Genomic DNA, 115,343 nt, shown 5'->3' with positions numbered 1-115,343 from the left:
GTGTACAGGTAGTGGAGCGGTGGATACTGGCCAGGCTTCGTCATGAAATGTTCTTTACCCTGGCAGAGCTGAACCTGCGGATACGTGAGCTGTTAATCGAACTGAACCTGAAGCCCTTTAAGCAGTTGCCAGGAACGCGACGTAGTGCGTTTGAACAACTGGATGAACCAGCCCTCAAGCCACTGCCGAAGCAATCTTTTGTGTTCGCTGAGTTTATCAAGGCCCGGGTGAATGTGGATTATCATATTATCTGCAAGGGGCACGCCTACTCGGTTCCCCATCAGCTTGCCAGGCAGGAAGTAGAAGTACAGGCGACTGAGCACTGCGTCACGATCTACGCTAACGGTAAAGTGGTGGCCAGCCACGCTCGCAAGCACACACGTGGATTTACGACGTTAGCAGTTCATATGCCGGAACGACATCGTCACCATCAGGATTGGACGCCTGAGCGTTTACTTAACTGGGCTAACGACATTGGTCAGGAAGTCTATTGTTTTATTCAATCACTGCTGGATAGCAAGGAGCATCCTGAACAAGCCTATCGAGCTTCATTGGGGCTGCTAAACCTGCAGCGGGAATATGGAACTGAACGACTCAACAACGCCTGCGCCCATGCCAGGAACATCGGGGGTTATCGGTTAAAAAATGTCCGATCAATCCTCCAGTCAGGCAAAGACCTGATGCCATTGGAGCCACAGTTAAAACAAACGACAGGTCCCTTGCATGATGATCACGAAAATATTCGTGGCGCTATTTGCTATCAATAACCGGAGGCGAACATGATCAATGAAACACTGGCTCGCCTTAGGTCACTGCGACTGACCGGAATGGCAGATGCCCTCAATCAACAGCTGGACCAGCCGGGCACCTACAGTAGCCTTAGCTTTGAAGAACGACTGTCGTTGCTTACTGAGCAGGAAGAAACAGAGCGAAACAATAAACGTCTGGCTCGGCTGCTCAGAAGCGCCCGGTTTAAACTGGCTGCCCGGATACACGACATTGACTATGAACACCCCAGAGGTCTCAAACAGAACCAGATGGCCAGCCTGTCTGGAGGAGGCTGGCTTGACCGGTACAGGAACCTGTTGATCACCGGACCTTGTGGTTCCGGTAAGAGCTACCTGGCCTGCGCCCTTGGGCACATGGCTTGTCTGAAAGGCTACAGTGTCCGGTACTATCGGATGTCCAGGCTACTGGATGAACTGATCCTTGCCCACGGTGATGGCAGCTACAGCAGGCAGTTGAAACAACTGGCAAAAGTAGACTTGCTGATTCTGGACGACTGGGGCCTGGAACCACTGACGCAGCAACAAAGGAACGATCTGCTGGAAGTCATGGATGACAGGCACGAGCAAGGTTCCACGTTGGTTACCAGTCAATTGCCCACCCGGAAGTGGCATGCCAGCATTGGTGATGAAACTCTGGCCGACGCCATTCTTGACCGGCTTATGCACAATGCCCACCGGATTGAACTCAAAGGCGAATCCATGCGCAAAAAGCTTGGAAAATTGGACGCAGTTGAACACCTGGTCTAAAAATCACACTGGGCAATGTGTAAGGAGTTCAGGGTGTTCAAATGAAACAGAATAGGTGTTCAAGTTAACCAGAATACGCAGTCGGCTGAGATTCTCTTGAAAGAGAATGCAGAGCTGCGGATGAGAGTTGCCTGTCTGGAAGAGCGATGTCGAGAATTGGAAGAAAAGGTTGGCAAGAACAGTCAAAACAGCAGCAAGCCGCCATCGTCTGATGGTTATCAAAAACCTTGTAAAAACAGTAATTCTCCAGATCATTCTGACGACCTTTCCGCAGATAAAGGTACCGATCCATCGGATGAAAAACCCAATCCTAAAAGTCTGAGACAGTCTTCTGGTAATAAAGCCGGTGGAAAGAAAGGGCATCAGGGCACTTGTCTTAAACAGGTCGATATCCCTGACTATATTGAGTACCTTCCGGTTAAAGAATGCAATAAATGTCAGGCGTCTCTTCTTGATAGTGAGCCGGTCAAATATATTGAACGACAGGTGTTTGAACCAGGGAGACCGGGTGAATTTGAAGTAACGGCCCATAGAGCTGAAGTAAAAATCTGCACTTGTGGTTGTCGGAATCAGGCTGAATTCCCGGAAGGTGTTACCGCTGCCGCACAATATGGCTCAGCCACACAGGCTATGGCCGTCTATCTTAACCAATACCATTTCCTGCCTTTTAAGCGCGTGTCAGAGTATTTTAATACTCTCTATAAAATGAGTGTAAGTGCAGGCACTGTCGCCAATTTTGTGGCCAGAACCTATGAAAATCTGGCTTCTACTGAAGAGGTTATTCGTGACGCCTTGCGGGAATCGTCTGTTGCCGGAGCCGATGAAACGGGTATGCGGGCCGAGGGCTCTTTGCACTGGCTACACGTTATGCGGGATGAACAATGGACGCTCTACTACTTGTCTGAAAAGCGAGGTCGTGAGGCCATGGACACGATGGGCATACTGCTAACATTTGCAGGCGTTCTGGTTCATGATCATTGGAAATCCTATTTTGCATATGCGGCAACTCACGTACTTTGCAATGCCCATCACCTGAGGGAGCTTTTGGGTGTTGTTGATAGGGACAGCAATCAACTGGCGTTGCGATTGATGAAGCTACTGAGGCTTTCCTGGCATTACTGCAAGGGCTTTAAGACCATAGGTATGCTACAGATGCCAAGTGTTGTCTGTGAACGAATCGAGAAGATTTATGACCGGTTGCTTCAGCGGGCTCTAATGAAAGAAGTCGTCTATATGGAGAAGCAACGAGAGGAGCTTAAGCGCAAGAAAGTCAAGAATACTAAAGCTTACAATCTCTTCAAACGACTCACTGAGTTCAAGGCTGAGACACTGCGCTTCATGTCAGATTTTACCATTCCCTTCGATAACAATGGCAGTGAGCGGGATGTTCGAATGGCCAAGTTAAAGCAGAAAATCTCAGGCTGCTTCAGGAGTGCAGACGGTGGTTCTATGTTTGCACGGATTCGCAGCTATTTGTCGTCTGCCAGAAAACAGGGAATGGACATATATCAATCACTTCATAGAGCTGTTCGGAATTACTGTAATATGCCTTTGCTCAGTGCTGAATAGTTACAAATTATCAATAGGATTCGTAAGATTCAGACTCGGACTGATATCCGGATGCATAACCTTCATCATCTTCATAAGAACGGCCGGCACCGCCTTTTTTGTGCTCTTTTTCTTTTTGAATTCTCTGGTAAATTTCTTCCCGGTGAACAGCAACCTCTTTAGGTGCGTTAACACCGATACGAACCTGGTTACCCTTTACACCCAGAACAGTGACAGTGACCTCGTCCCCTACCATCAGGGTCTCTCCTACGCGGCGAGTCAGAATCAGCATTTCAATCTCCTTATTTACATCTCTGTTAAGTCAACAACCGTCAATTCTGAGCACGCTGGTGCATTGGTTAGAAGCTGATGAAATCACCCAAAATGATCGCGTGAAAATATACGACACCAACCCCAGTACAGACGTTATTTCACCTTAAAATTGCCTGACTTTAAACTGCTTTAGTACTCAGTTCAAAGTAATGAAGTATATGTCAGCTCAACCGTTCATGCTTAAGAATTATTCAGCAAACCCAGTCTAGTCACCAAGTTCAAGATTTCCATTCGTATTTTTACCTGCCGGAAATAGTTTGAGGACTTGATAACACTACTCATTCCACTTTTGCTCTATCAGGTGGATTCAAAGCAGATGGAGCCCCTTGCGAGGCCCACGGTTTTAATTATATTGACAATTTAGACCCCATTATCTTCCATTGGTTCCCTGTCCAGCTCAAAAGCGGAGTGGAGCGCCCGGACGGCAAGCTCCAGGTACTTTTCAGCAATGATGACGGAAACCTTGATTTCCGACGTTGAGATGATCTGAATATTAATCCCTTCAGCCGCCAGCGCTTCAAACATTTTGGTGGCAACACCCGCATGCGAACGCATGCCAACGCCAACAATCGACACTTTGGCAATTTTCATATCACCATCGTATTCACGGGCTTCAAGCTCTTCAACAACCTGCTCAACCACAACTTTTGCCCGTTCATAATCATTACGATGTACGGTAAAAGTGAAATCGGTGGTTTTGTCCTCAGCAGTATTCTGGACAATCATATCCACTTCAATATTGGCACGGCTAACCGGACCAAGAATTCGGGATGCCACACCGGGAATATCGGGTACGCCCTTAATGGTCAGTTTGGCTTCATCTCGGTTAAATGCGATGCCGGAAACTACCGGTGACTCCATGGCGATACCCTCATCCAGTGTAATCAGTGTTCCAGGGCCATCCTGGAAGGTATGCAGAACTCTCAGGTTAACGTTGTATTTGCCAGCAAACTCAACAGCCCTGATCTGCAGAACCTTGGAGCCCAGGCTGGCCATTTCCAGCATCTCTTCAAAAGTAATCTTGTCCAGACGGCGGGCACCCTCAACCACTCTCGGGTCGGTGGTGTAAACCCCATCGACATCCGTGTATATCTGGCACTCATCAGCTTTAAGTGCTGCGGCGAGAGCCACCGCCGTGGTATCCGAACCACCTCGCCCCAGGGTCGTGATATTGCCTTGTTCATCACGCCCCTGAAAACCGGCAACCACGACAACACGCCCCAGTTCCAGGTCCCTGACGATACCCTCAGTATCAATTCGCTTGATGCGGGCCTTGGTATGAGCACTGTCAGTAACAATGGCTACCTGACTACCGGTATAGGAAGTCGCAGGACAGCCACGTTCATTGAGAGCCATACTCAATAGACCTATGGTTACCTGTTCGCCCGTCGAAAGGATAACATCCATTTCCCGTGGCGTCGGCTGTGACTGCATTGACTGGGCAAGCTCGACCAATCGATTGGTTTCACCACTCATGGCAGAAACCACAACGACAACGTCGTGCCCCTGTTCGCGGAACCCTTTAACCTTATCAGCAACCCCCTGAATTCGTTCAGTGGTGCCTACTGAGGTGCCGCCAAATTTCTGTACTATTAGCGCCATCTTATTCGTTCTACTTCAATCAGCCATGACCTGTGGCCAAGCTTCCCTGTGCCAGCCTCCTGCTGCAACGCCCATCAATGTTAATAGAACAGAGTTATTCAGGCAGGAGCCAGACAGCACAAGCTGCCATCGCTATCATTCAGTGGATAGCAGAATGTACCATGAATCACTACCAGGGTGTATGCCTCAGGACAATAAAAACGGGCGGCCCCCTGCGGAACAGCCCGTCCTTACCTATTCTGGTCAGAATCACTAACGGTGCTGACCAAACTGCTTACAACTGGTCTCCCAGCCACCCTTTAATAGACGACAGTGCTTTATCGAGATGTTCAGGCTGGGAACCACCACCCTGGGCAAAGTCAGGGCGACCACCACCTTTACCACCCAGCTGTTCTGCCACCATCTTCAACAGATCACCTGCCTTGACACGCCCGGTCAGATCCTTAGTCACACCGGCTGCCAGAGGCACCTTGCCATCGGCTTTAGTGGCCAGGAAAACGATACCAGAGCCCAGCTTGTTCTTCAGCTGGTCAACCATATCCCGTAGCGATTTAGGATCAACACCTTCAAGTTCTGTAGCCAACAGCTTAACGCCATTCACTACGACTGCCTGAGATACCAGATCTGAGCTGCCAGCACTGGCCAGCTTCTGTTTCAATTGCTGTATCTCTTTTTCCAGACTCTTGCCCTGGGCAACCAGAGCCTGCAGCTTCGCTGCAAGATTTTCTGGTTTGGCTTTTAGCATACGGCATGCGTTGTCCAGCTCAGAAAACCGTGTCTGAACAAAAGCTTCAGCGCCAGCACCGGTCACCGCTTCAATACGGCGAACACCCGCTGCAATACCACTTTCAGCAACAATCCGGAACGCCCCAATATCACCAGTGTGACTGGCGTGTATACCACCACACAGTTCAATGGAGAAATTGTCGGTTCCCATGGTCAGTACCCGTACCTCATCGGCGTACTTCTCACCAAACAGTGCCATGGCACCCTTGGCTTTTGCTGCATCCATATCCATCAGCTCAGTCTGAACCAGAGTGTTGGCACGAATCTGCTCATTCACCAGCTTTTCAATAGCCTTAAGTTCTTCCGGCCTAACCGCTTCAAGGTGAGAAAAGTCAAAGCGCAGACGCTCCGGATCAACCAAAGAGCCCTTCTGGGTCACATGATCACCCAGCACTTGCCTCAGGGCCGCATGCAACAGATGAGTGGCCGAGTGATTCAATGAGGTAGCATGGCGCTTTTCAGCATCAACATCGGCAGAGACTTCATCTCCAGACTTCAGTTCACCCGATACGACTTCCACAATATGGAGGTGGTGATCACCCTGCTTCCGGGTATCCACGACACGAACAGAGCCGGTTGCAAAATTCAGCAAGCCGGTATCACCCACCTGACCACCAGACTCTGCATAGAATGGTGTCTGTTCCAGCACAACCGTCGCCTGCTGGCCCTCACCGATCAGTTCTACCTGCTCACCACCAACAAACAGGGAGTGAACACGCGCCTGACCCGCCGTATTCTGGTAGCCGGTAAAGGCTGTCGAGCCTTCAATCACCAGCTGGTCGCTGTAATCAACACCGAACTTGCTGGACGCACGGGCACGCTCACGCTGAGCTTCCAGCGCTTTTTCAAAACCATCAATATCGACTTTCAGCCCGCGCTCACGGGCAATATCTTCGGTCAGATCAACCGGGAATCCATAAGTATCATACAGAGTGAACAGTGTTTCACCGGAGATCACGTCTCCCCGCGCACACTCCTTCAGAACAGCAATACTCTCTTCCAGCAGCTTCATCCCTTTATCCAGGGTACGGGTAAACTGCTCCTCTTCCTGCAGCAGAACCCGCTCAATGTGCGTCTGATTCCTCACCAGATCAGGATACGCATCGCCCATCACCTTCACCAGTGAACCCACCAGCTTATAGAAGAAGGATTCCGTGGCACCCAACTTGTAGCCATGACGGCAGGCACGTCGAATGATCCGGCGCAACGTGTAACCCCGGCCTTCATTGGACGGCATAATGCCATCACTGATCAGAAAACTGCAGGAACGGATATGGTCGGCAATGACACGCAGGGACGCTTCTGTTGTGGCCACGCCACCGAGAATCTCAGAAGCATCGTTCAACAGTGACTGGAACAGGTCAATTTCATAGTTGCTTTTCACATGCTGCATTACCGCAGCAATACGTTCCAGGCCCATACCGGTGTCAACCGATGGCTTGGGCAGTGGCTGCATTTCACCATCGGCCTGACGGTTGTACTGCATGAATACGATGTTCCAGATTTCAATAAAACGGTCACCGTCTTCTTCTGGCGTACCCGGACGGCCACCCCGGATATGATCGCCATGATCATAGAAAATCTCGGTACAGGGACCACAGGGGCCAGTATCCCCCATCTGCCAGAAGTTATCGGAAGCATAAGGCGCTCCCTTGTTGTCACCAATGCGGATAATATCATCCGCTGCAACACCAATGTCGTTTAACCAGAGGTTATAGGCTTCATCGTCAGAGGCATAAACCGTGACGCAAAGGCGCTCTTTTGGCAGGTTCAATGTGCCGGTCAGGAAGTTCCAGGCAAAATGAATCGCCTCTTTCTTGAAGTAATCGCCAAAGCTGAAATTACCCAGCATTTCAAAGAAGGTGTGGTGGCGAGCGGTATAGCCGACGTTATCCAGATCATTGTGCTTGCCCCCGGCACGTACACACTTTTGCGAGGTGGTGGCACGCTGGTAGTCACGTTGCTCACGTCCCAGAAACGTATCTTTGAACTGGTTCATCCCGGCATTGGTAAACAACAGGGTTGGGTCGTTATGGGGTACCAGAGAGCTACTGGCAACCACTTCATGGCCGTTTTCCCTGAAGTATTGCAGAAAAGCAGAACGTATTTCGTTAGTCTTCATATACAGTTCCCACCGGGGGAGTTATCTCTAAAAAATCGATTGGCGATTATATCGAATTGTCAAACAAAAATGATCATTTCTCGCATTCATATCTCCATTTTTATGACATTCCCCACGTCCACACCACGTTTTATGAGCAATAACAGCGAGTACCATGGCTGGTCACGGAAAGTCAATCGTGGATAAAACGGAGTGAAAGAACTTTCATTAAATCACTTCCGAGTTTATCGGGAATATCTAAACAATTAATGTGGTCGGTTGTGATGATTCGAAACTTATTCCGGATACTTTGGGCAATGGATAACAGGCATCTGTTTCTTAGCTTTTCCTCTGCATAATATTGATGACAAATAAAAAGTTCATTTAACTGCCCTTCAACAAAGCGCTTCGGGACCAGAATATTGAGAACCTTAAACAACCACAGCTTTTGCTCCAGGGATAATGAGCAAAACAGATCAAATTGTTTTATGGCTGACAGCAGTTTAAATACACTGGCAAATTGCTTTTCTCGTTTATCTTCCATGGCTTTATCAAGATCATCTCTTGTTATGACGACTCCCTTTCGAAGCAACCATTCAACCACCATTTCTTTATACCTAATCATGGCTATTGCGAGAGCACTGTTACCATCTTCATCAACTGCATGAATATCCATGCCCTTCTGGTATAACCACTCAAGCATTGGGATATGGCCCGCTTTGACTGCACAATGCAAAATGCTACCACCTTCTTCCAAGTTGCCCCAGGCAAGAATGTTTGCATTTTGCTCATACAGCCATTTCACAACATGAAAATTGCCGCATAGCGCAGCCGCAGACACGGGATACCGTTGGAACCATTGGTCGCCATCATTCGGCTGGAATTCAAACGCGTTAAGGCCCTGCTGACAGAGCCAGCGAATCACATGTAAGTGACCTTGCTCGGCGGCTATTGTCAAAACTGATTCAACGGCACCATCCACATCAATGGCATGAACTCCTCCAGCTTGCTGTGTCAGATACTTAAGCACCGGCAAGTTTCCATCACGGGCTGCCAGGGTAAAGCAACTCTCGTCATAATCATCCAAGCGTTGCAAATTTGCCCCGCACTGAATACACCACTTGAGCAATGGCAAATGGCTTTTAGCTGGTACAGCGGTGAGGGCAGAATCATTTTCCAAGCCCATTCGATAGAGCCATTGAAGGACATTCAAATGACCTTCGGAGGCGATATCCGGTACCATCGAAATAACGGTTTTACGATCCTGAACAACGCCATTGTCCAGTAGCCACTGGGCCAGTTCAAGATGGCCTCCCATCAACGCATAATACAATGCATTGCCTCCATATTTAGTCACCTGCCGGGCATCAACGCCTCTCTCTTCATATAACCACTGCACCAAGGGCAAGCATCCACTTTGGGAGGCTAAAATCAGAGCATTTTGGCCTTTTTTATTAATGTGGTGCACATCCACCCCCAAAAGAGCCAACCGCTGAACCAGACCCAAATAGCCACGGCTTGCAGCCAACATCAGGGGATTATTGCCAAGCCCATTAATGGCATGAATATTCGCGCCTTTCTGTATAAGCCAAATGGCCAGGGATAATTGAGAACAACTGAGAGCAATATGCAATAAATGACTTCCATCCGGGTAAATCCGATTAAGACCTGAATATTCGCCAAGCCATTGGACCACCGGAATATGGCCTTTCGCTGCTGCCTCGGCCAGTGCATCATATCCATCACACAAGCAGTTAGCCTTGTTGACAAAACCTTGGGTAAAGAGCCACTGAACAATGGGTAAATGACCTTTTTTTGCTGCCATATGAAGGGCATTACGCCCAATCGGATCAACATGATGAATGTTGCCACCGTGTTGATAAAACCACTTGAGCAAATTCAAATTACCACTGTGTGCTGCCAACATGGCGCCATTACAGCCAATACCGCCAATACCGCCAACTTGAGTAATCGAAAAATTCCGGGAAGAGAGCCACCGGACTGCAGCCAATTGCCCCTTCCGTGCAGCCAGCATTAGCGCGTGCTGCTGATAATAATGTGTGCAGTGACTGACAACCCCTTTTTGACAGAGCCAGTCTGCGACCTGAATATGTCCATTGCCGACCGCCAGCACAAAGGCATTACAACCAAATACATTATTGCCGTAGCAACTGCTGTCAATAGATTTAATAACCTGATTGATATCAACGCCTATGAAATGCAACCACTGAACCATTGGCAAAGAACCGGTTTCTGCGGCAAGGGTCAGGGCATTGTGGCGAAAAATATTAACTTGATGAACATCCACACCTTTCTGGAACAACCATTTTGCCAATTCCAAATGGCCTTTGCCTGCTCCCAGGGTAAAGGCATTATCGTTACTATGGTTTATGTGATGGATGTCGATCCCGAATTGTTCAAGATACTTCATCAGCTCAAAAAAGCCGCTTTGAGCAGCCAACATGAAAGCATTGTAGCCATCACCATTGGTGTGGTGAATATCTGCCCCCTTCAGGCATAACCACTGCGCCAGCCCCTCATGACTGCCCGCAGCAAAAGTCAGGGCATTGTTGCCTTGTTGATTAACCCGGTGAATATCGGCACCTTTGTCAACCAGCAACTTTACCACTGCACAATGACCATATTGAGCAGCCATTAGCAGGGGACTATTACCCAGTCTGCACACCTGGTCTAAATTCGAGGGATCATTTGCCAGCAAGAGATCAAGGAGTTCATAATGACCATGACGGGCAGCCAGCATCAGACAGTTATGACCCTGCTCATTAACCCGGCAGAAATCCACCCCCATTGTCATTAACCCACTGGTAACGGCCAGCTGCCCTCCCCTTACAGCATAATGTGCAATATTCCCCCCATCCGGATAAATCTGATGAATATCTATTGTTCTGCCCAGCCAGCGGATTAACTCAATATGCCCATTCAAGGCCGCCAATGCCAAGGCATTCTCCTGCTCATTATTCCAGTGATGGAGATCACACCTAAACTCGGCCAATAACTGAACCAGTTCGAGACAACCATTGCGGACAGCCAGCATTAGTGCATTATCACCCTTATTATTCTCTTTATTGATTCCTAAAGGCTTGACCATGAAGTTATCTGCATCTGTCAGTAGCCATCGAACCAAGGCTACATGCCCACCGGCTGCAGCAAGAGTCAGGGCATTGTCTCCCTGGAGATTGCATTGATAAATACTGCAGCCCATGAACATCAACCACTGAACCACCTCAACATGCCCACCGGCTGCAGCAAGAGTCAGCGCATTATCTTTATTATTATTGATCCGATGAAAATCACTATCATCCAGCTCAACCAGATGCAGGAACGCTAAATGACCATTTTTTGCAGCCAGCAGTAGCACATTATCGCCTTGGTGATTGGCATGGTGAATATTGGCCCCTGCTTGAATCAGCCTTTGCGCCTCTTGTAGCCTCCCCTTAATAGCTGCGAGACAAAGGGGCGTATTGCCATCACTATCCTGAACTTCAGAATCTTCCTTTTTTGCCTGCTTGGTAACCACCGGCAAGTGCAGTTGATAGTTACGATTACAGGGGCAGTTGATGCCAGCACCCTCTTCTGAACCGGAAATTTCACATTTCCTCTCGACCACTAAGCGGCCTGTCGGTCGATCACTACCTGAGGGAATAATATTGCCACAATCATTATTGGCTTGAGCTAAATCTGGAGATGAAGACGACACTGGACAGGATGGACTGAGCGAAGCGATATTGTTCATTAGGATCGCATCCCGATTTAAAGAAACAGACTTGGGTTTGAATGCCAGAGAATATCTCTACAGTTTCGTTATCATAATAAACCCGACCTCCCCACACTAATGACCTGAAACAGATACCCGCTGACATCAGGTCACTTCAAACCGCCTTTCTTACCTCAACAAAATCACCTCAACTAATAGAATAGATGTAACTATTCAGCACTGAGCAAAGGCATATTACAGTAATTCCGAACAGCTCTATGAAGTGATTGATATATGTCCATTCCCTGTTTTCTGGCAGACGACAAATAGCTGCGAATCCGTGCAAACATAGAACCACCGTCTGCACTCCTGAAGCAGCCTGAGATTTTCTGCTTTAACTTGGCCATTCGAACATCCCGCTCACTGCCATTGTTATCGAAGGGAATGGTAAAATCTGACATGAAGCGCAGTGTCTCAGCCTTGAACTCAGTGAGTCGTTTGAAGAGATTGTAAGCTTTAGTATTCTTGACTTTCTTGCGCTTAAGCTCCTCTCGTTGCTTCTCCATATAGACGACTTCTTTCATTAGAGCCCGCTGAAGCAACCGGTCATAAATCTTCTCGATTCGTTCACAGACAACACTTGGCATCTGTAGCATACCTATGGTCTTAAAGCCCTTGCAGTAATGCCAGGAAAGCCTCAGTAGCTTCATCAATCGCAACGCCAGTTGATTGCTGTCCCTATCAACAACACCCAAAAGCTCCCTCAGGTGATGGGCATTGCAAAGTACGTGAGTTGCCGCATATGCAAAATAGGATTTCCAATGATCATGAACCAGAACGCCTGCAAATGTTAGCAGTATGCCCATCGTGTCCATGGCCTCACGACCTCGCTTTTCAGACAAGTAGTAGAGCGTCCATTGTTCATCCCGCATAACGTGTAGCCAGTGCAAAGAGCCCTCGGCCCGCATACCCGTTTCATCGGCTCCGGCAACAGACGATTCCCGCAAGGCGTCACGAATAACCTCTTCAGTAGAAGCCAGATTTTCATAGGTTCTGGCCACAAAATTGGCGACAGTGCCTGCACTTACACTCATTTTATAGAGAGTATTAAAATACTCTGACACGCGCTTAAAAGGCAGGAAATGGTATTGGTTAAGATAGACGGCCATAGCCTGTGTGGCTGAGCCATATTGTGCGGCAGCGGTAACACCTTCCGGGAATTCAGCCTGATTCCGACAACCACAAGTGCAGATTTTTACTTCAGCTCTATGGGCCGTTACTTCAAATTCACCCGGTCTCCCTGGTTCAAACACCTGTCGTTCAATATATTTGACCGGCTCACTATCAAGAAGAGACGCCTGACATTTATTGCATTCTTTAACCGGAAGGTACTCAATATAGTCAGGGATATCGACCTGTTTAAGACAAGTGCCCTGATGCCCTTTCTTTCCACCGGCTTTATTACCAGAAGACTGTCTCAGACTTTTAGGATTGGGTTTTTCATCCGATGGATCGGTACCTTTATCTGCGGAAAGGTCGTCAGAATGATCTGGAGAATTACTGTTTTTACAAGGTTTTTGATAACCATCAGACGATGGCGGCTTGCTGCTGTTTTGACTGTTCTTGCCAACCTTTTCTTCCAATTCTCGACATCGCTCTTCCAGACAGGCAACTCTCATCCGCAGCTCTGCATTCTCTTTCAAGAGAATCTCAGCCGACATAGTTGCGGGTAGTTCTGGAATCATGCTGGCGAATATTGTGGAAAAATGGTGCTTAAGAGGATGGTATAAAAATCAGAAAATTCCAGATTTATGTGGGGGTGCTGAACAGTTACGAATAGATTTGCTCCGTGGTAAAGCCACGCTGGATAAGAAAGCGAATTATGCGGGCACGGGCTTTCCCATCCTCAGGCGAATGACGGCCAAATTTTTGCTCTTTCACCTGTTGAGCCAGCTGCTCCCAAGATGCATGTTGCTCCTGTAGATATTGCCCGATCATTGCACTATCAATGCCTTTCTGGAACAGTTCTGACTTAATGCGCAGGGGGCCATAACCCCGCTGCTGCCGACTGTAGACATAGCTTTCAACAAAGCGATCGTCACTTTGCAGCCGCTCTTCTCGCAGCCGGGTCAGCGCTTCAGTCACCAGTTCCGGAGGAAAACGGCTGGAAAGTTTTCGGGCCAGCTCGGTAAAACCATGCTCCCGTCGAGCCAGTAGATCCATGGCAGCCCGACGGACATCTTTTACCGTTTGAGTGGCTTCAGAAGGCATTCAATTACTCAGCCAGCAGCTCGTCCTGTTGCACACTTGCCGCATCAGCATCATCTTTTTTACCGGCATCTCTCCTGGCTTCTGCTTCCGCCTTTTTGGCTGCTTCTTTCTCTGGTGTGCTCATCAACTCATCACGGATCTGCGCCTCGATTTCAGCTGCCACTTCCGGGTTATCAGAGAGATATTGAGCAGCATTGGCTTTACCCTGGCCAATCTTTGCCCCTTTGTAGGCATACCAGGCACCGGATTTATCAACCAGTTTCTGCTTCACACCCAGATCAATCACTTCACCCATATGGTAGATACCCTGGCCATAAAGAATCTGGAATTCAGCCTGACGGAAAGGAGGCGACACCTTATTCTTCACAACCTTAACCCGGGTTTCGTTACCAATAACCTCATCACCCTGCTTCACGGCACCAGTACGACGGATATCAAGACGTACAGACGAATAGAATTTCAGTGCGTTACCACCGGTAGTGGTTTCCGGGTTGCCGAACATCACACCGATCTTCATCCGGATCTGGTTGATAAAGATCACCATGCAGTTGGTCTGTTTGATGGATCCCGTCAGCTTACGCAGAGCCTGAGACATCAGGCGGGCCTGCAAGCCAACGTGAGAATCCCCCATCTCACCTTCAATTTCCGCCTTGGGTACCAGGGCAGCTACAGAGTCAACAACGATGACATCCACGGCACCGGAACGAACCAGCATGTCAGTAATTTCCAGCGCCTGCTCACCGGTATCCGGCTGAGAGACATACAGGTCATCCACATTCACACCCAGCTTACCGGCGTACTGAGGATCCAGGGCATGTTCCGCATCAACGAAGGCACAGGTAGCACCCTGCTTCTGCGCCTGGGCAATAACGCTCAAGGTCAGCGTGGTTTTACCGGAAGATTCAGGCCCGAAGATTTCAATAACACGCCCCTTCGGCAGACCGCCAATACCCAGCGCAATATCCAGCTGCAGAGAGCCGGTAGAAATTGCAGGAATTGCCTCCTGCTTCTGATCGCCCATCCGCATGATGGCACCTTTACCAAACTGTCGGTCAATCTGGCCAAGTGCTGCTGCCAACGCTTTTTTTCTGTTATCATCCATTTTTTACGCCCTCAGTTTGATTCTGACTTCATCAGGAACAGCCAAATAATTAATACTGTATATTTAAACAGATACTGGATATTTGTCCAGTATATTTATTGCTTTACAGGAATGATCTTTTCAGGTTAACAGGGTCAGAATGCCCTGTAACGCCTGAACCACTGTCTGCTCCCTGATCTGATCACGATCACCCTCAAGATGAAAGTGTCTGGCAGCGGTTTCCTGTCCGGTACTCCAGGCGATCCATACCGTTCCGACCGGTTTTGCCGGTGTCGCACCACCCGGTCCCGCAACGCCGGTCACTGCCACGGAGATATTGGTTTTCAACAACTTCCGAACCCCCTGTGCCATGGCGATAGCTACCTGTTCACTGACGGCACCGTACTTATTGAGCAATACTTCCGGCACATGAAGAAGATGAGCCTTAACGCCATTGGCATAGCAGATGACACCACCTTCAAACCAGTCTGAGCTACCTGGCAACGCGGTCAATGCATGACCAATACCACCACCGGTACAGGATTCCGCCGTAGACAGGGTCCAGCCTCTGGAAATCAGGAGTTCAGCAATCTCAAAGACAATGGGAGACGTAGCAGAATGCAATGTAGGTTCCATGGTCACTCGCCATAAGGTTAACAGAGAAGCCAATCAGGATAGGACGTTATAACACGATCAGGGGAATTCTTCACAAATAATCAGCCAATGAACCATTTCATTAGCTGCACTCGGTTTACCGTGAGAAAATGCTTTGCCCCGAAGGCCCGGGGCAAAGTAAAAAAGTGTTTATTTACTCAAACGCCTTAATACTTTCCACCGTTATGGCGTAGACCACGTCAGTATACTCGGACGTATGGTTCTCAACCCTGATCACCCCTTCCAGCCAATAGGGTGTATAGCCAGCTTCTGTCACGGTTATCCCCTGGTCATAGCGGACAAAAATGGTCTGATTGGGCGGCGGTGGCGGGACATGAATACAGGCTCCCAGGGTAGGAACCAGCAACAGCTCTGTTGCTGACTGATCCTTGCCAATATTCAGTGGCACCAGATAACCGGGAATTTTAACGCGCTGCTGATCCATGCTCTCTACCGGAATTTTGCCCAGCTCAACAATATAATCAATGGCCTCCAGCTGGCTGATTTCCCCTGCTTCATACTTGCGGACGATTTCCTCATCCACCGGAGGCATCAGGTCATCCCAATTAATCTCTTTAATTGGCGGCGTTTCAGTACTCTCAACCGCCGCCATGGCAACATTCGTTGGCATAACCATTGACATAACCATCGACATAACTATCAGCATAAAAGGCACCATAAGCACCCTCGCCATCCAGCAAAAGCGTTGTCGTCTCGTTGTCATTATTCGCTCTCCTACAGCCTGACCGTCAGACCATCCGCCAATGAATTTTTATAGGCCCGCCAGGCTGGCAGTGCACCAAGCAGGGTCGCAGAAACGATGATGGCGAGCGCCAGAGCCAACTCAAAGCCCCCCGGTAGTGCAATGGTAATGTGCAAACCCAGCTGTATTTGCAACACCGGTTGAATAGCGAACAACATGCCATACATCAGCAAAAAACCCAATAGCGTGCCAGTGATGGCGTAAATCAGGGATTCGGTGATCATCAAGGTAAAAATATGCCCGGGCCGGGCTCCCACCGAACGGAGAATAGCCATCTCTCTGCGCCGCTCATTCAGGGACGTCAGAATGGTGGTCAGCATGCCAACCAGGCCAGCAATCACCACCATCACTGAAACGGCCAGTAATGCCTTTTCAGCCGAACCCACCAGCTGCCAGAGTTCCCCGAGGGCAACTCCCGGCAAAATAGCGGTTAACGCTTCCTGTCGATAGTCATTCACCTCCCGCTGATACCGAAAGGCAGCCACCCGGGATTTCAGGCCGACAAAATAGGCCGTAATGCTCGACGGTTGCAAATCCATGGCTCGCGCCCGGTCGGCAGAAACCGAAAAGAGTGCATTGGGCGCCGCACCATTCACCCAGTCAATATGCAACGCTTCAATTCCTTCCAGCGAGATCATAATCACTCTGTCCATGGGAGTTCCGGTAGGCTTCAGCACACCGGAAATCCTGAAGGGTTTGTCCTGGTGTTCCTGCAGACTTGTGCTTTCAATACCGTGACTGAGTACAATGTCCTGACCAATCCGATAACCGAGAACCGCTGCCACTTCAGAACCAATCACCGCATCATAGAGATCATCAAAAACCTTACCCTGTTGGAAGCTAATGGACTGATCATCACCAAAGCGATAGTGCTCAAACATGGATTGAGAGGTTCCCACCACACGATAGCCCTGGTGAGAATCCCCCAGGGCAATGGGGACAGTCCAGGCGACCGCCTGGCTGGATGACAGCTGCTGATAAGTTTCCCAGGTGACGTTATTGGTCGCATTACCCATATGAAAGACAGAATAAAGCAGCAGATTCAGCGAACTGCTCCGGGCTCCGACCACCAGATCGGTACCGGATACCGTACTGGTAAAACTGTTTCGTGCCTCAACCCGAACCCTTTCCACGCCCAGCAGCAAAGCCACACTGATAGCAATGGAAAAAATGGTCAATAATGCCGTTGTTTTCCGGTTACTGAGACTTTTCACCGCCAGATGAAAAACTGACATCACACCACCTCCGATGCTTTGACGGACAAAGGCCGGTGCTGACTGGCACGGTTGATTTCATCGAGCGCAACAGAGCGATCAAACAATGCTGCCAGGGCAGCGTCATGACTGACGAAAACCAGCGTACTGCCAGCCGCCTCACACTCAGCAAACAGCAGGCGAATAAATGCCTCACGGGTATCACTGTCCAAGGCAGAGGTCGGCTCATCCGCAATCACCAGTTCAGGGCGGCCAATCAGTGCCCTGGCCGCAGCAACTCTCTGCTGCTGGCCAATACTGAGTTCCGTCACAGGCCTCTGTAACAACTGTGGATCGGATAGCTCCAGATGGTTGAGCAGTCGAATCGCTTCTTGCTCAGCACCAACACCCATGGCTTCAACGTTTTCACGGCGCTTGCTGGCAAACCCCAGCGGCAGTGTGACATTGTCAACCACTGAAAGATAAGGAATCAGGTTGAACATCTGAAAGATAAAACCGATATGATCGGCCCGAAAACGATCCCGGCGCGCCGGGGAAAAGCGACCAACGTCGTTTCCCAGCACAAAGACCTCACCGTCAACCGGTGTGAGTACCCCCCCAAGAAGCCCCAGAAGCGTCGTTTTGCCTGAACCTGATGGTCCCCGGATAAACACCTTCTCCCCCTGGTTGATCAACAGTTCCGGTATATCCAGAACCATGGTTCCCGGCTTCCAGCCAAACTGAACATTCTTTAGATGAATAACCGGAACCACCGGTTGACGAAGACAACGCATATCAGAAGCGCACCTCTGGCTGCTGACGGCTCATCTGACCGGCAATCTGGCCAGCATCGGTAAAGCCCCGAACCTGCAACTGCTGACTGTTGCCAAACCGCTGAAACAGTCGGGTAGAGATACTGTTGAGCCCGGCAATATTGGCACACTCAAAAACGTAAGTAGCGGCGATATCCATATGTGCGGCCTCATGGTGATCATGGCCATGCTTCTCGTGATGTGAGTCGTGATGGTCATCGTGACCATGATGATCATGGTGTGAGTCGTGGTGACCGTCTGCGTCCCCATGATGGTCATGATGATCTTCTCCATGCCCCCCGCTAGCCGATGCTGATGCCGTTTTCAACGTACAGGAAGCCGCAGATGTAAAAGACCATAAATCGTCTTTTTCCAGTTCATCCAGGGCATCTTCCAGTTGCCTGCGCTGAGCGTCAGAACTGATGGACTCAAAGCCAAGAATGTCAAATCCCGGTGTTTCCAGTTCAATATGAACCTGATGACCTTCAACGGCAAAGTTCAAATGACCGGTGCCGTGTACATGGGCATCGGCATGACGTTTTCCACCAGCTGAAACACCCGCTGACATCAAGGCACAGGCAACAATAGCCATTGTTGAAAAGTGACGCATACACAAATCCTGAAAGAAAAAAATCATTGGGTGAAAGTCTCATATTGATCACACCCACAGGCCTTGAGCTACAGCAAACAGACGTAACACCAAATTTTTCAAACTGAATGGAGAGCAGCCAAACACAGCTATGATTCTAACAGCAAACAAAGAGTCAACTGTGAGAGGCCGCTCCGATGGAAGTATGTCAGCCACTAACCAAAGTCGCCAATGATTCCTGTCCTGCTATTGACCAACTGCAGCAAAAACTGACCCTACTTCGTCAGTCCAATAATCCAATCCAGCATTTTGAGGATCATGAAAACGAGATTCACTCCCTCTTTATTCAGGCGGAGCGAGAAATACTGGCAGAAGAACTGCAAAAATTAGACATCAATAAAGCTTCTATCGAAGTGAATGGGGTCGTGTATCACCAGGCATTACGCAGCTATCAAACCTACCAGTCAGCAGCAGGACCTGTCCGGGTATTGCACAGCCTCTACCGCAATGCAGGGGATAAGTGCATTGTCCCTTTAGAGCTCAAGGCTGGCGTTGTAGAAGGCTACTGGTTACCAAAGGCTGCGAAGCAAGCAGCATGGATGGTTGCCCAGTTGCCGCCCGCGGACGTAAAAAGCTTACTCGATCGTAACTATTCAGCACTGAGCAAAGGCATATTACAGTAATTCCGAACAGCTCTATGAAGTGATTGATATATGTCCATTCCCTGTTTTCTGGCAGACGACAAATAGCTGCGAATCCGTGCAAACATAGAACCACCGTCTGCACTCCTGAAGCAGCCTGAGATTTTCTGCTTTAACTTGGCCATTCGAACATCCCGCTCACTGCCATTGTTATCGAAGGGAATGGTAAAATCTGACATGAAGCGCAGTGTCTCAGCCTTGAACTCAGTGAGTCGTTTGAAGAGATTGTAAGCTTTAGTATTCTTGACTTTCTTGCGCTTAAGCTCCTCTCGTTGCTTCTCCATATAGACGACTTCTTTCATTAGAGCCCGCTGAAGCAACCGGTCATAAATCTTCTCGATTCGTTCACAGACAACACTTGGCATCTGTAGCATACCTATGGTCTTAAAGCCCTTGCAGTAATGCCAGGAAAGCCTCAGTAGCTTCATCAATCGCAACGCCAGTTGATGATTGCTGTCCCTATCAACAACACCCAAAAGCTCCCTCAGGTGATGGGCATTGCAAAGTACGTGAGTTGCCGCATATGCAAAATAGGATTTCCAATGATCATGAACCAGAACGCCTGCAAATGTTAGCAGTATGCCCATCGTGTCCATGGCCTCACGACCTCGCTTTTCAGACAAGTAGTAGAGCGTCCATTGTTCATCCCGCATAACGTGTAGCCAGTGCAAAGAGCCCTCGGCCCGCATACCCGTTTCATCGGCTCCGGCAACAGACGATTCCCGCAAGGCGTCACGAATAACCTCTTCAGTAGAAGCCAGATTTTCATAGGTTCTGGCCACAAAATTGGCGACAGTGCCTGCACTTACACTCATTTTATAGAGAGTATTAAAATACTCTGACACGCGCTTAAAAGGCAGGAAATGGTATTGGTTAAGATAGACGGCCATAGCCTGTGTGGCTGAGCCATATTGTGCGGCAGCGGTAACACCTTCCGGGAATTCAGCCTGATTCCGACAACCACAAGTGCAGATTTTTACTTCAGCTCTATGGGCCGTTACTTCAAATTCACCCGGTCTCCCTGGTTCAAACACCTGTCGTTCAATATATTTGACCGGCTCACTATCAAGAAGAGACGCCTGACATTTATTGCATTCTTTAACCGGAAGGTACTCAATATAGTCAGGGATATCGACCTGTTTAAGACAAGTGCCCTGATGCCCTTTCTTTCCACCGGCTTTATTACCAGAAGACTGTCTCAGACTTTTAGGATTGGGTTTTTCATCCGATGGATCGGTACCTTTATCTGCGGAAAGGTCGTCAGAATGATCTGGAGAATTACTGTTTTTACAAGGTTTTTGATAACCATCAGACGATGGCGGCTTGCTGCTGTTTTGACTGTTCTTGCCAACCTTTTCTTCCAATTCTCGACATCGCTCTTCCAGACAGGCAACTCTCATCCGCAGCTCTGCATTCTCTTTCAAGAGAATCTCAGCCGACATAGTTGCGGGTAGTTCTGGAATCATGCTGGCGAATATTGTGGAAAAATGGTGCTTAAGAGGATGGTATAAAAATCAGAAAATTCCAGATTTATGTGGGGGTGCTGAACAGTTACCCTTAATAAAGAGAATTTGTTCAATAACAGCCTCGCTGTTAACCCACAAAATTTGAGCCAGCCAGAGCTTAAAGGACTTATTGATGCAGATGCTCTTAAGGTAGACATTAAGCTCCACCCACTGCACAGAAGCCTAATCTTGTACGCCCTGAACAACCATCCCGTGCAGGGTGTTCTCGTTTCGCATTATTTCCCCAGAAGTCCAGTAGCTTTTTAATGCATGAGACCAATGACTTTCCTGCATTCATCAACGATGAAATCACATTACCAAACAGGTGAGTCCCACTTTTCATCACCTTGTGCGTCGAGATTTCCTCAATGCTCCCACTTTCACAGAGGTTCGCCTGTGCAGCATGGGCAAGGTACCTTTTCAACGTCACAACCACAAAGGACATCAGAATCAGGCTAAACACCAGTGTCGCTGATTTGGTGTTAAAACGATGCCACCCTGAATAGGATTTGATCTCTTTGAAAATCAGCTCTATCTGCCACCGTAGACGATAGGCCTGGAGCACATCACTCAAGGTGAACTCCACCCGGTTCAGGTTGGTCACAACGAAAACCCACTTCTGTTTTTTGTCATTCCAGCGGACAACCAAGCGGAATGGCCAGGCTTTGAATCCCGGCCATTCTACATCCAGGTCGAGGCACTGGTCTTTGGGGAAGCCAGACAGTACATCCTTCAGTTTTTGTCCTTTGTAGCGATTGAGATTCTTGCCATCCTCCCGTACCGCGCTGAGTATCGTCGGGTTGATACTCTGAGGTGCCTTGCAGATAAAAGAACCCTCCCTGTCATCAATAGCGGCAAAGAGTTCCAGCTCAAAATAACCGGCATCCATTAGCATCAGGATATAGGCCATGGATGTTGGCAGTGGTGGCAGACAGTCTCTTTCTGAACGGGTATCTTCAGTCAGCTGCACCCGCACCAGGTTGTTGGTGAGAAGATCCATTGTCGTATGAAGCTCGACGGCAGCAGGACTGACCGTTGAGAACCTGCCGGGAAATGCTTCTTTCAGGGCATCATAGACAGCTTGTGACGAACCGTCCTGAATCAGAATGTGCTCAAACTCTGAAAATGGACTGTCTTCATCAAACGCCATGACTTTGCGGGAAAATATTTCCAGACACTGCACCCATAGCCACAGGATAAGAGTAGGCAGCGCGTCCTTTTTAGCTTGATTTGCCCAAGAACGATAAGAGACATTCAGCCCCGTCAACTCGTTAAATTTACGGTGTAGATCCGCCAGGGTATCGCAGTTTCCATCACCAGCGAGGGCATCAATCAGTGAGAGGATAAAATCCAAAGGACGGATATCTCGCTGTCGTATAGTAAAACCAAGCTGTTCCGCCATACTTAGGAGTTCTGACCGGTCGAAACAGGTCAACAGTTTTTTTCAACTAATCTACTATTTGCAGTACTCATCTTGTTCAGCCATTGATAATGGTTTCGAAGCTTTATTGTGGCTGTTCAAGGTGGGTTCTGCCGCCGGAAACGAACCTTTTTTGAGCTTAATGTCTACCCTAAGTGCAGATGCTATGCGTGCCAGCCAGCTGCATGATGATTATGTTCAGAATCTTGAAACAGAGTCTGCCCATGCAGAAAACCCGGAAAAAGGTACTATTATCTCAGGCTCTCAAGTCTTCAGGAATAGTTTTGAAATACATGCACTTGAGCGATTACGAGAGGGTAACAGTGTTGTATATGATGTTGGGAAACTATTTCTTGGGGTCTTGCTTAATCCTGCTCCAGTCACTGAAAGGCAGAAGAAAATACGTGAAATTTTAGGCGTCAAAGAGCTGTTACTAAATCAACAGATGACCAGTTTGCAGCGAATGTACGACGCCTACTTTACCATTAGAAGCAATACTCTTAAGGTAGACATTAAGCTCCACCCACTGCACAGAAGCCTAATCTTGTACGCCCTGAACAACCATCCCGTGCAGGGTGTTCTCGTTTCGCATTATTTCCCCAGAAGTCCAGTAGCTTTTTAATGCATGAGACCAATGACTTTCCTGCATTCATCAACGATGAAATCACATTACCAAACAGGTGAGTCCCACTTTTCATCACCTTGTGCGTCGAGATTTCCTCAATGCTCCCACTTTCACAGAGGTTCGCCTGTGCAGCATGGGCAAGGTACCTTTTCAACGTCACAACCACAAAGGACATCAGAATCAGGCTAAACACCAGTGTCGCTGATTTGGTGTTAAAACGATGCCACCCTGAATAGGATTTGATCTCTTTGAAAATCAGCTCTATCTGCCACCGTAGACGATAGGCCTGGAGCACATCACTCAAGGTGAACTCCACCCGGTTCAGGTTGGTCACAACGAAAACCCACTTCTGTTTTTTGTCATTCCAGCGGACAACCAAGCGGAATGGCCAGGCTTTGAATCCCGGCCATTCTACATCCAGGTCGAGGCACTGGTCTGTTTGGGAAGCCAGACAGTACATCCTTCAGTTTTTGTCCTTTGTAGCGATTGAGATTCTTGCCATCCTCCCGTACCGCGCTGAGTATCGTCGGGTTGATACTCTGAGGTGCCTTGCAGATAAAAGAACCCTCCCTGTCATCAATAGCGGCAAAGAGTTCCAGCTCAAAATAACCGGCATCCATTAGCATCAGGATATAGGCCATGGATGTTGGCAGTGGTGGCAGACAGTCTCTTTCTGAACGGGTATCTTCAGTCAGCTGCACCCGCACCAGGTTGTTGGTGAGAAGATCCATTGTCGTATGAAGCTCGACGGCAGCAGGACTGACCGTTGAGAACCTGCCGGGAAATGCTTCTTTCAGGGCATCATAGACAGCTTGTGACGAACCGTCCTGAATCAGAATGTGCTCAAACTCTGAAAATGGACTGTCTTCATCAAACGCCATGACTTTGCGGGAAAATATTTCCAGACACTGCACCCATAGCCACAGGATAAGAGTAGGCAGCGCGTCCTTTTTAGCTTGATTTGCCCAAGAACGATAAGAGACATTCAGCCCCGTCAACTCGTTAAATTTACGGTGTAGATCCGCCAGGGTATCGCAGTTTCCATCACCAGCGAGGGCATCAATCAGTGAGAGGATAAAATCCAAAGGACGGATATCTCGCTGTCGTATAGTAAAACCAAGCTGTTCCGCCATACTTAGGAGTTCTGACCGGTCGAAACAGGTCAACAGTTTTTTTCAACTAATCTACTATTTGCAGTACTCATCTTGTTCAGCCATTGATAATGGTTTCGAAGCTTTATTGTGGCTGTTCAAGGTGGGTTCTGCCGCCGGAAACGAACCTTTTTTGAGCTTAATGTCTACCCTAAGAAGCAATACTACAATGACTCAGCAAATACCTGTCGGTATCGGCAGCGATAATTTAGGCAGGGTGACTGACTATACAACAAAATTAAAAACCGATATGGAGGCAGTATTAAGCAAGACAATTGAAGCTATCGGCACTACGGATACAGCAAAGATAGATACCTATATCGATAGCAGAAAGGATGCGTTGCTGGAACTCAGGAACACGATGATTAAGGATCTCCAATCTTTATCCATGGCTCAAAAAGGATCAAACTCATCGTCGACGGAACACCGTCTGATCCAATCCGCAGGTGACCTTGCTCAGGAAACGACTGAAATAGCATCAAAATGCCTTTCACTGTTCAAACAGATCGCCTTTGATCTGAAGACTCGCTTTAATGATCCCGACGTTTATCAAAGGCGAGACTTGATACCCAATGATTTCCTTAGCCCATCGGACGATGATCAGACCAGAAAACGTCGTGATCTATCCGCTAGTGATGAGAATAATTTGCTGAACGACGATTGGCAGGATACTGAACTGTCAGATCCAGACGACTGGGATTTACTTGAGCCTGCACACAGTTCAGGTTCCAGTTTACATTCAGGTATAGTCTCGGGTATTGGAGCCCGGTTGTCCGGGTTAACCTCATTGGCCGGATTGGGCAGTCCTGTCAATCTGGCCCGAACCGGATATGAGTCGCCGAACCGGGAGTCTATCCACGGCTCTTCACCAGGACAAGAGGGGCAGGCATTGCGGGCCCGGCCGGTGCCATATAGCCCAGACAGCAGCCTGACCCTGGCCAATGTCATGGCCGCTGTGATCAATGACCGCCCCCTGCGCACCGTTGATCATCAAGTACTGAGCAACAATAGAACTGGCAGTTTGCCGTCCGATCCCCTTGGGCAGTCCCCCGGTATGAAATTGTTAGAAGGCAGTCGGCGGATAGCCGGTCGCATGCAAGCGGAAGTGGCTGACTTTGTGCAGGCACTGTCCAACAATGCTTTTGCTGAGGTGGCGACGTGCTGGGAACCTGAGGATCTTCTGAATATTGCCATTGTACAAACCGGTGCAAGCGCAGATCTATCCTCTTCTCCATCCTTTTCTCCACCTTATTCCACAGAAACTTTTCTACAGACGGTCCTTACCTCCAGGGCACTGGGCGTCGAGCATGAAAGCCCTGATAATATTTTTCGCAGTGACGGAACGGTGCGCCAGGTTGCTGTCGGGGTCGATGGTCAGTCAGCTATTTTTTACGACCCTGTTTCAGGGAAAACGACAACCGGTTCTCCATCCGTTGAACTCGCCCGATGTATGCTGCAAGCCATGGCGCAGCATCAGCTGAAAAAACATGGAGTGCAGGGACTGTCTCCATCCTTTGGCAAAAAGGTACTGGATCAGGCTCGTGGGTTGCAAAGCCGACAACCTGAAAGCATTGCCCGCCAGTTAGGTAGTTCTCGTCCAAAAACGCATCAGGCAATCATAATTAGATTGTACGTGCGTTTTGATATTTCCTGAAATTCCAGAGAGCCGCAAAAACTCTTCCCTTTTTTTCTCTAATCTGGGACGGATATTGGAGAAAAACGCGAAAAGCAGGCAGAAAACATCCTCCCACCATGCTGGAAAGGTACTTTCATGTAGCGTGGAGGTGGCTATCAGGATGGTGCCGGGTGTCTGGCCAGAATCACCAGGTTGTAACAGACCACCGATAACCAGCAATGAGAATCAAAACGCTCAGAACCCTTGCAGTGGCAACGTGATAGCCCAAAACATCTCTTTAGCCACGAAATTCCCGCTTCAATACCTGCCCGGAAGCGAAAGAGCGTTTTATACACATACTGACTTTTAGTCATCTCTTCGACTTCAAGTCCGCGCTTCTTATTAAAAGCTACATCGCTGATTCCCATGGCCTTGGCTTTTTCCAAATTAGCGCGACACGCGTATCCGCCGTCACCGCTTGTCTGGCGAGGTACACGACCATAAATTTCTTTTTGTCTTTCCATCATCGGAATGAATTGGTCCGAATCCGCTGGGTTACCTTCCTCAATAACCAGGTCCAGGATCAATCGACTTTTTCCCTGAACCAGGTTCAGTTTATGGCCATACTGTACTTGCCGCCTGTCTTTTACGATGATATCCGTATGGGGTTCATACAGGCTAACCACTTTTTCCTGGGCTGGCACCTTTTCACCCTTAAAGACCCTGCGCTCTGTCTGGGAGACTATTGCATCCACCAGGGGTAACAGGTGATCCACATCGGCCTGCCACTTGTCGGCATCATCAGCCAGGAGACACTGCCCCTGCTGACGGGCGTTTGCTAGCGTGACAGTAGCTTCGATAAGTACCTTCCGGGATTTTCGGGTCAACTGCAGCAGTTTTTTATAATGCTGATGCCGCTCTTCTTTGCCAGCGTAGATGCATTTTCTGGCCGCATCTTTTACGGCTCGGTTGTGATGGGTATATTCATAAAGCGGTGTCGCTGTCAGTGTTTGTCCCCGTTCCAGCAGCCGACAAATTTCTTTAACGGAACTGGCTAAAAGATCACTGTCGCAAGGAGGTTTGATATCCGATTCGGTGACTGTGCTGTCAATAGCCACAGTGCGCCCTTTTTCAATACCCTGATCTTTAGCGGTCATTAGCTGACAGTTATTAATCCGTTCCCATGTAGATGCAGTAAGAAGGCTGATGAGCCCATGCAAACTGGAGCGACTGGGGCGCTGGTTTGGTTCGAGGCGACAAAAGTCTCGAAAGAGCATGGAGTCCATCAAAACAAACGACAAGTAGTCATAATCACAATTCAAATACTGTTTCAGGAGTGCCGCACGAAGAACGGATTCTGCTGATAGTCCGTTCCGCCCAGTGTTCTGTTTATCACCAGAACTTAAGTCCTCATAAATCCAGTCATTGAACTGTGGATGGGCGTCAAGCCATTGCGAGATACCGGAAAGCTGGGAGCAGATTTCATGAGGTACGTAATGGAGTTCCATACTACACTGCGGGTTGCGTTTTTTGCGCATTTGGAGTCCTCTGTTTTTGGCAATCCCTTATGTTTCTTGCTCTTGGGAAGTTTAGTCGCCAGATAGCAGTAGGGCTCCACTTAATTTTTCAGGATAAAATCTACAGTTTTCAATTGGTTGTGTTTTTGGACGAGAACTAGGTAATTGGTTCGGCCTCAGTGAAAACAACGCTGAAAAGCCGTTTGACAAGCGCTTGTCGGAGCTGTTTGCTACAACTCATCAGCCTTTACCTGACACTATCCATTCCCATCCTCATTCCAGTCCGTTGATACAATCCCTCGATAGGGGGAATTATCAGGCTACCCAACAGCAGTTTATGGCGCTATTGCCAGAGCAACAGCTGGCAATATTGCAGTCACTGGCCAAGGCGCCTGACCTTCTGGGACTGGATCAATCCACGGAGTTTCTGGCGCAGTGGAAAAGCGATATGAGCAAACTGTCAACGAATAGCGGCAACAACGATCAGAGTGTGCCGGACTGGTCTGCGTTTGCCATTGGCCAGCGAGCCTGGCAATTATTCAGCTATCTCTATGATTGTAAGGTCAGCGCCCCTAAAGAGGCTTTATCTCGAGTAGAGCTTTCATCCGCCATTCATCAACGGCAGATGACTGACGATAATGACGAGGCCCGGGCGGTGAGTCGGGTGATCACTGCGCTTTTGCCCGTAGTACCCAGCGCCAGCGAAGCTGCCTCAATTGAGTTGGGCAGTGTCAAAAACCTGCAACCACCCTTACAGTCTCACCGATTCAGCAGGGACAACATTGACCCTATGCTGGATGCATACTCAGCCATCAAGCAACAGGTTAAAGGTGAATTTCTGCAGGTATTCGGTCACACGATTCACGATCCGCAACTGCAGCAGGAATTGACTGGCCAGATTGCTATTGCTTGCCTGGAGGCACTTAAAGGCAGGTTGCCTGAAAGCACTGAACATTGGCAGTCTCTGGTCAAGAATGTGCTTGAAGAAGAGTTTGCCGAATTTAATGGACTTTCAAGCGGATAACTTCATCAAGTATTACGCCCACTGTCACAGTGCAAAGCTTTGCAAGATATTAACCATCGGACGGTTCAGGCTGAGCGTATGAGTGCAAACGCCATGCGCTGCCCTGAACAGTCTTGCCAAACAAGAGAACGGAATAATGGACAAAATCAGTTTATCAGTAGCCCCGTCACCCGTAAGGCGCTTCGATTCACCCGGTGCAGATAATACCAATGGGCACTATCAGTCTTACAAAGTACTCAAAAATGACATTGCTTTTTCTTTTCTTGACTCGGGGGAAGATGGAGGCTGCCAAGTCAAAACCGTCTTTTTGAAATTAGACGAGTTCCGGGCATTTCTTGAGCAGAACCTGGATAAGCAAGACCGGGAAGATTATATAAATCATGTTCTGAGACCGTGTACCGATCCGGGACATGCTACTGTTTCAACCATCACACCAATGTCAACAGTTACCAAAACCTTGCCCGCTCCATCAGTGAGCATGCCAGAAGCCGACTCTACTGGCCATACCAGTGAGACATTGCAAAGCACTGCGCACAGTCCCGCAACCATCCAGTCGGAAACTCCGGTGGCACCTGCCTCTCCCGACCAAAAAAGCACCACTTTGCGAGAAGCCGTTGGCAATATATCAAACACACAGACGACGGCATTACCAAAAAACCTTTCAATCCAGACATCTTCTATCCGTCACAGCAAGCCACAGAAGCAAACCGCAGACGCCACGGAAGACCGTCATGCCAGCTCCGCAAGTACTCCCCTGGCGACCCTGACACCTGCTGCCCGACAAGGCAAGGCTCATGAACAAACCGGAGAGGCCATGACAGGCAGTCATGTCAGCTCAGCAGGTACTCCCCAGGCGACCCCGACACCCGCTGCCCGGCAAAGCAAGGCTCATGAACAAACTGCTGACGCCACGACAGGCAGTCATGTCAGTTCAGCAGGTGTCTCCCTGGTGACTCCGACACACTCTGTCCGGCAAAGCGAGGGATCGGAGAAAACCGCAGGTACCAAAGCAGGCATGGTGACCAGAGAGCAAACACCGGAAATGGGTACGATTAACATATCGCCTTCGTTTATAGATGGAGGTACAGCCATTCCAGTTAAGCATACTATACCGGTCACTGACATCATCAGTCGTTCCGGACAAATGGCAGTAGTTAGTTCTACTGAAGTTTCCACTCGGCAGTCTCTGCCTATCCCCACGCTTGACCCCAGTATTTGGTTGAATTCTGATAGTTTGACGGAAAGAGTTATTGAATTTTTGACAGTGGCAAGGGATATAGCCTCAGGTTATCAGAAGGCAATTGATGAAGAAATGAGTCGAATGCTGGCAGCATATTCAGGGGAAACAAGAATTCCGGGCATGAATAAAATGGTCTACCTAAGTCAACTATTTGAACTGAATGTATTACATCAGCTATTGGCTGCCGATTTTCTGAAGATGAATTGGCAGCATAAAAGTATAAGCATGATAAAAACTGTCCAGGATGATGAAGCATCATTACCCTGGACAGTTTATCAAACCAATGCTGACGAAAAGACAATTCGAAGAATAATAAATAAAGAATCAAATAATTTAGTTGCAGAATCGTATTCTGAACTTGGCAGGCAGTATCTCAGGATTTTAGAGTCAGCAACAAAGGATAGCCAGATAGAATCACTCTATAATGCTGTAAAAAACTTTATTGAAGAAAATAATGGAGTCTTGAAAAGGGAGATAAACATACCGAGTATTTCAGAAGATTTTATACCCGTAATGACTGTTATTGGACAAAGAGAAAAATCTGTTTTAGATAATAATCAAATAGCAAACCCACCTGCGGGCTTAACTCCAGATAAATTACTTGTTTACCAATATGCAAAGCGACTTATAAACATTAATGCAGATATGTTCAGGCAAACCATTGGCTTAAAGAAAATTGGGGAGTACTTTAAAAGAAGTCTGATAATGAATCCGAATACTATAGTTTCAAGTTCGGAAAAAGCAGTCGCAGAATTTGCTGATCAATGGTTAAATTATAGGTCAAATTCAGATAAAGGACCTGTTCATAACAATTATCGAAATAAATTCACTCAAAACTTCGCAAAGGAATCTGCTTTTCAAAAAAACAATCCACCCTGGATATTTATAAACAGTTTTGCAATGTATGGGTTGAAGATGCTACATGCTAAAAATGGCTTGATACATTACCTTGGTCATCTAATGTCAAGAGTTATGCAAAACAGGAGTATTGCCAAAAAAGAAAAGGAACAGATGATAGAAACAATACTTAACCAGAAAAAACTGGTTTGTAAAAAAGCAATAGATACACTTAAGGAAGTGTTTTCTACTTGCCTTGGATTAAGGGAGACAATTCTATCTGCTCGCTATTCAGGTAATCCAAAAAGAGACATCTTTACGGAGTTGCGTAGTCTACCAACTTCTCGTTCTACTTATTTTAGAAAAAATTTAAGTCAATTTCTTTATCAAATAAGGAGAACAGTGCGTATGGATACTTCAGACTATAACGAAAGAAAATCTACTATCAGTGAAATAAGTAAAACGATCTCAGAGAGGGAGGCAAAACAGTTAGGTACGATACGTGCTGTTTATGGTTTGCTAAATATAAATGTAAATAATGCCTGCAACAAACTGGCGACGTACCCTGAACCATTGCCTCAAACTACCTTGGCATTAGAGTTGGAAGTGCATTTGTGCATGGTGAAAGAATTTTCTGGTTTTGCATTAGTGGCGGCGTCTCTAATCCAACAAATTGGTTATGATCTTCATTTTCGTTTGGATAATCCTCAGGCATATGAGCAACAGCCCTTGATGCCTTTCAATTTTTCCAATTTTTTGGATGCTCCAGCAAGAAAACGGCGTGACCTGACCGATATTGACGACACGAACAACACCAAAGAACCAATCGGTGAGGATCATATCTTTAATGAGATGGCTGACGATAATGCCATTCCTGATTTAACCAATCAGCCCGAACCCGGCAATCCTCTCTCCTCCGGTGCCAGCAGGCACCGGGGCGTATGGTCTGCCATCAGTAGCCAGCTTGCTGGTTTAGCTGAATACGGCGGACGGAAGAATACAGCCACCCGACCAGCAAGCCACAATGAATTGCCCCGGGAGGTGGGTGAAGTGAACAGCTTCAGACCCGGGCCAACAGATCAGACCAGTCCGTTCAAACCAGCATCATTTCCCACCAACGACAGCCTGATCCTGGCCAATATTGTTGCCTCTGCGCTCAACGATCGGCCAATTCGTACTATTGGTCCTCATCACGATAGCCGATTAAACCAACAGGCCAGTCTGTCCCGAGATCCGCTGGAACAATCCCCCGGCATGAGATTACTTGAAGGTAGCAGAGGCGTAGCCAGTCAGCTGCATACTGAACTCAGTGGCTATTTGCAATATCTGGCTGAGGTTACCGCAGCTGAGATCGCGCCTTGCTGGCAACCCCGGGATCTGTTGAACATTGCTATTGTGCAAACCACCGGAGTGGATCGAGCCTCGCCCACCAACGCTTTTTTGCAGACAGTGCTAGCCTCACCAGAGCTTGGTGTTGAGCATGAAAGCCCGGAAAATATTTTTCGCAGTGACGGAACGGTTCGCCAGGTTGCTGTCGGGGCCGATGGCCAGTCATCCGTTTTTTTCGACAGCGTCACCGGTAAAACAACAACCACAACAACCGGTTCACCATCGGTTGAACTCGCCCGATGCATGTTGCAAGCCATGGCCCAACATCAGCTTAAAAACCGGGGATCCGGGGAACTATCGCTGCCTTTCCGCCAACAAGTGCTGGATCAGGTTTTGCAGTTACAGGACAGACGGTCACAAAACGAAAGCAGTACTCTAAGTGCCTGGTTTGGTCTGCGTGGCAGCAGTGACAAAGATCACAGGCAGGATTTTGACCGGCTGCTCACTGAGCAGGTTGGGAAATTGCATCAACCCTTTCCCGTGAATGATGAGGTTCAGCTTAATCCACTGGTACAGTCCCTGAACATGGGGCACTACCACAATACCCGACAACAGTTTATGAATCTGCCGCCTGATCAACAGATCAGCATAATAAAGTCACTGGCTGATGCCCCGGATACGATGGGGTTGGACCAATCCTCTGACTTTGTCGCGCAGTGGCTACGGGACATCGACGAGATGTCGGGTACCGAGGTAAATAAAGAACTGCCTGACTGGTCATCTTTTGCCATAAGCCAACGGGCCTGGCAGTTATTTGCTTATCTTTATGACTGTAAAGTCAGCGCCCCCGATGAAGCCTTCTCCCGCCAGCAGCTCTCAATGACAATAAGTGAACGCCAGATTGCCGAGGATGATAATGAAACCTGGCGATTAAATCAGGTGATCACTGATCTTCTATCAACAAAATCCAGTGTCAGCGATATGGCTTCAATAGAGTCCGGGAGTAATAGCAATCTGCTGTCGCCTGTACAATGCCATCGATTTGACGACAGTAAAATTGGCAACATGCTTGATGCCTATTTAGCCATCAAGAATCAGGTTAACGATAGTTTCCTCAAGGTATTTGGTGACACTGTCAGCGATCCGCTGCTGAAGCAGGAATTGACAGGCCTGATTTCAACCGCCTGCCTGGAAGCACTGAAAGGTAAGTTAACAGCCAATCCGAACGAGTGGCAGACTCTGGTTAACACAGTAATAAATGAGGAGTTTATCCAATTCACTGAAGCCCATGTGTGACTGATCAATAGAGAGGTTATTATGCAAGCAACAATAGCCAAGGTGCAGGACGGTGGCTGTGTAAGTGAGGTGATGGTCAGTTCTGCTGATGCAACGCAAAGTGGCGGCAACGGGCAAAAATCTTCCCTTCCCAAGCCGCAAAATTATGGTTCATGGACAGTCGTGCGCCGCTGCCCGCTGGATAAGAAATCAAGTTTTTGTTGTGGGGGAAGTACTCCTCGTTATCGGGAAAGTGTTATCAAGTGCCTTGCTGACTACAAATTACTGCCTGAGACGACGGCAAAATCGGGTACTGGTGTTAACGTCTAGACAGGCAGCTTTTACCTGTCCAAATTTTGAATTCAGCAGACTGTTTCCGAATTGATCTTGTCAAGTAGAAGGCTGGGCATGATCTTTTGGATATCCGATGTGTGTTATGTTATAACGTTTTGCAATTTGATATCGGGAACTGATCTCACCAGACATGGCGCTGACTCTTGATCACATCTCTCCAGCGCTGAACTGCCGGGCTATCTGCCAGGTTTTTACCCGATCCTGCAATTTCGCCCAGCCTTCCCATACCACTAACCAGCCGGGCTGCCCTGTATGCTTTGAATCACCCCAACCACCAAGCCGAGCAATCGTTTGAAGCAGCCAACAAGCCGAGCAATCGTTTGAAGCAGCCAAGTGACTGTTGGCGGCTTATCGGGCAACGCTTTTTTTTCATAGGTTAGCCAGAGAACCTGCCATTCATCATCACTGACCACCTCATTCGCGAGTGTTTTTTCACTCCAAAGCTTTCTGTCTTTGTGCTGCCTGTCATTCGGTAACATTAATGCTTCACGGATTTGCATTAGTCTGACAGCGACAAACATTAATATGACCGCAAGTCGTTCAATGTTATCCGGAGATTGCAGACGAAGCCTTTCTACTCCTGCTCCCGATTTCCAAGCCTTGTGGAACTCTTCTATTCGCCATCGGAGCTCGTAAAATCGAATGATAGAGCGACAGTCTTCGAATGTTTCAATATCTTCAGTTGTCAATAGTACCCAGTGCAAACGGTCTTCGGAGTCATTGCCAATCTCTTCAGCCGACACAATATTCATAGTTACCGGTTCCGGCCTGCCGCCTGGCCTTTGCGGCGCCTGTATTGTCATCTTCTTTCTTTTGACCTGCAGCGTTGCCTTTCGCTTCTTTCTACCTCCTTTTTGAGGAACCACTATCGTATATTTCCCCAACACTTCAGTCTGAGCTAAGGAATCAAATAATAAGAGTTCGCCATCTACCAGGATTCTGTTTTGTGTAGCTCTTACAACAAACCGCTGTCGGTTATCCAGTTTGTAGTGCATATATTCGTATATATCCGCCTCCCGGTCGCAAACACTGATGATGTCAGGCATTTTACCCCCCATCCTTTGTTCTGTGTTTTCAGAGGCTCTTTGCCACTTAAAGCTTTCCTTTCCCTCGTAAGGTAGCTGACGACGTTGGTTCTTTTTCCCCCGCTGAACGTCCTCTCTAACCCATCGTTCTTGATCAATAAGCCCAATGCTTCGCTCTGTATCCGCATCAACCAAGAAGACAGAGTGGACGTGGAATCCTCTGGTTTTAGAGCCTTCAGGACCTCCAAGATCACCAAGCTCGGATCTGACAGCATGTTTATAACCCAGGGTTGTTGTATCTTCGAGAGCCAGAAGTAGGCGAGACTGTCTCGCTATTTTGGCAGTTGCCTGAAAGCCTGCCTCAGCTATTGCTTCAGGCTTTACGGCCTCATTCTCAATCAGCCGGTAAGCTCCAGTTACCAGTGCGGTATAACCTTCGCATGAAGATGACAAAGAATTACCGGTATGAGCTGAAAGCTCGGCAGCAACTTTGACAAGTCGTTTTGTACGTCGAGTATCGCCCAAATCAGCACATCCAAAAGTTAGTTCTGACCATGGTTTAGGAGAAAGTGGAAGCATGACCTGTTTTATCAGTGAGAAATGATAGAACAAGGTAGCTATTTGTGATCAAGAGACAGGACATGGCGGGGGCAATACCGAAAGGAATCGCAGTATATGACCATCAGCCTTTGCCAGGCAGACCGTGGAAGCGACAGCAGACGATGGCTGTCCTGTCTGATGGTCGCTGTTTATCTGCTGGTGGTGCACTATTCGTTGAGCCATGTTCACACTGCACAGGAGCAAAGCCTTAAGCCAGAAATACCCTGGCAGCATCCGGTTGCTTCCATTGCCGATGATGCCAGTGATCACCATGACCATGAGCACCGCCATTCATCGGCTTGTATGCTGGTGTCTCAGGCCTCTTCACCTGTTCATTGGCTCAAGGCAAAAGTGCGGTTCGGTCCGGTTCATAACCACCGGCCTTATCGCTTGTCGGTCCATTCTGTCACCCCAACCAAAAGACAGACTCGTGCACCTCCTGAATATAACGTCTGAAGTTTGACAATTTATCAATGATTTGGGTGAAAGTCTCATATTGATGAGTACTAACGTTCAATATTACCCTTCCCTGATGAAAATGGAATCACATTATCACTGACCATATTTACCTTGGCCCGGTACGTTACCGACAGCAGCATCCAGCCACAGTCGAACCAACCACTTTGAATTAGTGACCTGAGTGTCAGAATGCCTTGCCCCCCGGGACACCGCCAACGCATTCCCGAACACTTCATTCGCTGTGTAACCAGCGTTTTACAGGACGCCTCAATGACCCCTGAGCCTATGGGCAGGTTGCGCGACAGGTGTTCTGCATAATTCATCCGTAACCGGTTTTTTCTGAAGTACTTTAACTCTGTCTTTAATTTCGATCGGCGGGGATGCTTGCTATGCTGGTAAGCCAGTGCCTTGATTATTTTTTCAACCCCACCCGGCTCCTCCTTCAGGATATGTCGGTAGGTGCTGAATTTCTCTTTGGACTTCGCGCTATTTTCACCGTAAGCCAGGTCAAATGCCTTCTTCAGGTGTTCTGCCGCATGGTAATAATCAACAATTTCTTCTCCCTCCGGTAGCTCTTTGGTGAAGTATGTCCAATTGTCCCGGGCTCCATCTGCCACTTTGACCAGAGTCAGATTTGGCTTTTGCTGAAGCACCTTATCCAGAAGGTTTGAAAGGGATTTTTTCAATGTCGCTTTCTTGCTTTCAGGCATTCGTCCCATCCTGATCGTAGAGAGGCGATCTCCCTGGTCATCGTAAAACGACAGTGTTCCACAACTGGCCTCCTGACAACCTGCTGGCCCTCGGGTACGTTTGCCTTCAGCAACACTCTTTTCACGTTTCTCCTGACGCTTGCCGTCTTTCATTGGTAGCATCACACCGTCAAGGGAAGCAGCTACCGTCACCGCGTCAGGCGGTACTGTGAGATTCTCCGCGAGAAGGGTCTCGAAAGGGTCAAGGTGCTGCTCCCATTGTTCGTTGAGTTTTTTGGGAAGACGTGCCAGAGAGCTGGTTGAGGGTGACATATTCCCCATTAGATCGAGTGTAACTATTCAGCACTGAGCAAAGGCATATTACAGTAATTCCGAACAGCTCTATGAAGTGATTGATATATGTCCATTCCCTGTTTTCTGGCAGACGACAAATAGCTGCGAATCCGTGCAAACATAGAACCACCGTCTGCACTCCTGAAGCAGCCTGAGATTTTCTGCTTTAACTTGGCCATTCGAACATCCCGCTCACTGCCATTGTTATCGAAGGGAATGGTAAAATCTGACATGAAGCGCAGTGTCTCAGCCTTGAACTCAGTGAGTCGTTTGAAGAGATTGTAAGCTTTAGTATTCTTGACTTTCTTGCGCTTAAGCTCCTCTCGTTGCTTCTCCATATAGACGACTTCTTTCATTAGAGCCCGCTGAAGCAACCGGTCATAAATCTTCTCGATTCGTTCACAGACAACACTTGGCATCTGTAGCATACCTATGGTCTTAAAGCCCTTGCAGTAATGCCAGGAAAGCCTCAGTAGCTTCATCAATCGCAACGCCAGTTGATTGCTGTCCCTATCAACAACACCCAAAAGCTCCCTCAGGTGATGGGCATTGCAAAGTACGTGAGTTGCCGCATATGCAAAATAGGATTTCCAATGATCATGAACCAGAACGCCTGCAAATGTTAGCAGTATGCCCATCGTGTCCATGGCCTCACGACCTCGCTTTTCAGACAAGTAGTAGAGCGTCCATTGTTCATCCCGCATAACGTGTAGCCAGTGCAAAGAGCCCTCGGCCCGCATACCCGTTTCATCGGCTCCGGCAACAGACGATTCCCGCAAGGCGTCACGAATAACCTCTTCAGTAGAAGCCAGATTTTCATAGGTTCTGGCCACAAAATTGGCGACAGTGCCTGCACTTACACTCATTTTATAGAGAGTATTAAAATACTCTGACACGCGCTTAAAAGGCAGGAAATGGTATTGGTTAAGATAGACGGCCATAGCCTGTGTGGCTGAGCCATATTGTGCGGCAGCGGTAACACCTTCCGGGAATTCAGCCTGATTCCGACAACCACAAGTGCAGATTTTTACTTCAGCTCTATGGGCCGTTACTTCAAATTCACCCGGTCTCCCTGGTTCAAACACCTGTCGTTCAATATATTTGACCGGCTCACTATCAAGAAGAGACGCCTGACATTTATTGCATTCTTTAACCGGAAGGTACTCAATATAGTCAGGGATATCGACCTGTTTAAGACAAGTGCCCTGATGCCCTTTCTTTCCACCGGCTTTATTACCAGAAGACTGTCTCAGACTTTTAGGATTGGGTTTTTCATCCGATGGATCGGTACCTTTATCTGCGGAAAGGTCGTCAGAATGATCTGGAGAATTACTGTTTTTACAAGGTTTTTGATAACCATCAGACGATGGCGGCTTGCTGCTGTTTTGACTGTTCTTGCCAACCTTTTCTTCCAATTCTCGACATCGCTCTTCCAGACAGGCAACTCTCATCCGCAGCTCTGCATTCTCTTTCAAGAGAATCTCAGCCGACATAGTTGCGGGTAGTTCTGGAATCATGCTGGCGAATATTGTGGAAAAATGGTGCTTAAGAGGATGGTATAAAAATCAGAAAATTCCAGATTTATGTGGGGGTGCTGAACAGTTACGTTTTTTTCAACATTATCCGGTTTTTTGCTCCTCTCTACGGGCTTGTCAACATTGGGTTTTTTACCTTCTCTTCCCGGGTCTGGCTGCCTACCTTTATCACTTAACTTCCTTTTTAGCTGATGGACGCCTGAATCAAAAATATCCATAAAGTCTTTGATAGCAGCCATCTGCATCAGAGTCGCCGTATCTGTCGAGCCGGTGGTGGCGGTCACTGGAATATTTAACAGCTTCAGAATCCTGCTGCTCCCCTCATTACCCGGCAGTTGATCAACGTCTGAAGTAGATGGTTTCTCAAGAGAGTATTTGACGATATCGAGAACAATATGGGCATTCAGCAATTTAATGGAATCTGGAATGGGTTTACTAAACTGTGCACTATATTTTGTGTAGGCAATCACTTCCCGAAGTTGGCTTATCCATGGATCTGAACGATCAATCTGGGCTAAGTTACCGTTAATGGTTGGAAGCACCAATGTTCAGTAATTCTGCTGATCAACCGGCCAACAGTTAATTTTTTTGCTGCCGTCAGTTCTCGCCTCCAGGCCAGATAATGGGGAAGGTAACGAGTTGCAACCCCTTGGAATACGCCGCCAATCCAGCGTTTTAAATGACTGTGATAAGAATTTACAGTCTGGATGTGGTAGATGCCTTCAACAACATGTTGACCTGCTGATGTCACCAGCTCCTTGAAGACAAATCCAAGCTTGTCAGCAAGTTTTTCGTGAGCGAGGTGTGCATCCGCACAGACCGTGGCCTGTATCGATATGCGGCCATTTAAATGCCTGCACAATTCATTAGCACTTTCGTTTTCTAATACACCGTCAACGGTATTTCGATTACGGTCCCGAGCCACCATTACCGGGACTTTTCGGGCTTTGTTGGGATCATTACCCCGCTTTCGGGTTGGCCGTGGAAGGCCTTCTCTTTGCCCTTTGAAGGATTCACGGAAAAATGTTTCATCAAGCTCAGTAATGCCACAAAGCTCTTCTGCTTGATCATTATTAATCACTTCAAGAAAGCGGTGACGCCAGCGGAACGCAGTTTTCAAGTCAATGGCATTCTCAGCAGCAGCTGGTCGCAAGACCATAGAGTGAGTCATACCTGCGAGGTACTTGTTCCATTTTTCAGGGTGCCTGAGCCTTGCCAAAGGCGTTCCACTAAAGGCGTTAAACGTTGAGTCGCAAGTCTTGCAGTGGTAGCGCTGTCGGCCATTTCGTATGCCCCAGCGACCAACGCTATGGCTTTTGCATTTGGGGCACCTGGGGTTTTCGGCAAATTGGGCAAGTATGCTCTTTTCTACGTCAGGTGTTGCATTATCGTTATTGGGTATAGATTCACTGTAAACAGGTTCAGAGTCAGTGGTTTCTACTACCTCGGTAACCTCTATTTGAGTACTAAGGAGCGAGTTGTTAAGAATGTCTCGCTGTTCACTGGTTAATGTTGAAATGGAATCAATAAAATTCTGGAAGAGTTCAGATTGCATATCACTCCCCTACAACGTAGATTTTATGGGAGTTTAGCTGATTCAACCATTAACGGTAACTTAGCCATCAATCTGCTTTGTTGAGGCAGGCATGTCAGGTAGCTTGTCCCCCAGATTGTCCAGCTTGAGCCTTTTCTGGTTATCACGGTCTGTCATCAAACTGGCATACTCTTCGATCATTGACTTTATGGCTTTATCATCAAGTGCTTTCAGTTCAGAAATATCGTGAGTAACAACTTCCTTTATTGTTAGCGCAGAATCCGGAAGTATTTGCAGCTTCCCTATATTATCCAGGTGACCCTGTAAATTGAACGCCATACTGAACGATGTTCCCTGACCAGCCGAGGGCGGTATTGGCTGTGGGCCAGCATCAGTTAGCGGTATTTTGTAATACTCAAACACCTCCCTGAGCACCCTTGTTGCTTCTGCACTGAGAGAAGACAAACTGTTTCCATTGACTATTTTCAGGCCAGTCTGTATGTCTTGAAATGTCAAACGAAATCCTGTATCAACTTTCTGTATTTCCATATAAACAATATGTTTTTTTGTGGGAGTGATAAAAACCTGAATTGGTGATTCTGGCTTTAGCTTTAATCGAAATAGCTCTTTATAACCCTCAGTGATTACTTTATCCAACAATTCTTCAGCAGATTTAAAGGGGACTCTATTTTCTGCAAGATAGAAATTATCAAAGGTAATCCGAGCATACTTTGACTGAATACTCTCCGACTTTGTCCCCACAGAAAGAAGGCTATTGTCCAGTCCATCAACAACCTCAGCGTAGTAATTTTCCTGTAGCAAAAATCTAAGCTGATATGGATACTTAGCATATCCAACTCCATTAAAAACAGAACTTACCATGTTATCCAATGATTTAAGAAAGGTACCCTGCTTACTTGAGATGGCCGATAAGAGTGTATCTGCTCGACAAAACCCTTCACTAATTGAATTTGCCAGACGGGCAATTTGTATAGGATCATAAGTAAAAGAAAAACCCATTACTTCATCTAATGGTACATTTACATTCATTCCAGAGGGTATACTCTGAAGATTCGAATATTTCTCTATCAGCTCATTAAATGTATTCTTACATGCACTGTTAATATCTGTTTTCAGGTCACGCAGAACGGAATCCAACCTTGATGTCTCTGTTAAAAGATTGGCTTTGAAAGCAAGCCTGCCAACACGATAATAGTTTGAGTAACTGTTCAGCACCCCCACATAAATCTGGAATTTTCTGATTTTTATACCATCCTCTTAAGCACCATTTTTCCACAATATTCGCCAGCATGATTCCAGAACTACCCGCAACTATGTCGGCTGAGATTCTCTTGAAAGAGAATGCAGAGCTGCGGATGAGAGTTGCCTGTCTGGAAGAGCGATGTCGAGAATTGGAAGAAAAGGTTGGCAAGAACAGTCAAAACAGCAGCAAGCCGCCATCGTCTGATGGTTATCAAAAACCTTGTAAAAACAGTAATTCTCCAGATCATTCTGACGAGGCTAAGTTACCGTTAATGGTTGAATCAGCTAAACTCCCATAAAATCTACGTTGTAGGGGAGTGATATGCAATCTGAACTCTTCCAGAATTTTATTGATTCCATTTCAACATTAACCAGTGAACAGCGAGACATTCTTAACAACTCGCTCCTTAGTACTCAAATAGAGGTTACCGAGGTAGTAGAAACCACTGACTCTGAACCTGTTTACAGTGAATCTATACCCAATAACGATAATGCAACACCTGACGTAGAAAAGAGCATACTTGCCCAATTTGCCGAAAACCCCAGGTGCCCCAAATGCAAAAGCCATAGCGTTGGTCGCTGGGGCATACGAAATGGCCGACAGCGCTACCACTGCAAGACTTGCGACTCAACGTTTAACGCCTTTAGTGGAACGCCTTTGGCAAGGCTCAGGCACCCTGAAAAATGGAACAAGTACCTCGCAGGTATGACTCACTCTATGGTCTTGCGACCAGCTGCTGCTGAGAATGCCATTGACTTGAAAACTGCGTTCCGCTGGCGTCACACCGCTTTCTTGAAGTGATTAATAATGATCAAGCAGAAGAGCTTTGTGGCATTACTGAGCTTGATGAAACATTTTTCCGTGAATCCTTCAAAGGGCAAAGAGAAGGCCTTCCACGGCCAACCCGAAAGCGGGGTAATGATCCCAACAAAGCCCGAAAAGTCCCGGTAATGGTGGCTCGGGACCGTAATCGAAATACCGTTGACGGTGTATTAGAAAACGAAAGTGCTAATGAATTGTGCAGGCATTTAAATGGCCGCATATCGATACAGGCCACGGTCTGTGCGGATGCACACCTCGCTCACGAAAAACTTGCTGACAAGCTTGGATTTGTCTTCAAGGAGCTGGTGACATCAGCAGGTCAACATGTTGTTGAAGGCATCTACCACATCCAGACTGTAAATTCTTATCACAGTCATTTAAAACGCTGGATTGGCGGCGTATTCCAAGGGGTTGCAACTCGTTACCTTCCCCATTATCTGGCCTGGAGGCGAGAACTGACGGCAGCAAAAAAATTAACTGTTGGCCGGTTGATCAGCAGAATTACTGAACATTGGTGCTTCCAACCATTAACGGTAACTTAGCCTTCTGACGACCTTTCCGCAGATAAAGGTACCGATCCATCGGATGAAAAACCCAATCCTAAAAGTCTGAGACAGTCTTCTGGTAATAAAGCCGGTGGAAAGAAAGGGCATCAGGGCACTTGTCTTAAACAGGTCGATATCCCTGACTATATTGAGTACCTTCCGGTTAAAGAATGCAATAAATGTCAGGCGTCTCTTCTTGATAGTGAGCCGGTCAAATATATTGAACGACAGGTGTTTGAACCAGGGAGACCGGGTGAATTTGAAGTAACGGCCCATAGAGCTGAAGTAAAAATCTGCACTTGTGGTTGTCGGAATCAGGCTGAATTCCCGGAAGGTGTTACCGCTGCCGCACAATATGGCTCAGCCACACAGGCTATGGCCGTCTATCTTAACCAATACCATTTCCTGCCTTTTAAGCGCGTGTCAGAGTATTTTAATACTCTCTATAAAATGAGTGTAAGTGCAGGCACTGTCGCCAATTTTGTGGCCAGAACCTATGAAAATCTGGCTTCTACTGAAGAGGTTATTCGTGACGCCTTGCGGGAATCGTCTGTTGCCGGAGCCGATGAAACGGGTATGCGGGCCGAGGGCTCTTTGCACTGGCTACACGTTATGCGGGATGAAACAATGGACGCTCTACTACTTGTCTGAAAAGCGAGGTCGTGAGGCCATGGACACGATGGGCATACTGCTAACATTTGCAGGCGTTCTGGTTCATGATCATTGGAAATCCTATTTTGCATATGCGGCAACTCACGTACTTTGCAATGCCCATCACCTGAGGGAGCTTTTGGGTGTTGTTGATAGGGACAGCAATCAACTGGCGTTGCGATTGATGAAGCTACTGAGGCTTTCCTGGCATTACTGCAAGGGCTTTAAGACCATAGGTATGCTACAGATGCCAAGTGTTGTCTGTGAACGAATCGAGAAGATTTATGACCGGTTGCTTCAGCGGGCTCTAATGAAAGAAGTCGTCTATATGGAGAAGCAACGAGAGGAGCTTAAGCGCAAGAAAGTCAAGAATACTAAAGCTTACAATCTCTTCAAACGACTCACTGAGTTCAAGGCTGAGACACTGCGCTTCATGTCAGATTTTACCATTCCCTTCGATAACAATGGCAGTGAGCGGGATGTTCGAATGGCCAAGTTAAAGCAGAAAATCTCAGGCTGCTTCAGGAGTGCAGACGGTGGTTCTATGTTTGCACGGATTCGCAGCTATTTGTCGTCTGCCAGAAAACAGGGAATGGACATATATCAATCACTTCATAGAGCTGTTCGGAATTACTGTAATATGCCTTTGCTCAGTGCTGAATAGTTACTAGTTTGATTCTGAAACCAGGTCTGCAGTCTCCTTATTTATCTGCCTCATTAGATTACCAATATTCACATCGCTACTTTGTAAAGTATCAATTAGTGTTCTTAGCTCTGGTGAAATCGAAAATCCGGAATGAACAGAATCGATCAACTCAACCCGCATTTCTTCAAAACCTTTAAAAAATGACAACATCTCTGCTTTCATGGGTGCAGATTCAAATGCAACCAGATTTTTAAGTACTTCAGCGAATTCCCATGGTGCTCTTTTGGTTCGATCGGAATCCGTTTTTTTAGCGTAATGTTGATTGATATTGTTAAGCAGGTTTTTTAATTGGTTTTTATAGTAACCGGCTGCTTCCGGATGGGCATCCTTAATCGTATCGATAAAAAATGACAGCGTAGTGACCAGGCTAACAAACTTATAAAAGGTCAGGGTCTCATCCACAGTGGTAAGTAAAGTGGCAAAATCTGCTTGTGGATACGATTTTTGAAGTCCTGTCAAATCGTTTTTAAGTCTCCCTATGCTGGTCGATGCTGCCGTAGCGGAAAGAAAATCATCAACAATATTGACCGTGGCTGGTGTTGTTGGTGCGACCAATATCTGACTTGTTGGTGTGGCATTACTGGTTGCTGGAGTAATATATTCAGTTGTCGGTGTGTTGCTGCTCGTTGTTGGAACCGTCATTTCTGACGTTGGATCAATACTGGCAGCTAACGGTTTGGTTCCCTCTACACCCGGATGTATATTTTCTGCCGTTGGGCTGACATTGTCTGATGATGTAATTGTGTGAAGGTTGGAAGGTGATACCGTTGGTTGATGTACTGCAATATTGTTAGTAGCAGTCATCATTTTATTTTTTCCACTGTCGGCAATACGGTCATCAGGACTCGCAGTAATAATCTGCTCCTTTGTCGAGATGGTCGTCATTTTACCTGATTGACTGGCAGATTTGCTTGAATACAGTGTTAGTGTGGGAGTAATAATTGAAACAACTGAACCACCCTGTTTAACACACTTATCAGGGAATGGCTCACCACCCCCGGTGTTTTCAACATCAATATTTCTTTTAATAAATGTGCGCAGCTCATCCAAATCAAATCGCACACTTTTGTTCTGAACTTTGCCATCACTACTGAATTTATAAAAAGGAAGGCTCTTTTCCAATTCCAGACTGCTATGTAACCAGCAAGTTGACTAAGGGCTGAAGAAGACTTTTGCCTCTTCGGCCAATATTATGCAAAAACTCAAAAAAGCCAAGGTAAAGGGGTAAAGCCTCTTGGGATATTCCCCTGTGAGGCCTTAGCCACGAGCGTAGAAGTGACCAAAACCCCTCCATAGTATTAACATGCACCTCGTAAATACCGTCTTTGTCATCATCACGAGCATACTCACCTTTGCCGTGACAGACCGTTTTATGTCTGAAGCCCCAGCTTTCAAGGTCATCATAGATGTTGTATTCATCGGTATAAATCTGGCTCTGTGGGGCTACGTGTTTCTTGATAAATGGTTCGATTGTCGCCTTCTTAACGTTCGACAGCATGTTGATAATGACCTGACCTCCCCTTTGAATCATTCCCAATACCGGCGGTTTGTCTTTTTCAAGAGTCCCACGGCCCGGAGCGCCTTTAAGCCTTCTTTTTCTCGGTGGACGATCCAGATTTTTTTAATGCTTCAGGGTGTCCCTTGTGACCAGCTACAATGTAGACCTCGTCGAATTCAACTTCGCCATCAAGAATCACTTCAGGCTTTCGGTCAACAACACCATTTCGTAAGACTGTGGTCATATGGTGTGCATCACTGACACACAGATCAAGTTCCTGAGCTATCTGGCTGTTGGAGACGTTCAGCCCCATTAAATAGAGACAGGCAATCCAGACTTTGAGTGGTCGGTGGTGTCCTGCGAAAACCGTATTTGTCAGGTCATCGAAGTAGCGCTTACAGGACTTACAGTAATAGTGCTGGCACTCTACCTGCACATTGTCGTGTCCATTCTTTTTGACATTCTCAGAATCACAGTGCGGACAGAGAACAGTGCCATCTGGCCAGCGGTTCTCACGGATCATCTCAAAGCAGGTGTCATTACTGATGAGATCTGAGATTCGGCCTATATTCATGGTCAATGCTGGCGATGGCTAATTATATCCACCAAGGATAGTTCAGCAGTTCGGAATTCGAAAAGAGCCAAAAGGAAAATAGATTTTATCTCCGTCAATATGGTACTTATTAACACATCGACCTGACCAATCCGGCGTTATAATATCTATTATTGGTTCAATGCCATCGACTGCCAGCTTGGAACTCTTTACTGCCGAATTTATACTTACCGACGCATTTATTCGCTCCTCAGCTGTACTAGTTGAAAGTTCACCTGATTGACTGGCTGGCTTGATTGGATATATTTTTGGTGTGGGTGTAATAACAGAAACAACTGAACCGCTCCGCTGAATACACTTATCCGGGATGGGTTCAATATACCGGGTATTTTTATCGTCAATATTCCTTTTAAGGAGCTTGCGCAGCTCATCCAGGTCAAAACTTACGCTTTTGTTCTGAATTTCACCATCACTACTGATTTTATAACTGAAGTTACGCAGCTAACAGCTCTCTCAGCTGCCCCAACGAAGCTTTCAGCCCTGCCATATAGATTTTGGCTCTGAGCTGAAAGTGATTCAGATTTACTTTCAATGACAATACTTCCAACCTGAAGGCTGAGTAAATTGAAAGAAAGATATGATTACTCTGTGTTCTCACAGTATGCGCCGGTGACTTGGCCATTGACGCATTCGATTTCAGCGTTTTATGGAAGACCTCGACTTTCCACCGTTTCTCGTAGATTGCCTTGAGAGTCTCGGCATCACAGTCAAGATCGCTGCAAACCAGATAGAGAATGCCTGTGCTTCCGTCTTTGTTTTTAAAGACCTGACGGTATAGCAGAACAGGGAAATCGACACCTGCTATCCACCCTTGTACAGGCTTATCTTCTGAAAAATCAACAGTATCTATACGCTGTGAACGGCCTTGTAATTTGTCGTCCAGACTGAGGGATACCTTGCGGTTTGACTTCATCGCCATCAGGAAATGTTTATTACAGTCGTGTCGAATAAACATCATATTGTCGTTTGAGCAAAACCAGCTATCTGCAAGGACATAGCGGAACATAAGCTGGTTATGGCAGCAAATCATCAGCATCTCCCGCATCATTTCATTTTTGGTTTGCTCTGCATATCGTCTTACCTTTTTGTGTCTTCAAGTCGGTGTACAGGATGGTTTTCTCGATCAATTTATAGGCGACAGGAATCGACGCATCTCCGGCATGGTAGTGTGCATTGAGCAGATTTATACCTTTCACGGTGCGATTTTTTGTATGATCAAAATGCCAGGTGTTCAGGGCATTCTCTTTGCTGAACTGCTTTTCCTGAATCGTATCGTCAAAGATCAAAACCCCATCACTGCACTCAACCTGTCGCACGACGGGTTTAACGTAAAGCCATAAGTCACGACTGGTAAACTCATTGTTTGAAAGCAATCGGGTGAATTGGTCATGACTGTAGACATTATCCAAAAGCTCTGACACTCCCGTTGCAGTGGTCTTCCCAGACGACGACAACAGGTAGTCAGAATAAAGTTCTATGAGATCATTTTTCATGCCACCAATAATGGCTGATTTTCAGCAAGGTGCGTAACTTGAGTTTATAAAAAGGAAAATAGACTTTTCCTCTATCGACATGGTAGGTATTAACGCATCGTTTTGACCGACCCATTGTAATAGTGGAATCAGGATGCTTATTTTCTTTATCTTTAATAGCAGGCAGGAAACTTGATTGCCTGATTGAAGCACCAGGTGAAATTGCTTTATCCATAATAAAAAACCGTAATTATCCAGTAAATGAAACCTAAAAAAGTCCTGCCAAATAGGCTTATCATGCGTCATTCAATCAACCATGCTAAAGCTGGTCATTGTTTGCTATCCACAAAAACGAAAACAGTAGCCATGTTGCTCAAGATCAAAGAAATGATGATTCCGACTTCTGAATGCCCAGGCTAGTAAATACTGCACTTTCAGCGTATTAAAGTGTATAAGTGGTGAGTATTTATTTTTTAATCTAACGTAACTATTCAGCACTGAGCAAAGGCATATTACAGTAATTCCGAACAGCTCTATGAAGTGATTGATATATGTCCATTCCCTGTTTTCTGGCAGACGACAAATAGCTGCGAATCCGTGCAAACATAGAACCACCGTCTGCACTCCTGAAGCAGCCTGAGATTTTCTGCTTTAACTTGGCCATTCGAACATCCCGTTCACTGCCATTGTTATCGAAGGGAATGGTAAAATCTGACATGAAGCGCAGTGTCTCAGCCTTGAACTCAGTGAGTCGTTTGAAGAGATTGTAAGCTTTAGTATTCTTGACTTTCTTGCGCTTAAGCTCCTCTCGTTGCTTCTCCATATAGACGACTTCTTTCATTTTTCATTAGAGCCCGCTGAAGCAACCGGTCATAAATCTTCTCGATTCGTTCACAGACAACACTTGGCATCTGTAGCATACCTATGGTCTTAAAGCCCTTGCAGTAATGCCAGGAAAGCCTCAGTAGCTTCATCAATCGCAACGCCAGTTGATTGCTGTCCCTATCAACAACACCCAAAAGCTCCCTCAGGTGATGGGCATTGCAAAGTACGTGAGTTGCCGCATATGCAAAATAGGATTTCCAATGATCATGAACCAGAACGCCTGCAAATGTTAGCAGTATGCCCATCGTGTCCATGGCCTCACGACCTCGCTTTTCAGACAAGTAGTAGAGCGTCCATTGTTCATCCCGCATAACGTGTAGCCAGTGCAAAGAGCCCTCGGCCCGCATACCCGTTTCATCGGCTCCGGCAACAGACGATTCCCGCAAGGCGTCACGAATAACCTCTTCAGTAGAAGCCAGATTTTCATAGGTTCTGGCCACAAAATTGGCGACAGTGCCTGCACTTACACTCATTTTATAGAGAGTATTAAAATACTCTGACACGCGCTTAAAAGGCAGGAAATGGTATTGGTTAAGATAGACGGCCATAGCCTGTGTGGCTGAGCCATATTGTGCGGCAGCGGTAACACCTTCCGGGAATTCAGCCTGATTCCGACAACCACAAGTGCAGATTTTTACTTCAGCTCTATGGGCCGTTACTTCAAATTCACCCGGTCTCCCTGGTTCAAACACCTGTCGTTCAATATATTTGACCGGCTCACTATCAAGAAGAGACGCCTGACATTTATTGCATTCTTTAACCCGTCATTCAGCACTCAATCTGAGAATTTCCCTACACCGGCTAAAATGTAAAAAATTCTCAGAATGAACATGTCCAATGCATCCTCATCAGTTCCACATTCAACGTATCGATCATATGGGTTTGGTTGCCGGTATGTGCAAAGAACTCGGTATCTCTAATCATCTGGATTCCCTGGTTCCTAACCAATCTGAACACCGGAATATTTCCTTTGGCGAAACCGTAGTATCAATGCTGCTTAACGGCCTTGGGTTCACTGCCCGCACGCTTCATATGTTCCCGGAGTTTCATGCTGATAAACCGCTGGATAAACTCATCAGGCCCGGTATTAAACCCGAACACATTAACGACAGTGTACTCGGCAGAGCCCTGGATCAGCTTTTTGAACTGGATGTAAGTGAGGTCTATTTATCGCTGGCTGTCAAGGCAGTGAATGTCTTAAAACTGCCGTGCAAGGCTCTGAACCTTGACTCAACAAGCTTGCATGTGGACGGCGTTTATAACAGCGAATCTGACGTCGACGAAGAAGATATGCACTGTATCAAACTCTGTCGTGGATACAGCAGGGATCATCGACCCGAGCTCAACCAGGCAATACTGCTGATGATGACGGAAAATCAGGCCGGTATTCCCGTTTTTATGAAAGCGTCCAGTGGCAACGTAAACGACAATAAAAACTTTAAAAAAGTCATCAGCAGCCATTTGAAATCCTACCGGGAAGCCCTGAATAATCGCTACCTGATTGGTGATGCAGCACTTTATACAACAGATAACGTACAGATACTTCATCAGCAGGGCCAGCAATTTATCACCCGGGTTCCGTCAAAAATCAAAGAAGCCAGAGAACTGATTGACAGTGTCGCTTCTTGTGAAATGACACCAGTGGAGGGTGCTGAGGGCTATGAGAGTCATGAAATGCTGTCAGATCATGCGGGTGTCTCCCAGCGCTGGATTCTGGTCCGCAGCGAGCAGGCTCGAAAGAGCGAACAAAAAACACTGCTGAAAAAAATGCTAAAGAAGTCTGAGAAAGAAGCAGAAGCGCTGACCAGTAAACTGGCCAAAAAAGCCTTCAAGTGTGAAACCGACGCATTGCGTGCGTTCGATGAATGGCAGTCAAAAACTATTTATTGTCAGGCGGAACCTGTCATTACTGAGAAACCCTGCTATACCAAGGTAGGTCGTCCGGAGAAAGGCTCTAAACCGGACAGTATTGAATATTATGTGAGCGGATATCCTTGGGTATCCGTTGACTGTCGCAAAGATGCAGAGTGTTCTCTGGGTTGCTTTGTGCTGGCGACGAATGATCTGGACGACAGTCGGCTGAGTACAGCAGAAGTGCTAAGTACTTACAAATCACAACAGTCAGTAGAGCGTGGCTTTCGGTTTTTGAAGAGCCCGGAGTTTCTGGTTTCTTCGCTGTTTTTAAAGAAACCGGAACGAATAGAAGCCTTGCTGATGGTGATGACGCTGTGTCTGTTAGTGTATGCGGCGATTCAGCATCGAATTAGGCATGAGCTAAAACGACAGAGTCGGTTTTTCCCGGACATGAAGCGGAAACCCTGCCAAAACCCGACAGCGCGTTGGGTGTTTTTCTGCTTTCAGGGTATCAACGTGCTATTGGTCGATGGACATGAAAAGCATGTGGTTGGATTACAAGAAAGGCAGTTGACTATTATTTCAATTCTTGGGCGACCGTATCAGGAAATTTATTCCTGATACGGGTGCTGAATGACGGTTTAACCGGAAGGTACTCAATATAGTCAGGGATATCGACCTGTTTAAGACCTGACTCTTGATCACATCTCTCCAGCGCTGAACTGCCGGGCTATCTGCCAGGTTTTTACCCGATCCTGCAATTTCGCCCAGCCTTCCCATACCACTAACCAGCCGGGCTGCCCTGTATGCTTTGAATCACCCCAACCACCAAGCCGAGCAATCGTTTGAAGCAGCCAAGTGACTGTTGGCGGCTTATCGGGCAACGCTTTTTTTTCATAGGTTAGCCAGAGAACCTGCCATTCATCATCACTGACCACCTCATTCGCGAGTGTTTTTTCACTCCAAAGCTTTCTGTCTTTGTGCTGCCTGTCATTCGGTAACATTAATGCTTCACGGATTTGCATTAGTCTGACAGCGACAAACATTAATATGACCGCAAGTCGTTCAATGTTATCCGGAGATTGCAGACGAAGCCTTTCTACTCCTGCTCCCGATTTCCAAGCCTTATGGAACTCTTCTATTCGCCATCGGAGCTCGTAAAATCGAATGATAGAGCGACAGTCTTCGAATGTTTCAATATCTTCAGTTGTCAATAGTACCCAGTGCAAACGGTCTTCGGAGTCATTGCCAATCTCTTCAGCCGACACAATATTCATAGTTACCGGTTCCGGCCTGCCGCCTGCCTGGCCTTTGCGGCGCCTGTATTGTCATCTTCTTTCTTTTGACCTGCAGCGTTGCCTTTCGCTTCTTTCTACCTCCTTTTTGAGGAACCACTATCGTATATTTCCCCAACACTTCAGTCTGAGCTAAGGAATCAAATAATAAGAGTTCGCCATCCACCAGGATTCTGTTTTGTGTAGCTCTTACAACAAACCGCTGTCGGTTATCCAGTTTGTAGTGCATATATTCGTATATATCCGCCTCCCGGTCGCAAACACTGATGATGTCAGGCATTTTACCCCCCATCCTTTGTTCTGTGTTTTCAGAGGCTCTTTGCCACTTAAAGCTTTCCTTTCCCTCGTAAGGTAGCTGACGACCTTTCCCTCGTAAGGTAGCTGACGACGTTGGTTCTTTTTCCCCCGCTGAACGTCCTCTCTAACCCATCGTTCTTGATCAATAAGCCCAATGCTTCGCTCTGTATCCGCATCAACCAAGAAGACAGAGTGGACGTGGAATCCTCTGGTTTTAGAGCCTTCAGGACCTCCAAGATCACCAAGCTCGGATCTGACAGCATGTTTATAACCCAGGGTTGTTGTATCTTCGAGAGCCAGAAGTAGGCGAGACTGTCTCGCTATTTTGGCAGTTGCCTGAAAGCCTGCCTCAGCTATTGCTTCAGGCTTTACGGCCTCATTCTCAATCAGCCGGTAAGCTCCAGTTACCAGTGCGGTATAACCTTCGCATGAAGATGACAAAGAATTACCGGTATGAGCTGAAAGCTCGGCAGCAACTTTGACAAGTCGTTTTGTACGTCGAGTATCGCCCAAATCAGCACATCCAAAAGTTAGTTCTGACCATGGTTTAGGAGAAAGTGGAAGCATGACCTGTTTTATCAGTGAGAAATGATAGAACAAGGTAGCTATTTGTGATCAAGAGACAGGTTTAAGACAAGTGCCCTGATGCCCTTTCTTTCCACCGGCTTTATTACCAGAAGACTGTCTCAGACTTTTAGGATTGGGTTTTTCATCCGATGGATCGGTACCTTTATCTGCGGAAAGGTCGTCAGAATGATCTGGAGAATTACTGTTTTTACAAGGTTTTTGATAACCATCAGACGATGGCGGCTTGCTGCTGTTTTGACTGTTCTTGCCAACCTTTTCTTCCAATTCTCGACATCGCTCTTCCAGACAGGCAACTCTCATCCGCAGCTCTGCATTCTCTTTCAAGAGAATCTCAGCCGACATAGTTGCGGGTAGTTCTGGAATCATGCTGGCGAATATTGTGGAAAAATGGTGCTTAAGAGGATGGTATAAAAATCAGAAAATTCCAGATTTATGTGGGGGTGCTGAACAGTTACAATCTAACCATGGCCGGTCATCAAAAAGCTTGCCTGCCTCACTGAACACATTTCATTTATCCAGAACAAAACAGCTTACGATATCGATCGTTCTATGCGCAACAATACAATATTACAATAGGGTGAAAGTCTCATATTGATGAGTACTAACGTTCAATATCACCCTTCCCTGATGAAAATGGAATCACATTATCACTGACCATATTTACCTTGGCCCGGTACGTTACCGACAGCAGCATCCAGCCACAGTCGAACCAACCACTTTGAATTAGTGACCTGAGTGTCAGAATGCCTTGCCCCCCGGGACACCGCCAACGCATTCCCGAACACTTCATTCGCTGTGTAACCAGCGTTTTACAGGACGCCTCAATGACCCCTGAGCCTATGGGCAGGTTGCGCGACAGGTGTTCTGCATAATTCATCCGTAACCGGTTTTTTCTGAAGTACTTTAACTCTGTCTTTAATTTCGATCGGCGGGGATGCTTGCTATGCTGGTAAGCCAGTGCCTTGATTATTTTTTCAACCCCACCCGGCTCCTCCTTCAGGATATGTCGGTAGGTTGCTGAATTTCTCTTTGGACTTCGCGCTATTTTCACCGTAAGCCAGGTCAAATGCCTTCTTCAGGTGTTCTGCCGCATGGTAATAATCAACAATTTCTTCTCCCTCCGGTAGCTCTTTGGTGAAGTATGTCCAATTGTCCCGGGCTCCATCTGCCACTTTGACCAGAGTCAGATTTGGCTTTTGCTGAAGCACCTTATCCAGAAGGTTTGAAAGGGATTTTTTCAATGTCGCTTTCTTGCTTTCAGGCTTCGTCCCATCCTGATCGTAGAGAGGCGATCTCCCTGGTCATCGTAAAACGACAGTGTTCCACAACTGGCCTCCTGACAACCTGCTGGCCCTCGGGTACGTTTGCCTTCAGCAACACTCTTTTCACGTTTCTCCTGACGCTTGCCGTCTTTCATTGGTAGCATCACACCGTCAAGGGAAGCAGCTACCGTCACCGCGTCAGGCGGTACTGTGAGATTCTCCGCGAGAAGGGTCTCGAAAGGGTCAAGGTGCTGCTCCCATTGTTCGTTGAGTTTTTTGGGAAGACGTGCCAGAGAGCTGGTTGAGGGTGACATATTCCCCATTAGATCGAGTAAGCTTTTTACGTCCGCGGGCGGCAACTGGGCAACCATCCATGCTGCTTGCTTCGCAGCCTTTGGTAACCAGTAGCCTTCTACAACGCCAGCCTTGAGCTCTAAAGGGACAATGCACTTATCCCCGGCATTGCGGTAGAGGCTGCGCAATACCCGGACAGGTCCTGCTGCTGACTGGTAGGTTTGATAGCTGCGTAATGCCTGGTGATACACGACCCCATTCACTTCGACAGAGGCTTTATTGATGTCTAATTTTTGCAGTTCTTCTGCCAGTATTTCTCGCTCCGCCTGAATAAAGAGGGAGTGAATCTCGTTTTCATGATCCTCAAAATGCTGGATTGGATTATTGGACTGACGAAGGAGGGTCAGTTTTTGCTGCAGTTGGTCAATAGCAGGACAGGAATCATTGGCGACTTTGGTTAGTGGCTGACATACTTCCATCGGAGCGGCCTCTCACAGTTGACTCTTTGTTTGCTGTTAGAATCATAGCTGTGTTTGGCTGCTCTCCATTCAGTTTGAAAAATTTGGTGTTACGTCTGTTTGCTGTAGCTCAAGGCCTGTGGGTGTGATCAATATGAGACTTTCACCCTTACAATACAAAATTGCTTTGAATTCAGCAGAAGAATAGCTGTGAAATATTAAGTAGCAAAGTTAATTAATGGCTGCAAAATTGGTGATCTGAAATTTCGGTATTCACTATTTTGTTAGTGGGCTAAGTGTGTGGCTAGAGTAAAATCCGGTCTGGAGATTCAGTTCGATTTCATCTGACCAGTGACTTGTTTTATGCTACCCAAAGCATGCGGATTCTGGAATTATCGCTTCAAGCGATACTCCCGCTGGTATTTACGAGGTATCCGGAGCAGTGTTCCGGAGTGCTTTTCAGAAGCTGCTGATCACAACTTACATTGCAAGGTAGCCCCCCATGAGCAAAGAACACTTTAATCAGGAGCTTATGCAGTTCCTCAACGCTTCACCAACCCCTTACCATGCGGTAGCCGCCATGGTGGCCAAACTTCAGGAAGCGGGCTTCCAGCCATTGAATGAGTCAGAATCCTGGTCTCTCAACGAAGGTGGAAAATATTACGTGACCCGCAATGGATCTTCCATCATTGCGTTTACCATGGGCAAAACCGGGCCGGGCGCCAGAATGGTGGGAGCACACACCGATTCACCCTGCCTGAAGGTAAAACCACAGCCAGAGTTGAACAAGCACGGCTACTTTCAGCTGGGTGTTGAGGTTTATGGTGGTGTCCTGTTAAACCCATGGTTCGATCGTGACCTTTCCCTTGCCGGTCGTGTCCAATACCTCAACGACCAGCAACAGCTTTGTCATCAACTAATCAATTTTGAACGTCCTGTCGCCATTATCCCCAGCCTGGCGATTCACCTGGACCGTGAGGTTAATAATGGCCGCACAGTCAATCCACAAACCGATATTCCACCTATCCTTTTCCAGTTAGCCAATGACGAGAAAGTCGATTTCCGTGAACTGCTAAAAGCAGAGCTGATTCGTCAAGGACACAATGACTGTCAGGAAGTTATGGAATATGACCTCTCTTTCTATGATACCCAAAGCGCTGCCATTATTGGCCTGAACGATGATTTTATCGCCAGCGCACGGCTGGACAATCTGCTCAGCTGCTATGTCGGCCTGATGTCCCTGGTTAATCACAAAAAATCAGATGCCACAGCCCTGTTGGTTGGTAATGACCATGAAGAAGTGGGCAGTGTCTCAACCAGCGGAGCCCAGGGACCTTTCCTGAAGAGTGTACTGGAAAGAATTTATGGCACAGGTGAGTCACTGACCCAAGCTATGAACCGCTCCATGCTGATTTCAACGGATAATGCCCACGGTATCCACCCCAACTATGCCAGCAAGCATGATGAGCATCACGCACCGAAACTGAATCATGGGGCTGTCATCAAAGTCAACGCCAACCAGCGTTATGCCACCAATGATGAAACCGCTGCACTTTATCGCACGCTTTGCCAGACAAGTGGCAGCAAGGTCCAGCATTTTGTTACCCGTACCGACATGGCCTGTGGTAGTACTATTGGCCCACTGACCGCCGGTGTACTTGGCGTACGAACGCTGGATCTTGGCTTGCCAACCTTCGGTATGCACTCAATCAGAGAGCTGGCCGGGAGTGAGGATGCCTTCGAACTCAGTAAAGTCCTGTCCCGTTTTATGACTCTGGCTGAACTGCCCTTTACTGAATAATTGATCATCTACTGGCTCTCAAGCGAGGGCCGGTAACATCTCGAGATATCATTTATTCTTTCATTAAAAGCCGAAGCCATTTTTCGATACCGCCATGGTAGGTTAAAAACAACTCTACTCTTACTACCCCTCCTGCCATTTATTCAAATATTGTTGTTAACTCTGTTGAGGAAGGCTGAGGAAGGCTGAGGAAGGCTGAGGAAGGTTAAAAAGCTTAAGAGTTGTCATCAGAAATTTCTATAGGCTCTCGTGATGCCTGCCAGTATTGCTCCCCATAATCAATCCAAAGGCTTTCATTGGCGGCTATGGGTTTTATCGCAATAATAAACACCATCCATTGCCCTTGCTGATTCTTGTGTCTTAGAAACGAAACATTTTGTTCCGGGGAATTTTTTTCCTTATCAGAGTAAGTACTAAAAGCATTGATCAACGACGTGATATTCCCCTGTCTGTACGCTGAGATGAAAACACCATGAGCAGGAGCGAAGCTATAGCTGTCAATATTTGCCAATGCTGCACCCATGACACGTGCTCCCTGTTGGTAGGTTTTATCATGGTATTGCTTACCTGCGTAATGCCCCAGCAGCTCCCATTGCGAAATATCCCTGCTGGCAACGACCTCTTCCTGGCCTTTTAATTCACTAAAGATCGATCCATCGTTTTTTTGAACGGACATTCGCTCTTGTAAATACTGTTGTCTTTGCTCATCATCCAGATCTTGATAACTGGCTATAGACTCATGAATGCTTTTTCTGATCGATCTGTCATTTGGTATGTCGATCTGACTGAAGAAGGTTTGTTTTCTTTGACTGCTTTCACCGACTTCCATTTTGACGGACGGTTCTGCCACCCATAATGGAGCCAGGTCATTAATACGATGAGGTAACGAGATCTAATCAGTTGCCTCTTCTTTTATAACAATTATCTCATCGTCCTGAGTGTTTTCGGACCTCCGCTTCAGGATCGCTTTAACTTTCACCTTTTCCGGTAAGCCTTTGCCATGACACATGGAGGAAATGCGGCTGACCTGTGTCCGGTCGAGCGGCTGGTCCCTAACGTCCTCATCAATGCCCTGCCATCCCACTTTCAGGCAGCCCAGGTTCAGGAAGGCTGTCACTTTCGCCTTTCCCGGTAAGCCTTCTTTGCCATGACACATGGAGGACATGCTGGCGACCAGTGTCCGGTCGAGCGGCTGGTCCATAACGACCTCATCAATGCCCTGCCATCCCACTTTCAGGCAGCCCAGGTTCAAGAAGGCTGCCACTTTCGCCTTTTCCGGCAAACCTTTGCCATTACACATGGAGGAAATATGGGTAACCAGAGCCCGGTCGAGGGGCTTGTCCTTAACAGCCTCATCACTGCCCTGCCAGCCCTCTTTCAGACAGCCCAACATCAGGAAGGCTTCCACTTTCTCCTTTTTCGGCAGGCCTTTGCCATTGCACATGGAGGAAATATTGCTGAGCAGTACCCGGTTGAGTGGCTTACCCATAACGGCTTCGTCGTTGCCCTGCCATCCCTCTTTCAGACAGCCAAGCTTCAGGAAAGCTTCAACGTCAGACTTTTTCGGTAAGCCTCTGCCATGACAAAAGGAGGCAATCTGGTTTAAAACGGGTTGGCAGCAATAGAGACTACATCCCCATCTTCCATGCTCGCAAACCGGGTTATAATGCCCCTGCTACTCAGCATGCTGGTTAAACAGCCATAGCTGTTCATTGTTTTGCTTACAGCCGAAAAAAATACATCGGCTTTTTGAAAATACCTTGAACAGACTTGATGTTCTTTAACAATATTGAATCGCTCAAGTTTTGAAAAGAGAGTAGGCTGGGGAGGGATGGCTCTATTCATGGATAAATGAATACTCCTGTCCTCAAGCGTTTTCAGTAGTGTATTGGCGTTAGATAGTACAGTTTCTTAAGGTAGACATTAAGCTCCACCCACTGCACAGAAGCCTAATCTTGTACGCCCTGAACAACCATCCCGTGCAGGGTGTTCTCGTTTCGCATTATTTCCCCAGAAGTCCAGTAGCTTTTTAATGCATGAGACCAATGACTTTCCTGCATTCATCAACGATGAAATCACATTACCAAACAGGTGAGTCCCACTTTTCATCACCTTGTGCGTCGAGATTTCCTCAATGCTCCCACTTTCACAGAGGTTCGCCTGTGCAGCATGGGCAAGGTACCTTTTCAACGTCACAACCACAAAGGACATCAGAATCAGGCTAAACACCAGTGTCGCTGATTTGGTGTTAAAACGATGCCACCCTGAATAGGATTTGATCTCTTTGAAAATCAGCTCTATCTGCCACCGTAGACGATAGGCCTGGAGCACATCACTCAAGGTGAACTCCACCCGGTTCAGGTTGGTCACAACGAAAACCCACTTCTGTTTTTTGTCATTCCAGCGGACAACCAAGCGGAATGGCCAGGCTTTGAATCCCGGCCATTCTACATCCAGGTCGAGGCACTGGTCTTTGGGGAAGCCAGACAGTACATCCTTCAGTTTTTGTCCTTTGTAGCGATTGAGATTCTTGCCATCCTCCCGTACCGCGCTGAGTATCGTCGGGTTGATACTCTGAGGTGCCTTGCAGATAAAAGAACCCTCCCTGTCATCAATAGCGGCAAAGAGTTCCAGCTCAAAATAACCGGCATCCATTAGCATCAGGATATAGGCCATGGATGTTGGCAGTGGTGGCAGACAGTCTCTTTCTGAACGGGTATCTTCAGTCAGCTGCACCCGCACCAGGTTGTTGGTGAGAAGATCCATTGTCGTATGAAGCTCGACGGCAGCAGGACTGACCGTTGAGAACCTGCCGGGAAATGCTTCTTTCAGGGCATCATAGACAGCTTGTGACGAACCGTCCTGAATCAGAATGTGCTCAAACTCTGAAAATGGACTGTCTTCATCAAACGCCATGACTTTGCGGGAAAATATTTCCAGACACTGCACCCATAGCCACAGGATAAGAGTAGGCAGCGCGTCCTTTTTAGCTTGATTTGCCCAAGAACGATAAGAGACATTCAGCCCCGTCAACTCGTTAACTTTACGGTGTAGATCCGCCTGGGTATCGCAGTTTCCATCACCAGCGAGGGCATCGATCAGTGAGAGGATAAAATCCAAAGGACGGATATCTCGCTGTCGTATAGTAAAACCAAGCTGTTCCGCCATACTTAGGAGTTCTGACCGGTCGAAACAGGTCAACAGTTTTTTTCAACTAATCTACTATTTGCAGTACTCATCTTGTTCAGCCATTGATAATGGTTTCGAAGCTTTATTGTGGCTGTTCAAGGTGGGTTCTGCCGCCGGAAACGAACCTTTTTTGAGCTTAATGTCTACCCTAAGAGTACAGTTTTGACGTCCGGGTGATTCAGGGATGGAATTATCTGATGTTGATTAGTGGGAGAGAACTTTGGGATGATTTCGCTGTAATCTGGCTCCCAATCTATACCTGACGATTCAGGTCGCCCTGTCGGGTGTTCGGCAGAAAATGAAGAGGAATCATCATCCGGGTCAATCTCCATTGGCTGCGGGTGGACAATAACCGCAGGGTGTGAGGCACTGACTTCATGCTCGACCATTGAGAAAGTTGCAGCCCGCTCAGTCAATGCTGATGTGCCAGCCTCTCGGGTATTCACCCGTTGCCGACACCTCCGTTTTTTCGGCGGCCGTTTCGATTCGCCAAACTGCTCTGTTGAATCCTCCCGAGCTTGCCTGTTTTCCCTGTCAACAGGGTGAACCCTATGTCCGGAGAAATAGCGCTTTCGGTTATTGTCGTCCGGTAATGGCTCAGTAGCGCCGGTAGCAGTCAGCAGAATACCCATGGCGTTCATGGCTTCGTATCCTTATTTCTCTGACAGGTAATTAGCGGTTTTAGTGGCCTTTTCTTTTCGTTCACGTCGTTCACGGCAACACGCTTCAAGTCAGGCACCTGAGTTCAGAGTTCCCCGTTCAAAGCCCCATCCGTCAATAGTGCTGAGTCTACTTTTCGAAACAGGTTAAACGTAAGGTTGAGGAAATGTGTAATGCAGAATGGTAGAAAATCACAAAAAGTCCAGAGAATTTATGGTGAGGCTGAACAGTAAACTACATACTGCTCTCGCCAGTACCTGCAAGTTTCCCATCATTATATTCAATGCCATGATAGGAGAAGTTGCTTCACACATTACGACCTGTCGCCCCTCCACAGATAACTGATAGCATTTCTTCTCAGAAACGGGGGACAGCCGCTTCACTGGCAGGAAGATAACCGGTATGGTTTGGTAAATAGCTAATATGAATGTTCTTACTATACCTCATCCAGTTTGAGATCGTGGCTTCTTCTGTGAATCCGGCACCAACAATACCCTGAGTGGCGGCATTGTAAATACCACTGTCTTTATCCGGTTTTGGTTTAAGAGCAGGAGCGTACTGACTACTGACTTTGGTATTGTTGGCGGTGTGAAATCAGCTGGTAATGAAAACGTTGGGCCATTTCCATTATCAATTCCGGTGGTCAAGTCCTGCTTGACCATTTTTTCTACACTCTTCTCCTTCTGGCGTTGATTTTGAAACCATACTCCAACCTGTTTTTCAGTCATTCCAAGATGAGTTGCCAGATCCGATTTTTGCTTTTTTGTAAGATATCCATTCCTTCTGAAAACCTTCAAAAGCTCATGTTTCTGATGAGCTGACAGGAGCTGTCTCCTCCTGTCTACTGACTCACGCCCTGTGTTTTCTTCCCTGGCCACTGGCTCATCCGCTTTACCATGACTACGCAATTCAGAACTCTGGATATAGGTATATGGGCTGGCAAGTAATGCTGAACACCTTTGCGACAACATAGTGCTCTCAGGCGTGTCATGGCCGCTACTGACATTCATATTCCCCATACCCACAACAGTTTGCGCTGAGAAGCCGGGACCGGGGAGATTGACCTTCAGAGCCTGCTGATGCCAGAAAGCACCACTTCCCTGCGCAGGGCTGGAAAAGAAATGAGCCAATTCGCATGAGCTTGCTGTACTTTGCGGGCACCCCGCTGCTCCACTATGTGCTCCACTGTGATCAACATTCACTTTCGCAACCCCTCTTTTCTGAGCATGTCTCGTAACTCCCTTTTTAAAATTTTTCCCGTGGCGCTGAGTGGAAATTCCTGAAAAATCCGAACATATCTCGGGTATTTATAATCCCCCAGTTGCTGCCGTGCCCAGGTTTTAAACAGTTCAGGGGATAGTTCACAACCTTCATGGAGAATCAGACATGCCAGAATCTCTTCAACATAGTAATCATCCGGTACGCCAATGACTGCCGCCTGGATAATGTCAGGGTGTGCCAGTAGAACCTCTTCCACTTCCCTGGGATAAACATTAAAGCCGCCACGAATAATCAGGTCTTTCTTACGGTCAACAATATAGTAGTTGCCTGCTTCATCCCGACGAGCGATGTCCCCCGTATAGAACCAGCCATCTTTCATCACCTCTGCGGTCTGTTCAGGCTTGTTGAAATACCCTTTCATCACGTTATGGCCACGAATGGCCAGCTCTCCATCCTGACCAAAAGACAGCGATTGCCCTTCATTACCAACCACTTTCAATGCGACACCGGGAACAGGACGCCCGATGGAGCCGGCTATACGTTCCTGATCCAGCGTGTTGAAACAGGCCACCGGTGACGTCTCTGACAGTCCATACCCTTCAAGAATGGCTACCTTAAAATTACCCTCAAATGTCTTCATAACTTCCACTGGCATAGGGCCTCCACCACTGATACAGAGCCTGAGCCGATCAGAAATGATGTGCCGGTCAGCCTCAGTCAACTCAGCCTCAGCACCATTCAAGGCAATGTACATGGTGGGTACACCAGCAAAAAATGAAATCTTCTCCTGTACCAGCATTTCCAGTGTTTTCGTTGCCTCAAAACGAGCCATTAATACCATTGTGGAGGCAGACGCCACCGCATGAAGCATGTGCACCGTCTGAGCAAAAATATGAAATAACGGCAGCACCACCAGGTGGGTATCACTGACATCAGTCGCTAGCATGGACGTAAGGATCAGCGCGTTCATCGACAGATTATGATGAGTCAGTTCTGCCCCTTTTGGTCGACCGGTGGTCCCGGAGGTATAGATAATCGTCGCGGTATCATCGGCAGTTTTATCCTGTGGCATTTTCAGTGAACCCGCTGATAAAAGTACCGATAAGGTGGACTGACCTTTCCACACTTCCTTTTCCGGGTCTGCTGTAATCACAAAAAAGTGCTCACAGTGGCTCACCTGCTGAAAAGCTTCCAGTCCGAACTGCCCCAGTGGCAGCTCACTTGACCCTTCAAAACACAGAAAGGCAACGGCCTGGCTGTCTGTCAGGTGGTAAGCAATTTCCTTCGGCTTCAATAAAATATTCAAGGGAACCACAACGGCACCGGCACTAAGAATACCGTAATACACCATCAGGAACTGGGGAATATTGGGGCAGCTCATGGCGACCCGGTCACCGGGTTTTATGCCCTGTTGTTGCAGTCCTTTACCGATACTGGCAGCTGCCTCTTTTAATGCCTGATAACTGATCTGCAGGTCACCGTACACCACAGCGACTTTATCAGGATAGACAGCAGCGCTCCGATAAAGGAAATCAGCAAGATTGGACATAAAACCATCACTCTAAAAAGAATACCAATTGACTCCTTTCAGAAAGTAGACACCGACCTGTGAAAGCTCAAGCCGGGGGCTTTAAAACAAACTGACCTGAGATGTAATGATTTTGTCAAAATCCATATGCACAAAAGGCAGAATACCATCAGCAATGGGCTTAAGCTGTCGGGTAACGTAGTGGTCATAATCAATGGCGCTGTTTCGATAGTCGATAGGCTCTGGTCCATTAACGGTAATGAGATATTGAACGGAACCTTTGTTCTGATACTGAAGAGGTTTACCTGCCGACCGATTATGACCATCAGCCATTCGTGCGGCACGGACCTGTGGAGGTACATGTTTCACATAGTCTTTCAAGCGGCGACGCAGCCTTTTCCTATACACCAGTTGATCATCTTTTTTCCCGTCTCTAACGGCGGCAACGGTTTCCAGAATATAGGCCGAAGGGTCAGTGTCTGCAAACACTAGCCTGAGCAACTCTGCCTGAAATTCACGTGCAATTGACGTCCAGTCTGACCGAACCGTCTCCAGTCCCTTACAGATGAGTTCCTCACGGCCTTTACTCACCTTCAATCCGGCATAACGCTTCTTGCTGCCCGTTTCTGAACCACGAATGGTCGGCATCAAAAATCGCTGATAGTGCGTTTCATATTCCATCTCAAGACAGGACGTTAACCCATAAGATGCCATCAACAAGGCTTTCCATTGCTCATTAATTTCCACAGCAAGGCGCTGTCCAATCTCGTCAGCCTCCTTATGGGAAAGTGTTTCTTTCAATAAAACAAAGATGGAATCAGTATCCCCATAGATGACCCGATGCCCACGCTCTTCAACCCAGCGTGCGGTCTGCTGCATTATTTCATGGCCGCGCAGGGTAATGGAGCTGGCCAGCCGGGTATCATAAAAGCGGCAACCGCCAGAACCCAAAACGCCGTAGAAGGAGTTCATCAGGATTTTGATCGCTTGTGAGCGGGCATCGTCTTTTTCTGCCTTGGCCTGATCTCTCTGCTGCCAGAGCTGAGTAATAATCTCCGGTAAAAAATGTCGATTCCTGGAAAACAGGGCCCCTTTAAAACCGGGAATGGCATGATCAGGATCTTTCAACCCCTCCACCAGCCCCAGAGGATCAATCTTGAACGTTCGGATAATTGAGGGGTAGAGGCTTTTATAATCCAGTACCAGTACATTCCTGTATAATCCAGGCACGGAGTCCATAACATAACCACCCGGTGAAGCCAGGCCGCCGCCCTCGGGTAAATTCGGCGCGATATATCCCGTGCGATGTAATTTCGGCAGATAAAGATTGGTAAAGGCCTGGACAGAACCACCAATTCGACCCAGCTCCAACCCGGTTAATTCACTGCGTAATCGAAGAAAGTCCAACAATCCTCGACTTTAGAGTCTGTATAAAACGATAATTCGGTCAGCTTTTTATAGTGAAGCAAGCCGAAATCAGTGAACTGTTTTTCCAAGTTCGTTATTACTTCCGTTTTTTGCCTAAAAGCCTTTAGTTATGCTGCTTCTGAATTATCCGGTATTAACTGGTCGATCAGATCGCGAAAATTGAACTCATATTTTTGCTTATATCTGTTCCAGCCCTTGCGAATAGAGAACCTCGGAATAATTCCTGAAAGAGCAATTTTCATCATGCCTGCAGTGGTTGTATCCGGGCTTCTCCAGGGTATCCGAGAAATATTCAGACATGCCTGATTTTTACAAACGGTTAATAACTGCAATAATGCATAGCCTGCCATTTTCAAATGCATCCATCGAAGCAGTGTTCGCAATTTCTGCTGCCATAAATGGCAACAGCCAAAAGCATGTTTGAGTTGGTGAAACATTGGCTCTACCGGCCATCTCCGGGAATAGGCACGAAGCACCTCCAGTCCCTCAAGTTCCGGATTGGTCGAGATGAATATTCTGCTTTCGGTCAGACCTTTGTCATTTTCAAAGCGACTCCAGACGACGCGTACTTCACGACCTTTAAGGAATCTGGCGCGACAGATCAGGGTACGATAACGTATTTTGCGAAATTTGCCGTACATCCATACTGTTGCTTTTTCTTCCGGCAGTTTCTTAACCTGTTCTGTCGTCATCTTGATGCCGTACTTTTTTGGGCGCCCTCGCTTCTTTACGGTGGGTGCTGGCGGCAAAGCATAGAGGGCCCGATTTGAAGGTATCTGACCAACAACTTCTATGTTCATTTCCAGAGCTGGCTTTATCAGTGTCCAGTTCATATACCAGCAATCGGTTAGCAGGCGTAGCACTCGATCCTTCACTTCATTGCGTACCACCCTGAGCATGGCCACGGCAATTTTCAGTTTGCTGGTGTTACCTGAAGCTGGTGTCGGAAATGAGATCACCGGTATGGCGGTAAATACTTCATCTGCAGCCCGCTCAAATATGATGGCCAGGGAAACCCAACACTGCCCCCAGATGTACGTCGGCCGATTGCGTTTCTTGCTGTGTTGATGATGTGTACGACAAGCAGGGGCTTTGTCGGAAAACCGTTCGATTACCCAGTCATCAAGCCCCAGGACCACAGGTTGATTCTCAGGAGCTTTGGAGCAGACCAGACGGATCAAGTGGCGTGCCAAGTTCTTCCATTGCCACTTGCCCTGAGATAGCCAGTGGTGGTAGCTGCTCCACACACAATGAAAATCAATTGTTAACAACGCCTGTGTAACAAAGCCGTCGGCTGAAAGCATGCAACCGAACAGCAGTTCGCAGAACGTTGGTACTGCAGTTGATGATAGCGCTCCAGCAAGAAAGGTTGTATATGAAGCGAGCTCCCTGAGGATTACTTGATGATCTGAAGTGAGCATGGCAACCATCTCGAATTTCGTCATTGGGGATGGTTGCTTTTAGCAGATTATGCGCCGGAACTATTGTGCTCTTAAAACTCTAAAGTCGAGCAACAATCGGGTTTGCTCAAAAATCTCCGCTACCAGACGACAGTCTTCCAGGTTGTAGCATGCCAGTTTCTCTTTATTGTGATGAAAATCGTGAGTAATTTCGCTCATCCGGTTACTCACATCGTTAATCGCTTTTCCTTTACCCAATAATTCCCGGGCAACAGACTCCAGACTGAAACGGTCAAAATGCCAGGTGGCAGACTTTAGAGCGTCAATGCCATCGATCACCAAACGACCCGGTATATGGACATCACCCTCAGCAGCATCACTGTTTCGCTCACGCCAACTGGCGGGCTGACCTCCTCGGCCCAATTTCAATGACATTCTGTGCCAAGTCGCACGTTTCAGTAAGAGCCGGAAATCAAAATTGATCACATTCCAGCCAATAAACAGATCCGGGTCATACTGCGCTACCTGCACAACCAATGCTTCGAGTAATGCCTTTTCGTCAGCAACCCATTGAATCGTGAGTTCTGCATCAACTAAAAGCTCTTTATCCGCTGAAGGCTCTTTATCCGCCGAAGGCTCTCCAATCATCAATACCGTCGAGATGTTCTGCCCATAGAGACCGATTGAGTAAAGCTCACCTCTGACAGAGCACTCAATATCCAGAGAAATAACCCTGAATGACGGCACGTATCGAGCTGGACGAATGCGGGCATGGCGATATTCCAGAAAACCCTGTCTCTGAATCGGCTCACCCGTAAACTCCAGAGGCCCATAGACAAAGCGTTCCATCAGATAGCGGTCATGCAGGCGAACATCGGCTTCAAATACCGGTAGGAATTCTGAACTGAGTAACCGCCTTGCCCGCTGGCTGCTATCAAGGGTATTGAAATAGAATGCAGTGACCGGCTGATGATGAAACGTTGTTAATTCCAGGTGCCGATGGGAAAAAGTGATCTGGGCATTACTCAGCAACCTTTGAGCTTGCTCATAAGCTGCCGTTTCCAGAAAAAAGACGGGCAGTTCTCCTTCAATAACCAGACATACCGGTTGGCCGTCCGTTACCAGCCAAAATACCATTTCGGTCTGGTTACGGCGATCTGCGCTCTGTCGGCTTAATAGAAAACCTGTTTGTCCTGCTGCCATAGTCAAAGCTGGAAAAGTGATAGATGGTACCATCTTACCTTGATTCAGTAACAAAAGGTCAGATAGCTATTAATCACTTAACCAGCCTGAAAATGAGTCCCATCTATGCAGAGATGCAGCGCCACTATCCTATCTATGAAAAACCTATGAAAAACCTATGAAAAACCTATGAAAAACCTATGAAAAACCTATGAAAAACCTATGAAAAACAACCTCAAAGGGAACCATCAGGCATGCCAATAGTTTCCGGTATTGACTGATTCATCCTGCTGATCAGACAATTCGACCCCATTATTGCTTTGGATACGATACTTTAGAATGTATTGCTATACGTCATTCTCATTGACATGATGTACTGGAAATAGCCTGTGAAGTAGTCGCTACAGGAACCTCAGGTTCAAGAGATTCAGGTTGATTACAGTCAGCGACTGAAGAAGACGGTCGTGCCTGAGAAGTTTCTTTGATTTTCACTAACATTTCTTGCAGCGCATCAACAGGTGATTTTGCTGTAGCGCTACAAACAACCGTATTCCTCTCGGAAAGCAAAGTGTATTTCTGCTCTATACCCATTCCTTGCAAAGAAACCGACTCCACGCGTCGGGGCCTTCCCCAAGACTTGGGAACGGCCCTGGATACCTCAATATTCTGAACACTGTTGCCTGCATTCACTGAACGAGCACGTTTTATAGTCGTCCTTTTGTTCTGAAACCAGATTTTTACCTGTTCTTCCGTGATTTGTAATATTGAAGCAAGCTTAGCTCGTTCACAATTTGATACATAATAATTATGTTGAAAAAATGCCTTATTTAGCCTTTGAACTTTCCATTCAGGAAAGCTTGTACGTTGCTTACGTTCTTTTTTCTTAGGTTTCTCAGATTTCTCAGGGCCTACTTGCTGAGAGGGCCATTCATCCGCATCAGTTCCTCTATTTGACGTATCCAAAAAGGAACCGGGTTGGTCACTCTCCCGCCTCATATCCAATGCCCGGGCGGAAGCCACTATATAATCATCGGGGCAATAACCAGAACTCATTCTAGGTCCTGTCAGTCCCTGAGGGGAACAATGACGCAGATAAGGATCAAAAGCTGAATTCATTGCAGCCCCACGAAACAAGGGAAAATTACTTGATATAATATCCGCACATGAATCCCTTGCCCCATAACTGCTTGAGGTGAAAGGGTATGCGCCCCTTGCCTGATACATCACTGGCGAAAGACTATTTACGTAACAGAATGGATAGGGATCATACGGCGTTACAGAAAACCTGCCATATGTAGAGGTCGCTTGTCCACCTGCTGGCTCACAGATTGAACCGGTATGAACCGTTTGGGATGAGCTAACAGCACTAGACAACGCTGGGCCAGGTTGGTCGGGAGAGCCTGCCGGATTCATAAATTCAGCCAATTCGTTGTAGGTAAAATTATACTAGACGTAAGCATCAAAAAATCTAATCAAGAATAAAAGTTTTCCCGATGGTTCTTAACGGATTCCGGGGAACGGACAATGATGTGGTATTCCCGACGATAAAACCTACTCTTCCCGTAGGTTCGGTTATTGAAATGCTGGAGTGAAATGGATGGCCGAGTCATTCTTTGAACAACAAAATGTGCTGGGCTTAGTGCTGGAAACCTGCTGCCAGGAGCCTGTGACCGGTTTTTTCCGGGATGGCTTCTGCCATACCCACCCCGATGACCAGGGTGGCCACACGGTCTGTGCTCACATGACCGATGAGTTTCTGCAATACTCTCTATCCAAAGGCAATGATCTGATCACGCCCTGGGAAGAGTGGGGCTTTCCCGGGCTCAAGGCTGGAGACCGTTGGTGTCTTTGTGCGGCCCGGTGGATAGAAGCTTATGAAGCCAATGCTGCCCCCCCGGTTTATATTCGCGCCACCCATATCAATACCCTGAAAATGATTGAGTTGGCGGTATTGAAGCAACACGCTATAGATCTGTGTTAAACGATGACGTCGGTGTTTAGCTGAATATCTGCAAGATACTCTGGCACCTGCCTCTTGAGGCCAATCAATTCAGAGAACTGGCCCGTCATTTACCGGGAATTCCTTCAGAACTTCTATCAATCCAGCTGAAATCATTGATGAACATAACCTTTTGCATCACGGGCGAAGTCCTTGGATGCGGTTGTTATGTTCCCTTACTCGAAGCCATCTGCCCATGACGTGTCGGCCATGCGAGGATCGTCGATTTTCTGCCCGAAGCAGTTAAAGCGTTGTTCACGTTTGAAGATAAACGGCTCAAACCGCATACGGTAGACTTTGTTAGTCATGCCGTTGCCATGGGTGCGTTGCTGCAAGCTTTCGATAAAACCTTCCTGCTCCAGTTTTTTCAGGCACTGGTTAACGGTTGGCCTGCTCAGGTTTAACAATTTAGCCATCGTGTTTTGACTGGGCCAGCACTCACCTTGTGGGCTAAGTTACCGTTAATGGTTGAATCAGCTAAACTCCCATAAAATCTACGTTGTAGGGGAGTGATATGCAATCTGAACTCTTCAAGAATTTTATTGATTCCATTTCAACATTAACCAGTGAACAGCGAGACATTCTTAACAACTCGCTCCTTAGTACTCAAATAGAGGTTACCGAGGTAGTAGAAACCACTGACTCTGAACCTGTTTACAGTGAATCTATACCCAATAACGATAATGCAACACCTGACGTAGAAAAGAGCATACTTGCCCAATTTGCCGAAAACCCCAGGTGCCCCAAATGCAAAAGCCATAGCGTTGGTCGCTGGGGCATACGAAATGGCCGACAGCGCTACCACTGCAAGACTTGCGACTCAACGTTTAACGCCTTTAGTGGAACGCCTTTGGCAAGGCTCAGGCACCCTGAAAAATGGAACAAGTACCTCGCAGGTATGACTCACTCTATGGTCTTGCGACCAGCTGCTGCTGAGAATGCCATTGACTTGAAAACTGCGTTCCGCTGGCGTCACCGCTTTCTTGAAGTGATTAATAATGATCAAGCAGAAGAGCTTTGTGGCATTACTGAGCTTGATGAAACATTTTTCCGTGAATCCTTCAAAGGGCAAAGAGAAGGCCTTCCACGGCCAACCCGAAAGCGGGGTAATGATCCCAACAAAGCCCGAAAAGTCCCGGTAATGGTGGCTCGGGACCGTAATCGAAATACCGTTGACGGTGTATTAGAAAACGAAAGTGCTAATGAATTGTGCAGGCATTTAAATGGCCGCATATCGATACAGGCCACGGTCTGTGCGGATGCACACCTCGCTCACGAAAAACTTGCTGACAAGCTTGGATTTGTCTTCAAGGAGCTGGTGACATCAGCAGGTCAACATGTTGTTGAAGGCATCTACCACATCCAGACTGTAAATTCTTATCACAGTCATTTAAAACGCTGGATTGGCGGCGTATTCCAAGGGGTTGCAACTCGTTACCTTCCCCATTATCTGGCCTGGAGGCGAGAACTGACGGCAGCAAAAAAATTAACTGTTGGCCGGTTGATCAGCAGAATTACTGAACATTGGTGCTTCCAACCATTAACGGTAACTTAGCCCACCTTGTGCATTGGCATAACTGGCCAGCAGGATCAGCGCCAGCATTTGTGTGGTATTAAGCCGGTGCATTTTCTCAAGCTGAAGTTCCAGGCGAATCAATTTCAGCACCCCGATTGTGTACGCGAACGAAATCATTGCTATACTGCCTTTGAGCGATAGCTCACTTGATTAAAGAGAAGCCCAGCGAGGAGTCCCCACTCCGTTTGAGCTGGGTTTTTTCTTGCGTACTAACCGTAGAACACCCTTTAGAAAAAGCAAAAAAATTCGTGGGGAAATATCAACAGAGGCCCGTCGATATATTCAGAAAGCCCGTTGATCCAGCTAACATAAACAAGGTAAATAAACAGTATCAAAGAACAAGTTGCACAAAGCGGCCTGCGTTGGTGAACATAACACTCTATTTCTCGAGTCTGTCAGCCGCCTTGGTTCTTCTGGGTCATTAGTCAATTAAGAATTTACGGTTCCACACGAGTCAACTATCAGAATCTGAATAACTGGATTCACTCAGCCATCTCACCAAAAAATGACGATGACTTCCGCGCTATTCTCCGGCTAACCGGGATGGAAGATCAGCTGGATAACTTGAGAAACCTGGCCAGCAAAGTCAGAGGTGCTCGGCAATCGGCTGCACATGAGCTACGACAGCTTCTGGGAGAACACCTGAACGAGTTTGATATCAATCAGCTAGTCAAGACTGGCATACAGTCCATTGACATGTTGGGATCTGGCCATAGTCAATATACAGCCATTCGCATTGAGGAAATAACCAACAAAACAATACCTGTTGCTGTCTCCCGGCTCAAACGCCAAATTCCCTTTTCTGATTCTCAACTCTCATTTAACAGGCAGTGATCATGACAACAACTACCAAAACACACCGTTCTACCCGAGATGAGCTGATTGAAGGGTTGTTGAAGGCCGAGCTTGTTGGCCCACAAATTTCTCCTGCTATTCCTTCTGACAGCCTTTACAGAAAAAGCCTCCCGGAAATTAAGCCTCTGGATATTAATGGTCTTGTCAACTTCTCTAGTCATGAGGAAGTAGCAGCCATGTTTGTAAATAAAGCAACAGGTGAAGAGATACTTAAATTAAGCCCGTTTGCTCGCTATGGTTGTGGCATTCTCTACCCTCAGGAGTCGGTATCTGAAACCGTTGATACAGAACCTCAAGACGAGTCATCCCCTGTAAACAGCATTGAACCAGCAAGTGAGAACAACAGTAACAGAACAGGCAATTTATCAGGTGACCAAACGGCAGAGGATAGTGATTCACCAGACTTTGATGTTTCACTGACCAACGCTCGCCTGCCCTCATCAATGGCGATCAGTTTTGTTCTTGATACTGATTCATGTGAACGACTGACTGTACATATCTCAGCAGCAACCTACAAAGCATTCAAGGTTACCGTTGGTAGTTTTACCCATGACTGGTGGTACAGAAGCCCATTTTCCCTGGAAATTGATATTCCCTCCGCATCTATATCAGCACATCACTCGAGTAACATAGCCGTATCTTCGGGCAGAAAAAATGGTGAAGTCCCCGAAGATCTTTTGAATGTAAGAATGATCAGTCGCCCTATAAGACCAACAGGGCAGACACTGATCACTATTGCCATTACCAATGTCTCCGAACAACACTCGCCATCATCCGCTCTTTTTCAAACTGAACTATCCATTTCAGCATTGGACAGCAAGAGCCAAGGCTGCATTCTCCCCTACCCTGAAAATAACGGATCAAAAAATGGCGATGAAGAGTTGGCCAGTTATGAGCTGCTCTACCGTCATGACCAGACTTTTGCTATTGGTCATGGCTGTGCAGCTGATTGGGACAGTTCACCCGGGGAAGGAAAACAGCGGGTTGACCGTATTTTTAGTCAAATCATACCAACGTATGAAACAGCAAGCATTACTCCCGACATTATCAAACAAGATGGCCAACCTCTTTCTGTTTCTATGGAGGCGTTATCTAGTTCTCGTCCAAAAACGCATCAGGCAATCATAATTAGATTGTACGTGCGTTTTGATATTTCCTGAAATTCCAGAGAGCCGCAAAAACTCTTCCCTTTTTTTCTCTAATCTGGGACGGATATTGGAGAAAAACGCGAAAAGCAGGCAGAAAACATCCTCCCACCATGCTGGAAAGGTACTTTCATGTAGCGTGGAGGTGGCTATCAGGATGGTGCCGGGTGTCTGGCCAGAATCACCAGGTTGTAACAGACCACCGATAACCAGCAATGAGAATCAAAACGCTCAGAACCCTTGCAGTGGCAACGTGATAGCCCAAAACATCTCTTTAGCCACGAAATTCCCGCTTCAATACCTGCCCGGAAGCGAAAGAGCGTTTTATACACATACTGACTTTTAGTCATCTCTTCGACTTCAAGTCCGCGCTTCTTATTAAAAGCTACATCGCTGATTCCCATGGCCTTGGCTTTTTCCAAATTAGCGCGACACGCGTATCCGCCGTCACCGCTTGTCTGGCGAGGTACACGACCATAAATTTCTTTTTGTCTTTCCATCATCGGAATGAATTGGTCCGAATCCGCTGGGTTACCTTCCTCAATAACCAGGTCCAGGATCAATCGACTTTTTCCCTGAACCAGGTTCAGTTTATGGCCATACTGTACTTGCCGCCTGTCTTTTACGATGATATCCGTATGGGGTTCATACAGGCTAACCACTTTTTCCTGGGCTGGCACCTTTTCACCCTTAAAGACCCTGCGCTCTGTCTGGGAGACTATTGCATCCACCAGGGGTAACAGGTGATCCACATCGGCCTGCCACTTGTCGGCATCATCAGCCAGGAGACACTGCCCCTGCTGACGGGCGTTTGCTAGCGTGACAGTAGCTTCGATAAGTACCTTCCGGGATTTTCGGGTCAACTGCAGCAGTTTTTTATAATGCTGATGCCGCTCTTCTTTGCCAGCGTAGATGCATTTTCTGGCCGCATCTTTTACGGCTCGGTTGTGATGGGTATATTCATAAAGCGGTGTCGCTGTCAGTGTTTGTCCCCGTTCCAGCAGCCGACAAATTTCTTTAACGGAACTGGCTAAAAGATCACTGTCGCAAGGAGGTTTGATATCCGATTCGGTGACTGTGCTGTCAATAGCCACAGTGCGCCCTTTTTCAATACCCTGATCTTTAGCGGTCATTAGCTGACAGTTATTAATCCGTTCCCATGTAGATGCAGTAAGAAGGCTGATGAGCCCATGCAAACTGGAGCGACTGGGGCGCTGGTTTGGTTCGAGGCGACAAAAGTCTCGAAAGAGCATGGAGTCCATCAAAACAAACGACAAGTAGTCATAATCACAATTCAAATACTGTTTCAGGAGTGCCGCACGAAGAACGGATTCTGCTGATAGTCCGTTCCGCCCAGTGTTCTGTTTATCACCAGAACTTAAGTCCTCATAAATCCAGTCATTGAACTGTGGATGGGCGTCAAGCCATTGCGAGATACCGGAAAGCTGGGAGCAGATTTCATGAGGTACGTAATGGAGTTCCATACTACACTGCGGGTTGCGTTTTTTGCGCATTTGGAGTCCTCTGTTTTTGGCAATCCCTTATGTTTCTTGCTCTTGGGAAGTTTAGTCGCCAGATAGCAGTAGGGCTCCACTTAATTTTTCAGGATAAAATCTACAGTTTTCAATTGGTTGTGTTTTTGGACGAGAACTATCTAAACTCCAAGGCTCCAAGGATAATGATGGTGTAATTCAGTTACAGCCGTCATTCAGCACTCAATCTGAGAATTTCCCTACACCGGCTAAAATGTAAAAAATTCTCAGAATGAACATGTCCAATGCATCCTCATCAGTTCCACATTCAACGTATCGATCATATGGGTTTGGTTGCCGGTATGTGCAAAGAACTCGGTATCTCTAATCATCTGGATTCCCTGGTTCCTAACCAATCTGAACACCGGAATATTTCCTTTGGCGAAACCGTAGTATCAATGCTGCTTAACGGCCTTGGGTTCACTGCCCGCACGCTTCATATGTTCCCGGAGTTTCATGCTGATAAACCGCTGGATAAACTCATCAGGCCCGGTATTAAACCCGAACACATTAACGACAGTGTACTCGGCAGAGCCCTGGATCAGCTTTTTGAACTGGATGTAAGTGAGGTCTATTTATCGCTGGCTGTCAAGGCAGTGAATGTCTTAAAACTGCCGTGCAAGGCTCTGAACCTTGACTCAACAAGCTTGCATGTGGACGGCGTTTATAACAGCGAATCTGACGTCGACGAAGAAGATATGCACTGTATCAAACTCTGTCGTGGATACAGCAGGGATCATCGACCCGAGCTCAACCAGGCAATACTGCTGATGATGACGGAAAATCAGGCCGGTATTCCCGTTTTTATGAAAGCGTCCAGTGGCAACGTAAACGACAATAAAAACTTTAAAAAAGTCATCAGCAGCCATTTGAAATCCTACCGGGAAGCCCTGAATAATCGCTACCTGATTGGTGATGCAGCACTTTATACAACAGATAACGTACAGATACTTCATCAGCAGGGCCAGCAATTTATCACCCGGGTTCCGTCAAAAATCAAAGAAGCCAGAGAACTGATTGACAGTGTCGCTTCTTGTGAAATGACACCAGTGGAGGGTGCTGAGGGCTATGAGAGTCATGAAATGCTGTCAGATCATGCGGGTGTCTCCCAGCGCTGGATTCTGGTCCGCAGCGAGCAGGCTCGAAAGAGCGAACAAAAAACACTGCTGAAAAAAATGCTAAAGAAGTCTGAGAAAGAAGCAGAAGCGCTGACCAGTAAACTGGCCAAAAAAGCCTTCAAGTGTGAAACCGACGCATTGCGTGCGTTCGATGAATGGCAGTCAAAAACTATTTATTGTCAGGCGGAACCTGTCATTACTGAGAAACCCTGCTATACCAAGGTAGGTCGTCCGGAGAAAGGCTCTAAACCGGACAGTATTGAATATTATGTGAGCGGATATCCTTGGGTATCCGTTGACTGTCGCAAAGATGCAGAGTGTTCTCTGGGTTGCTTTGTGCTGGCGACGAATGATCTGGACGACAGTCGGCTGAGTACAGCAGAAGTGCTAAGTACTTACAAATCACAACAGTCAGTAGAGCGTGGCTTTCGGTTTTTGAAGAGCCCGGAGTTTCTGGTTTCTTCGCTGTTTTTAAAGAAACCGGAACGAATAGAAGCCTTGCTGATGGTGATGACGCTGTGTCTGTTAGTGTATGCGGCGATTCAGCATCGAATTAGGCATGAGCTAAAACGACAGAGTCGGTTTTTCCCGGACATGAAGCGGAAACCCTGCCAAAACCCGACAGCGCGTTGGGTGTTTTTCTGCTTTCAGGGTATCAACGTGCTATTGGTCGATGGACATGAAAAGCATGTGGTTGGATTACAAGAAAGGCAGTTGACTATTATTTCAATTCTTGGGCGACCGTATCAGGAAATTTATTCCTGATACGGGTGCTGAATGACGGTTACAGGAACTGATAAACGAATATCAAACATGGATAACCCAAAAGGCCTCAACAATCCCTTTGTTAGCCAACAAGCAACTACAGGAAACAGCTGAAAGACATCTTGAGGACTGTCGTCTTTGCCTTCAGCGAATGCAAACAGGACTTAACCTTCTGACAGGAGTCGATGAAAAGTCAAAACTGGCTCGTGAAGCGTTTCGTCTGGCTAACATGGCCATGTTAACCCAACAAAAACACACCTTCCGAGAGCCCAGACATTCAGTAGTAAAAGCGGGTAAAGCTGTATTCCCGGAGTTTCAACTAAACTCTGGAGCAGGGGGACAGTGGCGGGCTTTTCAAATAGGCTTTCTGCTGATGTCTATTGCATCCTGTGTCAACAGAGAGGATCGATTTCGAGAAGATGTTGATTTAATCTGGTTCCCAACCGGTGGAGGAAAGACAGAAGCCTACCTGGCTCTCACCGCATTCACCCTATTTTATGACCGGCTTGCCAAAGGTGAAGACTGTTTCGGGGTACAGGTTCTCATGCGCTACACACTGCGACTGCTCACTACTCAGCAGTTCACACGTGCTGCGACGCTTATCTGTGCCATGGAAAACCTTCGCCAACAGCGGGGTGATCTTGGAGACCAGCCCTACTCTATTGGATTATGGGTAGGAGGGGCCAATACTCCCAATACACACCTGGGCGCTCAGGACGATTTGAAACGCTTGCAGTCAGGCAAGGGAGAAAACCGGTTCTTGCTCAACAAATGCCCTTGGTGCGCTGCTGCAATGGGCCCATCTCAAAAGAAAGGAAAAGCCAGAAAACAGCTGACTCCCGGTTATAAAAAATCGGGTGATGGCATCTCTCTTCATTGTCCGGACTCTAAATGTGACTTTTCTCATCAACTTCCGGTAATGATTGTTGATGAAGACATCTATCAGCAGCGACCAAGCCTACTGATTGGTACGGTGGACAAATTCGCCCAATTATCGTGGCGCAGTGATGTTCGTCGCTTATTCGGAATTGATCAGCACGGTAAGCGCCAGTTCTTAAGGTAGACATTAAGCTCCACCCACTGCACAGAAGCCTAATCTTGTACGCCCTGAACAACCATCCCGTGCAGGGTGTTCTCGTTTCGCATTATTTCCCCAGAAGTCCAGTAGCTTTTTAATGCATGAGACCAATGACTTTCCTGCATTCATCAACGATGAAATCACATTACCAAACAGGTGAGTCCCACTTTTCATCACCTTGTGCGTCGAGATTTCCTCAATGCTCCCACTTTCACAGAGGTTCGCCTGTGCAGCATGGGCAAGGTACCTTTTCAACGTCACAACCACAAAGGACATCAGAATCAGGCTAAACACCAGTGTCGCTGATTTGGTGTTAAAACGATGCCACCCTGAATAGGATTTGATCTCTTTGAAAATCAGCTCTATCTGCCACCGTAGACGATAGGCCTGGAGCACATCACTCAAGGTGAACTCCACCCGGTTCAGGTTGGTCACAACGAAAACCCACTTCTGTTTTTTGTCATTCCAGCGGACAACCAAGCGGAATGGCCAGGCTTTGAATCCCGGCCATTCTACATCCAGGTCGAGGCACTGGTCTTTGGGGAAGCCAGACAGTACATCCTTCAGTTTTTGTCCTTTGTAGCGATTGAGATTCTTGCCATCCTCCCGTACCGCGCTGAGTATCGTCGGGTTGATACTCTGAGGTGCCTTGCAGATAAAAGAACCCTCCCTGTCATCAATAGCGGCAAAGAGTTCCAGCTCAAAATAACCGGCATCCATTAGCATCAGGATATAGGCCATGGATGTTGGCAGTGGTGGCAGACAGTCTCTTTCTGAACGGGTATCTTCAGTCAGCTGCACCCGCACCAGGTTGTTGGTGAGAAGATCCATTGTCGTATGAAGCTCGACGGCAGCAGGACTGACCGTTGAGAACCTGCCGGGAAATGCTTCTTTCAGGGCATCATAGACAGCTTGTGACGAACCGTCCTGAATCAGAATGTGCTCAAACTCTGAAAATGGACTGTCTTCATCAAACGCCATGACTTTGCGGGAAAATATTTCCAGACACTGCACCCATAGCCACAGGATAAGAGTAGGCAGCGCGTCCTTTTTAGCTTGATTTGCCCAAGAACGATAAGAGACATTCAGCCCCGTCAACTCGTTAAATTTACGGTGTAGATCCGCCTGGGTATCGCAGTTTCCATCACCAGCGAGGGCATCGATCAGTGAGAGGATAAAATCCAAAGGACGGATATCTCGCTGTCGTATAGTAAAACCAAGCTGTTCCGCCATACTTAGGAGTTCTGACCGGTCGAAACAGGTCAACAGTTTTTTTCAACTAATCTACTATTTGCAGTACTCATCTTGTTCAGCCATTGATAATGGTTTCGAAGCTTTATTGTGGCTGTTCAAGGTGGGTTCTGCCGCCGGAAACGAACCTTTTTTGAGCTTAATGTCTACCCTAAGAGCGCCAGTTGACAACACCTACATTAATTAACCAAATAAATAGCTAGTTCTCGTCCAAAAACGCATCAGGCAATCATAATTAGATTGTACGTTCGTTTTGATATTTCCTGAAATTCCAGAGAGCCGCAAAAACTCTTCCCTTTTTTTCTCTAATCTGGGACGGATATTGGAGAAAAACGCGAAAAGCAGGCAGAAAACATCCTCCCACCATGCTGGAAAGGTACTTTCATGTAGCGTGGAGGTGGCTATCAGGATGGTGCCGGGTGTCTGGCCAGAATCACCAGGTTGTAACAGACCACCGATAACCAGCAATGAGAATCAAAACGCTCAGAACCCTTGCAGTGGCAACGTGATAGCCCAAAACATCTCTTTAGCCACGAAATTCCCGCTTCAATACCTGCCCGGAAGCGAAAGAGCGTTTTATACACATACTGACTTTTAGTCATCTCTTCGACTTCAAGTCCGCGCTTCTTATTAAAAGCTACATCGCTGATTCCCATGGCCTTGGCTTTTTCCAAATTAGCGCGACACGCGTATCCGCCGTCACCGCTTGTCTGGCGAGGTACACGACCATAAATTTCTTTTTGTCTTTCCATCATCGGAATGAATTGGTCCGAATCCGCTGGGTTACCTTCCTCAATAACCAGGTCCAGGATCAATCGACTTTTTCCCTGAACCAGGTTCAGTTTATGGCCATACTGTACTTGCCGCCTGTCTTTTACGATGATATCCGTATGGGGTTCATACAGGCTAACCACTTTTTCCTGGGCTGGCACCTTTTCACCCTTAAAGACCCTGCGCTCTGTCTGGGAGACTATTGCATCCACCAGGGGTAACAGGTGATCCACATCGGCCTGCCACTTGTCGGCATCATCAGCCAGGAGACACTGCCCCTGCTGACGGGCGTTTGCTAGCGTGACAGTAGCTTCGATAAGTACCTTCCGGGATTTTCGGGTCAACTGCAGCAGTTTTTTATAATGCTGATGCCGCTCTTCTTTGCCAGCGTAGATGCATTTTCTGGCCGCATCTTTTACGGCTCGGTTGTGATGGGTATATTCATAAAGCGGTGTCGCTGTCAGTGTTTGTCCCCGTTCCAGCAGCCGACAAATTTCTTTAACGGAACTGGCTAAAAGATCACTGTCGCAAGGAGGTTTGATATCCGATTCGGTGACTGTGCTGTCAATAGCCACAGTGCGCCCTTTTTCAATACCCTGATCTTTAGCGGTCATTAGCTGACAGTTATTAATCCGTTCCCATGTAGATGCAGTAAGAAGGCTGATGAGCCCATGCAAACTGGAGCGACTGGGGCGCTGGTTTGGTTCGAGGCGACAAAAGTCTCGAAAGAGCATGGAGTCCATCAAAACAAACGACAAGTAGTCATAATCACAATTCAAATACTGTTTCAGGAGTGCCGCACGAAGAACGGATTCTGCTGATAGTCCGTTCCGCCCAGTGTTCTGTTTATCACCAGAACTTAAGTCCTCATAAATCCAGTCATTGAACTGTGGATGGGCGTCAAGCCATTGCGAGATACCGGAAAGCTGGGAGCAGATTTCATGAGGTACGTAATGGAGTTCCATACTACACTGCGGGTTGCGTTTTTTGCGCATTTGGAGTCCTCTGTTTTTGGCAATCCCTTATGTTTCTTGCTCTTGGGAAGTTTAGTCGCCAGATAGCAGTAGGGCTCCACTTAATTTTTCAGGATAAAATCTACAGTTTTCAATTGGTTGTGTTTTTGGACGAGAACTAGCTACTTTGATTATGGCTCTATTTTGATTACGAACTGCTCTACAGTGAAAACTGACTGTAGGTCACGAAAAACAAGGATTGAGCAACATTACCGGACAATATGCTGACAACCTTTGTAGATAAAGGGCTTCAGCAATGTTCAACCCAGTAGCAGTCTGAAATCCTACAAGAGCCTTGATTATTTGTAACTGTTCAGCACCCCCACATAAATCTGGAATTTTCTGATTTTTATACCATCCTCTTAAGCACCATTTTTCCACAATATTCGCCAGCATGATTCCAGAACTACCCGCAACTATGTCGGCTGAGATTCTCTTGAAAGAGAATGCAGAGCTGCGGATGAGAGTTGCCTGTCTGGAAGAGCGATGTCGAGAATTGGAAGAAAAGGTTGGCAAGAACAGTCAAAACAGCAGCAAGCCGCCATCGTCTGATGGTTATCAAAAACCTTGTAAAAACAGTAATTCTCCAGATCATTCTGACGACCTTTCCGCAGATAAAGGTACCGATCCATCGGATGAAAAACCCAATCCTAAAAGTCTGAGACAGTCTTCTGGTAATAAAGCCGGTGGAAAGAAAGGGCATCAGGGCACTTGTCTTAAACAGGTCGATATCCCTGACTATATTGAGTACCTTCCGGTTAAAGAATGCAATAAATGTCAGGCGTCTCTTCTTGATAGTGAGCCGGTCAAATATATTGAACGACAGGTGTTTGAACCAGGGAGACCGGGTGAATTTGAAGTAACGGCCCATAGAGCTGAAGTAAAAATCTGCACTTGTGGTTGTCGGAATCAGGCTGAATTCCCGGAAGGTGTTACCGCTGCCGCACAATATGGCTCAGCCACACAGGCTATGGCCGTCTATCTTAACCAATACCATTTCCTGCCTTTTAAGCGCGTGTCAGAGTATTTTAATACTCTCTATAAAATGAGTGTAAGTGCAGGCACTGTCGCCAATTTTGTGGCCAGAACCTATGAAAATCTGGCTTCTACTGAAGAGGTTATTCGTGACGCCTTGCGGGAATCGTCTGTTGCCGGAGCCGATGAAACGGGTATGCGGGCCGAGGGCTCTTTGCACTGGCTACACGTTATGCGGGATGAACAATGGACGCTCTACTACTTGTCTGAAAAGCGAGGTCGTGAGGCCATGGACACGATGGGCATACTGCTAACATTTGCAGGCGTTCTGGTTCATGATCATTGGAAATCCTATTTTGCATATGCGGCAACTCACGTACTTTGCAATGCCCATCACCTGAGGGAGCTTTTGGGTGTTGTTGATAGGGACAGCAATCAACTGGCGTTGCGATTGATGAAGCTACTGAGGCTTTCCTGGCATTACTGCAAGGGCTTTAAGACCATAGGTATGCTACAGATGCCAAGTGTTGTCTGTGAACGAATCGAGAAGATTTATGACCGGTTGCTTCAGCGGGCTCTAATGAAAGAAGTCGTCTATATGGAGAAGCAACGAGAGGAGCTTAAGCGCAAGAAAGTCAAGAATACTAAAGCTTACAATCTCTTCAAACGACTCACTGAGTTCAAGGCTGAGACACTGCGCTTCATGTCAGATTTTACCATTCCCTTCGATAACAATGGCAGTGAGCGGGATGTTCGAATGGCCAAGTTAAAGCAGAAAATCTCAGGCTGCTTCAGGAGTGCAGACGGTGGTTCTATGTTTGCACGGATTCGCAGCTATTTGTCGTCTGCCAGAAAACAGGGAATGGACATATATCAATCACTTCATAGAGCTGTTCGGAATTACTGTAATATGCCTTTGCTCAGTGCTGAATAGTTACGATTATTTTATCGGTCAAACTGGTTAATCGCAGTCAATTCATATTTACCTGCTCGCTCATCAATAAACCTATAAGGCTCTTTTCCAATTCCAGACTGCTATGTAACCAGCAAGTTGACTAAGGGCTGAAGAAGACTTTTGCCTCTTCGGCCAATATTATGCAAAAACTCAAAAAAGCCAAGGTAAAGGGGTAAAGCCTCTTGGGATATTCCCCTGTGAGGCCTTAGCCACGAGCGTAGAAGTGACCAAAACCCCTCCATAGTATTAACATGCACCTCGTAAATACCGTCTTTGTCATCATCACGAGCATACTCACCTTTGCCGTGACAGACCGTTTTATGTCTGAAGCCCCAGCTTTCAAGGTCATCATAGATGTTGTATTCATCGGTATAAATCTGGCTCTGTGGGGCTACGTGTTTCTTGATAAATGGTTCGATTGTCGCCTTCTTAACGTTCGACAGCATGTTGATAATGACCTGACCTCCCCTTTGAATCATTCCCAATACCGGCGGTTTGTCTTTTTCAAGAGTCCCACGGCCCGGAGCGCCTTTAAGCCTTCTTTTTCTCGGTGGACGATCCAGATTTTTTTAATGCTTCAGGGTGTCCCTTGTGACCAGCTACAATGTAGACCTCGTCGAATTCAACTTCGCCATCAAGAATCACTTCAGGCTTTCGGTCAACAACACCATTTCGTAAGACTGTGGTCATATGGTGTGCATCACTGACACACAGATCAAGTTCCTGAGCTATCTGGCTGTTGGAGACGTTCAGCCCCATTAAATAGAGACAGGCAATCCAGACTTTGAGTGGTCGGTGGTGTCCTGCGAAAACCGTATTTGTCAGGTCATCGAAGTAGCGCTTACAGGACTTACAGTAATAGTGCTGGCACTCTACCTGCACATTGTCGTGTCCATTCTTTTTGACATTCTCAGAATCACAGTGCGGACAGAGAACAGTGCCATCTGGCCAGCGGTTCTCACGGATCATCTCAAAGCAGGTGTCATTACTGATGAGATCTGAGATTCGGCCTATATTCATGGTCAATGCTGGCGATGGCTAATTATATCCACCAAGGATAGTTCAGCAGTTCGGAATTCGAAAAGAGCCAAAAGGAAACCTGATTACCACTGATCGTACGTCATGACACAGGGAAAGATAATTTAAGAATATACGTGCAGCTTTTCATTCTTTATGTCTATAATCCGGTAAAGAAATAATAGAACCTCTCCAGTATTACCGGTGGAGCAGGCATCATGACGGCTTGTTCTCCAGATTATCAACTAAATTCGGTTTCATAACCGCTCCGAACAAGCAAAGACCCACATCATCATTCGAAATAATGATATTAATACGTCAACTGACTTTCAATTATCGGTTGATGGCTAACCCGGTTTCCACTGGACGTCTGGCAGTTTGAGAAGTCGATCCGGCATCGGTGCTGTATTGACTGCAGCCCGACCTAGCCTTGAGATCATTGAAGGCATATCAAAACGCCGGTTAAACCGATAGTTGAACTCTGATAGATAACGGCCCAGATGCTTGGGGTCGAGCTTATGGTAAGTACCGGTAATCGCTGTTTTCACGTTTCCCAGCATGGTATTTACCCAGGTGAACAACTCATTCTCCATGGATGCATGCCCACCACCGGTAATGATGGCTGTGTGCTGGCATCCGGCATCTTCAATACCCCGGAAACAGGACAAGCCATCGCTGACGGCCCGGACACCCTTTTTCAGGGCATGTTCTGCCCACTCCTGAATGGTTTTTCGCCGGAAGTTATCAACGGCATTGAACTTCATGTAGATAGGGTGGTTATCAGCATCTGTCTGAACTGCGGCCACGAAGGGGGCTTTGTTCTCTGAGCCTCTGCCCCGGCGGCCTCCGTGGCGCTCTCCGCCCCAATAGGCGTCATCAATCTGAACAAAACCACTCAACTGCCAGCTGTTATCTCTTTCCATCATGACCTGCATGAGTTTGTGTTTCATGCGCAATGCGGCATTGTAGGAAATGCCAAGTTGTCGATGAAGCGTCAGGCAAGAAATCCCCGCTTTATTCTGGGTGACGAGATAGATACCCAGAAACCAGGTAGCTAGAGGCAGCTTTGTTGAGTCAAAGATAGTGTTACTGGTAAGCGAGGTTTGGCAACGGCAGCAATTGCACTGGAATTCAGCTTTCCGGTGAAGCTTGCAGAAACTGCGGGAGCCACACTTCGGGCATTGGAAGCCATCTGGCCAGCGCCAAGAGGACAGCGCGTTCTCACACTGCTCTTCACTGCCGTAATTAGCCAGAAATTGCATAATGCCAAGGCCTTTTTGGAACTGAATGGTGTTTTTACACATCAGTTTTACCTCCAAAACACATGACTATCGACGTTTATTATAGCAGCTGGCTCACGACGTAGGGTCGGTGGTAATCAGGTTCATTTTTGATACACTGCTTTCAGTGATCTTCTTTATCATCTCTACGCAACTCCCAAGACTATTCTTATCTGATTCGGACAGGATTCGGATTCTGAATACTCAAACCGTATCACATTATTTGTAACTGTTCAGCACCCCCACATAAATCTGGAATTTTCTGATTTTTATACCATCCTCTTAAGCACCATTTTTCCACAATATTCGCCAGCATGATTCCAGAACTACCCGCAACTATGTCGGCTGAGATTCTCTTGAAAGAGAATGCAGAGCTGCGGATGAGAGTTGCCTGTCTGGAAGAGCGATGTCGAGAATTGGAAGAAAAGGTTGGCAAGAACAGTCAAAACAGCAGCAAGCCGCCATCGTCTGATGGTTATCAAAAACCTTGTAAAAACAGTAATTCTCCAGATCATTCTGACGACCTTTCCGCAGATAAAGGTACCGATCCATCGGATGAAAAACCCAATCCTAAAAGTCTGAGACAGTCTTCTGGTAATAAAGCCGGTGGAAAGAAAGGGCATCAGGGCACTTGTCTTAAACAGGTCGATATCCCTGACTATATTGAGTACCTTCCGGTTAAAGAATGCAATAAATGTCAGGCGTCTCTTCTTGATAGTGAGCCGGTCAAATATATTGAACGACAGGTGTTTGAAACCAGGGAGACCGGGTGAATTTGAAGTAACGGCCCATAGGGCTGAAAAAAATCTGCACTGTGGTTGTCGGAATCAGGCTGAATTCCCGGAAGGTGTTACCGCTGCCGCACATATGGCTCAGCCACACAGGCTATGGCCGTCTATCTTAACCAATACCATTTCCTGCCTTTTAAGCGCGTGTCAGAGTATTTTAATACTCTCTATAAAATGAGTGTAAGTGCAGGCACTGTCGCCAATTTTGTGGCCAGAACCTATGAAAATCTGGCTTCTACTGAAGAGGTTATTCGTGACGCCTTGCGGGAATCGTCTGTTGCCGGAGCCGATGAAACGGGTATGCGGGCCGAGGGCTCTTTGCACTGGCTACACGTTATGCGGGATGAACAATGGACGCTCTACTACTTGTCTGAAAAGCGAGGTCGTGAGGCCATGGACACGATGGGCATACTGCTAACATTTGCAGGCGTTCTGGTTCATGATCATTGGAAATCCTATTTTGCATATGCGGCAACTCACGTACTTTGCAATGCCCATCACCTGAGGGAGCTTTTGGGTGTTGTTGATAGGGACAGCAATCAACTGGCGTTGCGATTGATGAAGCTACTGAGGCTTTCCTGGCATTACTGCAAGGGCTTTAAGACCATAGGTATGCTACAGATGCCAAGTGTTGTCTGTGAACGAATCGAGAAGATTTATGACCGGTTGCTTCAGCGGGCTCTAATGAAAGAAGTCGTCTATATGGAGAAGCAACGAGAGGAGCTTAAGCGCAAGAAAGTCAAGAATACTAAAGCTTACAATCTCTTCAAACGACTCACTGAGTTCAAGGCTGAGACACTGCGCTTCATGTCAGATTTTACCATTCCCTTCGATAACAATGGCAGTGAACGGGATGTTCGAATGGCCAAGTTAAAGCAGAAAATCTCAGGCTGCTTCAGGAGTGCAGACGGTGGTTCTATGTTTGCACGGATTCGCAGCTATTTGTCGTCTGCCAGAAAACAGGGAATGGACATATATCAATCACTTCATAGAGCTGTTCGGAATTACTGTAATATGCCTTTGCTCAGTGCTGAATAGTTACCATTATTTTTGGCATGGAGTTACTATTAGCGTGAAATGTCAGTGATAGCAAGGGTTGTAGCGTTTTTCGTTTTGTGCTCTATAGTGCTAATTGGCAGGCTTTTACTGTGTCTTCTTCCCCATGTGAGAGTAGGACATCGCCAGGCACCATGTTTAACTTGAGTATGCTCAAGGCTGAAAACCCCGATAGAGCAATCTGTTGGGGTTTTTGTTTTGTAGAGAAATAAGCGGTTGATTAAGTCCACCTTGCTTCAGGCAGGGTTTTGATTCAATGGCAGCAGTTGCTCAACTTCTTCAACCGTTCCGGCTATTGGCAACAGCTCAAATACTGTCTTCAGATAACCCTCATCACATTACCGAATGAGTTTGTCCCACTGATTATTCAGTTACCGCAGCGCCTTGCCTGTCAGCGTTTTTGGTGGCATCCGGGTAAGGCTTTATCCAGCCATAATACTCGAGTAAGGACCGTATGCGCTAGCAGTGTAAGTGCTGATCTGCGCAGGGGGTGGCAGGAGGTGGCCGCCATTTCTGCTGTGACTAATGCCGCCTGGATACACTATCGTGATTACACTCGCACAATCCAACGCAAAAATAATGATTTTGCAGCAGACTATCGTCCGGAATAGTTCGACTATGCAATGGGCAATGGGCAATGGGCAATGGGCAATGGCAAAAGTTGCCAGGCTTTCGATTGGTTCTGGTGAAATCGACGGTTCAAACAGTGCGATCGCAGGTGAGGCTGAAAACTCCCAGTATCTGTAGAAGCTCTCAGACACTGGGGGATGATTTGCTGAAGAACTATGAGTTTCTCAGCTTCTGGCGATAGTTTTGCATATCCGTCAGCTTCTGCTGAAGTTTTGATTTGAGAGAGAAGTTATCTCCGGACATTTTCACAGCGTACTGCAGGTGTTTGATGGCATCATCTAAATTGCCATTCAGGAAGAAGTACTCAGCGCGTGATTGGTGCAGGCCGACAATATCCTCTGCAAGCCCCTGGACTTCAGCCAGTTCGAACCAGATGTCCGGATCGTCCGGGCGGAGGCGGCTAAGTTTCTGAAGCTCATGTCGTGCGCCGACATAATCCTGCTGTTGCAACAGGATTTCTGCGCGCGTTGCCAGAAGGGGGTAACTTTCCGGGTTGGTGCTCAGCGCCTTGTCGATCCGTGTAAGGCCCTGGCTGGCTTTGCCGGATGCTGCTTCCAACAGTGACTGGGTCATAATCAGGTGAGGATTATCAGGGTATTGTTGCAGCAGGCGTTTCATCTGGTGCTCTGCTACCGTGAAGTCTCGGGTTTCTATGCTGGCCAGCACCAACCCATATCGAGTGGGAGCATGGCTGGTTTTTGATGTGGCCGTTAATCCGGACTCTAATCTCTTGTTCAGCTGTCTGACCATTTCATGATGATTGTTACTGCTCAGTACTGCAGCACGCATTCTCATGAACTGGTAGTTCAGTGAGCCTTTACCTGTTGTTAATTTCTGGGCGGACATTTGGTCTGCGCGAGCTCTTGAGTCGGCAATCCGGTTTTCTGTTACCGGGTGTGTGAGCAGAAATTCGGGGGGGCGGCTACCATACCGGCTGGCTTTATTCATTTGCTCAAAGATTTCCGGCATTGCCTGAGGGTCGAAGCCTGCTTTGGCCAGGGTGGTTATGCCAATGTTATCGGCTTCCCTTTCAAACTGGCGGCTGAAGCGCAGACGTGCGCTTTGCATCCCCGCGACGGTTGAGGTCAGTGCTGCGGCGCCGGCATCACCACCGGCCGTTGCCATGATCAGGATAGAACCAAGGATCGCAGCAGCATTTGGGATACTTTGATTACGGGCCTCTTCTACATTGCGAGCGTAGTGCCGCTGACTCAAATGAGCGAGTTCGTGTGCCAGTACGGCCGCAAACTGAGCTTCAGTTTCGGCATTGAGAAAAAGCCCTGTGTTGACGCCCACAATGCCGCCAGGGGCAGCAAATGCATTCAGAACGGGGCTGTCAATCACCAGAGGAACGAGCCGATGATCCTGAAGTTGGCTGGAAGCGGCGAGCCGGAAGATAAGATTTTCCAGATAGTCTTTCAGTTGAGGATCGGGAACCATGGGTGTCTGATTACGAAGGGCTTTCAACCAGGAACGTCCCAGCTCATACTCTTCTTGCTGAGAAATAACGGCAGAAGTCGTATCACCAAGGCTTGGCAGGTTCAGGTTGCTACTATGTACAGCATTGGGGTAGCTGGACAATACCGTGGTTAAACTGGCCGTTAGTAGAAGTGCTGACAGAATGCCCACTGGTTTCATAGAATATCCATACTCGTGTTTTCTACGGTACACTTTATCACGAATCCGTTGATGACGAAGCTGTCTGACACGGTGCTGTTATAAAAATGGTTGATCATGAGTGGGATATTACCTCTTTTGATCTTTTTCCCGCTAAAGTGCTTACACAGTTCTGACGCTTTACTATTGTGGATGTTCCGGTTTTTACCGGTGCTGGCAGTTCAGTGTTGTTTTCTGTGTTCGTTTCAAGAGAAGCTGTTTCAAGAGAACGCGTCGCTATGATGGATGTTGATCAGGAGCTTGATCTTAAAGGAATGAGTTGTCCACTACCGCTGCTGAAAGCAAAGCAGGCATTGAGCCGGATGCGGCCGGGACAGGTCATTAGAGTGTACGCTACAGATCCGGGCTCTGTCAGGGATTTTGCCAGTTTTGCCAAAATCAGCGGACATGTTCTGATTGCCAGTGAAGAGCAGCAAGGGGTTTTTATTCATACACTGCAGCATAAGTAAATCAAACAAATGAGCGCCCACTGAGCAATAAAGGGCAGTAGCCAGATAATAACGGAGCATTTGATGCTTAAGGTAATTAAGGGATGGTTGCACAGCTATCTTTCTGATCAGGAAGCGATCGTTCTTCTGGTCATCCTGTTGGTTGGCTTTTTTGTCGTCCTGACAATGGGAAAAATGCTGGCCCCGGCCCTGGCTGCTTTGGTTTTTGCGTTTCTGATGCAGGGGCTTGTGAATTGGCTTGAACGCCGTCGGGTGCCACACTTCTTTGCGGTAAACCTGGTGTTTACAGGCTTTCTTGCGGCGCTTTTGTTGGTTATTTTTGTAGTATTTCCTCTGGTTTGGGAGCAGGTTACCCACCTGTTAAATGCGTTACCAGGCATGGTACGGGAAGGCCAGTCTCTGCTGGTTAGCCTGCCGGAGTTGTACCCGGGGTTTGTTTCTGATCATCAGGTGAGTTTGCTGGTCACTACCATTAATAAGCATCTGGCTGATTTTGGCCAGTGGGCATTATCATTTTCATTATCAAAGCTGCCCGGGATTGTTGCGCTCCTGGTCTATTTGATTCTGGTGCCGATTCTTGTCTTCTTTTTTTTGAAGGATAAAGAGGTGTTGCTGGGCTGGATCGTCAGTATTTTACCTCGCCGCCGCCGTCTGATTGATCAGGTTGCTGATGAAATGAATGGTCAGATTGCCAATTATATTCGTGGCAAGGCGATAGAAATTGTCATTGTTGGCGGTGTCAGCTATGTGCTGTTTGCCCTGTTAGGGTTAAGCTATTCTGCACTTCTGGCCGTGATGGTGGGTTTCTCTGTTGTTGTGCCCTACATCGGGGCGACAGTGGTGACGATTCCCATTGCCGTTATCGGTTTTTTTCAATGGGGAGTGGATGATCAGTTTGTCATTCTGATGGTAGTCTACGGGATTATTCAGGCACTGGATGGTAATGTTCTGGTGCCACTGCTCTTTTCTGAAGCGGTGAATCTTCATCCTGTTGCGATCATTCTTGCTGTTCTGGTTTTCGGCGGTTTGTGGGGGTTCTGGGGAATCTTTTTTGCCATTCCTCTGGCAACGTTATTAAAGGCGGTAATGAATGCCTGGCCGACGGTGGCGGATGTGGAATCGAGTTAAACAAGTGGGCGAAGCCCACTTGTTCAGTTTAGAGGATGGCGCTTTTTTTCTTTCTATTTTTACTCCTCTTCGCTGTTTACGTCGCTTTTGTCTGTCTGTGCCTGAGTGTCTACCATTTGTGCGGCTTGCAGAACATCTTCAACGTGCCCCTTAATACGAACCTTACGCCACTCGTGTTGCAGTACACCGTTACTGTCAATCAGGAAGGTACTCCGTTCAATGCCCATGTACTCCTTGCCATACATCTGCTTTAACTTGATGACGTCAAACAGTTTACAAAGTGTTTCATCTTTGTCTGAAATCAGCTCAAAGGGAAAGTCATGTTTGGCGCGAAAGTTTTCATGAGCCTTGATGCCGTCTTTGGATACTCCAAAGACGATTGTGTCTGACTCTTGAAATTGCCGGTAAAGGTCCCTGAAGGCCTGTCCTTCGCTGGTGCAGCCGGGGGTGTTGTCTTTTGGGTAGAAAAACAGTACGACTTTACAGCCTTTGAGTTCAGAGAGTTTGACCGTCGTGTCACTGGTCGCTTGGGCAGTAAAGTCAGGAACGGGTTGGCCCAGAGTTACGCTCATGTTTTATCCTTAGTCGCTCTCATTAGTCATTATTAAATTCAGGGGGGATAGTTTAAACCATCACTGAAAAAAAGGCAGGTTCTGAATCGGTATTGAAGAAATTGTGACTTTTTCTCTTCACCGGCCTCAGTTTTTCAAAAAGGATCAACAAGATTCCATAAGATCCGGCCAAGAGCCGGGTCGCGATGGATTTCGGTCTTGTGAATACAGGGGGGCATTAGTAACATTACGCGAGATTCTGGCTTTAGGAGCGAACAGATGATTACCGGGAGCCTGGTGGCAATTGTTACCCCCATGCATGGCAATGGTGAGCTGGACTGGGAAAGTATGCATGCACTTGTAGAGCATCATATCGACCAGGGAACCGATGGGATCGTGGTGGTGGGCACCACAGGTGAGTCAGCCACGCTCACGGTGCAGGAACATTGTGAAGCCATGAAACGGATGGTGGATCAGGTTAATGGCCGGATTCCGGTGATTGCCGGTACCGGGGCGAACTCGACTGCTGAGGCTGTTCACCTGACAGCTGAAGCCAGGGCATTGGGGGTCGATGCCTGTTTACTGGTGACACCTTATTACAATAAGCCGACTCAGCAAGGGCTTTATCTTCATTATAAAACGGTGGCTGAATCGGTTGCGATTCCCCAGATTCTCTATAATGTTCCCGGCCGCACAGCGGTGGATCTGCTGCCGGAAACCATAGGTCGCCTGAGTCAACTCGACAATATTGTCGGGGTCAAGGAGGCCACTGGCATTATTGAGCGTGGCAGGGAGATCCGTGAGTTGTGCGGTGACGACTTTGCCATATACTCCGGTGATGATGCTACCGGTATGGAGTTGATGCTTCAGGGGGCCAATGGTGTTATCTCTGTGGTCAATAATGTTGCGCCAAAGATTATGCATGAATTGTGTGTTGCTGCGATGGCGGGTGATCGCAGTAAAGCGGAAGCGCTCAATGCCCGTATTGATGCATTGGGCAGCAAGCTCTTTCTGGAAGCTAATCCGATTCCAGTGAAATGGGCATTGAAGGAGATGGGCATGATCAAGGATGGTATTCGTTTGCCATTGACGCCCCTCTCGGCGTGTTACCACTCTGATGTTAGAATTGCACTGCAAAAGGCGGGGTTGATTTGATGGTTCCAGGTCAAAGGATCAATGAGTTGAAAAGGCATACCCGGTTGGGTCTGTCTGTTGCTATCAGCGCATTGGTGCTGACAGGTTGTGCCAATCCCTTTGGCCAACAAGGATATTTGCGGGATCGTGCCGGAGATTACACCGAGGCGAAGGTCGCTAAGCCCGTGACTTTGCCTGCCGAATCTCACGCTAAAGCGCTGGGTGATGTTCTGGTCATTCCTGAGGCTGGCCAGTCTGGTTCGCCGCTCTCCCGGGATTTCGAAGTTCCCAGGCCTTCTCAGCGCTTGATGATGAAAGAAGGTGACCATTACAGTATTGAGCGTAATGGTGGGCAGGAATGGTTGTCCGTTGATCGTGAGCCCAGTGAAGTATGGCCCGGTGTGCTCGCCTACATTGACCAGTTGGGTGTTGGTATTTCGACCAAAGATGTTACAACCGGTGTTGTTGAAACCCAGTGGAATGATTTTGGTAACGATAAAGATCACGGTGTAATGTATCGAACATTAGGTAAGTTGTTTGGTGTTGATGACCTTGAGCCGATGCAAGACCGCTTTCGCTTTGAAGTTCGTAACGGCCTGAAGGCGGGTTCAACCGAGGTTTATGTTTATCACCAGGGACGCCCTCTTCCAAAGAAAGGAAAAGCGCCTTCTGTGCCTCTGAAGTGGGATAATCTGGAAGAGCGAAGCCAGCGACTTGATAACGGTATACTGGCTGAGTTGCTGGTTTTCCTGGCTCGCAATGAGGTGAAATCATCGGTTTCCCTGCAGGCCCAGGCACTGGATGTTGGTGCACTTGCCGAGATAGGCCAGGACGGTAATGGTAATCCGGTACTGACCGTTCGTGGCCTGTCTTATGCCCGTGTGTGGGACTCCGTTTCCAGTGCTTTGGATAAAGCTGGACTGAAGGTTGTGGATCGCAACCGCTCTGCTGGTCTCTTTTATCTTGCTGATGCCGTTCCACAGTTGAAACAGCCTGAAAAGAAAAAAAGCTTCTGGTCGGGCTGGTTCAGTGATGAAGAAGAAGCCGATGTTGCTGATGAACAGAAAACATTGACGATAAGGGTGAGTAATTACTCTGAGGTAGTTCAGCTCTCTGTCGAAAAAGATGTGAATACCTCAGCGCCGACAGAGGTTAGCCAGAGACTGCTGAAGGTTATCCGGGATAATCTTCAATAAAAAAAGCAGGCCTTGAGCCTGCTTTTTATAACTATCGTTATAACTAACAATGTTGCCATTCTGCTTTGCCGGTTACATTGAGTTGATTACGCCATACTCCTTAGCCAAAACCTCAATAATCTCGGCCTTGGGGTTATCAGAGATGTGCAGAGGCTTTCCGGTGATCGTCTCGGCGATTTCGATATAGGTTTTGGAAAGAGCCATAAAAGCACTTTCTGGTAACGCATGCTCCCGGGCGAGCGCTTCCCGTTCCGGCATTCTCGCTTTATTCAGGAGAATATCCGGATCAGCGAAGTAGTTGAGCAGGAATTGCCGAAAGCTCTCCTTTGATTTCTCAATAACCTTACCTTGTCGGTATGCTTCCCCATCCCAGATTCTCGATGAGTCTGGAGTGCCAACCTCATCCATATAAATAAGCTTTTCCTCTCCTTTGGCATCGGTGATGTAACCAAACTCGAATTTGGTATCGACCAAAATCTGGTCAAGGGATGACAGCGCCTGGCTAATAACGTTGAAACCTTCCCGTAGCAGTACTTCGTAACGCGCAATGTCTTCTGGTTTTGTGAAATTAAATGAAGTGTAGTGATCTTCAAGGTCGCTACGGGAGATGTTAACGTCATCGACTTCAGGGACGCCGGGGATGCCTTTCATTACGCCTTTTGTTGACGGTGTGATTAATGGTTCTGGCAGTTGTTGGTCTTTTTGCAGCCCATCCGGTAACCGGATGCCACAGAACTCCCGCTCTCCTTTACTGTAAGCGCGCCACATGGAGCCGGTGATGTATCGGCGGCAAATGGCCTCAACCATGACCGAGCGTGCTTTTTGCACAATCCATACCAGGGGGTGGGGAATATCCAGAATATGGCTGTCAGCTAAACCGCGTGCTTTGAACAGGTTAAACCAGTGGTTGGAAATGGCATTCAATGCTGCCCCCTTGCCCGGAACGCCTGTTAATCCACCTTCACCATGCCAGATACAGTCAAAAGCACTGATACGGTCGGAGATGATCATGATGGCCAGTGGTGCATCGGGAGCGACATCGTAGCCTTTTTCATTAATAAGACGCTTGCTGTCAGCTTCGCTAAGCCAGTAGACGGAGCGGACCTTGCCGGAGTGGATTGGAAGACCCGTTCGAATCGGAAGATCATTGTTAACGGCCAGGACCTTATCAGCCAGACTCATTGCAACTACCTGTTCTGTATTTCATGACGAATGATGGGGGTATAACTATACCCAATGATCCAGCACTTGTAGAACGACTTTACAGGTTTAGGGCTGCTCCGAGGGTCTTTTTATTAATAACTGTTCGTTATTAATGCGTTGACTCGGAATTTCCGGCGGAAGTCCTGAGTTTCAGGTCGGAAGAGGAGATAAGAGAATTTTATGCACAAATGTCAAGCGATTGACGAGTGTTTTTTTTGGACGTCATAAGTGACTGATTTTGTAAGTACTAATCCTAAGTAACTGAAAAATAAAGAGAAAAAATAGATCAAAAAATAACCAGTTTAATGAAGGGGTAGTAAACATCGGTCTTTGTGACGGGATGCGAGGGGTCATCCACAAACTTATCCACAGATTCTGTGGGTAAAGTAAAGTTGCCGATAGCGGGTTGGAGCTTATTTATACTCAGTGTTGCTAATTCCAAGATATTCTTAAAGAAAAGATCTGTGCTGCCGTTGCCAATCTCCGACAAAGTACTCTGCCTGATAGCAGCGAAGTGTTTCATTACATTGTGTCAGTTAGGACCTGCTTGCTAAAACTGGCTAAAAAAAACGGATTAAAAATACTGACAGAGGTCTTATCGCCAAGTGAAAGTATCATTATGATTCCCGGATCGTTTAGAGTTGCACTGGGTTTGCAATAAACTGCAACGGGCTCTTATCTCGGCAGGATTTTCAAGGTGGCAAATGTGATGAATGAGCAAAGCTTCGTGGTGGATGTAACAGAAGCGACTATTCAGGAAGTACTTCAGCAGTCAGTAGATCAGCCAGTGCTTCTTTATATAGGCATGCAGAGTGACCCGGGTTGTGCGGCTCAGCTGGTTATCCTGGAGAGTCTGGCCAACGCCTATCAGGGCAAGCTGGTACTGGCAAAAGTAGCAGCAGAAACAGAGCAGATGCTGGCTCAGCAGCTGGTGCATCAATTGCAGGTAAGCGCGTTGCCCGGCCAGGTGGTTTTGCACCAGGGCAGGCCGGTTAAGGTGTTCAGCGGACCCCAGTCAGAAGCGGTGCTCCGTGAAGTACTGGATCCATTGACCATGAGTCCGGCAGAAATGATTCGTCAGCAGGTTGAGGCGCTGATGGCTGAGGGTGAGGCTGACCAGGCGTTGGAGCTACTACAGAATATTCTCAAAGATGAGCCTGACAACCACGCACTGCAGGTGTTGCAGGTCAACCTGTTGCTGGAACTTGGGCGTATTGATGAAGCTCGTCAGTTGATTGCTGTGCTCCCGGGCGATGCAGCAGGTATTGCCCAGCCCAAAGCCAAACTCTCTTTCTATGAAATGGTTGCCGATGCACCGGCCCGAAATGAGCTGGAAGCCCGACTGGCGAAGAATGAAAACGATCATGAGGCCCGCTACCAGCTGGCGATTCGGTTGGTGATTGCTGACGAGAATGAAGAAGCGCTGGAGAATTTGCTGACGATTGTTCGCCGGGATCGTGAGTTCCGTGAAGATGGTGCCAGACTGCTTATGTTGCAGGTGTTTGATCAGCTGGGGCAGGGTGACCCGGTTGCCAAACGCTATCGAGGTAAGCTTTTTGGCTTGATGCACTGATTGTTTTGAACCACAAAGTGTCGATGATTGTTCTAGACAACACCGACACTTTCGTCATCCCTGGCGGTCGTCAAGAGCAGAGAGCAGACCGTTAAGCTTGGTGTTATGTTCACCCACGCAGGCCGCATTGTGCAACTTGTATCTTTGATACTGTTCTTTTTCAAAAAAGAACTACGGTTCGACTGCTTCGGCCAGAAAATCGATGAGCGCTGGCTGACCGTTCCTGGTCAGAAAGCTTCGAGTAAGGCAACCATAACAACAGCATCCACGGGACAAGCCCGTGATGCAAGAGGATCTTCGTGGTTAACCGCTCAAGCGGTCTCTTTTTCTGGAATATCTACCGAGAAGCTGGCCACCTCATCTCTTTTCAAGGCTTCTTCGCTCATGCCTCCGAGGTTTTCCATCAGTTCGTCCAGCATCTGCTGCAGTGTCAGCGTCATGATGGAGAAGTCTGCGTCAAACTGCTCGGCTGCTGTTTCGGCATTAACCTCATCCAGCTGCTCCTGAACGGCGTCGGTAAACTTCAGCTTGCGAATCACCAGATCATCGCCAAGGACAAATCTCAGCGCATCATTCCATATCAATGCCATCTTGCTGACCTGTTTACCCGCTTGCAGATGGACTTCAACCTCCTCGCCAATCAGCTCCTGTTTACTGACTTTGACCTGCCCCCCTTCATCGCCGGGCTCGCGGAGTTCGCACTCATCACCGAGCACCAGTTTGTCAGGCATGGGGACTTCCTGCGCCAGCCAGCGCGTCATGGCATGAGAGGGCATGTTTTTCAGTGGCGGATTAATAATCGGTAGACTGCCAAGGCATTCGCGCAGACAGGAAGTCAGCTCTTCTGCTTTCTTGAATGAAGAGGCATCCACAACCAGCCAGCCTTTTATCGGGTCAATATAAGCAAAGGTGTTCTGACTGCGGCTGAATGCTTTCGGCATCAGTTCCATCAGTACATCGTCTTTTAGTGCTTTCTTCTCTTTGCTGAAAACCTGACGGTCTTGCCCTTGTTCAATTTGTTCAACTTTTTCTTCCAGTGCGTCTTTGACCACGCTGGCCGGCAGGATTTTCTCTTCCTTACGGGCTGTGATCATCATGAAACCATTTCCTGCATGGGTCAGGAGTTCACCCTGCTTGCCTAATGGAGGAACCCAGCCGTAGGTGCTCATATCCTGACTGCCACAGCTGCGAAAGCGTTTCTGACGGAGTTGCTGTTCAAGATCTTCGACAGAGGTCTTGAATGGCTGGGTAAACCGATAAAAGATGAGATTTTTGAACCACATGATCGTTCCGGAATCCTGATTAGTAGGAAGTTTGGCCGCTTTCCATATTGTCCCATATTGCCACATATTGCCGGGCTGCACTTCCGAGTATTAGCTCAAGTCTTTGATGAAAAGCCACATGGTAGCAAACCCTGACAGTAAAAGAGTTACTGAGGTTGATAAATAAACAGGAGGCATAAAAAAAGTTTTTAATAACAGTTGCGTATCAACGGATGAGCTGCTTATAATTCGCCCCGTTGTTGAGATGCGCTCTCGGGAAACTAGAGAGGATAAGGCAAAATGCTCAACAATATCTTGATAAAGATGCAGGGTGATTAGCTCAGCTGGGAGAGCGTCTGCCTTACAAGCAGAATGTCGGCGGTTCGATCCCGTCATCACCCACCAGGTTGAAACTAGTTTCTTGAAACTAGAATCCAGTTAGCGGACCGGTAGTTCAGTCGGTTAGAATGCCGGCCTGTCACGCCGGAGGTCGCGGGTTCGAGTCCCGTCCGGTCCGCCATACAACTCAACCCTTACGATATTTGTCGTGAGGGTTTTGTCGTTTATAGACCGGTAATCCACGAGCTTGAGGTTGGGCAGGTCAAAACATGATGTCTAGGAGGCTGACCGAGAATAGTCTGCCCTACTGCGGTGGCAGCAAATTGGTCTAAAAATCCGCTTTTGTTCGTCAAATAGCGCGCTATTCTCCTCACAAAACCGAATTTTTATCCTCAATTTTCTGCCATCCTCGCTACGGGCGCTATTCTCGGTCAGCCTCCTAGACTATTACTCCATCATATTTGTACCCATATTTAAGGAAGCAAACAATGGAACGAATGGCCATTCGTTCAACCCTTCGTTACTGTAGTGGTCAAGTAAAAATGGAAACCTGATTAAGCTGCTTTCCTGAATTCCTGCTGCTTAAAATCCACCGGGCTCATGTAATCGAGATAAGAGTGAAGTCTGTGGTTGTTGTAGAACAAAATGTAATCAATAACCGTTGCTTCAGCATCAGCTCTCGTCTCGAAAATATGCTGGTCAGTCCTTTCTCTTTTGGGACTTCCAAAAAAACGTTCCGTCACCGCATTGTCCCAGCAGTTCCCCTTGCGACTCATGCTGCATATCATGCCTATTCTCTGAGTTGGGCCTGATAGTCCAGAGAGGCGTACTGGCTCCCCTGATCTGAATGGTGAAGTACTCCCGAACCTGGTTAACGACTCCACCACGCCATGGCTTTACGCTTAAATTCCGGAGAATAATTCTTACGCTGCTTTGTCACTTTCTAACTCGTCATTAACTGCACTATCGTGCTTAATGAGGTGTCCAAAGTCATTAAATCACTGATTGTTGACGTTGCCATCAATGACCTCGTTTCCGGTCACCCGACCGCCACCGTCTTCCTCATCCGTGAGGCGCTGGCTTTCAAATATCTTTACATCGTCGTTTGTAATCGCCATAGCAAGTCCCTTATGCGTGGTTGACAAAAATAAATGAAGAATGAATTCCGAAAGGGCGGGAACTGTAATTTCTCAAAAAGTGCTGGAAGCAGGATAATTTCGGTCAGTCGTCTATCCTCTCACCATGGCTTTTCTAGAACACCAGCAGTTACAACCTGAAGATCTACTGAGATTCATCACTCAGCAGCAAGAGCAGATCATTCAGCTCAAAGAGCAGATAGAATTGCTTGAAGCAGAGATTCGTCGTCTAAAAAAACTGCCCGCAAAGCCTGACATCAAACCAAACACCAAACCTCCCGATGATGACACCGGCAGCCCTGATGGAGATCCATCCGCTCCTGAGGGTAACGATGGAGCCAGCCCAGACACCTCGTCAAAGCAGAAGGTTAAGAAGCCCAACGAGAAAACCAGAAAGCAGCGTAAACAGCCCCGAAAGCCATCGGCGGAAAAATCCATACCCATTGCTGCCACTGATGTTCCGGAGGGATCAATCAGGAATGGAACCACCCCTTTTCATGTTCAGGAACTGACAATACAAACATCCAGTATTGAATATCTTTTAGAGCAATGGGTGACACCCGATGGACAAACCATTACGGCCAAACCGCCAGCCAGCCTTCATGGACATCATTACGGGCCAATGCTGCAGGCCTACGTTCTGCACCAGTATCATGGTTGCTCCGTTACCCAGCCAGAACTGCTGGACTGGCTATGGGACATTGGAATCTCTATTTCCAGCGGGGAACTCAGCCAGCTTCTGACGAAAGGACACGAGCAGTTCCATGCTGAGAAAGATGAGCTGTTGACTACAGGTATTCGCTGTTCAAGTTATATCCAGACAGACGACACGGGAACAAGGCATAAGGGGAAGAACGGTTACTGCACCATCATCAATAACGAGTCCTTTGCCTGGTTCGAGAGCACAGACAGCAAAAGCCGGGAAAATTTCGTAAGCCTACTGCACCGCCCATGGTCAACTTACACGTTCACCGACGATGCCTTGATCTATCTGGAAAAACTGGATTACCCCAAAAAGTGGCTACGCGTTCTTAATCCATACAGAGGCGTCACCTTCCTGAGCCATGAAGCCTGGGAAGAATGTATGAAAGACCTGAGACTAACTGGTAGACGGCGCCAGCAGGCCAGTGAAGCCATGATTTATGGCAGCCTGATACAGCATGGAGCAGGACATCTTACCACCTTCAGTGATGGGGCAAGGCAGTTCGACGTTTTCAAACACAGCCAGTGCTGGATACATGCAGAGCGAGGGCTGGCAAAAGTTCATCCGGTCAATGATCAGCAGGCCATGGCTCAGAAATGGCTTCGGACATGGTTCTGGGCCATTTACGATGACCTTAAAGACTTCAAGACAGAGCCAACTGAAAAAAAGGCAATAAAAGTACGACAGGGGTTCCAGGCGCTGATCCAAACCCAAACGTGCAGTGGGCTTCTTCAGGATGCTCTGTCAGGGTTGGCTGTAATCAAGGAAGAGCTATTACTGGTTCTGGATGACCCGAGCTTACCGCTGCACAACAACCTGAGCGAGAGTCAGATACGAGAATATGTTAAACGACGAAAGATCAGTAGTGGGACGCGAAGCGATTTGGGGCGGCAATGTCGCGACACCTTTGCCAGCCTGAAAAAAACGTGTCGCCTGTATGGTCTCTCTTTTTGGGATTATCTGAAAAGCCGACTAATGGGCGATGGGTTATTTCCGAGATTGAGTAACCTGATTGAGGAGGCTTCACGTCATCTTCCGTGTGGTGCTGCCAGCAGTTTTTGAGAAATTACCGGGAACTTTATATAATAAGTCGTGGTCTTAGCTGTAATTCAATTATTCAATTATTCAATTATTCAATTATTCAATTAGGCTCTATTTTGATTACGAACTGCTCTACAGTGAAAACTGACTGTAGGTCACGAAAAACAAGGATTGGGCAACATTACCGGACAATATGCTGACAACCTTTGTAGATAAAGGGCTTCAGCAATGTTCAACCCAGTAGCAGTCTGAAATCCTACAAGAGCCTTCAATTATTCAATTATTCAATTATTCAATTATTCAATTATTCAATGGCTGTTCAATATTTTAACTCACACTTCTTGTATCCGGATGTGCAGAAGGCGTATGAACCTGCTATATCAAGCAGTGGTTCAGTTTTGAATGGCTGTCCGCAGCGCAATAGCTTGGTATTCGGGCTGGAAGTTCAACAAGCCCCCTGTGTCAGCATAGTTGTCGCCTCTCCTGAAATTAGAAATCTCAACAGGGGGCGGTCTATGAGTAATCAATGGCCCGCTATTCAGAAGAGTTCAAAGAGTCCATCATTCAGAAGATGATGCCACCCAATAATGTGCCAGTTTCGCAGTTGGTACGTGAGACTGGTATCTCTGATGTGACCCTGTACACTTGGCGAAAGAAAGCAGTATCTAAAGGAGTGCCTGTGCCGGGCGACGGAAAGAATCCAGATCAATGGACAACTGAAAACAAGTTAGCCGTAATCATTGAAACGGCTGCGTTAAATGAAGCAGAAATGGCTGAATACTGTCGTAAAAAAGGTCTGTTTGCTGAACAAATTCAGCAGTGGAAGGCTGCCTTTATTAACAGTGTTTCTGTCCAGCCTGAAAGTCAGTCAAAACAGCGTAAGGCGCTGTCTGACGAACACAAAAAAGATAAGAAAACCATCAAAAAGCTTGAGCGTGAACTCAATCGCAAGGACAAGGCGTTAGCAGAAACTGCTGCCTTGCTGGTACTCACAAAAAAGGCCCAAGAGATCTGGGGGGCGCCAGAGGACGATTAGTCTCTCTCCCGGATCGACAAAATGCTGTTAGCCTGATTAAACAGGCAGTTAAAGATGGGGCTCGTCAGTCAAAAGCCTGCAAAGCCCTTGGTCTTACAGAAAGAACTGTACAACGCTGGATGCAGGGTGATGACGTGCGCGCAGATAATCGCAAAAATGCTGACAGGCCAGAACCGGTTAACAAGTTTTCTGAAGCTGAGCGACAGGCGATTGTTGACGTCTGTAACAGCGAGCGGTTCAAAAGCCTTCCGCCCAGCCAGATTGTGCCCACATTGTTAGATGAAGGTCTCTATATGGGGTCTGAAAGGACATTTTACCGGGTGTTGGAGGAAACAGGGCAACAGCATCATCGGGGCAGTGCTGCCAAGCCAAACAGGTATAAGCCAACTTCCTGGTGTGCTACCGGACCCAACCAGGTCTGGTCCTGGGATATTACCTATCTGCGCTCTCCGATACGGGGGCAGTTTTATTACCTGTACCTGGTGATAGACATCTTTAGTCGTATGATTGTTACATGGGAAATTCATGAAACCGAATCAGCTGAGCATGCATCAGAAATGATCACTAAAGCCTGTATCAAACAGGGAATTGCAGCCTTGGAGTGGCCACTGGTTCTGCACTCAGATAATGGTAGTCCCATGAAGGGTGGCACTATGCTGTCAACACTGCAGCGTCTTGGGGTCGTGAGCTCATTCAGTCGTCCCCGGGTCAGTGATGATAACCCCTTTTCCGAGGCCATATTCAGAACCCTGAAATACCGCCCTGGTTATCCGCGCACGCCATTTGCTGATCTTGAAGCAGCACGTAGCTGGGTGCATGGTTTTGCCCAATGGTACAACGAAGAGCACAAGCACAGTGGGCTGAAATTTCTGACACCCGGGCAAAGGCATCGTGGTGAAACCAAGGTGCTTATGGCTAACCGCAGAAAGGTTTATGAACAAGCCAAAGAACGTCACCCAGAGCGCTGGGGAAAGAGGTCAACAAGGAACTGGGATCTGGCTGATGAAGTCTGGTTGAATCCCGACAGACCTGCTGATGATCAACTAAGCAAAGCCGCTTAAGTTGAGGCGACAACTATGTTGACAAACACCGCAAGCTGCACCAAACAATCATTTAAACACCTTAAATCCGTATGGTGAAAGCTTCAATAACCCATTCAGCGATAACCGTTTTCCAAAAGTGCTAGTGAGGGTTATTTATCATAAAGAACCTGAGCAAAGCGAGCCGTTAGGCTTATCAGATAAAACCAAGGCACAACAAAGCGACGAAAATATTCTTTATACCAGTCAGTCAGGATTAAGAATCGGTCGAGTTTGGAGTATGGCCGCTAAAGCGGATGCCCTGTCGCACTCTATTGATGCTAATCTTCCGCCACTTGATTCAACGTTAAAAGACACTCTTGGAAATGGTTTTTCAGATATGGGGCAATCAACCCCGCAAATCTCTATTGATAACAACCGTAATCAACCTGTACCTATTCCTGATCAAGATCGAATTGAAACATCTTCCAAGCCTGAAGCACCGATTGCAATGATTACTCCACAACTCAGTTGTGAACAGCGTCAACAAAATACATCTTCTGAAAATGCGTTTGATTTTAATGCTTCTGCTTCCGTTTCTGGTGAATCTCTGACAAGTTCTCCTGATAAGGCCTCCCAAAAGGCTTACCTTGAATCTGAGAAAAGGAAGGCTTACCGTGAATCCGAGAAAGGGAAGGCTTACAGAAAGGCTTACGAACAGTCCGAGAAACGGAAGGCTTACCGCAAAGCTTACCGTGAATCCGAGAAAGGGAAGGCTTCCAAGAAGGCTTACGAACAGTCAGAGAAACGGAAAGCTTCCCAGAAGGCCTACCGTGAATCCGAGAGAGGGAAGGCTTGCCGGAAGGCTCACGAACAGTCCGAGAAACGGAAAGCTTACCTGAAGGCTTACCGTGCATCCGAGAAAGGGAAGGCTTCCCGGAAGGCTTACCGTGAATCTGAGAAAGGGAAGGCTTACCAGAAGGCTTACTATGAAGTTTTCAAAAATACCGGCAATAGAGAACAAGCAAAAATTGCTGGTAAGCAAGCTACCGACTTTATAAGAGAATCGAATAAAGTCAAGAATAGTGAGCTTGAATCAATATCCATTTCTCCTCTCCCACCCTCCTGCATTTCAGGTTGACTGAAAAGTCAATAATCGAAGAGTAAGAAGGTATTGATCACTGTACTCTGGATAGACAAACGGCATAATTTTCTGTGGAGCCGGTTGTGTAGTTCGGTTGATTGGAGCTGATGTACTCACCTGGCTTTCTTGGAGGGCTTGCGCTTTTTCGTTATTAGCCTGCTGCAAACGCTCGTTGTAAATCTGCTCGCTGATCCGCAAAGCAGAGGAAATATTCTTAACTGCCCCGGAGTTTTCACTTTCACTACCCGGTGGCTTCTGATCTGTCATGGTGTCATACCGATATCGCCAGGTTGTACTCACTGAGATGGCTCGTCGAGGTTTTTATCCGGGACTGGAAAGAGTGCGGAGGCTAACCGGTTGAGCGCTTCAAGATGGAGCCTCTGACTGAAACGGTTAGGGATGTTGTCATGGCGACAGATCTAGAGAAAGCCTGAAAGCCTTACGATACCACTGCAAATGTGTCGTTCATCCGCTATTCCTGTGGTGTGAAGCAGAAGGTAGAATCCCATGGCTGACCCTCATTGTTGAGAGAATAGAATGTTAAAACGTCTGGGTATTTCACTGTTTACACTGATCCTGCTGTCTGGTTGTGGCGAACAGCAGGCCGAAATAGAAGAAGCTATTCAAGAAGCCAAAGCAGCGGCTCAAGAAGCGTTGGAACAAGTGCAGGAAGCTGCCTCGACCGAGGCTGGAGAGATTATCAATCAGACTCAGGATGCTATTAACGAGCTTCAGGCCAATGCTGACCCGGAAAAAATCATTGAAATGGCCGGTGATCAGGCGGTACAAGTGATCGAAGAAGCTCGGGAAGCTGCTATTGAAGCTATTCAGGAAGGCAAAGACGACGCTAAAGAAGTACTTGAGCAATAGTCACGCCGACTGTAGATACGGATGATTTAAAAGCGGTATGAAAAAAACTGGACATTTATTCAGCGCATCGTTGCTGATTTTTGCGGCGCAACTGTCTGCAAACGAATTACCACTGGCATCATTCCACGTGGATAATGGCTGGGCAGGTGAAGCTTTTCATTTGTATAACAAGGCAGCTCATGGATACATCGTAGTCCATGAAGTGAATGGCTCCGGAGTACAGACAGTGTCTCGTAAAAAGTACCCCGTGGAAAAACTGGGTCAAACCTATTTTGCATTTGACACTGGTCACCTAAAATTCACCATCCGGCTGAATCCGGACAAAGACGCAGAGCTATATCTTCATGGCTATCCACTGGAAACCCGTTAAGGATGTAGTCCTCTGTTCCGTTCAGTGGTTTCTTGCTGTCATCTCGTTGAGTATCGCGGTCAACTGCCCCTGAAGCGGCTCCCCCACTTTGCTTGGGTTATCCTCCGCTGCGAGGGGCTCAGGGCCAACCCCGAAGTTTTCTGCTATAACTTTCTCAGTTCATTTGCAGATTCAGGGTCACATTATTTACTGCAGTGCAAGTAAACAAGCCATTCGCTGAACAGGGAGGGCTTTTTTAAATAACCAGCACCAAATAAACCAAGGTATTTACATGACGGTATCATTGTCTACACAAGCGCCTGTTCGGCCCCCGCATTCTCCGGAAGATGAATTTTCAGGTGCTTCCGATTCGATAGCCTGTCAGTTTGGAAAGTATACCGTTACCAAGCGAGGTTTGCTTTATACCTCTGCATACTCAATTTTCGGGCTAACTGCCGGATGCCCATCAGGAGTTGCCGTTGGTAGTGCTGTTTTTCGAGCGGTTGCCGGTAACCCATTTGGCGCTGCCATCGGAGGAGCGCTTGCCGGATTCGGTACGTGTCTGTACGTCGGTAATATTTGTGGCTATATCATGGCTGAAATTGCTTCAACCATTTATGATCGAGTGATTGCCGCCTCTGCTCCTGAAACCCGGTCGCTCGATTCCCCATCCAGTTTTTTTGCCGATGCAGACATGACGGGTAATCCAGTTGATTCCAGTCCCGTTTAAGATTTATCAGGCCTTGAATAGATCGACTGCAAAGAACTCATGTCATGTCGAATGGTTTCATTTGGGGCAATCCAAAATTGATCATTGATGAAAGATGGAGCTATTTATTACTTTTTAGACTTCACAGATGATATCAAATGAGGCTCTTTTCGTATTGCAGACTGCTGATTTCATAAATCAGGCTGGAATCCTCCTGTGGCAGGGCTTGGCAATATTTAGCCAGCAGTTTCCTGAAGGCATTGTATATCAAGGCCTTTGGCCAATTTTCATTGCAGAGCAGTCTGTAACCCGAAAAGAGCCTCAAATGATTATACTGTATAAATAAACAGTTTTGAGTTTGAGTGGCATGAAGCCGATCCAGATCCTCCCACAGTCCTCTTCAACGAGATTGCCTTTCTATACAACCCCGGCTGCCTGTGGCTTTACCAGCCCGGCAGCAGACTACCTGCAAGAGACTCTTTCACTTGATCAACTGTTGATTCGCCACCCCGCAGCGACTTTCTTTGCCAGAGCCCAGGGGCGTTCTATGGAAGGTGCCGGTATTTTTGATGGCGATATTCTTATTATTGATCGCTCTTTGAGCCCAAGAGACGGCGATGTGATACTCACGCTGCTGGATGGTGAGTTAATCGTAAAACGGCTTGTCTATCGCAACAGCAAACCGGAACTGCACTCTGAAAACCCCGATTACCCGCCCGTTCAATTGGATAATGAAGAAGGCCTTAATGTTTGGGGTGTGGTAACTGAAGTGATCCACCACTTGCGATGAAGCCAATAATAGCCCTTTGTGATGCCAACTCATTTTACTGTTCCTGCGAGCAGGTCTTTAATCCGCTACTGCTTGGCAAGGCCCTTGGTGTACTGAGTAATAACGATGGCTGCATCGTCGCCCGTACCCCACAGCTCAAAGCATTGGGGGTAGCCATGGGAACACCGGCCTTCAAGGTTCGGGAACAGGTGGAACGGGGTGAGATCATTCTGAAAAGTTCCAATTACGCACTGTACGGGGATATGTCTTCCCGCTTTATGTCGGTGCTGGAACAGTTCAGCCCAAAGCTGGAAGTGTACTCGATTGACGAAGCCTTCGTTGACCTCTCCGGTTTTCCAGTGGAAATCCTGCAGGAAAGGGGCATGGCGATGAAACAACGGGTCTTTCAATGGACGGGCCTACCTATTGGTATCGGCATCTCGACCACCAAAACCCTGGCCAAACTGGCCAACTATGCGGCCAAAAAATATCCGGCGACTGCTGGCGTAGTGGATTTAACCAGCCCGGTTCGTCAGCGTCGGCTGATGGAGATTACCCCTGTTGGAGAGGTGTGGGGTGTCGGCAGACGAATAGGAAAGCGGCTGGAGGCGTCCGGAATCAAAACCGCTGCACAACTGGCAGATGCCAACCGACAATGGATCAGGAAACAGTTTTCCATTGTGTTGGAACGAACGGTCTGTGAGCTTCAGGGAGAAAACTGCCTGCCCTGGGAGGAAAGTGGTGCTGCCAACAAACATCAGATCATGTGCTCCCGAAGCTTTGGTCAGCGGGTGACGACCAAACAGGCGCTTCACGCTGCACTGGCCAGCTTTATCTGTCGCGCCTGTGAGAAACTCAGGAAGCAACAGCAGTATGCCAGAGAAGCCATCGTCTTTGTCCGAACCGATCCTTTCAAGGAAAACCTTCCACAAACCGGACGGAGCCTGAAACTGATGGCACCATCACCCACCAGCGATAGCTCAGTCTGGTTACGGCAGCTAACACCCGCGTTGGACGTCCTGTTTCAGGAAGGTTATGAGTATAAAAAGGCGGGCTTTGCACTGATGGATCTCTGTTCCAGTCAGGGCTTTCAGGGGGATTTACTGGCGGCAGCATCTCTGCCAGAAAACACCAAAATGATGTCAGTGCTTGATGCCATCAATCAGCGTTTCGGCAGTCAGGCTCTCCGGCCTGCTTCGGTCGGTTTTGTACCACAACAGTGGCATATGAACCAGCAGGCGTTGAGTCCCTGTTACACAACACAATGGCAAGATATTATCCATGTCCGGGTGCGATAGGGTTTACTTCTGTGCCCAGCGGGTTATGAATGCTTCAACGTCAGCTGCAGAATTGGGTTCTTTATTTGACAGCCCTATGCCGTGATGCATACCAGAACAGAACTCTTCATATAGCTCGGTTGCTTCTTCCAAATTATCGCAGATGATCAAATGCCCGATCAGGTCACCAAGATCCAAGGACTCCATACTGTCATAGCCTTTGGTAATAACGGCAGTGAGCAGGCGGTCAATATTCTCTTTGAAGTCTGCTAATGGTATTTTTGGGATGTCCACTGGGGCTGTATCCTTAGTCACTGGCTTTCAAAACTCTTCCTGATTACCACCGACCCTACGTCGTGAGCCAGCTGCTATAATAAACGTCGATAGTCATGTGTTTTGGAGGTAAAACTGATGTGTAAAAACACCATTCAGTTCCAAAAAGGCCTTGGCATTATGCAATTTCTGGCTAATTACGGCAGTGAAGAGCAGTGTGAGAACGCGCTGTCCTCTTGGCGCTGGCCAGATGGCTTCCAATGCCCGAAGTGTGGCTCCCGCAGTTTCTGCAAGCTTCACCGGAAAGCTGAATTCCAGTGCAATTGCTGCCGTTGCCAAACCTCGCTTACCAGTAACACTATCTTTGACTCAACAAAGCTGCCTCTAGCTACCTGGTTTCTGGGTATCTATCTCGTCACCCAGAATAAAGCGGGGATTTCTTGCCTGACGCTTCATCGACAACTTGGCATTTCCTACAATGCCGCATTGCGCATGAAACACAAACTCATGCAGGTCATGATGGAAAGAGATAACAGCTGGCAGTTGAGTGGTTTTGTTCAGATTGATGACGCCTATTGGGGCGGAGAGCGCCACAGAGGCCGCCGGGGCAGAGGCTCAGAGAACAAAGCCCCCTTCGTGGCCGCAGTTCAGACAGATGCTGATAACCACCCTATCTACATGAAGTTCAATGCCGTTGATAACTTCCGGCGAAAAAATTCAGGAGTGGGCAGAACATGCCCTGAAAAAGGGTGTCCGGGCCGTCAGCGATGGCTTGTCCTGTTTCCGGGGTATTGAAGATGCCGGATGCCAGCACACAGCCATCATTACCGGTGGTGGGCATGCATCCATGGAGAATGAGTTGTTCACCTGGGTAAATACCATGCTGGGAAACGTGAAAACAGCGATTACCGGTACTTACCATAAGCTCGACCCCAAGCATCTGGGCCGTTATCTATCAGAGTTCAACTATCGGTTTAACCGGCGTTTTGATATGCCTTCAATGATCTCAAGGCTAGGTCGGGCTGCAGTCAATACAGCACCGATGCCGGATCGACTTCTCAAACTGCCAGACGTCCAGTGGAAACCGGGTTAGCCATCAACCGATAATTGAAAGTCAGTTGACGTATTAATATCATTATTTCGAATGATGATGTGGGTCTTTGCTTGTTCGGAGCGGTTATGAAACCGAATTTAGTTGATAATCTGGAGAACAAGCCGTCATGATGCCTGCTCCACCGGTAATACTGGAGAGGTTCTATTATTTCTGGCTCTTTTCGTATTGCAGACTGCTGATTTCATAAATCAGGCTGGAATCCTCCTGTGGCAGGGCTTGGCAATATTTAGCCAGCAGTTTCCTGAAGGCATTGTATATCAAGGCCTTTGGCCAATTTTCATTGCAGAGCAGTCTGTAACCCGAAAAGAGCCTTATTTCTTTACCGGGTTATAGACATAAAGAATGAAAAGCTGCACGTATATTCTTAAATTATCTTTCCCTGTGTCATGACGTACGATCAGTGGTAATCAGGAAACTCTTTAAAGTCTGATTATTACTATGCTGTAAGTCCATTCACACTGCCGCCAGCTGAACAAAGCTGGCCGCCGTACTTGGGCTGGCAAACTCATAGTCCTCGTTAAATATAAAATACTCACCATCAAGAGTGATAATGCCCTTTTCCAATAGACGTTCTCTGTTTTTGACAACATTTCTGCAGTGCGCAGCCCGGTCGGGCTACCATGGACCAGAAAGAGTTTGATGGTTGCCGGTTGCATGGGAAAGATTATCTCTGAGTGGTACCTGGCTCAACACGGGCAGTCAGTTTGCGCCATCATAGCACTCAGAGTGTGGACGGAATAGACCGATAACTTACTTGGTAACGGCCTGTTCAGGATTAAGCTGTCACTACGTAGTAACAATTTCAAGTAGGCAGTATTTCATCCTTTGCTCTTTCCCCACTGAATCAGTTAATTTTAGTGTTTTTGGGATCATCGGGCTTGAGTATGCTAAGCACACCATGTCCAAGCACTTTCAATATTAAGGCCTTTTCAGGAGCACGCTTAAGAGAAAAGAAACATTAAAGTAGTAGGAGCCATTATTCATAACGACGCCAATGAAATTCTCTGTGCCTTGCGTTCAGGTACGATGAGTTTACCGAATCTCTGGGAGTTTCCCGGTGGCAAGATTGAAGAAGGCGAACAGCCAAAAGAAACACTGCGCCGAGAAATTCAGGAAGAGTTGGGTTGTGATATAGAAGTGTTTGATCTGGTAGAGGATACCACCTACGACTATGGCAATATAATCATCAATTTGCTTACTTACCATGCCCGGATAGTCGCGGGTAAACCCGTCCCGGCAGAGCATGCGGCGTTGCTCTGGTTATCGGTGACGAGTTTGCAAAGCCTGGTTTGGGCTCCGGCTGATATTCCAGCGGTCCAGCGTTTAATGGCGGCACACACTGAAGTTGCCGAACCAGCCTGACCACGGCCTGGTCACTTTCTCAAGTCCGGGCACCGATCTATTCGGTCAAATCTTCAAAAATATCTAAAGGTACAGCGTTGTGCAGCTTCCAGATCACGCTCATGGGTTTGTCTCCGGAGCTGCTGACATAGTCCACCTGGCCTAAATACATAAACGGCAGGGTGATGTTGTATTGCTTTACCTGTTTTCGCACAAAAAGATGGATATGGTAGCCTTGCTGTTTGTGGTGAACGTAATGCTGGCCGACGTTGGAACTGTGTGAAGTCTGATTCTGACTTTGCCAATGGAAGGTGCGGGGGTCCATAAAGTAGTCTTTATAGTGGAGGTGGGCATCGACTGCTTGATCCTTGTTCAGGTTAATGAACAAAAAGTAGTCTTGGCCTACCCGTTTTACTCCTTCCCGCCATGAGCCACGCATTGCGGTGTCTTCCGAGAGAAACTGAATATCATTCCGGGTGTAATTTTGGTAGATAATAAAGTGCTCACCGTTGCCCAGGAAGGCGGCGGGTTTGAAATGTCGGCGGAATTGTTTCAGTCCGTAATTGACACGATCGCTGATGTAACTTTTAGCGAATTCGCCAGAATTGACCAATGTGATAAAATTTTGGTCTAAATGAAACACTTCATTGCCTAAGGTGCCGAAAGCCCATGACATATTACGGTGAGGTAAGGCCAATGATGCCATGGCTGATAGAATCAGCGGTTTATGCTGGTGGCTGTCGATGGCCTGGTTAAAGTAACGGATGAGTTGTTGCTCAATATCCAGTACATTGATCGAGGTTTGTTGTTGCTCAACTGCCGCCAGCAATAGGATAAATTCATAGGGCCATTTGATCGGGCACATGGCTTCCAGTCTTTCAGCGACCTGTTGCAGATATGGGTTGTTTTGCAACTCTACTGGGTTCCCCTCTTGGTCATGGCATTTAATTTTGGTGTTATACAAGGAGCCAAATTTTGAGAAAAAGAAGTTCGGGTTTGGGGCATTTTCTGCGGTAAAAAAGTCCAGTATTTCTGGTGAGCTGCCCAATTCCTTTTTAAACTGTGCATACAGTTGTTTCAGGTATTCAGTATTGTCCAGGCGGATACTGTCGAGTTTTGTCAGAATTTTTTCTTTGGTGATTTCATCCAACTCGACATAACAGCCGGCCGGCAGGTCAGCAAACTCATGGCTAACCGCTCGTTTGAGGGTATCTTTATCAAAGTCTCTGCGGCCACTTTCACCACTCAGTGCCAAAGGCACCATGTAGGAGTTTTGATGGTTCCCGATAAAATCCAGCACAGTAACATACTCTTTGCCTTCTGACTTTCTCAATCCACGGCCAAGCTGTTGAATAAAAATCGTAGAAGAGTCTGTCGGTCTGAGGAAGAGCAATAAGTTTACCCGGGGAATATCGACACCTTCATTGAAGATATCCACGGTAAAAATAACTTCTAATGGATGGTTTGGATCTTGTAAGTTGATAATCTCTGACTGACGTTCCTGAGGATCAGACAGGCCAGTTAATACCTTACTGGTAATGCCCCTGTCATTAAAAGACTGGCTCATAAACGCAGCATGGTCACGGTTGTAGTGGTCAAGTAAAAATGGACACCTGATTAAGCCGCTTTCCTGAGTTCTTGTTGCTCAAAGTCCACAGGGCTCATGTAACCAAGATAAGAGTGAAGTCTGCGGTTGTTGTAGAACAAAATATAATCAACAACTGTCACCTCAACATCTGCCCTTGTTTCGAAAATATAATGGTCAGTCCTTTCTCGTTTCATACTGCCAAAAAATCGCTCCGTTACCGCATTATCCCAGCAATTTCCCTTACGACTCATACTGCATATCATGCCGTATTCCCTGAGCTGAGCCTGATAGTCCAGCGAGGCGTACTGGCTTCCCTGATCTGAGTGGTGAAGCACTTCCGAACCAGGCTTACGACTCCACCACGCCATTCTCAAGGCTTCCAGCGGCAGCTCTGTGGTCATACGCTTGTCCATTGACCAGCCTACTATCTTCCGGGAATAGAGATCCATAACCACTGCCAGATACAGCCAGCCTTCGCGAGTCCATAGATAAGTGATATCAGTCGTATAGATCCTGTTTGCCTCTGTGACAGCAAACTCCCTGTTCAGAAGATTTTCTGCTACCGGAAGCTTATGCTTGCTATTCGTCGTCACCTTGAATTTTTTTGCATACTTCACAACCAGTCCCAAGCGCTTCATCAGTGTTGCTGCTTGATAGCGGCCAATATTGTAACCCTTGCCTTGCAGGGCTTTTGCCATTCTCCGGCTGCCATATGAGCGATCGGAGTCGATAAAAATTTGTTGTGCATCAGACTCCAGGCGGAACTGCTTGGCCAGAGAGTCCTTCTGATGTTCCTGTTGATTCTGCCAGCGATAAAAGCCACTGCGCCCAACCTGCATTACTTTACAGAGCACCTGCACCGGATAGGCCTCCTTCTCCTGTTGTATAAATGCAAATCTTACAACAGGTCTTTCGCGAAGAAGGACGTCGCCTTTTTTAATATTTCCTGTTCCATTTTCAACTGGCGGTTTTCAGCTTCCAGCTCTTTTATTCGCTGCTGATCAGGCGTCAAAGCTTGCTGCCCTTTGCCTGGAAAAGACATTTCCTTTCCTGATTACCACTGATCGTACGTCATGACACAGGGAAAGATAATTTAAGAATATACGTGCAGCTTTTCATTCTTTATGTCTATAACCCGGTAAAGAAATAATAGAACCTCTCCAGTATTACCGGTGGAGCAGGCATCATGACGGCTTGTTCTCCAGATTATCAACTAAATTCGGTTTCATAACCGCTCCGAACAAGCAAAGACCCACATCATCATTCGAAATAATGATATTAATACGTCAACTGACTTTCAATTATCGGTTGATGGCTAACCCGGTTTCCACTGGACGTCTGGCAGTTTGAGAAGTCGATCCGGCATCGGTGCTGTATTGACTGCAGCCCGACCTAGCCTTGAGATCATTGAAGGCATATCAAAACGCCGGTTAAACCGATAGTTGAACTCTGATAGATAACGGCCCAGATGCTTGGGGTCGAGCTTATGGTAAGTACCGGTAATCGCTGTTTTCACGTTTCCCAGCATGGTATTTACCCAGGTGAACAACTCATTCTCCATGGATGCATGCCCACCACCGGTAATGATGGCTGTGTGCTGGCATCCGGCATCTTCAATACCCCGGAAACAGGACAAGCCATCGCTGACGGCCCGGACACCCTTTTTCAGGGCATGTTCTGCCCACTCCTGAATGGTTTTTCGCCGGAAGTTATCAACGGCATTGAACTTCATGTAGATAGGGTGGTTATCAGCATCTGTCTGAACTGCGGCCACGAAGGGGGCTTTGTTCTCTGAGCCTCTGCCCCGGCGGCCTCCGTGGCGCTCTCCGCCCCAATAGGCGTCATCAATCTGAACAAAACCACTCAACTGCCAGCTGTTATCTCTTTCCATCATGACCTGCATGAGTTTGTGTTTCATGCGCAATGCGGCATTGTAGGAAATGCCAAGTTGTCGATGAAGCGTCAGGCAAGAAATCCCCGCTTTATTCTGGGTGACGAGATAGATACCCAGAAACCAGGTAGCTAGAGGCAGCTTTGTTGAGTCAAAGATAGTGTTACTGGTAAGCGAGGTTTGGCAACGGCAGCAATTGCACTGGAATTCAGCTTTCCGGTGAAGCTTGCAGAAACTGCGGGAGCCACACTTCGGGCATTGGAAGCCATCTGGCCAGCGCCAAGAGGACAGCGCGTTCTCACACTGCTCTTCACTGCCGTAATTAGCCAGAAATTGCATAATGCCAAGGCCTTTTTGGAACTGAATGGTGTTTTTACACATCAGTTTTACCTCCAAAACACATGACTATCGACGTTTATTATAGCAGCTGGCTCACGACGTAGGGTCGGTGGTAATCAGGAATTTCTTTAACGGAACTGGCTAAAAGATCACTGTCGCAAGGAGGTTTGATATCCGATTCGGTGACTGTGCTGTCAATAGCCACAGTGCGCCCTTTTTCAATACCCTGATCTTTAGCGGTCATTAGCTGACAGTTATTAATCCGTTCCCATGTAGATGCAGTAAGAAGGCTGATGAGCCCATGCAAACTGGAGCGACTGGGGCGCTGGTTTGGTTCGAGGCGACAAAAGTCTCGAAAGAGCATGGAGTCCATCAAAACAAACGACAAGTAGTCATAATCACAATTCAAATACTGTTTCAGGAGTGCCGCACGAAGAACGGATTCTGCTGATAGTCCGTTCCGCCCAGTGTTCTGTTTATCACCAGAACTTAAGTCCTCATAAATCCAGTCATTGAACTGTGGATGGGCGTCAAGCCATTGCGAGATACCGGAAAGCTGGGAGCAGATTTCATGAGGTACGTAATGGAGTTCCATACTACACTGCGGGTTGCGTTTTTTGCGCATTTGGAGTCCTCTGTTTTTGGCAATCCCTTATGTTTCTTGCTCTTGGGAAGTTTAGTCGCCAGATAGCAGTAGGGCTCCACTTAATTTTTCAGGGTAAAATCTACAGTTTTCAATTGGTTGTGTTTTTGGACGAGAACTAGCTATTGTTCTGAGCTTCGATAGAAGGCCGAAGCTCTTAATAATAGCCCGTTAATCTGCCTTAAAACCGCCTCTATATCACGCACTTTCGTACGGCAATTTAAGCCAGTGTACAGCGCAGTGCTCTCACCTTATTTTTAGCCAGCGTCCTTGGCTGGTAGCTAAGCAGCTTATACGGACGTGCTACAGGGACATCACCCATAAGGAGGTGGCACAATAATCTATCGGAGAACGATAATGGCTAAAAGTAAAAACGAGAGCAAAACGGCAGAGAAGCCTGAAGGAAAAACCAAGAAGGAAAAATTTATCGAACTGGCAGAGGTTCGGGTCCCCAAAGCCTTGAAGCAGATTGCTATGATCGGCAGCCTGTCAGACAAGACTAAGTTTGAGTACACCGAGAAAGAGGTCAAGCAGATCCATGATGCCTTACAGTCCGCTCTGGATCGGATGAAAGCCCGGTTTGAAAATGGAGAGGACACAAAGGAGGGATTTAAGCTGGTTTGATCTATAGCCCCGTTTCGGGGCTACTCTGCAATTACTGGTTCAACATATCCACAACCCTCAGATCAATAAGCGAAGGCAGCTCGTTGTCATTCTCCACTATAAACTCCTTGAGATCATCAATGGGCATTTCATAAATGCTCACGAACCGGTCTTTCGATAGACAACAGTTTTCCTCAGTATCCGTTGGGTCATAGTATTTGCCTCCTACACGAATAACCGCCTTGCCAAAGAAACAATGGTTGGAAATGATGCCAAGCACATAGTGCAGGTCATCAAAGTCTTGCTCGTGCAGGTTTAGCAGGTAGTCAGCTGCTGTTTTGTAACTGTTTTGCCGGTCGACTGGAATACTCAGCCTTTGGATTGCAGTAGGAAGCGGGTGCAGGGGCACCTCCTGAACCTTTGGGGTTACCCCAAAGCGTTGAAAGAACTCCTTGATATAGTCTGCCATCATAACGTTGTCCCTATTGTTATGTTTG

The 115,343-nt window shown here is 47.3% G+C and carries 104 protein-coding genes, 2 tRNA genes and 8 pseudogenes (1 of these 114 running past the window's edge); 45 read left to right on the top strand and 69 right to left on the bottom strand.

What is annotated here, in order from left to right; translation table 11 throughout:
• The 3 genes from istA to MJO57_RS11960 form a co-directional block, all read left to right on the top strand.
• Positions 1-767, top strand: the 3' end of a protein-coding gene (gene istA / locus MJO57_RS11970) for an IS21 family transposase (RefSeq protein ID WP_252017310.1). It extends 787 nt beyond the left edge of the window; the window shows 767 of its 1,554 coding nt (coding positions 788-1,554); its start codon lies off the left edge, out of view; the stop codon is at positions 765-767.
• Between the two features lie 12 nt (positions 768-779).
• Positions 780-1,535: an IS21-like element helper ATPase IstB gene (gene istB, locus MJO57_RS11965; RefSeq protein ID WP_252017309.1), complete on the top strand. Its 756-nt coding sequence runs from the start codon at positions 780-782 to the stop codon at positions 1,533-1,535.
• A gap of 96 nt (positions 1,536-1,631) precedes the next feature.
• A complete protein-coding gene (locus MJO57_RS11960; protein WP_252025553.1) occupies positions 1,632-3,104 on the top strand; it encodes an IS66 family transposase in 1,473 nt (490 codons plus the stop codon).
• Between the two features lie 10 nt (positions 3,105-3,114).
• On the opposite strand, the gene csrA is transcribed toward MJO57_RS11960, so the two are convergent.
• The 12 genes from csrA to MJO57_RS11900 form a co-directional block, all read right to left on the bottom strand.
• Positions 3,115-3,375 (bottom strand): carbon storage regulator CsrA, encoded by a 261-nt coding sequence (csrA, locus tag MJO57_RS33250; RefSeq protein WP_371924824.1) that lies wholly within the window; start codon positions 3,373-3,375, stop codon positions 3,115-3,117.
• A 401-nt stretch (positions 3,376-3,776) separates the two neighbouring features.
• Positions 3,777-5,018 carry an aspartate kinase gene (locus MJO57_RS11950; protein WP_252025551.1) on the bottom strand — a complete coding sequence of 414 codons (1,242 nt, stop codon included), beginning with the start codon at positions 5,016-5,018 and terminating at the stop codon, positions 3,777-3,779.
• Between the two features lie 274 nt (positions 5,019-5,292).
• Positions 5,293-7,926, bottom strand: coding sequence for an alanine--tRNA ligase (alaS, locus tag MJO57_RS11945; protein WP_371924823.1), 2,634 nt, complete (start codon positions 7,924-7,926; stop codon positions 5,293-5,295).
• Between the two features lie 172 nt (positions 7,927-8,098).
• Complete coding sequence (locus MJO57_RS11940; protein ID WP_252025549.1) at positions 8,099-11,659, bottom strand: ankyrin repeat domain-containing protein; 3,561 nt, start codon at positions 11,657-11,659, stop codon at positions 8,099-8,101.
• A 191-nt stretch (positions 11,660-11,850) separates the two neighbouring features.
• Positions 11,851-13,365 (bottom strand): IS66 family transposase, encoded by a 1,515-nt coding sequence (locus MJO57_RS11935; RefSeq protein WP_252017330.1) that lies wholly within the window; start codon positions 13,363-13,365, stop codon positions 11,851-11,853.
• Positions 13,366-13,450: 85 nt separating this feature from the next.
• Positions 13,451-13,843, bottom strand: a complete 393-nt coding sequence (locus MJO57_RS33245) for a regulatory protein RecX (protein ID WP_371924876.1) — start codon at positions 13,841-13,843, stop codon at positions 13,451-13,453.
• Between the two features lie 52 nt (positions 13,844-13,895).
• Positions 13,896-14,993, bottom strand: coding sequence for a recombinase RecA (recA, locus tag MJO57_RS11925; protein WP_252025545.1), 1,098 nt, complete (start codon positions 14,991-14,993; stop codon positions 13,896-13,898).
• 120 nt (positions 14,994-15,113) lie between these two features.
• Positions 15,114-15,608, bottom strand: coding sequence for a CinA family protein (locus tag MJO57_RS11920; RefSeq protein ID WP_252025543.1), 495 nt, complete (start codon positions 15,606-15,608; stop codon positions 15,114-15,116).
• Between the two features lie 172 nt (positions 15,609-15,780).
• Positions 15,781-16,320, bottom strand: coding sequence for a DUF3299 domain-containing protein (locus MJO57_RS11915; protein ID WP_252025542.1), 540 nt, complete (start codon positions 16,318-16,320; stop codon positions 15,781-15,783).
• Positions 16,321-16,361: 41 nt separating this feature from the next.
• A complete protein-coding gene (locus MJO57_RS11910; RefSeq protein ID WP_252025540.1) occupies positions 16,362-17,624 on the bottom strand; it encodes an FtsX-like permease family protein in 1,263 nt (420 codons plus the stop codon).
• On the bottom strand, positions 17,624-18,376 hold the full coding sequence (locus tag MJO57_RS11905; RefSeq protein ID WP_252025538.1) for an ABC transporter ATP-binding protein: 753 nt from the start codon (positions 18,374-18,376) through the stop codon (positions 17,624-17,626). Before MJO57_RS11905 ends, MJO57_RS11910 begins: the two co-directional genes overlap by 1 nt.
• A 1-nt stretch (position 18,377) precedes the next feature.
• Positions 18,378-19,004 carry a DUF2796 domain-containing protein gene (locus MJO57_RS11900; RefSeq protein WP_252025536.1) on the bottom strand — a complete coding sequence of 209 codons (627 nt, stop codon included), beginning with the start codon at positions 19,002-19,004 and terminating at the stop codon, positions 18,378-18,380.
• A gap of 176 nt (positions 19,005-19,180) precedes the next feature.
• Between MJO57_RS11900 and MJO57_RS11895 the strand changes: the two genes are divergently transcribed.
• A complete protein-coding gene (locus tag MJO57_RS11895; RefSeq protein ID WP_252025535.1) occupies positions 19,181-19,666 on the top strand; it encodes a hypothetical protein in 486 nt (161 codons plus the stop codon).
• Here MJO57_RS11895 and MJO57_RS11890 read toward each other — a convergent pair.
• Positions 19,633-21,150: an IS66 family transposase gene (locus MJO57_RS11890; protein WP_252025533.1), complete on the bottom strand. Its 1,518-nt coding sequence runs from the start codon at positions 21,148-21,150 to the stop codon at positions 19,633-19,635. The two genes, MJO57_RS11895 and MJO57_RS11890, sit on opposite strands and share 34 nt — an antisense overlap.
• Here MJO57_RS11890 and MJO57_RS11885 point away from each other — a divergent pair.
• Positions 21,149-21,295 carry a hypothetical protein gene (locus MJO57_RS11885; RefSeq protein WP_252025531.1) on the top strand — a complete coding sequence of 49 codons (147 nt, stop codon included), beginning with the start codon at positions 21,149-21,151 and terminating at the stop codon, positions 21,293-21,295. The genes MJO57_RS11890 and MJO57_RS11885 overlap by 2 nt on opposite strands.
• Before the next feature lie 51 nt (positions 21,296-21,346).
• On the opposite strand, the gene MJO57_RS11880 is transcribed toward MJO57_RS11885, so the two are convergent.
• From MJO57_RS11880 to MJO57_RS11870, 3 genes are all read right to left on the bottom strand, one after another.
• Positions 21,347-22,624: an IS4 family transposase gene (locus MJO57_RS11880; RefSeq protein WP_256493279.1), complete on the bottom strand. Its 1,278-nt coding sequence runs from the start codon at positions 22,622-22,624 to the stop codon at positions 21,347-21,349.
• A 497-nt stretch (positions 22,625-23,121) separates the two neighbouring features.
• Positions 23,122-23,568: a transposase gene (locus MJO57_RS11875; RefSeq protein WP_252025527.1), complete on the bottom strand. Its 447-nt coding sequence runs from the start codon at positions 23,566-23,568 to the stop codon at positions 23,122-23,124.
• A 25-nt stretch (positions 23,569-23,593) separates the two neighbouring features.
• Positions 23,594-24,367, bottom strand: coding sequence for a hypothetical protein (locus MJO57_RS11870; protein WP_252025525.1), 774 nt, complete (start codon positions 24,365-24,367; stop codon positions 23,594-23,596).
• Between the two features lie 58 nt (positions 24,368-24,425).
• On the opposite strand from MJO57_RS11870, the gene MJO57_RS11865 reads away from it, so the two are divergent.
• Entirely contained in the window at positions 24,426-26,039 is a 1,614-nt protein-coding gene (locus tag MJO57_RS11865) for a hypothetical protein (RefSeq protein WP_252025523.1), read from the top strand.
• 137 nt (positions 26,040-26,176) lie between these two features.
• Here the strand turns inward: MJO57_RS11865 and MJO57_RS11860 are convergent, their stop codons facing one another.
• Complete coding sequence (locus tag MJO57_RS11860; protein WP_252017318.1) at positions 26,177-27,538, bottom strand: ISNCY family transposase; 1,362 nt, start codon at positions 27,536-27,538, stop codon at positions 26,177-26,179.
• A gap of 427 nt (positions 27,539-27,965) precedes the next feature.
• On the opposite strand from MJO57_RS11860, the gene MJO57_RS11855 reads away from it, so the two are divergent.
• The 3 genes from MJO57_RS11855 to MJO57_RS11845 all read left to right on the top strand — a co-directional run bounded on the left by MJO57_RS11855 (position 27,966) and on the right by MJO57_RS11845 (position 33,552).
• Positions 27,966-28,541 carry a hypothetical protein gene (locus MJO57_RS11855; RefSeq protein WP_252025521.1) on the top strand — a complete coding sequence of 192 codons (576 nt, stop codon included), beginning with the start codon at positions 27,966-27,968 and terminating at the stop codon, positions 28,539-28,541.
• A gap of 136 nt (positions 28,542-28,677) precedes the next feature.
• On the top strand, positions 28,678-33,243 hold the full coding sequence (locus tag MJO57_RS11850) for a hypothetical protein (RefSeq protein ID WP_252025519.1): 4,566 nt from the start codon (positions 28,678-28,680) through the stop codon (positions 33,241-33,243).
• Positions 33,244-33,264: 21 nt separating this feature from the next.
• Positions 33,265-33,552, top strand: a complete 288-nt coding sequence (locus MJO57_RS11845) for a hypothetical protein (protein WP_252025517.1) — start codon at positions 33,265-33,267, stop codon at positions 33,550-33,552.
• 171 nt (positions 33,553-33,723) lie between these two features.
• Here the strand turns inward: MJO57_RS11845 and MJO57_RS11840 are convergent.
• Positions 33,724-35,180: pseudogene (locus MJO57_RS11840) on the bottom strand (IS4 family transposase).
• A gap of 96 nt (positions 35,181-35,276) precedes the next feature.
• On the opposite strand from MJO57_RS11840, the gene MJO57_RS11835 reads away from it, so the two are divergent.
• Positions 35,277-35,657: a hypothetical protein gene (locus MJO57_RS11835; RefSeq protein ID WP_252025515.1), complete on the top strand. Its 381-nt coding sequence runs from the start codon at positions 35,277-35,279 to the stop codon at positions 35,655-35,657.
• Positions 35,658-35,707: 50 nt separating this feature from the next.
• Here MJO57_RS11835 and MJO57_RS11830 read toward each other — a convergent pair whose 3' ends face one another.
• The 6 genes from MJO57_RS11830 to MJO57_RS11805 form a co-directional block, all read right to left on the bottom strand.
• Positions 35,708-36,682: a hypothetical protein gene (locus MJO57_RS11830; RefSeq protein WP_252025513.1), complete on the bottom strand. Its 975-nt coding sequence runs from the start codon at positions 36,680-36,682 to the stop codon at positions 35,708-35,710.
• Positions 36,683-36,705: 23 nt separating this feature from the next.
• Positions 36,706-38,220, bottom strand: a complete 1,515-nt coding sequence (locus tag MJO57_RS11825; protein ID WP_252017330.1) for an IS66 family transposase — start codon at positions 38,218-38,220, stop codon at positions 36,706-36,708.
• Positions 38,217-38,780 carry a hypothetical protein gene (locus tag MJO57_RS11820; protein WP_252025511.1) on the bottom strand — a complete coding sequence of 188 codons (564 nt, stop codon included), beginning with the start codon at positions 38,778-38,780 and terminating at the stop codon, positions 38,217-38,219. The genes MJO57_RS11825 and MJO57_RS11820 overlap by 4 nt, the downstream gene beginning before the upstream one ends.
• Entirely contained in the window at positions 38,753-39,793 is a 1,041-nt protein-coding gene (locus MJO57_RS11815; protein WP_252017335.1) for an IS1595 family transposase, read from the bottom strand. The genes MJO57_RS11820 and MJO57_RS11815 overlap by 28 nt, the downstream gene beginning before the upstream one ends.
• A gap of 60 nt (positions 39,794-39,853) precedes the next feature.
• Positions 39,854-40,822: a hypothetical protein gene (locus tag MJO57_RS11810; protein WP_252025509.1), complete on the bottom strand. Its 969-nt coding sequence runs from the start codon at positions 40,820-40,822 to the stop codon at positions 39,854-39,856.
• Positions 40,823-40,910: 88 nt separating this feature from the next.
• The gene (locus MJO57_RS11805) at positions 40,911-41,084 is read right to left on the bottom strand and encodes a hypothetical protein (protein WP_252025507.1); all 174 of its coding nucleotides are present in this window, start codon (positions 41,082-41,084) and stop codon (positions 40,911-40,913) included.
• Here MJO57_RS11805 and MJO57_RS11800 point away from each other — a divergent pair.
• The 3 genes and pseudogenes from MJO57_RS11800 to MJO57_RS11785 all read left to right on the top strand — a co-directional run bounded on the left by MJO57_RS11800 (position 41,083) and on the right by MJO57_RS11785 (position 43,718).
• Positions 41,083-41,334, top strand: coding sequence for a DUF6444 domain-containing protein (locus tag MJO57_RS11800; protein ID WP_252025505.1), 252 nt, complete (start codon positions 41,083-41,085; stop codon positions 41,332-41,334). The two genes, MJO57_RS11805 and MJO57_RS11800, sit on opposite strands and share 2 nt — an antisense overlap.
• A gap of 23 nt (positions 41,335-41,357) precedes the next feature.
• Positions 41,358-42,400 (top strand): annotated as a pseudogene (locus MJO57_RS11795) (IS1595 family transposase).
• A 378-nt stretch (positions 42,401-42,778) separates the two neighbouring features.
• A pseudogene (locus MJO57_RS11785) lies at positions 42,779-43,718 on the top strand (IS66 family transposase).
• Positions 43,719-43,721: 3 nt separating this feature from the next.
• On the opposite strand, the gene MJO57_RS11780 reads toward MJO57_RS11785, so the two are convergent.
• The 7 genes and pseudogenes from MJO57_RS11780 to MJO57_RS11750 all read right to left on the bottom strand — a co-directional run bounded on the left by MJO57_RS11780 (position 43,722) and on the right by MJO57_RS11750 (position 48,932).
• Entirely contained in the window at positions 43,722-44,882 is a 1,161-nt protein-coding gene (locus MJO57_RS11780) for a hypothetical protein (RefSeq protein ID WP_252025499.1), read from the bottom strand.
• A gap of 10 nt (positions 44,883-44,892) precedes the next feature.
• Positions 44,893-45,375, bottom strand: coding sequence for an IS1595 family transposase (locus MJO57_RS11775; RefSeq protein ID WP_252026893.1), 483 nt, complete (start codon positions 45,373-45,375; stop codon positions 44,893-44,895).
• Positions 45,344-45,832, bottom strand: a complete 489-nt coding sequence (locus tag MJO57_RS11770; RefSeq protein WP_252018121.1) for a transposase — start codon at positions 45,830-45,832, stop codon at positions 45,344-45,346. Before MJO57_RS11770 ends, MJO57_RS11775 begins: the two co-directional genes overlap by 32 nt.
• A 472-nt stretch (positions 45,833-46,304) precedes the next feature.
• Positions 46,305-47,364 (bottom strand): annotated as a pseudogene (locus MJO57_RS11765) (transposase).
• The gene (locus MJO57_RS11760) at positions 47,354-47,578 is read right to left on the bottom strand and encodes a hypothetical protein (RefSeq protein ID WP_252025498.1); all 225 of its coding nucleotides are present in this window, start codon (positions 47,576-47,578) and stop codon (positions 47,354-47,356) included. The pseudogene MJO57_RS11765 and the gene MJO57_RS11760 overlap by 11 nt, the downstream one beginning before the upstream one ends.
• A gap of 252 nt (positions 47,579-47,830) precedes the next feature.
• Positions 47,831-48,184 (bottom strand): transposase, encoded by a 354-nt coding sequence (locus tag MJO57_RS11755; protein WP_252025496.1) that lies wholly within the window; start codon positions 48,182-48,184, stop codon positions 47,831-47,833.
• Positions 48,141-48,932 (bottom strand): transposase, encoded by a 792-nt coding sequence (locus MJO57_RS11750; protein ID WP_252027013.1) that lies wholly within the window; start codon positions 48,930-48,932, stop codon positions 48,141-48,143. The genes MJO57_RS11755 and MJO57_RS11750 overlap by 44 nt, the downstream gene beginning before the upstream one ends.
• A gap of 133 nt (positions 48,933-49,065) precedes the next feature.
• Here MJO57_RS11750 and MJO57_RS11745 point away from each other — a divergent pair, with 133 nt between their 5' ends.
• Complete coding sequence (locus MJO57_RS11745) at positions 49,066-50,703, top strand: IS1634 family transposase (RefSeq protein ID WP_252019985.1); 1,638 nt, start codon at positions 49,066-49,068, stop codon at positions 50,701-50,703.
• Positions 50,704-50,783: 80 nt separating this feature from the next.
• Here the strand turns inward: MJO57_RS11745 and MJO57_RS33240 are convergent.
• Together MJO57_RS33240 and MJO57_RS11725 are read right to left on the bottom strand one after the other, a co-directional pair.
• Positions 50,784-52,241 (bottom strand): annotated as a pseudogene (locus MJO57_RS33240) (IS4 family transposase).
• 48 nt (positions 52,242-52,289) lie between these two features.
• Positions 52,290-52,628, bottom strand: a complete 339-nt coding sequence (locus MJO57_RS11725; protein ID WP_371924773.1) for a DUF6444 domain-containing protein — start codon at positions 52,626-52,628, stop codon at positions 52,290-52,292.
• Between MJO57_RS11725 and MJO57_RS11720 the strand changes: the two genes are divergently transcribed.
• Positions 52,627-52,857, top strand: a complete 231-nt coding sequence (locus MJO57_RS11720; RefSeq protein WP_252025490.1) for a hypothetical protein — start codon at positions 52,627-52,629, stop codon at positions 52,855-52,857. The genes MJO57_RS11725 and MJO57_RS11720 overlap by 2 nt on opposite strands.
• 6 nt (positions 52,858-52,863) lie before the next feature.
• On the opposite strand, the gene MJO57_RS11715 is transcribed toward MJO57_RS11720, so the two are convergent.
• From MJO57_RS11715 to MJO57_RS11705, 3 genes are all read right to left on the bottom strand, one after another.
• Positions 52,864-53,139: a hypothetical protein gene (locus MJO57_RS11715; protein ID WP_252025488.1), complete on the bottom strand. Its 276-nt coding sequence runs from the start codon at positions 53,137-53,139 to the stop codon at positions 52,864-52,866.
• Positions 53,140-53,236: 97 nt separating this feature from the next.
• Positions 53,237-53,503, bottom strand: coding sequence for a hypothetical protein (locus tag MJO57_RS11710; protein ID WP_252025486.1), 267 nt, complete (start codon positions 53,501-53,503; stop codon positions 53,237-53,239).
• Positions 53,500-54,297, bottom strand: coding sequence for a hypothetical protein (locus MJO57_RS11705; RefSeq protein WP_252025484.1), 798 nt, complete (start codon positions 54,295-54,297; stop codon positions 53,500-53,502). The genes MJO57_RS11710 and MJO57_RS11705 overlap by 4 nt, the downstream gene beginning before the upstream one ends.
• Before the next feature lie 481 nt (positions 54,298-54,778).
• On the opposite strand from MJO57_RS11705, the gene MJO57_RS11700 reads away from it, so the two are divergent.
• Positions 54,779-56,077 (top strand): M18 family aminopeptidase, encoded by a 1,299-nt coding sequence (locus tag MJO57_RS11700; RefSeq protein WP_252025482.1) that lies wholly within the window; start codon positions 54,779-54,781, stop codon positions 56,075-56,077.
• Between the two features lie 214 nt (positions 56,078-56,291).
• Here the strand turns inward: MJO57_RS11700 and MJO57_RS11695 are convergent, their stop codons facing one another.
• The 10 genes from MJO57_RS11695 to MJO57_RS11650 form a co-directional block, all read right to left on the bottom strand.
• A complete protein-coding gene (locus MJO57_RS11695; RefSeq protein ID WP_252025480.1) occupies positions 56,292-56,906 on the bottom strand; it encodes an SET domain-containing protein-lysine N-methyltransferase in 615 nt (204 codons plus the stop codon).
• A gap of 63 nt (positions 56,907-56,969) precedes the next feature.
• The gene (locus tag MJO57_RS11690) at positions 56,970-57,566 is read right to left on the bottom strand and encodes a hypothetical protein (protein ID WP_252025478.1); all 597 of its coding nucleotides are present in this window, start codon (positions 57,564-57,566) and stop codon (positions 56,970-56,972) included.
• A gap of 434 nt (positions 57,567-58,000) precedes the next feature.
• Positions 58,001-59,278, bottom strand: a complete 1,278-nt coding sequence (locus MJO57_RS11685; protein ID WP_256493278.1) for an IS4 family transposase — start codon at positions 59,276-59,278, stop codon at positions 58,001-58,003.
• Positions 59,279-59,409: 131 nt separating this feature from the next.
• A complete protein-coding gene (locus MJO57_RS11680) occupies positions 59,410-59,907 on the bottom strand; it encodes a hypothetical protein (RefSeq protein WP_252022298.1) in 498 nt (165 codons plus the stop codon).
• Between the two features lie 462 nt (positions 59,908-60,369).
• Positions 60,370-61,128 carry a homeobox domain-containing protein gene (locus tag MJO57_RS11675; RefSeq protein ID WP_252025474.1) on the bottom strand — a complete coding sequence of 253 codons (759 nt, stop codon included), beginning with the start codon at positions 61,126-61,128 and terminating at the stop codon, positions 60,370-60,372.
• Positions 61,125-62,696 carry a long-chain fatty acid--CoA ligase gene (locus MJO57_RS11670; RefSeq protein WP_252022302.1) on the bottom strand — a complete coding sequence of 524 codons (1,572 nt, stop codon included), beginning with the start codon at positions 62,694-62,696 and terminating at the stop codon, positions 61,125-61,127. Before MJO57_RS11670 ends, MJO57_RS11675 begins: the two co-directional genes overlap by 4 nt.
• Positions 62,697-62,777: 81 nt before the next feature.
• Complete coding sequence (locus MJO57_RS11665) at positions 62,778-64,082, bottom strand: DNA polymerase II (protein WP_252025472.1); 1,305 nt, start codon at positions 64,080-64,082, stop codon at positions 62,778-62,780.
• 128 nt (positions 64,083-64,210) lie between these two features.
• A complete protein-coding gene (locus MJO57_RS11660) occupies positions 64,211-65,548 on the bottom strand; it encodes a transposase (protein ID WP_252017304.1) in 1,338 nt (445 codons plus the stop codon).
• A gap of 36 nt (positions 65,549-65,584) precedes the next feature.
• Positions 65,585-66,640 carry a 3'-5' exonuclease gene (locus tag MJO57_RS11655; RefSeq protein WP_252025470.1) on the bottom strand — a complete coding sequence of 352 codons (1,056 nt, stop codon included), beginning with the start codon at positions 66,638-66,640 and terminating at the stop codon, positions 65,585-65,587.
• 405 nt (positions 66,641-67,045) lie between these two features.
• Complete coding sequence (locus tag MJO57_RS11650) at positions 67,046-67,738, bottom strand: homeobox domain-containing protein (protein WP_252022306.1); 693 nt, start codon at positions 67,736-67,738, stop codon at positions 67,046-67,048.
• A 544-nt stretch (positions 67,739-68,282) separates the two neighbouring features.
• On the opposite strand from MJO57_RS11650, the gene MJO57_RS11645 reads away from it, so the two are divergent.
• The gene (locus tag MJO57_RS11645) at positions 68,283-68,666 is read left to right on the top strand and encodes a DUF2237 family protein (RefSeq protein ID WP_252025468.1); all 384 of its coding nucleotides are present in this window, start codon (positions 68,283-68,285) and stop codon (positions 68,664-68,666) included.
• A 194-nt stretch (positions 68,667-68,860) separates the two neighbouring features.
• On the opposite strand, the pseudogene MJO57_RS11640 reads toward MJO57_RS11645, so the two are convergent.
• Positions 68,861-69,118, bottom strand: a pseudogene (locus MJO57_RS11640) (winged helix-turn-helix transcriptional regulator); the annotation flags it as partial.
• Between the two features lie 80 nt (positions 69,119-69,198).
• Between MJO57_RS11640 and MJO57_RS11635 the strand changes: the two are divergent.
• Complete coding sequence (locus tag MJO57_RS11635) at positions 69,199-70,239, top strand: IS1595 family transposase (protein ID WP_252018759.1); 1,041 nt, start codon at positions 69,199-69,201, stop codon at positions 70,237-70,239.
• On the opposite strand, the gene MJO57_RS32740 is transcribed toward MJO57_RS11635, so the two are convergent.
• Positions 70,225-70,350 (bottom strand): hypothetical protein, encoded by a 126-nt coding sequence (locus MJO57_RS32740; RefSeq protein ID WP_256493277.1) that lies wholly within the window; start codon positions 70,348-70,350, stop codon positions 70,225-70,227. The genes MJO57_RS11635 and MJO57_RS32740 overlap by 15 nt on opposite strands.
• A 746-nt stretch (positions 70,351-71,096) precedes the next feature.
• Between MJO57_RS32740 and MJO57_RS11630 the strand changes: the two genes are divergently transcribed.
• Positions 71,097-72,275: a hypothetical protein gene (locus MJO57_RS11630; protein WP_252025464.1), complete on the top strand. Its 1,179-nt coding sequence runs from the start codon at positions 71,097-71,099 to the stop codon at positions 72,273-72,275.
• Between the two features lie 137 nt (positions 72,276-72,412).
• Here MJO57_RS11630 and MJO57_RS11625 read toward each other — a convergent pair whose 3' ends face one another.
• Positions 72,413-73,774 (bottom strand): ISNCY family transposase, encoded by a 1,362-nt coding sequence (locus tag MJO57_RS11625; protein ID WP_252017318.1) that lies wholly within the window; start codon positions 73,772-73,774, stop codon positions 72,413-72,415.
• Positions 73,775-74,037: 263 nt separating this feature from the next.
• On the opposite strand from MJO57_RS11625, the gene MJO57_RS11620 reads away from it, so the two are divergent.
• Both MJO57_RS11620 and MJO57_RS11615 read left to right on the top strand, forming a co-directional pair.
• Positions 74,038-75,675 carry an IS1634 family transposase gene (locus tag MJO57_RS11620; protein WP_252019985.1) on the top strand — a complete coding sequence of 546 codons (1,638 nt, stop codon included), beginning with the start codon at positions 74,038-74,040 and terminating at the stop codon, positions 75,673-75,675.
• Between the two features lie 151 nt (positions 75,676-75,826).
• Complete coding sequence (locus MJO57_RS11615; RefSeq protein WP_252025462.1) at positions 75,827-76,738, top strand: hypothetical protein; 912 nt, start codon at positions 75,827-75,829, stop codon at positions 76,736-76,738.
• Positions 76,739-76,741: 3 nt separating this feature from the next.
• Here MJO57_RS11615 and MJO57_RS11610 read toward each other — a convergent pair whose 3' ends face one another.
• From MJO57_RS11610 to MJO57_RS11600, 3 genes are all read right to left on the bottom strand, one after another.
• Complete coding sequence (locus MJO57_RS11610) at positions 76,742-78,019, bottom strand: IS4 family transposase (protein WP_256491761.1); 1,278 nt, start codon at positions 78,017-78,019, stop codon at positions 76,742-76,744.
• A 389-nt stretch (positions 78,020-78,408) separates the two neighbouring features.
• Positions 78,409-79,770: an ISNCY family transposase gene (locus tag MJO57_RS11605; RefSeq protein WP_252017318.1), complete on the bottom strand. Its 1,362-nt coding sequence runs from the start codon at positions 79,768-79,770 to the stop codon at positions 78,409-78,411.
• Between the two features lie 201 nt (positions 79,771-79,971).
• Positions 79,972-80,184 carry a hypothetical protein gene (locus MJO57_RS11600; protein WP_252025460.1) on the bottom strand — a complete coding sequence of 71 codons (213 nt, stop codon included), beginning with the start codon at positions 80,182-80,184 and terminating at the stop codon, positions 79,972-79,974.
• Between MJO57_RS11600 and MJO57_RS11595 the strand changes: the two genes are divergently transcribed.
• On the top strand, positions 80,183-81,697 hold the full coding sequence (locus MJO57_RS11595) for an IS66 family transposase (RefSeq protein WP_252017330.1): 1,515 nt from the start codon (positions 80,183-80,185) through the stop codon (positions 81,695-81,697). The genes MJO57_RS11600 and MJO57_RS11595 overlap by 2 nt on opposite strands.
• Positions 81,698-81,798: 101 nt before the next feature.
• On the opposite strand, the gene MJO57_RS11590 is transcribed toward MJO57_RS11595, so the two are convergent.
• From MJO57_RS11590 to MJO57_RS11580, 3 genes are all read right to left on the bottom strand, one after another.
• Positions 81,799-82,281 (bottom strand): IS1595 family transposase, encoded by a 483-nt coding sequence (locus MJO57_RS11590; RefSeq protein ID WP_252026893.1) that lies wholly within the window; start codon positions 82,279-82,281, stop codon positions 81,799-81,801.
• Positions 82,250-82,738 (bottom strand): transposase, encoded by a 489-nt coding sequence (locus MJO57_RS11585; RefSeq protein WP_252018121.1) that lies wholly within the window; start codon positions 82,736-82,738, stop codon positions 82,250-82,252. The genes MJO57_RS11590 and MJO57_RS11585 overlap by 32 nt, the downstream gene beginning before the upstream one ends.
• 344 nt (positions 82,739-83,082) lie before the next feature.
• Positions 83,083-84,039 carry an IS1595 family transposase gene (locus tag MJO57_RS11580; RefSeq protein WP_252017306.1) on the bottom strand — a complete coding sequence of 319 codons (957 nt, stop codon included), beginning with the start codon at positions 84,037-84,039 and terminating at the stop codon, positions 83,083-83,085.
• A 290-nt stretch (positions 84,040-84,329) separates the two neighbouring features.
• Between MJO57_RS11580 and MJO57_RS11575 the strand changes: the two genes are divergently transcribed.
• The 5 genes from MJO57_RS11575 (at position 84,330) to MJO57_RS32735 (ending at position 86,606) form a co-directional block, all read left to right on the top strand.
• Complete coding sequence (locus MJO57_RS11575; protein ID WP_252025458.1) at positions 84,330-84,788, top strand: DUF6444 domain-containing protein; 459 nt, start codon at positions 84,330-84,332, stop codon at positions 84,786-84,788.
• Complete coding sequence (locus MJO57_RS11570) at positions 84,766-84,981, top strand: hypothetical protein (protein WP_252025456.1); 216 nt, start codon at positions 84,766-84,768, stop codon at positions 84,979-84,981. Before MJO57_RS11575 ends, MJO57_RS11570 begins: the two co-directional genes overlap by 23 nt.
• Positions 84,903-85,841, top strand: a complete 939-nt coding sequence (locus tag MJO57_RS11565) for an IS66 family transposase (RefSeq protein WP_252021416.1) — start codon at positions 84,903-84,905, stop codon at positions 85,839-85,841. The genes MJO57_RS11570 and MJO57_RS11565 overlap by 79 nt, the downstream gene beginning before the upstream one ends.
• A 266-nt stretch (positions 85,842-86,107) precedes the next feature.
• Entirely contained in the window at positions 86,108-86,470 is a 363-nt protein-coding gene (locus tag MJO57_RS11560) for a hypothetical protein (protein ID WP_252025454.1), read from the top strand.
• A 7-nt stretch (positions 86,471-86,477) separates the two neighbouring features.
• Positions 86,478-86,606: a hypothetical protein gene (locus MJO57_RS32735; protein WP_256493276.1), complete on the top strand. Its 129-nt coding sequence runs from the start codon at positions 86,478-86,480 to the stop codon at positions 86,604-86,606.
• 36 nt (positions 86,607-86,642) lie between these two features.
• Here the strand turns inward: MJO57_RS32735 and MJO57_RS11555 are convergent, their stop codons facing one another.
• The gene (locus tag MJO57_RS11555; protein WP_252025452.1) at positions 86,643-88,127 is read right to left on the bottom strand and encodes a M48 family metalloprotease; all 1,485 of its coding nucleotides are present in this window, start codon (positions 88,125-88,127) and stop codon (positions 86,643-86,645) included.
• Between the two features lie 257 nt (positions 88,128-88,384).
• Between MJO57_RS11555 and MJO57_RS11550 the strand changes: the two genes are divergently transcribed.
• Positions 88,385-88,615, top strand: a complete 231-nt coding sequence (locus MJO57_RS11550) for a sulfurtransferase TusA family protein (RefSeq protein WP_252025450.1) — start codon at positions 88,385-88,387, stop codon at positions 88,613-88,615.
• A 63-nt stretch (positions 88,616-88,678) separates the two neighbouring features.
• A complete protein-coding gene (locus tag MJO57_RS11545) occupies positions 88,679-89,743 on the top strand; it encodes an AI-2E family transporter (protein WP_252025448.1) in 1,065 nt (354 codons plus the stop codon).
• A 59-nt stretch (positions 89,744-89,802) separates the two neighbouring features.
• Here MJO57_RS11545 and MJO57_RS11540 read toward each other — a convergent pair whose 3' ends face one another.
• A complete protein-coding gene (locus MJO57_RS11540; protein WP_252025446.1) occupies positions 89,803-90,315 on the bottom strand; it encodes a peroxiredoxin in 513 nt (170 codons plus the stop codon).
• Between the two features lie 258 nt (positions 90,316-90,573).
• Between MJO57_RS11540 and dapA the strand changes: the two genes are divergently transcribed.
• Complete coding sequence (gene dapA, locus MJO57_RS11535) at positions 90,574-91,449, top strand: 4-hydroxy-tetrahydrodipicolinate synthase (protein WP_252025444.1); 876 nt, start codon at positions 90,574-90,576, stop codon at positions 91,447-91,449.
• 44 nt (positions 91,450-91,493) lie between these two features.
• Positions 91,494-92,624 carry an outer membrane protein assembly factor BamC gene (bamC, locus tag MJO57_RS11530; RefSeq protein WP_252025442.1) on the top strand — a complete coding sequence of 377 codons (1,131 nt, stop codon included), beginning with the start codon at positions 91,494-91,496 and terminating at the stop codon, positions 92,622-92,624.
• Between the two features lie 72 nt (positions 92,625-92,696).
• Here the strand turns inward: bamC and MJO57_RS11525 are convergent, their stop codons facing one another.
• Positions 92,697-93,806 (bottom strand): phosphoribosylaminoimidazolesuccinocarboxamide synthase, encoded by a 1,110-nt coding sequence (locus MJO57_RS11525; protein ID WP_252025440.1) that lies wholly within the window; start codon positions 93,804-93,806, stop codon positions 92,697-92,699.
• A gap of 718 nt (positions 93,807-94,524) precedes the next feature.
• Here MJO57_RS11525 and MJO57_RS11520 point away from each other — a divergent pair.
• Positions 94,525-95,400, top strand: coding sequence for a tetratricopeptide repeat protein (locus MJO57_RS11520; protein WP_252025438.1), 876 nt, complete (start codon positions 94,525-94,527; stop codon positions 95,398-95,400).
• Positions 95,401-95,711: 311 nt separating this feature from the next.
• Here the strand turns inward: MJO57_RS11520 and rdgC are convergent, their stop codons facing one another.
• Complete coding sequence (rdgC, locus tag MJO57_RS11515) at positions 95,712-96,683, bottom strand: recombination-associated protein RdgC (protein ID WP_252025436.1); 972 nt, start codon at positions 96,681-96,683, stop codon at positions 95,712-95,714.
• 308 nt (positions 96,684-96,991) lie between these two features.
• On the opposite strand from rdgC, the gene MJO57_RS11510 reads away from it, so the two are divergent.
• Together MJO57_RS11510 and MJO57_RS11505 are read left to right on the top strand one after the other, a co-directional pair.
• Positions 96,992-97,067, top strand: a tRNA-Val gene (locus MJO57_RS11510).
• 38 nt (positions 97,068-97,105) lie between these two features.
• A tRNA-Asp gene (locus MJO57_RS11505) sits at positions 97,106-97,182 on the top strand.
• Positions 97,183-97,555: 373 nt separating this feature from the next.
• Here the strand turns inward: MJO57_RS11505 and MJO57_RS11500 are convergent.
• A pseudogene (locus MJO57_RS11500) lies at positions 97,556-97,872 on the bottom strand (IS3 family transposase); the annotation flags it as partial.
• Between the two features lie 371 nt (positions 97,873-98,243).
• On the opposite strand from MJO57_RS11500, the gene MJO57_RS11495 reads away from it, so the two are divergent.
• From MJO57_RS11495 to MJO57_RS11485, 3 genes are all read left to right on the top strand, one after another.
• Positions 98,244-99,902 (top strand): transposase, encoded by a 1,659-nt coding sequence (locus tag MJO57_RS11495; RefSeq protein WP_252017470.1) that lies wholly within the window; start codon positions 98,244-98,246, stop codon positions 99,900-99,902.
• A 505-nt stretch (positions 99,903-100,407) separates the two neighbouring features.
• Positions 100,408-101,978 (top strand): IS3 family transposase gene (locus tag MJO57_RS11490; protein WP_252017319.1). Its coding sequence is split into 2 segments (ribosomal slippage): positions 100,408-100,882 and positions 100,882-101,978, totalling 1,572 coding nucleotides; the frame shifts between segments, so codons are not numbered across the junction.
• Positions 101,979-102,102: 124 nt separating this feature from the next.
• Entirely contained in the window at positions 102,103-103,077 is a 975-nt protein-coding gene (locus MJO57_RS11485; protein ID WP_252025433.1) for a hypothetical protein, read from the top strand.
• Here the strand turns inward: MJO57_RS11485 and MJO57_RS11480 are convergent.
• Positions 103,069-103,347 (bottom strand): hypothetical protein, encoded by a 279-nt coding sequence (locus MJO57_RS11480; protein WP_252025431.1) that lies wholly within the window; start codon positions 103,345-103,347, stop codon positions 103,069-103,071. The genes MJO57_RS11485 and MJO57_RS11480 overlap by 9 nt on opposite strands.
• 270 nt (positions 103,348-103,617) lie before the next feature.
• Here MJO57_RS11480 and MJO57_RS11475 point away from each other — a divergent pair, with 270 nt between their 5' ends.
• From MJO57_RS11475 to MJO57_RS11455, 5 genes are all read left to right on the top strand, one after another.
• Positions 103,618-103,950, top strand: coding sequence for a hypothetical protein (locus tag MJO57_RS11475; protein ID WP_252025429.1), 333 nt, complete (start codon positions 103,618-103,620; stop codon positions 103,948-103,950).
• 37 nt (positions 103,951-103,987) lie between these two features.
• The gene (locus MJO57_RS11470; protein WP_252025427.1) at positions 103,988-104,320 is read left to right on the top strand and encodes a hypothetical protein; all 333 of its coding nucleotides are present in this window, start codon (positions 103,988-103,990) and stop codon (positions 104,318-104,320) included.
• A gap of 271 nt (positions 104,321-104,591) precedes the next feature.
• Positions 104,592-105,029 (top strand): hypothetical protein, encoded by a 438-nt coding sequence (locus tag MJO57_RS11465; RefSeq protein WP_252025425.1) that lies wholly within the window; start codon positions 104,592-104,594, stop codon positions 105,027-105,029.
• Positions 105,030-105,417: 388 nt separating this feature from the next.
• Positions 105,418-105,798 (top strand): LexA family transcriptional regulator, encoded by a 381-nt coding sequence (locus MJO57_RS11460; protein ID WP_252025424.1) that lies wholly within the window; start codon positions 105,418-105,420, stop codon positions 105,796-105,798.
• On the top strand, positions 105,795-107,075 hold the full coding sequence (locus tag MJO57_RS11455) for a Y-family DNA polymerase (RefSeq protein ID WP_252025422.1): 1,281 nt from the start codon (positions 105,795-105,797) through the stop codon (positions 107,073-107,075). Before MJO57_RS11460 ends, MJO57_RS11455 begins: the two co-directional genes overlap by 4 nt.
• A 3-nt stretch (positions 107,076-107,078) precedes the next feature.
• Here MJO57_RS11455 and MJO57_RS11450 read toward each other — a convergent pair whose 3' ends face one another.
• Complete coding sequence (locus tag MJO57_RS11450) at positions 107,079-107,348, bottom strand: hypothetical protein (protein ID WP_252025420.1); 270 nt, start codon at positions 107,346-107,348, stop codon at positions 107,079-107,081.
• Between the two features lie 117 nt (positions 107,349-107,465).
• Here MJO57_RS11450 and MJO57_RS11445 point away from each other — a divergent pair.
• Positions 107,466-108,420: pseudogene (locus MJO57_RS11445) on the top strand (IS1595 family transposase).
• 474 nt (positions 108,421-108,894) lie between these two features.
• Here the strand turns inward: MJO57_RS11445 and MJO57_RS11440 are convergent.
• Positions 108,895-109,005, bottom strand: a complete 111-nt coding sequence (locus tag MJO57_RS11440; RefSeq protein WP_252025418.1) for a DUF4357 domain-containing protein — start codon at positions 109,003-109,005, stop codon at positions 108,895-108,897.
• Between the two features lie 393 nt (positions 109,006-109,398).
• On the opposite strand from MJO57_RS11440, the gene MJO57_RS11435 reads away from it, so the two are divergent.
• Positions 109,399-109,803: a (deoxy)nucleoside triphosphate pyrophosphohydrolase gene (locus tag MJO57_RS11435; protein ID WP_256493340.1), complete on the top strand. Its 405-nt coding sequence runs from the start codon at positions 109,399-109,401 to the stop codon at positions 109,801-109,803.
• 37 nt (positions 109,804-109,840) lie between these two features.
• Here the strand turns inward: MJO57_RS11435 and MJO57_RS11430 are convergent, their stop codons facing one another.
• The 5 genes from MJO57_RS11430 to MJO57_RS11410 all read right to left on the bottom strand — a co-directional run bounded on the left by MJO57_RS11430 (position 109,841) and on the right by MJO57_RS11410 (position 114,225).
• On the bottom strand, positions 109,841-111,349 hold the full coding sequence (locus tag MJO57_RS11430; protein ID WP_252025415.1) for a DUF3427 domain-containing protein: 1,509 nt from the start codon (positions 111,347-111,349) through the stop codon (positions 109,841-109,843).
• Positions 111,350-111,399: 50 nt separating this feature from the next.
• The gene (locus tag MJO57_RS11425; protein ID WP_252027012.1) at positions 111,400-112,257 is read right to left on the bottom strand and encodes an IS3 family transposase; all 858 of its coding nucleotides are present in this window, start codon (positions 112,255-112,257) and stop codon (positions 111,400-111,402) included.
• An 11-nt stretch (positions 112,258-112,268) separates the two neighbouring features.
• The gene (locus tag MJO57_RS11420; RefSeq protein ID WP_252025413.1) at positions 112,269-112,412 is read right to left on the bottom strand and encodes a hypothetical protein; all 144 of its coding nucleotides are present in this window, start codon (positions 112,410-112,412) and stop codon (positions 112,269-112,271) included.
• Between the two features lie 273 nt (positions 112,413-112,685).
• A complete protein-coding gene (locus tag MJO57_RS11415; RefSeq protein ID WP_252017306.1) occupies positions 112,686-113,642 on the bottom strand; it encodes an IS1595 family transposase in 957 nt (318 codons plus the stop codon).
• A gap of 37 nt (positions 113,643-113,679) precedes the next feature.
• Positions 113,680-114,225: a hypothetical protein gene (locus MJO57_RS11410; RefSeq protein WP_252024335.1), complete on the bottom strand. Its 546-nt coding sequence runs from the start codon at positions 114,223-114,225 to the stop codon at positions 113,680-113,682.
• A 375-nt stretch (positions 114,226-114,600) separates the two neighbouring features.
• On the opposite strand from MJO57_RS11410, the gene MJO57_RS11405 reads away from it, so the two are divergent.
• Complete coding sequence (locus MJO57_RS11405) at positions 114,601-114,867, top strand: hypothetical protein (RefSeq protein ID WP_252025411.1); 267 nt, start codon at positions 114,601-114,603, stop codon at positions 114,865-114,867.
• 31 nt (positions 114,868-114,898) lie between these two features.
• Here the strand turns inward: MJO57_RS11405 and MJO57_RS11400 are convergent, their stop codons facing one another.
• A complete protein-coding gene (locus MJO57_RS11400; RefSeq protein WP_252025409.1) occupies positions 114,899-115,318 on the bottom strand; it encodes a hypothetical protein in 420 nt (139 codons plus the stop codon).
• Between the last annotated feature and the right edge of the window lie 25 nt (positions 115,319-115,343).

Source organism: Endozoicomonas sp. SCSIO W0465, from assembly GCF_023716865.1.
Taxonomy (GTDB): domain Bacteria; phylum Pseudomonadota; class Gammaproteobacteria; order Pseudomonadales; family Endozoicomonadaceae; genus Endozoicomonas.
This window is presented reverse-complemented; position numbering and strand designations above follow the sequence as displayed.

What these genes read in the sequence shown, in the direction of transcription:
- MJO57_RS11935 (WP_252017330.1), bottom strand. Translation starts at nt 13,365, where the DNA reads ATGATTCCAGAACTACCCGCAACTATGTCGGCTGAGATTCTCTTGAAA.
- MJO57_RS11850 (WP_252025519.1), top strand. Translation starts at nt 28,678, where the DNA reads ATGGACAAAATCAGTTTATCAGTAGCCCCGTCACCCGTAAGGCGCTTC.
- MJO57_RS11830 (WP_252025513.1), bottom strand. Translation starts at nt 36,682, where the DNA reads ATGTCACCCTCAACCAGCTCTCTGGCACGTCTTCCCAAAAAACTCAAC.
- MJO57_RS11430 (WP_252025415.1), bottom strand. Translation starts at nt 111,349, where the DNA reads ATGAGCCAGTCTTTTAATGACAGGGGCATTACCAGTAAGGTATTAACT.
- MJO57_RS11915 (WP_252025542.1), bottom strand. Translation starts at nt 16,320, where the DNA reads ATGGCGAGGGTGCTTATGGTGCCTTTTATGCTGATAGTTATGTCGATG.
- MJO57_RS11760 (WP_252025498.1), bottom strand. Translation starts at nt 47,578, where the DNA reads ATGGATAAAGCAATTTCACCTGGTGCTTCAATCAGGCAATCAAGTTTC.
- MJO57_RS11620 (WP_252019985.1), top strand. Translation starts at nt 74,038, where the DNA reads ATGCATCCTCATCAGTTCCACATTCAACGTATCGATCATATGGGTTTG.
- MJO57_RS11585 (WP_252018121.1), bottom strand. Translation starts at nt 82,738, where the DNA reads ATGAATATAGGCCGAATCTCAGATCTCATCAGTAATGACACCTGCTTT.
- MJO57_RS11835 (WP_252025515.1), top strand. Translation starts at nt 35,277, where the DNA reads ATGACCATCAGCCTTTGCCAGGCAGACCGTGGAAGCGACAGCAGACGA.
- MJO57_RS11900 (WP_252025536.1), bottom strand. Translation starts at nt 19,004, where the DNA reads ATGCGTCACTTTTCAACAATGGCTATTGTTGCCTGTGCCTTGATGTCA.
- MJO57_RS11545 (WP_252025448.1), top strand. Translation starts at nt 88,679, where the DNA reads ATGCTTAAGGTAATTAAGGGATGGTTGCACAGCTATCTTTCTGATCAG.
- MJO57_RS11455 (WP_252025422.1), top strand. Translation starts at nt 105,795, where the DNA reads ATGAAGCCAATAATAGCCCTTTGTGATGCCAACTCATTTTACTGTTCC.
- MJO57_RS11700 (WP_252025482.1), top strand. Translation starts at nt 54,779, where the DNA reads ATGAGCAAAGAACACTTTAATCAGGAGCTTATGCAGTTCCTCAACGCT.
- MJO57_RS11680 (WP_252022298.1), bottom strand. Translation starts at nt 59,907, where the DNA reads ATGAACGCCATGGGTATTCTGCTGACTGCTACCGGCGCTACTGAGCCA.
- MJO57_RS11550 (WP_252025450.1), top strand. Translation starts at nt 88,385, where the DNA reads ATGATGGATGTTGATCAGGAGCTTGATCTTAAAGGAATGAGTTGTCCA.
- MJO57_RS11910 (WP_252025540.1), bottom strand. Translation starts at nt 17,624, where the DNA reads ATGTCAGTTTTTCATCTGGCGGTGAAAAGTCTCAGTAACCGGAAAACA.
- MJO57_RS11770 (WP_252018121.1), bottom strand. Translation starts at nt 45,832, where the DNA reads ATGAATATAGGCCGAATCTCAGATCTCATCAGTAATGACACCTGCTTT.
- alaS (WP_371924823.1), bottom strand. Translation starts at nt 7,926, where the DNA reads ATGAAGACTAACGAAATACGTTCTGCTTTTCTGCAATACTTCAGGGAA.
- MJO57_RS33245 (WP_371924876.1), bottom strand. Translation starts at nt 13,843, where the DNA reads ATGGATCTACTGGCTCGACGGGAGCATGGTTTTACCGAGCTGGCCCGA.
- MJO57_RS11615 (WP_252025462.1), top strand. Translation starts at nt 75,827, where the DNA reads ATGCAAACAGGACTTAACCTTCTGACAGGAGTCGATGAAAAGTCAAAA.
- MJO57_RS11575 (WP_252025458.1), top strand. Translation starts at nt 84,330, where the DNA reads ATGATTCCAGAACTACCCGCAACTATGTCGGCTGAGATTCTCTTGAAA.
- MJO57_RS11815 (WP_252017335.1), bottom strand. Translation starts at nt 39,793, where the DNA reads ATGCAATCTGAACTCTTCCAGAATTTTATTGATTCCATTTCAACATTA.
- MJO57_RS11410 (WP_252024335.1), bottom strand. Translation starts at nt 114,225, where the DNA reads ATGCGCAAAAAACGCAACCCGCAGTGTAGTATGGAACTCCATTACGTA.
- MJO57_RS11465 (WP_252025425.1), top strand. Translation starts at nt 104,592, where the DNA reads ATGACGGTATCATTGTCTACACAAGCGCCTGTTCGGCCCCCGCATTCT.
- MJO57_RS11600 (WP_252025460.1), bottom strand. Translation starts at nt 80,184, where the DNA reads ATGCTGGCGAATATTGTGGAAAAATGGTGCTTAAGAGGATGGTATAAA.
- MJO57_RS11415 (WP_252017306.1), bottom strand. Translation starts at nt 113,642, where the DNA reads ATGTGTAAAAACACCATTCAGTTCCAAAAAGGCCTTGGCATTATGCAA.
- MJO57_RS11825 (WP_252017330.1), bottom strand. Translation starts at nt 38,220, where the DNA reads ATGATTCCAGAACTACCCGCAACTATGTCGGCTGAGATTCTCTTGAAA.
- MJO57_RS11705 (WP_252025484.1), bottom strand. Translation starts at nt 54,297, where the DNA reads ATGGAAGTATGTCAGCCACTAACCAAAGTCGCCAATGATTCCTGTCCT.
- MJO57_RS11690 (WP_252025478.1), bottom strand. Translation starts at nt 57,566, where the DNA reads ATGGGTAAGCCACTCAACCGGGTACTGCTCAGCAATATTTCCTCCATG.
- MJO57_RS11655 (WP_252025470.1), bottom strand. Translation starts at nt 66,640, where the DNA reads ATGGTATTTTGGCTGGTAACGGACGGCCAACCGGTATGTCTGGTTATT.
- MJO57_RS11885 (WP_252025531.1), top strand. Translation starts at nt 21,149, where the DNA reads ATGCTGGCGAATATTGTGGAAAAATGGTGCTTAAGAGGATGGTATAAA.
- MJO57_RS11405 (WP_252025411.1), top strand. Translation starts at nt 114,601, where the DNA reads ATGGCTAAAAGTAAAAACGAGAGCAAAACGGCAGAGAAGCCTGAAGGA.
- MJO57_RS11480 (WP_252025431.1), bottom strand. Translation starts at nt 103,347, where the DNA reads ATGACAGATCAGAAGCCACCGGGTAGTGAAAGTGAAAACTCCGGGGCA.
- MJO57_RS11940 (WP_252025549.1), bottom strand. Translation starts at nt 11,659, where the DNA reads ATGAACAATATCGCTTCGCTCAGTCCATCCTGTCCAGTGTCGTCTTCA.
- MJO57_RS11855 (WP_252025521.1), top strand. Translation starts at nt 27,966, where the DNA reads ATGAGCAAACTGTCAACGAATAGCGGCAACAACGATCAGAGTGTGCCG.
- MJO57_RS11580 (WP_252017306.1), bottom strand. Translation starts at nt 84,039, where the DNA reads ATGTGTAAAAACACCATTCAGTTCCAAAAAGGCCTTGGCATTATGCAA.
- MJO57_RS11660 (WP_252017304.1), bottom strand. Translation starts at nt 65,548, where the DNA reads ATGACGAAATTCGAGATGGTTGCCATGCTCACTTCAGATCATCAAGTA.
- MJO57_RS11645 (WP_252025468.1), top strand. Translation starts at nt 68,283, where the DNA reads ATGGCCGAGTCATTCTTTGAACAACAAAATGTGCTGGGCTTAGTGCTG.
- MJO57_RS11635 (WP_252018759.1), top strand. Translation starts at nt 69,199, where the DNA reads ATGCAATCTGAACTCTTCAAGAATTTTATTGATTCCATTTCAACATTA.
- MJO57_RS11920 (WP_252025543.1), bottom strand. Translation starts at nt 15,608, where the DNA reads ATGGAACCTACATTGCATTCTGCTACGTCTCCCATTGTCTTTGAGATT.
- MJO57_RS11605 (WP_252017318.1), bottom strand. Translation starts at nt 79,770, where the DNA reads ATGCGCAAAAAACGCAACCCGCAGTGTAGTATGGAACTCCATTACGTA.
- MJO57_RS11495 (WP_252017470.1), top strand. Translation starts at nt 98,244, where the DNA reads ATGGCTTTTCTAGAACACCAGCAGTTACAACCTGAAGATCTACTGAGA.
- MJO57_RS11950 (WP_252025551.1), bottom strand. Translation starts at nt 5,018, where the DNA reads ATGGCGCTAATAGTACAGAAATTTGGCGGCACCTCAGTAGGCACCACT.
- istB (WP_252017309.1), top strand. Translation starts at nt 780, where the DNA reads ATGATCAATGAAACACTGGCTCGCCTTAGGTCACTGCGACTGACCGGA.
- MJO57_RS11755 (WP_252025496.1), bottom strand. Translation starts at nt 48,184, where the DNA reads ATGAAAGAAGTCGTCTATATGGAGAAGCAACGAGAGGAGCTTAAGCGC.
- csrA (WP_371924824.1), bottom strand. Translation starts at nt 3,375, where the DNA reads ATGCTGATTCTGACTCGCCGCGTAGGAGAGACCCTGATGGTAGGGGAC.
- MJO57_RS11845 (WP_252025517.1), top strand. Translation starts at nt 33,265, where the DNA reads ATGCAAGCAACAATAGCCAAGGTGCAGGACGGTGGCTGTGTAAGTGAG.
- MJO57_RS11890 (WP_252025533.1), bottom strand. Translation starts at nt 21,150, where the DNA reads ATGATTCCAGAACTACCCGCAACTATGTCGGCTGAGATTCTCTTGAAA.
- MJO57_RS11555 (WP_252025452.1), bottom strand. Translation starts at nt 88,127, where the DNA reads ATGAAACCAGTGGGCATTCTGTCAGCACTTCTACTAACGGCCAGTTTA.
- MJO57_RS11905 (WP_252025538.1), bottom strand. Translation starts at nt 18,376, where the DNA reads ATGCGTTGTCTTCGTCAACCGGTGGTTCCGGTTATTCATCTAAAGAAT.
- recA (WP_252025545.1), bottom strand. Translation starts at nt 14,993, where the DNA reads ATGGATGATAACAGAAAAAAAGCGTTGGCAGCAGCACTTGGCCAGATT.
- MJO57_RS11595 (WP_252017330.1), top strand. Translation starts at nt 80,183, where the DNA reads ATGATTCCAGAACTACCCGCAACTATGTCGGCTGAGATTCTCTTGAAA.
- MJO57_RS11540 (WP_252025446.1), bottom strand. Translation starts at nt 90,315, where the DNA reads ATGAGCGTAACTCTGGGCCAACCCGTTCCTGACTTTACTGCCCAAGCG.
- MJO57_RS11630 (WP_252025464.1), top strand. Translation starts at nt 71,097, where the DNA reads ATGACAACAACTACCAAAACACACCGTTCTACCCGAGATGAGCTGATT.
- dapA (WP_252025444.1), top strand. Translation starts at nt 90,574, where the DNA reads ATGATTACCGGGAGCCTGGTGGCAATTGTTACCCCCATGCATGGCAAT.
- MJO57_RS11720 (WP_252025490.1), top strand. Translation starts at nt 52,627, where the DNA reads ATGCTGGCGAATATTGTGGAAAAATGGTGCTTAAGAGGATGGTATAAA.
- MJO57_RS11475 (WP_252025429.1), top strand. Translation starts at nt 103,618, where the DNA reads ATGTTAAAACGTCTGGGTATTTCACTGTTTACACTGATCCTGCTGTCT.
- rdgC (WP_252025436.1), bottom strand. Translation starts at nt 96,683, where the DNA reads ATGTGGTTCAAAAATCTCATCTTTTATCGGTTTACCCAGCCATTCAAG.
- MJO57_RS11745 (WP_252019985.1), top strand. Translation starts at nt 49,066, where the DNA reads ATGCATCCTCATCAGTTCCACATTCAACGTATCGATCATATGGGTTTG.
- MJO57_RS11860 (WP_252017318.1), bottom strand. Translation starts at nt 27,538, where the DNA reads ATGCGCAAAAAACGCAACCCGCAGTGTAGTATGGAACTCCATTACGTA.
- MJO57_RS11400 (WP_252025409.1), bottom strand. Translation starts at nt 115,318, where the DNA reads ATGATGGCAGACTATATCAAGGAGTTCTTTCAACGCTTTGGGGTAACC.
- MJO57_RS11670 (WP_252022302.1), bottom strand. Translation starts at nt 62,696, where the DNA reads ATGTCCAATCTTGCTGATTTCCTTTATCGGAGCGCTGCTGTCTATCCT.
- MJO57_RS11800 (WP_252025505.1), top strand. Translation starts at nt 41,083, where the DNA reads ATGATTCCAGAACTACCCGCAACTATGTCGGCTGAGATTCTCTTGAAA.
- MJO57_RS11525 (WP_252025440.1), bottom strand. Translation starts at nt 93,806, where the DNA reads ATGAGTCTGGCTGATAAGGTCCTGGCCGTTAACAATGATCTTCCGATT.
- MJO57_RS11725 (WP_371924773.1), bottom strand. Translation starts at nt 52,628, where the DNA reads ATGATTCCAGAACTACCCGCAACTATGTCGGCTGAGATTCTCTTGAAA.
- MJO57_RS32735 (WP_256493276.1), top strand. Translation starts at nt 86,478, where the DNA reads ATGCAATGGGCAATGGGCAATGGGCAATGGGCAATGGCAAAAGTTGCC.
- MJO57_RS11420 (WP_252025413.1), bottom strand. Translation starts at nt 112,412, where the DNA reads ATGTCTTTTCCAGGCAAAGGGCAGCAAGCTTTGACGCCTGATCAGCAG.
- MJO57_RS11650 (WP_252022306.1), bottom strand. Translation starts at nt 67,738, where the DNA reads ATGAGTTCTGGTTATTGCCCCGATGATTATATAGTGGCTTCCGCCCGG.
- MJO57_RS11805 (WP_252025507.1), bottom strand. Translation starts at nt 41,084, where the DNA reads ATGCTGGCGAATATTGTGGAAAAATGGTGCTTAAGAGGATGGTATAAA.
- MJO57_RS11695 (WP_252025480.1), bottom strand. Translation starts at nt 56,906, where the DNA reads ATGGAAGTCGGTGAAAGCAGTCAAAGAAAACAAACCTTCTTCAGTCAG.
- MJO57_RS11565 (WP_252021416.1), top strand. Translation starts at nt 84,903, where the DNA reads ATGGCCGTCTATCTTAACCAATACCATTTCCTGCCTTTTAAGCGCGTG.
- MJO57_RS11715 (WP_252025488.1), bottom strand. Translation starts at nt 53,139, where the DNA reads ATGAATTATGCAGAACACCTGTCGCGCAACCTGCCCATAGGCTCAGGG.
- MJO57_RS11625 (WP_252017318.1), bottom strand. Translation starts at nt 73,774, where the DNA reads ATGCGCAAAAAACGCAACCCGCAGTGTAGTATGGAACTCCATTACGTA.
- MJO57_RS11470 (WP_252025427.1), top strand. Translation starts at nt 103,988, where the DNA reads ATGAAAAAAACTGGACATTTATTCAGCGCATCGTTGCTGATTTTTGCG.
- MJO57_RS11870 (WP_252025525.1), bottom strand. Translation starts at nt 24,367, where the DNA reads ATGGCGGAACAGCTTGGTTTTACTATACGACAGCGAGATATCCGTCCT.
- MJO57_RS11895 (WP_252025535.1), top strand. Translation starts at nt 19,181, where the DNA reads ATGGAAGTATGTCAGCCACTAACCAAAGTCGCCAATGATTCCTGTCCT.
- MJO57_RS11810 (WP_252025509.1), bottom strand. Translation starts at nt 40,822, where the DNA reads ATGAATGTAAATGTACCATTAGATGAAGTAATGGGTTTTTCTTTTACT.